80 protein-coding genes, 1 pseudogene and 1 riboswitch (1 of these 82 cut by a window edge) are annotated in these 91,597 nt (G+C 72.6%); of the genes and pseudogenes, 49 read left to right on the top strand and 32 right to left on the bottom strand.

The features are described 5' to 3' along the window. The 11 genes and pseudogenes from FRADC12_RS33985 to FRADC12_RS28055 form a co-directional block, all read left to right on the top strand. Nucleotides 1–1,035 (top strand): annotated as a pseudogene (locus FRADC12_RS33985) (hypothetical protein); the annotation flags it as partial. Between the two features lie 833 nt (nucleotides 1,036–1,868). Next, nucleotides 1,869–3,083, top strand: a complete 1,215-nt coding sequence (gene rpoD / locus FRADC12_RS03950) for an RNA polymerase sigma factor RpoD (protein WP_045875599.1) — start codon at nucleotides 1,869–1,871, stop codon at nucleotides 3,081–3,083. Between the two features lie 93 nt (nucleotides 3,084–3,176). Continuing rightward, the gene (gene tnpC, locus FRADC12_RS03945) at nucleotides 3,177–4,634 is read left to right on the top strand and encodes an IS66 family transposase (protein ID WP_045875598.1); all 1,458 of its coding nucleotides are present in this window, start codon (nucleotides 3,177–3,179) and stop codon (nucleotides 4,632–4,634) included. A gap of 562 nt (nucleotides 4,635–5,196) precedes the next feature. Next, nucleotides 5,197–5,472: a hypothetical protein gene (locus FRADC12_RS03940; RefSeq protein WP_157488683.1), complete on the top strand. Its 276-nt coding sequence runs from the start codon at nucleotides 5,197–5,199 to the stop codon at nucleotides 5,470–5,472. A 53-nt stretch (nucleotides 5,473–5,525) separates the two neighbouring features. Continuing rightward, complete coding sequence (locus FRADC12_RS03935) at nucleotides 5,526–6,542, top strand: TIGR01777 family oxidoreductase (RefSeq protein ID WP_045875596.1); 1,017 nt, start codon at nucleotides 5,526–5,528, stop codon at nucleotides 6,540–6,542. Between the two features lie 268 nt (nucleotides 6,543–6,810). Next, complete coding sequence (locus FRADC12_RS03930; RefSeq protein ID WP_045875595.1) at nucleotides 6,811–8,226, top strand: ABC transporter substrate-binding protein; 1,416 nt, start codon at nucleotides 6,811–6,813, stop codon at nucleotides 8,224–8,226. Between the two features lie 37 nt (nucleotides 8,227–8,263). Next, entirely contained in the window at nucleotides 8,264–10,693 is a 2,430-nt protein-coding gene (locus FRADC12_RS03925; protein WP_045875594.1) for a branched-chain amino acid ABC transporter permease, read from the top strand. Nucleotides 10,694–10,714: 21 nt separating this feature from the next. Continuing rightward, nucleotides 10,715–11,458, top strand: coding sequence for an ABC transporter ATP-binding protein (locus tag FRADC12_RS03920; protein ID WP_198152767.1), 744 nt, complete (start codon nucleotides 10,715–10,717; stop codon nucleotides 11,456–11,458). After that, nucleotides 11,455–12,339 (top strand): ABC transporter ATP-binding protein, encoded by an 885-nt coding sequence (locus tag FRADC12_RS03915; RefSeq protein WP_232303597.1) that lies wholly within the window; start codon nucleotides 11,455–11,457, stop codon nucleotides 12,337–12,339. Before FRADC12_RS03920 ends, FRADC12_RS03915 begins: the two co-directional genes overlap by 4 nt. Nucleotides 12,340–12,361: 22 nt before the next feature. Next, the gene (locus tag FRADC12_RS03910; RefSeq protein ID WP_232303596.1) at nucleotides 12,362–12,784 is read left to right on the top strand and encodes a hypothetical protein; all 423 of its coding nucleotides are present in this window, start codon (nucleotides 12,362–12,364) and stop codon (nucleotides 12,782–12,784) included. Nucleotides 12,785–12,893: 109 nt separating this feature from the next. Continuing rightward, a complete protein-coding gene (locus FRADC12_RS28055) occupies nucleotides 12,894–13,304 on the top strand; it encodes an SMI1/KNR4 family protein (RefSeq protein ID WP_232304106.1) in 411 nt (136 codons plus the stop codon). Between the two features lie 176 nt (nucleotides 13,305–13,480). Here FRADC12_RS28055 and FRADC12_RS03900 read toward each other — a convergent pair whose 3' ends face one another. Further along, nucleotides 13,481–14,989 carry an HNH endonuclease signature motif containing protein gene (locus FRADC12_RS03900; protein ID WP_045875591.1) on the bottom strand — a complete coding sequence of 503 codons (1,509 nt, stop codon included), beginning with the start codon at nucleotides 14,987–14,989 and terminating at the stop codon, nucleotides 13,481–13,483. A 302-nt stretch (nucleotides 14,990–15,291) separates the two neighbouring features. On the opposite strand from FRADC12_RS03900, the gene FRADC12_RS03895 reads away from it, so the two are divergent. Further along, nucleotides 15,292–15,780, top strand: coding sequence for a DUF1203 domain-containing protein (locus tag FRADC12_RS03895; protein WP_052710670.1), 489 nt, complete (start codon nucleotides 15,292–15,294; stop codon nucleotides 15,778–15,780). Nucleotides 15,781–15,997: 217 nt separating this feature from the next. On the opposite strand, the gene FRADC12_RS03890 is transcribed toward FRADC12_RS03895, so the two are convergent. From FRADC12_RS03890 to gcvT, 3 genes are all read right to left on the bottom strand, one after another. Continuing rightward, nucleotides 15,998–17,452 (bottom strand): 2-oxo acid dehydrogenase subunit E2, encoded by a 1,455-nt coding sequence (locus FRADC12_RS03890; RefSeq protein ID WP_045875590.1) that lies wholly within the window; start codon nucleotides 17,450–17,452, stop codon nucleotides 15,998–16,000. 399 nt (nucleotides 17,453–17,851) lie between these two features. Beyond that, entirely contained in the window at nucleotides 17,852–19,240 is a 1,389-nt protein-coding gene (gene lpdA, locus FRADC12_RS03885) for a dihydrolipoyl dehydrogenase (protein ID WP_045875589.1), read from the bottom strand. A 227-nt stretch (nucleotides 19,241–19,467) separates the two neighbouring features. Then, complete coding sequence (gene gcvT, locus FRADC12_RS03880; RefSeq protein ID WP_045879052.1) at nucleotides 19,468–20,598, bottom strand: glycine cleavage system aminomethyltransferase GcvT; 1,131 nt, start codon at nucleotides 20,596–20,598, stop codon at nucleotides 19,468–19,470. A 149-nt stretch (nucleotides 20,599–20,747) separates the two neighbouring features. Between gcvT and FRADC12_RS03875 the strand changes: the two genes are divergently transcribed. The 3 genes from FRADC12_RS03875 (at nucleotide 20,748) to FRADC12_RS03865 (ending at nucleotide 27,266) form a co-directional block, all read left to right on the top strand. Further along, entirely contained in the window at nucleotides 20,748–22,274 is a 1,527-nt protein-coding gene (locus FRADC12_RS03875; RefSeq protein ID WP_045875588.1) for a leucyl aminopeptidase, read from the top strand. A 134-nt stretch (nucleotides 22,275–22,408) separates the two neighbouring features. After that, nucleotides 22,409–26,929, top strand: coding sequence for an RHS repeat-associated core domain-containing protein (locus FRADC12_RS03870; protein WP_052710669.1), 4,521 nt, complete (start codon nucleotides 22,409–22,411; stop codon nucleotides 26,927–26,929). 4 nt (nucleotides 26,930–26,933) lie between these two features. After that, entirely contained in the window at nucleotides 26,934–27,266 is a 333-nt protein-coding gene (locus FRADC12_RS03865; protein WP_157488682.1) for a hypothetical protein, read from the top strand. A 630-nt stretch (nucleotides 27,267–27,896) separates the two neighbouring features. Here the strand turns inward: FRADC12_RS03865 and FRADC12_RS34205 are convergent. Further along, on the bottom strand, nucleotides 27,897–28,115 hold the full coding sequence (locus tag FRADC12_RS34205) for a nicotinate-nucleotide--dimethylbenzimidazole phosphoribosyltransferase (protein ID WP_045875586.1): 219 nt from the start codon (nucleotides 28,113–28,115) through the stop codon (nucleotides 27,897–27,899). Further along, on the bottom strand, nucleotides 28,049–28,465 hold the full coding sequence (locus FRADC12_RS34200) for a nicotinate-nucleotide--dimethylbenzimidazole phosphoribosyltransferase (protein ID WP_349305923.1): 417 nt from the start codon (nucleotides 28,463–28,465) through the stop codon (nucleotides 28,049–28,051). Before FRADC12_RS34200 ends, FRADC12_RS34205 begins: the two co-directional genes overlap by 67 nt. 323 nt (nucleotides 28,466–28,788) lie before the next feature. On the opposite strand from FRADC12_RS34200, the gene FRADC12_RS03850 reads away from it, so the two are divergent. After that, on the top strand, nucleotides 28,789–30,372 hold the full coding sequence (locus FRADC12_RS03850) for an ATP-binding protein (RefSeq protein ID WP_045875584.1): 1,584 nt from the start codon (nucleotides 28,789–28,791) through the stop codon (nucleotides 30,370–30,372). Here the strand turns inward: FRADC12_RS03850 and FRADC12_RS03845 are convergent. Together FRADC12_RS03845 and FRADC12_RS03840 are read right to left on the bottom strand one after the other, a co-directional pair. Beyond that, nucleotides 30,353–30,598, bottom strand: a complete 246-nt coding sequence (locus tag FRADC12_RS03845; protein WP_045875583.1) for a hypothetical protein — start codon at nucleotides 30,596–30,598, stop codon at nucleotides 30,353–30,355. The two genes, FRADC12_RS03850 and FRADC12_RS03845, sit on opposite strands and share 20 nt — an antisense overlap. Before the next feature lie 25 nt (nucleotides 30,599–30,623). Then, on the bottom strand, nucleotides 30,624–31,937 hold the full coding sequence (locus FRADC12_RS03840; RefSeq protein ID WP_084010431.1) for a nicotinate-nucleotide--dimethylbenzimidazole phosphoribosyltransferase: 1,314 nt from the start codon (nucleotides 31,935–31,937) through the stop codon (nucleotides 30,624–30,626). A gap of 136 nt (nucleotides 31,938–32,073) precedes the next feature. Between FRADC12_RS03840 and FRADC12_RS03835 the strand changes: the two genes are divergently transcribed. After that, nucleotides 32,074–36,285, top strand: a complete 4,212-nt coding sequence (locus FRADC12_RS03835; protein WP_045875582.1) for a DUF4062 domain-containing protein — start codon at nucleotides 32,074–32,076, stop codon at nucleotides 36,283–36,285. Here FRADC12_RS03835 and FRADC12_RS03830 read toward each other — a convergent pair. Next, nucleotides 36,258–36,722: a hypothetical protein gene (locus tag FRADC12_RS03830; protein ID WP_045875581.1), complete on the bottom strand. Its 465-nt coding sequence runs from the start codon at nucleotides 36,720–36,722 to the stop codon at nucleotides 36,258–36,260. The two genes, FRADC12_RS03835 and FRADC12_RS03830, sit on opposite strands and share 28 nt — an antisense overlap. A gap of 87 nt (nucleotides 36,723–36,809) precedes the next feature. Then, nucleotides 36,810–36,962 (bottom strand): hypothetical protein, encoded by a 153-nt coding sequence (locus FRADC12_RS31975; protein ID WP_198152766.1) that lies wholly within the window; start codon nucleotides 36,960–36,962, stop codon nucleotides 36,810–36,812. Between the two features lie 242 nt (nucleotides 36,963–37,204). Between FRADC12_RS31975 and FRADC12_RS03825 the strand changes: the two genes are divergently transcribed. From FRADC12_RS03825 to FRADC12_RS03815, 3 genes are all read left to right on the top strand, one after another. Continuing rightward, on the top strand, nucleotides 37,205–37,417 hold the full coding sequence (locus FRADC12_RS03825; RefSeq protein ID WP_045875580.1) for a hypothetical protein: 213 nt from the start codon (nucleotides 37,205–37,207) through the stop codon (nucleotides 37,415–37,417). Nucleotides 37,418–37,538: 121 nt separating this feature from the next. Continuing rightward, complete coding sequence (locus FRADC12_RS03820) at nucleotides 37,539–38,033, top strand: nitroreductase/quinone reductase family protein (RefSeq protein ID WP_045875579.1); 495 nt, start codon at nucleotides 37,539–37,541, stop codon at nucleotides 38,031–38,033. A gap of 2 nt (nucleotides 38,034–38,035) precedes the next feature. After that, on the top strand, nucleotides 38,036–38,680 hold the full coding sequence (locus FRADC12_RS03815; protein WP_084010430.1) for a TetR family transcriptional regulator: 645 nt from the start codon (nucleotides 38,036–38,038) through the stop codon (nucleotides 38,678–38,680). A 54-nt stretch (nucleotides 38,681–38,734) separates the two neighbouring features. Here the strand turns inward: FRADC12_RS03815 and FRADC12_RS03810 are convergent, their stop codons facing one another. The 4 genes from FRADC12_RS03810 to FRADC12_RS03795 form a co-directional block, all read right to left on the bottom strand. Next, nucleotides 38,735–39,697 (bottom strand): aldo/keto reductase family protein, encoded by a 963-nt coding sequence (locus tag FRADC12_RS03810; RefSeq protein ID WP_045875578.1) that lies wholly within the window; start codon nucleotides 39,695–39,697, stop codon nucleotides 38,735–38,737. 216 nt (nucleotides 39,698–39,913) lie between these two features. Next, nucleotides 39,914–40,531 carry a DUF3043 domain-containing protein gene (locus FRADC12_RS03805; protein WP_045875577.1) on the bottom strand — a complete coding sequence of 206 codons (618 nt, stop codon included), beginning with the start codon at nucleotides 40,529–40,531 and terminating at the stop codon, nucleotides 39,914–39,916. Then, nucleotides 40,531–41,721, bottom strand: coding sequence for a quinolinate synthase NadA (gene nadA, locus FRADC12_RS03800; protein ID WP_045875576.1), 1,191 nt, complete (start codon nucleotides 41,719–41,721; stop codon nucleotides 40,531–40,533). The genes FRADC12_RS03805 and nadA overlap by 1 nt, the downstream gene beginning before the upstream one ends. A 257-nt stretch (nucleotides 41,722–41,978) precedes the next feature. Continuing rightward, nucleotides 41,979–42,218 carry a hypothetical protein gene (locus FRADC12_RS03795; protein ID WP_157488681.1) on the bottom strand — a complete coding sequence of 80 codons (240 nt, stop codon included), beginning with the start codon at nucleotides 42,216–42,218 and terminating at the stop codon, nucleotides 41,979–41,981. A 315-nt stretch (nucleotides 42,219–42,533) separates the two neighbouring features. On the opposite strand from FRADC12_RS03795, the gene FRADC12_RS03790 reads away from it, so the two are divergent. Next, nucleotides 42,534–42,899, top strand: coding sequence for a HesB/IscA family protein (locus FRADC12_RS03790; protein ID WP_045875574.1), 366 nt, complete (start codon nucleotides 42,534–42,536; stop codon nucleotides 42,897–42,899). 303 nt (nucleotides 42,900–43,202) lie between these two features. Beyond that, nucleotides 43,203–44,186: a carbohydrate kinase family protein gene (locus FRADC12_RS03785; RefSeq protein WP_045879048.1), complete on the top strand. Its 984-nt coding sequence runs from the start codon at nucleotides 43,203–43,205 to the stop codon at nucleotides 44,184–44,186. Between the two features lie 88 nt (nucleotides 44,187–44,274). Here FRADC12_RS03785 and FRADC12_RS03780 read toward each other — a convergent pair whose 3' ends face one another. Both FRADC12_RS03780 and FRADC12_RS03775 read right to left on the bottom strand, forming a co-directional pair. Further along, complete coding sequence (locus FRADC12_RS03780) at nucleotides 44,275–44,550, bottom strand: sulfurtransferase TusA family protein (RefSeq protein ID WP_045875573.1); 276 nt, start codon at nucleotides 44,548–44,550, stop codon at nucleotides 44,275–44,277. Then, the gene (locus tag FRADC12_RS03775; RefSeq protein ID WP_045875572.1) at nucleotides 44,547–45,695 is read right to left on the bottom strand and encodes a cysteine desulfurase family protein; all 1,149 of its coding nucleotides are present in this window, start codon (nucleotides 45,693–45,695) and stop codon (nucleotides 44,547–44,549) included. The genes FRADC12_RS03780 and FRADC12_RS03775 overlap by 4 nt, the downstream gene beginning before the upstream one ends. 527 nt (nucleotides 45,696–46,222) lie before the next feature. Here FRADC12_RS03775 and ctaC point away from each other — a divergent pair. Genes ctaC through FRADC12_RS03760 form a run of 3 tightly spaced genes read left to right on the top strand, consistent with a single transcriptional unit; the run spans nucleotide 46,223 to nucleotide 49,094 of the window. Continuing rightward, complete coding sequence (ctaC, locus tag FRADC12_RS03770) at nucleotides 46,223–46,984, top strand: aa3-type cytochrome oxidase subunit II (protein ID WP_502685224.1); 762 nt, start codon at nucleotides 46,223–46,225, stop codon at nucleotides 46,982–46,984. After that, nucleotides 46,981–48,696, top strand: coding sequence for an aa3-type cytochrome oxidase subunit I (ctaD, locus tag FRADC12_RS03765; RefSeq protein ID WP_045875571.1), 1,716 nt, complete (start codon nucleotides 46,981–46,983; stop codon nucleotides 48,694–48,696). Before ctaC ends, ctaD begins: the two co-directional genes overlap by 4 nt. Continuing rightward, the gene (locus FRADC12_RS03760; protein WP_045875570.1) at nucleotides 48,693–49,094 is read left to right on the top strand and encodes a cytochrome c oxidase subunit 4; all 402 of its coding nucleotides are present in this window, start codon (nucleotides 48,693–48,695) and stop codon (nucleotides 49,092–49,094) included. The genes ctaD and FRADC12_RS03760 overlap by 4 nt, the downstream gene beginning before the upstream one ends. Nucleotides 49,095–49,176: 82 nt before the next feature. On the opposite strand, the gene FRADC12_RS03755 is transcribed toward FRADC12_RS03760, so the two are convergent. From FRADC12_RS03755 to FRADC12_RS03740, 4 genes are all read right to left on the bottom strand, one after another. After that, a complete protein-coding gene (locus FRADC12_RS03755) occupies nucleotides 49,177–49,572 on the bottom strand; it encodes a type II toxin-antitoxin system PemK/MazF family toxin (protein ID WP_045875569.1) in 396 nt (131 codons plus the stop codon). Nucleotides 49,573–49,621: 49 nt separating this feature from the next. Next, nucleotides 49,622–50,215 carry a DUF3501 family protein gene (locus tag FRADC12_RS03750; protein ID WP_045875568.1) on the bottom strand — a complete coding sequence of 198 codons (594 nt, stop codon included), beginning with the start codon at nucleotides 50,213–50,215 and terminating at the stop codon, nucleotides 49,622–49,624. Between the two features lie 233 nt (nucleotides 50,216–50,448). Next, nucleotides 50,449–50,883 carry a rubrerythrin family protein gene (locus FRADC12_RS03745; protein WP_045875567.1) on the bottom strand — a complete coding sequence of 145 codons (435 nt, stop codon included), beginning with the start codon at nucleotides 50,881–50,883 and terminating at the stop codon, nucleotides 50,449–50,451. 53 nt (nucleotides 50,884–50,936) lie between these two features. Beyond that, entirely contained in the window at nucleotides 50,937–51,374 is a 438-nt protein-coding gene (locus FRADC12_RS03740; RefSeq protein WP_045875566.1) for a Fur family transcriptional regulator, read from the bottom strand. Between the two features lie 370 nt (nucleotides 51,375–51,744). Here FRADC12_RS03740 and FRADC12_RS03735 point away from each other — a divergent pair, with 370 nt between their 5' ends. The 6 genes from FRADC12_RS03735 to qcrB all read left to right on the top strand — a co-directional run bounded on the left by FRADC12_RS03735 (nucleotide 51,745) and on the right by qcrB (nucleotide 58,198). Then, nucleotides 51,745–52,182: a response regulator gene (locus FRADC12_RS03735; RefSeq protein WP_045875565.1), complete on the top strand. Its 438-nt coding sequence runs from the start codon at nucleotides 51,745–51,747 to the stop codon at nucleotides 52,180–52,182. Next, entirely contained in the window at nucleotides 52,179–53,282 is a 1,104-nt protein-coding gene (gene trpD, locus FRADC12_RS03730; protein ID WP_045875564.1) for an anthranilate phosphoribosyltransferase, read from the top strand. Before FRADC12_RS03735 ends, trpD begins: the two co-directional genes overlap by 4 nt. Before the next feature lie 482 nt (nucleotides 53,283–53,764). Beyond that, the gene (gene ctaE, locus FRADC12_RS03725; RefSeq protein WP_045875563.1) at nucleotides 53,765–54,403 is read left to right on the top strand and encodes an aa3-type cytochrome oxidase subunit III; all 639 of its coding nucleotides are present in this window, start codon (nucleotides 53,765–53,767) and stop codon (nucleotides 54,401–54,403) included. Nucleotides 54,404–54,408: 5 nt separating this feature from the next. Next, on the top strand, nucleotides 54,409–55,434 hold the full coding sequence (qcrC, locus tag FRADC12_RS03720; protein ID WP_232303595.1) for a cytochrome bc1 complex diheme cytochrome c subunit: 1,026 nt from the start codon (nucleotides 54,409–54,411) through the stop codon (nucleotides 55,432–55,434). Then, nucleotides 55,431–56,555, top strand: a complete 1,125-nt coding sequence (gene qcrA, locus FRADC12_RS03715; RefSeq protein WP_045875562.1) for a cytochrome bc1 complex Rieske iron-sulfur subunit — start codon at nucleotides 55,431–55,433, stop codon at nucleotides 56,553–56,555. Before qcrC ends, qcrA begins: the two co-directional genes overlap by 4 nt. Then, the gene (qcrB, locus tag FRADC12_RS03710; protein WP_045875561.1) at nucleotides 56,552–58,198 is read left to right on the top strand and encodes a cytochrome bc1 complex cytochrome b subunit; all 1,647 of its coding nucleotides are present in this window, start codon (nucleotides 56,552–56,554) and stop codon (nucleotides 58,196–58,198) included. Before qcrA ends, qcrB begins: the two co-directional genes overlap by 4 nt. 303 nt (nucleotides 58,199–58,501) lie before the next feature. Here the strand turns inward: qcrB and FRADC12_RS03705 are convergent, their stop codons facing one another. Further along, a complete protein-coding gene (locus FRADC12_RS03705) occupies nucleotides 58,502–60,367 on the bottom strand; it encodes a DEDD exonuclease domain-containing protein (RefSeq protein ID WP_045875560.1) in 1,866 nt (621 codons plus the stop codon). A 90-nt stretch (nucleotides 60,368–60,457) separates the two neighbouring features. Beyond that, complete coding sequence (locus FRADC12_RS03700; protein ID WP_045875559.1) at nucleotides 60,458–60,871, bottom strand: VOC family protein; 414 nt, start codon at nucleotides 60,869–60,871, stop codon at nucleotides 60,458–60,460. 127 nt (nucleotides 60,872–60,998) lie between these two features. On the opposite strand from FRADC12_RS03700, the gene FRADC12_RS03695 reads away from it, so the two are divergent. Continuing rightward, nucleotides 60,999–61,394: an HIT family protein gene (locus tag FRADC12_RS03695; protein WP_045875558.1), complete on the top strand. Its 396-nt coding sequence runs from the start codon at nucleotides 60,999–61,001 to the stop codon at nucleotides 61,392–61,394. Between the two features lie 115 nt (nucleotides 61,395–61,509). Here the strand turns inward: FRADC12_RS03695 and FRADC12_RS03690 are convergent, their stop codons facing one another. After that, nucleotides 61,510–62,712: a DUF4352 domain-containing protein gene (locus tag FRADC12_RS03690; protein ID WP_045875557.1), complete on the bottom strand. Its 1,203-nt coding sequence runs from the start codon at nucleotides 62,710–62,712 to the stop codon at nucleotides 61,510–61,512. Between the two features lie 416 nt (nucleotides 62,713–63,128). On the opposite strand from FRADC12_RS03690, the gene FRADC12_RS03685 reads away from it, so the two are divergent. From FRADC12_RS03685 to FRADC12_RS03670, 4 genes are all read left to right on the top strand, one after another. After that, the gene (locus tag FRADC12_RS03685) at nucleotides 63,129–64,439 is read left to right on the top strand and encodes an NYN domain-containing protein (protein ID WP_045875556.1); all 1,311 of its coding nucleotides are present in this window, start codon (nucleotides 63,129–63,131) and stop codon (nucleotides 64,437–64,439) included. Between the two features lie 82 nt (nucleotides 64,440–64,521). Continuing rightward, entirely contained in the window at nucleotides 64,522–64,875 is a 354-nt protein-coding gene (locus FRADC12_RS03680; protein ID WP_045879045.1) for a hypothetical protein, read from the top strand. Further along, nucleotides 64,872–65,813, top strand: coding sequence for a hypothetical protein (locus tag FRADC12_RS28050; RefSeq protein ID WP_052710668.1), 942 nt, complete (start codon nucleotides 64,872–64,874; stop codon nucleotides 65,811–65,813). The genes FRADC12_RS03680 and FRADC12_RS28050 overlap by 4 nt, the downstream gene beginning before the upstream one ends. 94 nt (nucleotides 65,814–65,907) lie before the next feature. After that, nucleotides 65,908–67,047: a glycosyltransferase family 4 protein gene (locus tag FRADC12_RS03670; protein WP_045875555.1), complete on the top strand. Its 1,140-nt coding sequence runs from the start codon at nucleotides 65,908–65,910 to the stop codon at nucleotides 67,045–67,047. A 65-nt stretch (nucleotides 67,048–67,112) separates the two neighbouring features. Here FRADC12_RS03670 and FRADC12_RS03665 read toward each other — a convergent pair whose 3' ends face one another. From FRADC12_RS03665 to FRADC12_RS03645, 5 genes are all read right to left on the bottom strand, one after another. After that, the gene (locus tag FRADC12_RS03665; RefSeq protein ID WP_045875554.1) at nucleotides 67,113–68,132 is read right to left on the bottom strand and encodes an ROK family glucokinase; all 1,020 of its coding nucleotides are present in this window, start codon (nucleotides 68,130–68,132) and stop codon (nucleotides 67,113–67,115) included. Then, complete coding sequence (locus FRADC12_RS03660; protein WP_045879043.1) at nucleotides 68,125–68,595, bottom strand: hypothetical protein; 471 nt, start codon at nucleotides 68,593–68,595, stop codon at nucleotides 68,125–68,127. The genes FRADC12_RS03665 and FRADC12_RS03660 overlap by 8 nt, the downstream gene beginning before the upstream one ends. Further along, nucleotides 68,592–69,842: an ArsA family ATPase gene (locus FRADC12_RS03655; RefSeq protein ID WP_283215136.1), complete on the bottom strand. Its 1,251-nt coding sequence runs from the start codon at nucleotides 69,840–69,842 to the stop codon at nucleotides 68,592–68,594. Before FRADC12_RS03655 ends, FRADC12_RS03660 begins: the two co-directional genes overlap by 4 nt. Before the next feature lie 31 nt (nucleotides 69,843–69,873). Continuing rightward, entirely contained in the window at nucleotides 69,874–70,308 is a 435-nt protein-coding gene (locus FRADC12_RS03650; RefSeq protein WP_045875553.1) for an SRPBCC family protein, read from the bottom strand. A gap of 190 nt (nucleotides 70,309–70,498) precedes the next feature. Beyond that, the gene (locus FRADC12_RS03645) at nucleotides 70,499–71,266 is read right to left on the bottom strand and encodes a metallophosphoesterase family protein (protein ID WP_045875552.1); all 768 of its coding nucleotides are present in this window, start codon (nucleotides 71,264–71,266) and stop codon (nucleotides 70,499–70,501) included. A gap of 262 nt (nucleotides 71,267–71,528) precedes the next feature. Between FRADC12_RS03645 and FRADC12_RS03640 the strand changes: the two genes are divergently transcribed. Next, complete coding sequence (locus tag FRADC12_RS03640) at nucleotides 71,529–73,349, top strand: AMP-dependent synthetase/ligase (RefSeq protein ID WP_045879041.1); 1,821 nt, start codon at nucleotides 71,529–71,531, stop codon at nucleotides 73,347–73,349. 36 nt (nucleotides 73,350–73,385) lie between these two features. Here the strand turns inward: FRADC12_RS03640 and FRADC12_RS03635 are convergent, their stop codons facing one another. Together FRADC12_RS03635 and FRADC12_RS03630 are read right to left on the bottom strand one after the other, a co-directional pair. Further along, nucleotides 73,386–74,741 carry a hypothetical protein gene (locus tag FRADC12_RS03635; RefSeq protein WP_157488679.1) on the bottom strand — a complete coding sequence of 452 codons (1,356 nt, stop codon included), beginning with the start codon at nucleotides 74,739–74,741 and terminating at the stop codon, nucleotides 73,386–73,388. 120 nt (nucleotides 74,742–74,861) lie between these two features. Further along, on the bottom strand, nucleotides 74,862–75,686 hold the full coding sequence (locus FRADC12_RS03630; RefSeq protein WP_045875551.1) for a lysophospholipid acyltransferase family protein: 825 nt from the start codon (nucleotides 75,684–75,686) through the stop codon (nucleotides 74,862–74,864). Between the two features lie 417 nt (nucleotides 75,687–76,103). On the opposite strand from FRADC12_RS03630, the gene FRADC12_RS03625 reads away from it, so the two are divergent. From FRADC12_RS03625 to FRADC12_RS03600, 6 genes are all read left to right on the top strand, one after another. Continuing rightward, the gene (locus tag FRADC12_RS03625) at nucleotides 76,104–76,946 is read left to right on the top strand and encodes an alpha/beta hydrolase (protein WP_045875550.1); all 843 of its coding nucleotides are present in this window, start codon (nucleotides 76,104–76,106) and stop codon (nucleotides 76,944–76,946) included. Then, the gene (locus tag FRADC12_RS28045) at nucleotides 76,939–77,517 is read left to right on the top strand and encodes a DUF308 domain-containing protein (protein WP_052710667.1); all 579 of its coding nucleotides are present in this window, start codon (nucleotides 76,939–76,941) and stop codon (nucleotides 77,515–77,517) included. Before FRADC12_RS03625 ends, FRADC12_RS28045 begins: the two co-directional genes overlap by 8 nt. A 192-nt stretch (nucleotides 77,518–77,709) precedes the next feature. Further along, the gene (locus FRADC12_RS03615) at nucleotides 77,710–78,987 is read left to right on the top strand and encodes an ornithine cyclodeaminase family domain (RefSeq protein WP_045875549.1); all 1,278 of its coding nucleotides are present in this window, start codon (nucleotides 77,710–77,712) and stop codon (nucleotides 78,985–78,987) included. 66 nt (nucleotides 78,988–79,053) lie between these two features. After that, complete coding sequence (locus FRADC12_RS03610) at nucleotides 79,054–79,569, top strand: polyadenylate-specific 3'-exoribonuclease AS (RefSeq protein WP_084010428.1); 516 nt, start codon at nucleotides 79,054–79,056, stop codon at nucleotides 79,567–79,569. Between the two features lie 239 nt (nucleotides 79,570–79,808). Next, on the top strand, nucleotides 79,809–80,834 hold the full coding sequence (locus FRADC12_RS03605) for a 6-phosphofructokinase (protein ID WP_045875548.1): 1,026 nt from the start codon (nucleotides 79,809–79,811) through the stop codon (nucleotides 80,832–80,834). Nucleotides 80,835–81,042: 208 nt separating this feature from the next. Further along, the gene (locus tag FRADC12_RS03600; protein ID WP_045875547.1) at nucleotides 81,043–82,449 is read left to right on the top strand and encodes a class II 3-deoxy-7-phosphoheptulonate synthase; all 1,407 of its coding nucleotides are present in this window, start codon (nucleotides 81,043–81,045) and stop codon (nucleotides 82,447–82,449) included. Nucleotides 82,450–82,548: 99 nt separating this feature from the next. On the opposite strand, the gene pknB is transcribed toward FRADC12_RS03600, so the two are convergent. Beyond that, complete coding sequence (gene pknB / locus FRADC12_RS03595; RefSeq protein ID WP_045875546.1) at nucleotides 82,549–84,546, bottom strand: Stk1 family PASTA domain-containing Ser/Thr kinase; 1,998 nt, start codon at nucleotides 84,544–84,546, stop codon at nucleotides 82,549–82,551. A 25-nt stretch (nucleotides 84,547–84,571) separates the two neighbouring features. Then, nucleotides 84,572–85,567, bottom strand: coding sequence for a transglycosylase SLT domain-containing protein (locus FRADC12_RS03590; protein ID WP_232303594.1), 996 nt, complete (start codon nucleotides 85,565–85,567; stop codon nucleotides 84,572–84,574). A gap of 212 nt (nucleotides 85,568–85,779) precedes the next feature. Next, a riboswitch (TPP riboswitch) is annotated at nucleotides 85,780–85,894 on the top strand. A 23-nt stretch (nucleotides 85,895–85,917) separates the two neighbouring features. On the opposite strand from FRADC12_RS03590, the gene FRADC12_RS03585 reads away from it, so the two are divergent. The 6 genes from FRADC12_RS03585 to FRADC12_RS03560 form a co-directional block, all read left to right on the top strand. After that, nucleotides 85,918–86,745, top strand: a complete 828-nt coding sequence (locus FRADC12_RS03585; RefSeq protein WP_045875544.1) for a thiazole synthase — start codon at nucleotides 85,918–85,920, stop codon at nucleotides 86,743–86,745. Next, nucleotides 86,742–87,884, top strand: a complete 1,143-nt coding sequence (gene thiH / locus FRADC12_RS03580) for a 2-iminoacetate synthase ThiH (protein WP_045875543.1) — start codon at nucleotides 86,742–86,744, stop codon at nucleotides 87,882–87,884. Before FRADC12_RS03585 ends, thiH begins: the two co-directional genes overlap by 4 nt. Nucleotides 87,885–87,995: 111 nt before the next feature. Next, nucleotides 87,996–88,238 (top strand): type II toxin-antitoxin system HicA family toxin, encoded by a 243-nt coding sequence (locus tag FRADC12_RS03575; protein ID WP_045875542.1) that lies wholly within the window; start codon nucleotides 87,996–87,998, stop codon nucleotides 88,236–88,238. Continuing rightward, entirely contained in the window at nucleotides 88,231–88,788 is a 558-nt protein-coding gene (locus tag FRADC12_RS03570) for a hypothetical protein (protein ID WP_052710666.1), read from the top strand. Before FRADC12_RS03575 ends, FRADC12_RS03570 begins: the two co-directional genes overlap by 8 nt. 116 nt (nucleotides 88,789–88,904) lie before the next feature. Beyond that, on the top strand, nucleotides 88,905–90,158 hold the full coding sequence (locus FRADC12_RS03565; RefSeq protein ID WP_045875541.1) for an NAD(P)/FAD-dependent oxidoreductase: 1,254 nt from the start codon (nucleotides 88,905–88,907) through the stop codon (nucleotides 90,156–90,158). Nucleotides 90,159–90,308: 150 nt separating this feature from the next. Further along, nucleotides 90,309–91,597: the 5' portion of a Gfo/Idh/MocA family protein gene (locus FRADC12_RS03560; RefSeq protein ID WP_045875540.1), read on the top strand. It continues 274 nt past the right edge of the window; 1,289 of the gene's 1,563 nt are visible here — the first part of the coding sequence; it begins with the start codon at nucleotides 90,309–90,311; the stop codon falls past the right edge of the window.

Raw genomic sequence — 91,597 nt, 5'->3', positions numbered from 1 at the left:
CATGGGCCGGGGCCTGACGGCGGCCCACCGGGAGAGGACAGCGACGGCGACCCCGGTGGCCTGGCCGCCGACGGCGCGATCCTGGAGGGGGACGTCGTCGATCGTGACGCCGCCCTGCTTCCAGTGCTCCCGCCGGACGAAGACCCGGCGCCGCTCGGCGATGCGGCCGCGGCGCGCCGGCCCGGCCCGGCCCGCGCCCGCCGCCAACGGCCCGACGGCATCGGCGGTCCGTCGAGGCCACGGCCGGCGGGCCGGCTGCCACCTGGAGAGTCCTCCGAGCAGCGGAGGGGTGCGCGGCCGGCCGGGCGGGGGAGTGGCGCCCGCCCCCCGCGGCAGGGCAGCCGCGGGGGGCGGCGTGGGCCGCGCGGCTGGCTGCTGGCCGCGACGGCCGGGGTCGGCCTGGCGGCGGTCATTGCCGCCGTGCTGCTGCTGCACAGGTCCGGGTCCTCCGGTCAGCGCGACGTGGGCACGGCGGTGTCGGCCGCGGCCGGGCCGGCCGGCGGCCGCACGGGCACCACCCGGCCCAGCACAGCCCAACCCGGTCCCGCGCAGCCCGGCACCACCCGGCCCAGCACAGCCCAACCCGGTCCCGCGCAGCCCGGCACGACCCAGCCCGGCCCCGCCCAGCCGGCCTCGGCCAGCCCGGCCCCGGACCAGGCGTGGCGGACCGTCCTCGCCGGCCTGAACGTGAAGCGCAGCCAGGCGTTCGAGCGCGACGACGAGGCCGCGCTGGCGGCGGTCTACCAGGTCGGCAGCGCCCTCTACGTCCAGGACCTGCAGTCGCTGCGGGAGGTCGCCGGCCGGGGTGCGCACACCACGCCCTTGACGACGCACATCCTCGACCTGGAGGTCCGTCAGCAGGGCACCGACCAGACCGTCCTGCGGGTCACCGACCAGCTTGACGCGTACAACTTCCTGGACGCCGCGGGGAAGGTGCTCGCGCACAAGGACGGGGAGCAACCGAAAAGGGGCGACGTGACGCTGGTGCGCACCGCCGACGGCTGGCGCATCTCGCAGCGCATCCCGGTGGCCTGACCCGGACGGCCTGGAGTACTCGCCGGTCGGGTCGGCCCCGAGATGTTCCGTGACGGTGTGGTGACGGGTACCAGATCGTGCGACTATGGCGGGACTCTCGGGACGATCACGGGCCCGCTCGCCGGTGTGGCCGCGCCAACCCGGCCGGGGAGATGGGCAGTTATGGACGAGTCCGAGCAGCTCGGCACGGTGGCCTCGTGTCATGCCCTCCGCGCGCCACCCGCCTTGACCGCGCCGACGTGCGAAAGTATGCGGGTCATGCATGCCGGCCCGGGACGGATCGGAAGGCGTCGAACCGAGCTGGGGGACAGCACCCCGTCCGCTTGGGCGGCACCTGGGCGGGCAAGGACCGACATTGTGGGGCTCGAGAACACTGTCCGGTGGGGTAGCGTCCCGAGGACGGCGAGATGCGGCGTCAGCGGCTGGAACGTCCGCTTCCCGGTGGTCGGTGTGGACGGACCTGGGGAGGCGTGTCGCGGGGAGACCGCGCTGCTGTTGGGAAGGCGCCCGGAGTACGACACGCGGTCTTGGCTCGGCTTGCGAACGGCTGGGTCTGCGGCCAACAGGCCGGCCCGCTCCCGCCCATCACAGCCAACTGTGTCGTATCCTGGGGGCGAAACCCCGCCACTATACTACAACACCGCAGTTCGGTCAATACATCGGTGATGCCCGCCGCGGCGGGCGACGCGGGTCGAACGGGAGAGCGGAGGAGGTGCGATCTTGGCGAACGCGTGCGCATTCCCCAGTCTTGGTCTCCTGAGCGATTACTGTAGGTCGGTCGATCACGCCAGATCGGTCCATCATCGTCATTCCGGCAACAGAATTCGGGAGGGGTGGCGTTGACACAGCCCGCGACACAGCCTGTCACGCAGTCCTCGGGGCAGTCGTCCGCGCAGGAGCCCGGTGCCCAGGGCGCGGGGCAGCCGACGGCGCAGGCCCCCCGGCAAGCCACGAAGGGCTCGCGCCGGCCCGCCGCCGGTGGCGCGGCCTCGCGTCGCAAGACGGCCGAGGCCGAGAAGCCACCGCCGCCGGCCGAGGGCACCCCGACGCCGCGCGCCGCCGGGGGTGACGAGGAGGAGGCCGAGGACGCCGAGTTCGACGCGACCGCCGAGGCGGAAGCCGAGAAGGAGACCGAGAAGGACGACGACGAGCGTGAGGCCGGCCCGGCGCCGTCGGCCGCCGACCGCATGTCGCACGACAGCGTCCGCCAGTACCTCTCCCAGATCGGCCGTGTCCGGCTGCTGACGGCGGAGGAGGAGGTCGACCTCGCCAAGCGGGTCGAGGCCGGCCTGTTCGCCGCCGAGAAGCTCGCCGCGGACGCCGCCGGGCTGGTGGGCGACCTTCGCCGGGAGTTGGTGTGGGTCGAGCGTGACGGTGAGGTCGCCAAGAGCCGCCTCGTCGAGGCGAACCTGCGGCTGGTCGTCTCCATCGCCCGTCGTTACGTCGGTCGCGGGATGCTGTTCCTGGATCTGATCCAGGAGGGGAACCTGGGTCTGATCCGGGCGGTCGAGAAGTTCGACTACACCAAGGGTTACAAGTTCTCGACGTATGCGACGTGGTGGATTCGGCAGGCGATCACGCGGGCGATCGCGGATCAGGCGCGGACGATCCGTATTCCGGTCCACATGGTCGAGACGATCAACAAGCTGATCCGGATCCAGCGGCAGCTGCTCCAGGATCTGGGCCGTGAGCCCACTCCGGAGGAGATCGCGAAGGAGATGGACCTGACCCCGGACAAGGTCCGGGAGATCCAGAAGGTCGCCCAGGAGCCGATCTCGCTGGAGACGCCGATCGGTGAGGAGGAGGACTCCCACCTCGGTGACTTCATTGAGGACTCGGACGCGGTCGTTCCGGTGGACGCGGCGAGTTTCCTGTTGTTGCAGGAGCAGTTGGACTCGGTGTTGCACACGTTGTCGGACCGGGAGAAGAAGGTCATCCAGCTGCGGTTCGGGTTGACGGATGGGCATCCGCGGACGTTGGAGGAGGTTGGCCGGGAGTTCGGGGTGACGCGGGAGCGTATTCGGCAGGTAACTAGTCAGGCCTCCTGATCTTTTGCTGTTGTCGCAGGTCGGGTCGTTTTGGTGACGATCGGTGTGGGCGCGGGGTGGGTGCGGTGGGTGACCGTCTCGTAGGTTGATCGTGTGTCTTCCGTCGATCAGCCCGCGCCGTCGTATGACGAGCTCGCGGTGCTGGTCGTGGCGCAGGCCGCGCAGGTCGCCGGGTTGCGGGCCGCGTTGGAGAAGGCGCACGCCGAGATCGAGGCGTTGCGGGCCCAGGTGGCGACGAGCTCGCGGAACTCCTCGAAGCCGCCGAGCTCGGACGGGCTGGGGAAGCCGGACCCGAAGTCGCGGCGTGCGCGGACCGGCCGGAAGCCGGGGGGTCAGGAAGGGCATGAGGGGTCGACGCTGAGGCTGGCCGCGGACCCGGGCCGGGTCGTGACCCATGAGCCGGCGGTGTGTCGGGGCTGCGGGGACGGGCTGGTGCTGGCGGCGGTCACCTCGGTCGAGCGGCGCCAGGTCGTGGACCTGCCGGAACCGGTCCCGCTGGTCGTCGAGCACCGGTTGGTCGAGCGGGAGTGCGCCTGCTGCGGGACCCGGACCCGGGCGGCGGCACCGCGCGGGGCCGACGCCCCGGTCCAGTACGGCCCGCGGGTCGAGGCGACGGTCCTCTATCTCTATGGCGGCCAGTTCCTGGCGCGCGACCGGGCCGCCGCCGCGATGGCCGAACTGTTCGGCACGCCGCTGTCGGCGGGCACGGTCGCCGCGATGCTCGCCCGCGCCGCGGCCCGCCTGGCCAAGGAGTTCCTCCCGAGGGTCCGCGACGAGATCGCGGCGGCGCCGGTCGCCGGGTTCGACGAGACCGGGCTGCGCGTCGCCGGGAAGCTGCACTGGGTGCACTGCGCCCGCACCGAGAAGTACACCCTGCTCGTCTGCCACCTCCGCCGCGGCGTCGAGGGGATGGCCTACCTGGGCGTGCTGCCCGGCTACACCGGGGTCGCGGTGCACGACTGCTGGTCGCCGTATGACACCTACGTCCAGACGGATCACCAGCTCTGCTGTGCCCACGTGGCGCGGGAGTTGACCGCGGTCGCAGACACGTCGCCGCCCGACGGCTGGTGCTGGGCGACGCAGGCCGGCGAGGCGCTCGTCGACCTCGAGCGGCTCGCCGCCGACGCCCGCGCCGCCGGCGCCACCGCCCTCGCTCCCGAAGCGACCGCCGAGCCGCTGCGCCGGCTGCGCCACGCCGTCCAGATCGGGATCAGCCAGACCCAGGCCCGCTCGACGAAGCTGATGCGTAAGCACAACGCCCTGGCCCGCCGCCTCGCCGACCGCGAGGCCGACTACCTGCGCTTCCTGAACAACCTGGCCATCCCACCAGACAACAACGGGCCGGAGCGCGACATCAGAATGGTCAAGCTGAGACAGAAGGTCTCCGGCTGCCTGCGCTCCCTCACCGGCGCCCGCCAGTTCTGCGCACTGCGCAGCTACCTCTCGACCACCGCCAAACACGGCCTCGCCATGCTCGACGCCCTCGTCCAACTCGCCGAGGGCCGCCCCTGGCTGCCCACCAACACCCAAGCCCCCACCGCCACCGCGTGACAACCAGTAACCGTCAGCCAAGAAACACCTGACTAGTTACTTCGGCAGATCGAGTCGAAGACGTTGTCGAAGCTGCGTCATCCGTCCCGGTCGCAGAAACTGCGGGACTACCTCGAATAAGGCGGCGTGGCCGGAGACGGCGCTTCGCGCCTCCGGCCCCGCCGCCTCGGGCGCTGAGCGCCCTCCCAACCTCTGATGTCCGCAAATGTGGATGTCGGGGGTTGGGGGCGTATCTGGCTCGGTTTCTTGCTCGGTTTCTTGGCTGGGTTGGCAGGTTCGGTCCGCCGGTCGGGATTGCGTGGTTGGGTTGGCGGCGCGGTTCTTGGCTGGAACTGGGGGGTCCGGTCTGCCGGTCGGGATTGCGTGGTCCGGTTGGCGGCGCGGTTCCTGGCGGGTTCGGTCCCACCTCTCGGGATTGCCTGGTCGGGTTGGCGTGGCGGTTCTAGACGGTCGGGCCGCCTCTGCGGGATCGCGTGGCTGCGTGGCGGTTCTTGGCTGGGTTGGGGCGGTCGGTCTTGTCTCTCCGGTGGGTGGCCGGGTGCTGCTACTAGGAAGGCCCGACATGAGTGGCAGTCCTGAACCGGTGGCCCGGCTGACCAACGCCGCGCGTGACCTTGACGGTGAGCCGTGGGAACGCGACGAGTTCGCCCGTGTGCTGTCGTGGCGGCTGGATCGGCCGATCTCGGTGCACGCCGTGCTGCTGACCGAGGCGGAGACCATGGTCGCGTCACGTCTGCTCGAGGAGCTCGCTGGCGTCTACCCCGATGAGCCGCTCGGCCAGCTTGCCCGTTACCTCGCGATGACCCTCTCCACGAAGGCGTGGTCGGGGGAGGGCTAGTCCGCTCTCTCGCGGGCTGATTCGGTCGCGCACCGGTGGGGGATGGTGAGGACATGCGGGTCGTGGTCACCGGGGCGTCCGGGCTGCTCGGGTCGGCGCTGGTGCCAGCGCTGCGGGCGGACGGGCATGCCGTCGTCACGCTCGTGCGCCGTGAGCCCCGCGGACCCGACGAGGCGCGCTGGGACCCCGATCACGGCCAGCTCGACGCCGTTGTCCTGACCGGCGCGGACGCGGCGGTCCACCTCGCGGGCGCGGGGATCGGTGACCACCGCTGGACCGACGCCTACCGGCAGAAGATCCTCGACAGCCGGATCCACGGCACCCGGCTGCTCGCCGGCGCGCTTGCAGCGAGGGTGAGCGCGGGCGCCGGTGACGGCGGCCGGCCGCTCGTCCTGCTCTCGGCCAGTGGCACCGGCTGGTATGGCACCGCCGCCGACGAGCCGGTGGACGAGACGGCTCCCGCGGGAACCGGGTTCCTCGCCGACGTGGTGCGCGCCTGGGAGGCCGCCACGGCGCCGGCGGCCGACGCGGGCGTGAGGGTGTGCCTGTTGCGCACCGGGATCGTGCTGGCCGGCCGGGGCGGTGTGCTCGCCCGGCAGTTGCCGCTGTTCCGGCTGGGCGTTGGCGGGCGGCTCGGCTCGGGCCGGCAGTGGGTGTCCTGGATCAGCATCGACGACTGGGTGGGGGCTGTCCGGTTCCTGCTGGCCGCCGCCGGGCCTGGTGGCGTGGTGGGGCCGGCGGGCGTCGCGGGGCCGGCGGGCGTCGCGGGGTCCGTGGCCGATGACCGCGCCTCGGTGGTGCCCGGCGGGCCGGCGGTCCATGGGCCGGTGAACCTGGTCGCCCCGGGCGTCGTCACCGGCGCCGAGTTCGCGCGCACGCTCGGGGCCGTGCTGCGCCGCCCCGCTGCTCTGCCCGTGCCGCGGCTGGCGTTGCGCGCCGTCGTCGGGGGGCTCGCCGACGAAGGGGCGCTTGCCTCCCAGCGGGTCGTGCCGCGTGTCCTGCAGGCCGCCGGCTATCAGTTCCGCCACCCCGAGCTGTCCGGGGCACTGCGCGCCGTCCTCAACCGCTGAGCGCGGCCCCGGCCCGAAAATCTCCTTCCGGCCTGACGGTACGTCAGGTGACTATCGCCGCGATCGGCGCCGGAGTGACCTGGCATGCCGAGGGCCTCGCGCGGCCGACCACGAGCTTCGCTGATTGACCATCAGATTCAACGTGGATACGGTTCCCGACCACCGGGGGCTCGCGGGATGGGCTTGACGGGGCCGTCAGTCCGCTCTGTCGGCTGTTCGTGATGAGCGGTAGCGCAACGGCATCGGTGTTCCCGATGAGGGGTGTGCCATGGGAAGGAAGTCCCGATTACGCCTACTTGGCGTGCCGGTCGTCGTCGTCATGCTGGTCGCGGCCTGTGCCTCCGGCCATCGGGGCGCGAATCCCGACGGGGGCGGCGGGGCGGCCGGCCAGGCGACGGCCGCCGCGCCAGCCGGGCAGACCTTCGGAGACCTGCCGAGCCCGTGCGGGCCGGGCAACGCCAAGGGCGCGACCGACCTGGGCGTCACCGACACCGCGATCAACATCGCCTACGGAGATGACCGTGGGTTCACCGGAAGCCCCGGCCTCTCGCACGAGGTAGGCGACGCCGTCAAGGCGATGATCAAGTGGTGTGACGACCAGGGCGGGGTCAACGGCCGCCAGGTCAACGGCACGTTCTACGACGCCAAGATCACCGAGACCAACAACGTGATGACGGAGGCCTGCCGTTCGGCCTTCATGCTCGTCGGCCAGGGCTGGGCCCTCGACTCGGCCGGTGAGCAGACCCGGGTCGCCTGCGACCTGGTGTCGGTCCCGACCTTCTCGGTGAGCCCCGAGTTCGCCAACGGGCCCATGCAGTACCAGGCGGTCCCGAACCCGGCCGACGAGACCGTCGGGGCGTTCTTCGCCCAGTTCGCCAAGCTGTACCCGGACGCGATCAAGAAGGCCGCCGAGTACACCACGACGCTGGCGACCGAGAACTACTCGACGAAGCGCGGGGTGGCGGCGTCGAAGCCGTTCGGCTGGAACTGGCTGCCCTGCACCCAGACCGTCAACTACTTCGGCGAGCCGGACTACAAGCCGTTCATGCAGAAGCTGAAGGACTGCGGGGCCCAGGTCGTCTGGTTCACGCTGTCGGCCGGCCCCCAGCTCTACAACGCGCTGCAGGCCGCGGACCAGGTCGGATTCCACCCGCTCTGGCTGACGGAGACCAACAACTACACCCAGGGCTTCGCCGACTTCAACGCCAACCACCTCGCCGACAACGTCTACGTTCGGACCGCCTACATCCCGCAGGAGCAGGCCGACCAGGCCCCGGCCGTAAAGAAGTACATCGACGTGGTCAAGGCCGACGGCGGTGACGTCAGCCAACTCGGCGCGCAGGCGACCTCGTCCTTCCTGCTGTGGGCGACAGCCGCGAAGAAATGCGGTTCGACGCTGACCCGTCAGTGCATGGTCAACCAGCTCTCGAAGATCACCCATTGGACCGGCGGTGGCCTGCACGCGGCCTCCGACCCCGGCGGGAACCACGGACCGACCTGTGGCATGCTGCTGCGCCTGCAGGGCACCAGGTACGTCCAGGTCTACCCGAAGAAGCTGGGCGCCTTCGACTGCTCGCCGACCTACACGGTGAAACTGCCGGCCGGTTTCGTGACGGTGAAGCTGAACGCCGACCGGATCGCCACCAACTACCTGACGGACGAGGCCATCCGGCCACAGGCCTAGCGCGGGCAGGACACCTTCGAGAACGGCTGGCGCAGCAGTGGAGCAGTTTCTGCAGTACACGATCCTCGGCCTGGTGCTGGGCGGGATCTACGGGATCGCCGCCTCCGGACTGGTCCTGACCTGCACCACGTCCGGCATCTTCAACTTCGGCCACGGCTCGATCGCGATGCTGTCGGCGTTCGTCTACTGGCAGGTCCGGTTCGGCTGGCACTGTCCGGCCCCACTGGCGCTCGTGGCCGTGCTCGGCGTCTTCGCGCCCGCCCTGGGGGTGCTGCTGCACCTTTCCATCATGAGAGGCCTGCGGGACACCACAGAGATCACCAGGATCACGGTGACGGTCGCGCTGACCGTCGGCTCGCTGGCCCTCGCGAACTGGATCTGGGACCCGACCGTCCCCCGGCGGTTCGACTACTTCTTCGGCGGCACCCACCAGGTGCGCATCGCCGGCAGCCGGATCACCTACCACGAGCTGATCGCCCTGGCCACGGCGGTCGTGATCGCCGTCGGGCTGCGGTTCTTCTTCTACCGGACCCGCACCGGCGTCGGGATGCGCGCGGTCGTCGACGACCCGCCGCTGCTGCGGCTGTCCGGCGGGCGCCCGGAACGGCTGGCGACGCTGTCCTGGGCGCTCGGCGCGATGCTCGCGGCGCTCGCGGGCATCCTGATCACGCCGATCCTGGGCGGCTCGCTCGACCCGAACGCCCTGACCCTGCTCGTCATCGACGCCTTCGCCGCCGCGGTCTTCGGCCGGCTGCGCAGCGTCCCGCTGACGTTCCTCGGCGCTGTCGTGCTGGGCCTCGCGAACAACTACGTGCTCGCCTACTTCCCGAGCGAGCGGTGGACGTGGACGTCGGACTTCCGCATCTCGCTGCCGATGATCATGCTGTTCGTCGTGCTGCTCTGGCTGCCGCAGGACCGGCTGCGCGGTGCGACGATCACCCGCGCCCGCGAACGGTTCCGCGTCCCGGCCATGCGCTCTGCCGTGGCCTGGGCGGTCGTCCTGGTCGTCGTGATGTTCCTGCTGAAGGAGATCATGGCCCCGACCGTCGTCAACACGATGGTCACCGGGATGACCTTCGCGATCATCGCGCTGTCGCTGGTCCCGCTCACCGGCTACGCGGGGGAGATCAACCTGGCTCCGGTGTCCTTCGGCGCCATCGGCACGATCATCGCGTACCACTACGGCATCACCGGGCACGGCGTGGACACCCGGATGACGATCTGGGGCCTGCTGCTCGCGGCGGCGGTGTGCGCGGTCGTCGGTGCGCTCGTCGCGCTGCCGGCGCTGCGCCTGCGGGGCCTCTACCTGGCCCTGGCCACCATGGCGTTCGGGGTGTTCGTCTCGACGATGGTGGTCGCGGACACCGTGCCGAGGGTGCTGCCGCTGGTACACACCAAGTTCTCGATTTTCCCTAACGGGACCCTCAACGTGCCACGGCCCCGGTTCGGGCCGGTCGACCTGGCCAACGGCGGCCAGTTCCTGATGGTCGTGACCGTGCTGTTCGCGGTGCTCGGCGTGCTGATGGTGGCCCTACGGCGCAGCGGTTACGGCCAGCGGCTCGTCGCCCTCAAGGACAGCCCGGCCGCCTGTGCCACGCTCGGGCAGAACCCCGTCCGCCTCAAGCTGTCGGTCTTCATGCTCTCGGCGGCGATCGCCGGCGTCGGCGGAGCGCTGATGTCGGCGGCGGTGGTGTCGGTCAGCCCGGACCGGTTCACGATCTTCGTCAGTCTCGGGCTGGTCATGACCGTGGTAGTCGCGGGTATCGGTTACGTCAGCGGCGCGCTCGCCGGTGGGCTGCTCGCCGGGGTCGGCTTCGTCGCCCTCCAGGACGTCTTCGCGAAGGTCGGCACCGATCACGCGACATTGCACGGCATCTTCTCCTTCCTCGGCCACTTCTCGACCGTGCTGCCCGCGTTGATCGGGGTCTCGCTGTCCCGCAACCCGACCGGCTTCGTCCACGACCTCATCGAGCGGTACGCGGTGTTCCGGCGGGCCCGGGTCATGCTCGGCGCCGGTCTGGCCGTCGAGGCCGGTCTCTACCTGCTCGCCTACACGGACACGATCAGCAACTGGTGGTTCGTCGCGCTCACCGCCGTGCTCGGGGCGGCGTTGCCACGGATCACCTCGGCGGTGCTGGACCGGCTGGCCGCGCGGGCGGTCCCGGCGGTGTCGGGCGCCTCGCCGGCCGCTGGGCCGGGCGTCTCCCCGACCGCCTGGCCGGTCGCCTCACAGGCCAGTCGGACCGGCGCCTCGCCGGCCGGTCGGGCGGTCGCCCTGCCGGTCGCCGGCCAGGTGCGGCTGGAGCTCGTCGGCGTCGACGTCCCGTTCACGCCCGCCCACCGCGCGCTGCTCGATCGCGCGCTCGGGCTGCCTGAACCGCCCGCTGTCACCGCCAGCCGGGCCACGACCGCGCGGCCGCCCGCCGACGCCCGTGTCAGGTCCGCCGCCCCGGTGCCCGTGCCGTGACCGCGAGCAGGGAGGCGTGCCGTGGCCATGCTTGAGACCGAGGCCGTCTCGGTCCGCTTCGGCGGCAACCTGGCGCTCGACGGCGTCTCGCTGTCGGCCGAGCCGGGGCGGGTCACCGGGCTGATCGGCCCGAACGGGGCCGGCAAGACGACCCTGTTCAACATCGTCACCGGGCTGCTCGCGCCGACCCGGGGCCGGGTGCTCGTGGACGGCGCGGACGTCACCCGGCTGCCGCCGTACCGGCGGGCGCACCGCGGCCTCGCCCGGACCTTCCAGCGCCTGGAACCGTTCGTCTCCCTGTCCGTGCGCGACAACATCAGGGCCGCCGGCCAGATCAGCAACACCTGGCGACGCGGGGGAAGGGTCGACGTCGACCGGGAGGCCGGCCGCGTCATCGACCTCGTCGGGCTTACCGAGGTCGCCGACCGGGACGTCGCCGAGCTGCCCACCGGGCAGGCTCGCCTCGTCGAGCTCGGCCGGGCCCTGATGACCAAGCCCAGGGTACTGCTGCTGGACGAGCCGGCCTCCGGCCAGACGGAGCCCGAGACGGAAGCGTTCGGGCGCCTGCTGCACCGTCTCGCCGAGCAGGACGGCCTCGCCATCTGCCTGGTGGAACACGACGTCACGCTGGTCATGGGGGTCTGCACGATGATCTACGTGCTCGACTATGGCAAGGTCATCGCAGCGGGTCCTCCCGAGGTAGTCCGCGCCGATCCCGCGGTAATTGACGCCTACCTGGGATCCACGCCGACGGACCCGACATGACGGCGATAGATCCGGCCGGTGCCGTTGGGCCGGTCGTCGCTGGGCCCGTTGCGGCTGGGCCGCTCGCGGCTGGGCCTGGTGCGCGCGGGACCGCAGCCGCAGGGGCGCCGTTGCTGGAGCTGGTCGGCGTCTACGCCGGGTACGGCCCCATCGAGGTGCTGCACGGGGTCGACCTCGCGGTACCGGCGGGCTCCGTGGTCGCGCTGCTCGGGCCGAACGGCGCGGGCAAGACCACCACGCTGAACGTGTGCTGCGGCCTGCACCCGCCCTCGGAGGGGGAACTGCGACTCGCCGGCCGGACGGTGACGGGAGCCTCGGCCGAGGCGTTGGCGCGCCTCGGGATGTGCACCATCCCCGAGCGGCGGGGCATCTTCCCGAATCTCACGGTCCGGGAGAACCTCTGGATGATGTCCCAGGCCCAGGCGCAGGGAGAAGCCCAGGGCCGAGGCCAGGTCGACGGCCGAGGCCGGGGCCTCGGCCGAGGTCGGCCGCGCGGCTCGCGCGCCTCGTTCGCGGGCGTCGAGGAGGTCGCCTACGCGAGGTTCCCGATTCTCGGGGAGCGTCGCGGGCAACTGGCCGGCACGTTGTCCGGCGGCCAGCAGCAGATGTTGGCGCTGACCAGGGCACTTGGCACCAACCCGGCTGTCCTGCTGCTCGACGAGCTGTCGATGGGGCTCGCCCCGCGGGTCGTACGGGAGCTGTACGAGATCGTCGGCCGGCTCGCGGCGGACGGCATGTCGATTCTCATCGTCGAACAGTTCGCCCGCACGGTCCTGCCGATTGCCGACCGGGTGGCAGTCATGCTCCATGGCCGCATCGTCGACGCCGGCGCACCGTCAGAGGTCGAGGCGAACATCTCCGCCGCATACCTGGGAGCGTGAAGGAACGATGGAACAAGGCCGAGTGGATCAGTTCAAGGCCGACGTGTCCAGGCTGAAGATACGGACCGGGGACGCGCGGCGGGACGGCGTCCTGCAGGTCGTGGGCATCGTCCTGATGGCTGGCGGGATCACCGCCGACCTCCTGGTGTACGAGTCCTCCCGCAACCTGAGCGACCCCCGTGACATCCAGTCGCAGATCGTCCTGGCCATCGGGCTCGTCGGGGTCACCGGTGCCGGCGGAGCGGTCTTCCTGTATGCCTCCCTGGCACGGTTCCTCCGATTCTGGCTGCTGCGCCAGGTCTACGAGTCGCAAAGCCAGGTCGACCAGGTGGTCGCCGCGTTCCAGCCACGAGCGCAGGCAGCAGCATCCACGGAGTCCTCGCCGAACCCGCCGCCGGCGGAACTCGAACCGTCGACCAAGGCTCCTGTCGTCGCCGCCGGCTAGAGCCACCGCGAATGTCATCGCAATGCCTCGACGACCTCGCTTCCTCGCCTGGTTCAGAGACTCCGGTTGGAGGGAGCGGCAGTCGGCCCGGAAGGATAGGCCGGTGACGATGGACTGGCCGGCGTTGATCAGCGTCCACGACGGCTACGACCTTCGGCAGGGTGCTGACGAGGCCGAAATCTCGGCGGCCGAGTCCAGGCTTCACGTGCTGGTCCCCTTGGCGCTGCGAGACCTCCTCGCTGCCAGCAACGGCGTGTTCGACCGGGTCGGGCAGTGGTTCGTGGTGTGGCCGCTTTCCCGCATCGTTCAGGACAACAGCGAGGCCTGGGAGCTGGAGGGGCGAGACCGCCGGGCGTACCTCGGGTTCGGTGACGACGGGACGGGCAATCCGTTCTGCATGCGGCTTGACGGATCGTGCGCCGTCTTCATCTGGTCGCCGATCGAACGCGAAGCGACGAGCATCTCTGATGATCTTGCGTCGTTCTGGTGCGGCTGGGCGGGAAACACGATCTCAACCTGAACCCTGCAGAGCAGTCAGATGCCCCAGGCGGGCGTGGCCCCGGTGGTGTGGCCGCGATGGGGCGGTCGATGGCTGTGAAGGTCATCGTCGCGGTCGCGCGTTTCGATCCGCGCCGCCCGTGACGCGGGCTTCACTACACGGCCCTCGGTGAGGGGTGGCCAGGAGTGCGTCGGCTGCTAGAAGCGGCAGGGCTCGTCTAGCGGAGCCCGCTGGTGGGGTACCGGCTGACGGCCAGATCGTGCCCGGATCGAGTTGGGCGCGGGGGAGGTCCAGTTGCCACGGTCCTCGTGGGGCAGAAGGGATTCCCCATCATTGTCGTGCGTGTCGGTGATGTACTCGCGGCCGACTGGGCCGATCCAGCGGAAGACGCCGGGTTGAGGCTGGTCCAATTGCCAATTTCCTCGGTGTTTTGCGCGGTGATGGTGTCTACACAAGAGGCCGAGATTGTCGAGTGCGGTGTCGCCGCCGTCCGCGAAGGCGACGGTATGGTCAATATCGGTCTGAGTTGCGGGCATGCCGCAGCCTGGGAACACGCAGCGGCTTTGTTGGTGGCGGACGAGACGGGCCAGTTCCGGGGTGGGGACCCTGCGCCGACCGAGGTCGAGAACGGTGCCCGTCACGGGGTCCGTCAGGACGCGTCGCCAGCGGGCGTCGGCGGCCAACGCCCGGCCGGCCTCGCCGGGAATCGGGCCGAAGCCCACGAGTTCGGCCGGGTTGTCGTCCAGGCCGGCCAGAGTGCCAACGGAGGCGATGACCTGGAGTTCCACGGTGACGTGTTCGCGCCGGTTGCCGAGGAGCAGCGCAGTGAGGACATCGGCGCGACGGGCGTCGATCGAGCGGGTGTCGCCGTCGGTGCGGGCGTCGGTTCTGGCTATCTGGTTGATCCGGTCGTAGATCGCCCGGGCGTCCTCGGCGGTCAGTACGGCGGTCAGCGTTGCCATGCCCTCGTCGAGCGCCTGGATGCCGATCATGCGGCCGGCGCGCGCTTGCCGGCGGCGCTTCGCGGCGGCGTCGGGATCGAGCCGGGCGACGAGCCTGTGGATCTTCCGGCGCCACCGTGGCGGGGAAGCGAGCCGGCCACCGGCTAGCATCGCTGCCTCGACGGTCGCTCGTTCCTCGGCGGTGAGGCACGCGGTGAGCTGGTGCAACGCGGCGAGCCGGGTGTGGTCGAGCAGGCCGGCTGTCAGGTCGGCCAGCGCGGCAGGCAACTGGTCGGCGATCTCCCAGGCGGTCGAGAGCCGGCTCGACATTGTCCGTGGTGACTGCGCCAGCTCGGCTGCGAGCTCGTCAGCAGCGAACGCCGAGTATGGGTCGCCGGTCTCGTCACCCAGACCGGGCGGGCGTAGTTGCGCGAGATGGACGTGCGTGCGGATGGTCAGCCCTTCCAACCGGGCGGCCAGTCGCGCCAGTCGGGCCGCCAGCGACAACGTCGCCGATGCGTCGCAGACAGCCAATCCGGCGAGGATGTCGTCGAATGTGGCGTCGACCGCGTCCAGTGTCCCGAGCAACCCGATGACGGTTTCGGAATCTGGCAGAGGGATGTTGCTGGACGAAGGGTCGCTTGCTGGCGGATTGCTGCTCGGAGAGACGGCAAAGGAATTGTGGGTTGACGGGAGGCCGGGGGAAGTGCCGTCGGGGAACCCGCTGTGGGACGACGGCGCATGGTCGTCACGTGCTTCGAACATAGGTTCATGATATCGCCGTGGCGGAAATGTGCAAACGCGCGGAGCTTGGGCGCCTGACGAGTCGAGTTAGGTCGGTGAAAAGCCATCAGGCAGAATTCCCTGGTGTTCTCTGTCGCATTAATGCATCGGGCCGCCGCCCTGAAGAATCGAATGGGAGGCGATGGCGCCACCCGATGTCTCGCCAGATGGGCGGCCTTCGGCCAGCGACCGCCGCCAAAGGGGCGCCGGGCCCGGCGACGACCGAGGAGCGAGGTGGCGGAAACCTGCCAGATAAGGCGGGCTGGCGCCCGGATGATGGTCGCATGACCGTGATCGCCGCCGCCCCGGCCCCTGCCGCCGTCACCTACCACCTTCAGCCGATCGATCCTGGCGAGGCCGACCGGCTACGTGCCAGCAGCCCAGACGCACCCAGGTACACAGCGGACGTCCACCCGGGCTACCCCTGCCGGCAGTGCCTTCGGGACGCGGCCGTTGGCGAGGAGGTGGTCCTCGTGTCCCACGATCCGTTCACCGCCGACAGCCCGTACCGGTCAGCGAGCCCGATCTTTCTGCACCGGGGCGGCTGCGAGCCCCCACAGGACCTGACCACCCTCCCTGCGCAGCTCACCGGCCGGCAGCTGTCGGTCCGCGCCTTCGACGATGGCGCGATGATGATCGACGCTGCTGTGATCGAAGGCACCAGCCTGGCCGTGACGCTCGACCGTTTCTTCGCCCTCGCGGCGTGCGACCACGTTCACGTCCACAACGCGAGCCGTGGCTGCTGGGCGACCCGCGTCGGCCGCGCTCGCTGACCACGACGTTGCCGGGCCACACCCGAGCTGCGGGCGCGGGCGGGTCACGGAGCGCACCGGGAACAGCCGAGCCTCACCCGGGCCGGCCTCGATCCGGATCGGCTCGATCGGGCAGCCTGGCCGCCGTCGTCAGACGAGAGTCGTGCCCCCGAAACGCGGTCGGCCCTGCCACGTCCACTGGGGATGCGACGGGGCCGACCGGAGCCGGAGCCCTGTGTCAGAGGCCGAGCTCGGCCTCGAAGGAGCCCTCTTCGAGGCGGGCCTTCACCGTGGTGAGGAAACGGGCCGCGTCGGCGCCGTCGACGATCCGGTGGTCGTAGGTCAGCGCGAGGTAGACCGTGGAACGCACCGCGATGACCTCGCCGAGGTTCGGGTCCTCGACGACGGCCGGCCGCTTCACGACGGTCCCGGTGCCGAGGATGCCGACCTGCGGCTGGTTGAGGATCGGGGTGTCGAACAGGGCGCCGCGGCTGCCGGTGTTGGTCAGGGTGAACGTGCCGCCGCTGAGCTCGTCCGGCGAGACCTGGTTCGCGCGGGTGCGCTTGGCCAGGTCGTCGATCTTGCGGGCCATGCCGGAGAGGTTCAGGTCCCCGGCGTTGTGGATGACCGGGACGGTCAGGCCGCGCTCGGTGTCCACCGCGATGCCGAGGTGCTCGACGTCGTAGTAGGTGATCGTGCCGGCGGCGGTGTCGACGCTGGAGTTCAGCACCGGGTGCTCGCGCAGCGCCTCGCAGGCGGCGATCGCGAAGAACGGCAGGAACGACAGCTTCACGCCCTCACGGGCGTAGAACGCGTCCTTCGCCTGCGTACGCAGCCTGGCGATCTTCGTGACGTCGGCCTCGACGACGGTGGTCAGCTGGGCGCTGACCTGCAGCGACTCGACCATCCGCTTGGCGATGACGGTCCGCAGCCGGGAGAGCTTCTCCGTCTTGCCGCGCAGCGCCGGAACGGGCGCGGAGGGAGCTTTGGCGGCTGCCGCGGGCGCCGGAGCCGCGACCGGGGCCGGGATGGCAACCGGGGCCGGGGAGGCAACCGGGGCCGGGGTGGCAACCGGCGCAGGGGCCGCGGCGGGGGCCGGCGCGGCGGCGGGGACGGCCCGGGACGCGTCCACGATGTCCTGCTTGCTGATCCGGCCGCCAGGCCCGGTGCCCTTGATCGTGCCCAGGTCGACACCCAGCTCGGCGGCCATCTTGCGGACCAGCGGCGTGACGTAGCGGGCCTCGCCGTTGGAGGAGGCAGCGGCGGCCACCGGCACCGGGGCCGGAACGGGCGCGGGTGCCGGCGCAGGGGCCGGAGCGGGCGCAGGGGCCGGCGGCGGAGCGGCCGCGGCGGGTGCCGGCGGCGGCGGGGGAGTGGCGGGAGCCGGCGGCGGCTCCGGGGCCGGCGCGGGAGCCGCGGCGGCGGCTGGCGCGGGTGCGGCCGCCGGGGCCGCCGCGCCGTCCTCGATCACCGCGAGCTCGACGCCGACCTCGACGGTCTCGTCCTCGGCGACCTTGATCGACGAGAGGACGCCGGAAGCCGGTGCCGGGATCTCGGTGTCGACCTTGTCGGTGCTGACCTCGAGGAGCGGCTCGTCGGCCTCGACGTGCTCGCCCTCCTGCTTGAGCCACCGGGTGACCGTGCCCTCGGACACGCTCTCGCCCAGGCGGGGCATCGTGACGGATACAGACATTCCTGCGGGACTCCTGTGTCATCCGGGGCCGTGCGCGCGGTGGCGACCCAGACCTCCCGAGATCGGCCTTACCGATCCGGCAGGACCCCGGCCGCGTCGCCCGCCGCGTCGCGGCGTCGCCCCGCCCAACGGTCCGCCGACCAGGCGGTCGGCGGGCTGATGGGCGGCACGGCGCCGCGTCCGGGTGGGCGTCCGCCGGCCGGCTGGGCACCTGCGAACGCGGTGCCGGCACTCGGCTGGACCGGGTGCCGGCGGGTGCCTGGCTGGTTGCGGGTGGTACCTCGGCCTCCCAGACCGACGACCTCCCCGATCGGCTAGGCCGATCTGGCGGGAGGCCCGTCGCCGTTCCGGCAGGCACCCCGGCCGGGGCGACGGCCGGTGGCCGCCGCCCCGGACCGGCTAGTCGTGCGTGTGCAGCGGCTTGCCCGCGAGGGCGAGGTGGGCCTCGCCGAGTGCCTCCGACATCGTCGGGTGCGGGTGGATCAGCTGGGCGACGTCCGACGGGTACGCCTCCCAGTTCGTGATCAGCTGTGCCTCGGCGATCAGCTCGCCGACCCGGTCGCCGACCATGTGCACGCCGACCACCGGCCCGTCCTTGACCGCGATCACGGTGACCGCGCCGGCGGTCTTGAGGATCTGGGACTTACCGTTGCCGGCGAGGTTGTAGGTCACCTTGGTGATCGCGTCCGGGCCGAAACGCTCCTTGGCGACGGCCTCGGTGAGACCGACCGAGGCGACCTCGGGCGAGGAGTAGGTGACCTTCGGGACGTTGTCGTAGTCGACCGGGGTCGGGTTCAGCCCGGCGATCTGCTCCGCGACGAAGATGCCCTCGGCGAAGCCGACGTGCGCCAGCTGCAGGCCCGGACGGATGTCGCCGATCGCGAAGACGTTCGGGATGTTGGTGCGCAGGGAGCGGTCGACGAGCACGAAGCCGCGCTCCATCGCGACGCCGACCTCGTCGTAGCCGATGCCGTCGGTGACCGGGCCGCGGCCGACCGCGACGAGCAGCAGCTCGGCGTCGACCGTCGAGCCGTCCTCCAGCGAGACGGTCACCCCGTGGTCGGTGGTCTTCACCCCGGCGAACCGGGTCTTCAGCTTGAACTTGATGCCGCGCTTGCGGAAGCCGCGCTCCAGCAGCTTGGAGCTGGACTCGTCCTCCAGCGGGACCAGATGCGGCAGGGCCTCGATGATCGTGACGTCGGCGCCGTAGGAGCGCCACACCGACGCGAACTCGCAGCCGATCACACCGCCGCCGAGCACCACGACCGAGCTCGGCACCCGGTCGAGCTTCAGCGCGTCCTCGCTGGTGATGACCTTCGCGTGGTCGAGCTCCAGGCCGGGCAGGCTCCGCGAGTACGAGCCCGTAGCGAGGATGATGTTCCGGCCCTCGATGACCCGTCCGTCCACGGTCACGGTCGTCGGGGAGGTCAGCTTGCCGGTGCCCGCGACGACCTCGATGCCGCGGGCCTTGACCAGACCGGTCAGGCCCTTGAACAGGCCGCCCACGACCGAGTCCTTGTACTCGTTCACCTTGGCCATGTCGATCCCGTTCAGGGTCGACAGGACGCCGAAGGTAGCGCTCTCGTGGATGTTGTCCACGATCTCCGCCGAGTGCAGCAGCGCCTTCGTCGGGATGCACCCGCGGTGCAGGCACGTGCCACCGAGCTTGTCCTTCTCGACGAGGACGACGCTCAGTCCGAGCTCCGCGGCGCGCAGGGCGGCGGCATATCCGCCGCTTCCGCCACCGAGGATGACAAGGTCGACGGGACCGGCCGCAGATTGTGCCACGCCAATGGCCCCTTCTCATTACTCGTAGTCGGCAGGGCGCTCGGACGCGGACAGTGGTGGGCGCGCCCGGCCGCCCGTGCGGGGCCGTTGTCGGTCCCAGGTGTCCAGTCTTTCACGCGCTGGCAACAGGCCGGACAGGATGTCGGTCCGTGTGGATCGTCACGTTCACGAATCCGCAACTGTTGCTGTCGCAACCACCAGTTGGCGCCGGCCTCGTGCGGTCGGCCCTATTTGGGCGAGGACGCGACAAACGGGGGGCGTGCGACCGTCATCAGCGAGCGGCGGCCGCGGACGTCGACGCTCACCTGGTCGCCCTCGGCGACCGAACGGTCGAGCAGCGCGAGGCCGATGCCGACCCGTAGCGACGGAGAGAACGTCCCGCTGGTGACCTCGCCCACATCGGTGCCGGCCGCGTCGAGCACCCGCATGTGCGGCCGCGGGATGCCCCGGTCGAGAGACTTCAGGCCCCACAGCACCCGCGCCGGCCCCGCCGCCTTCTCGGCCAGCAGCGCCTCCCGGCCCCAGAACCGCTCCTTGGCCCAGCCGACGGCCCAGCCCGACCGCGCCTGGACCGGGCTGATCGAGAGTGACAGGTCCTGGCCGTGCAGCGGGTAGCCCATCTCGGTGCGCAGTGTGTCGCGGGCACCGAGGCCACAGGCCCGCCCGCCTACGCCGGCCGCCGCGGCCAGCAGCGCGTCCCAGACCTCGACGGTGTCCTCCCAGCGGGGGAGCAGCTCGAAGCCGCGCTCGCCGGTGTAGCCGGAGCGGCAGACGATGACCGGCCGGCCCTTCCACTCGGCGTCGCGGAAGCTCATGTACTCGCCCTCGGTCGGCAGGCCGAGCGCGGCGAGGACGTCGGCCGCCCGCGGGCCCTGGACCGCGAGCACCCCGTAGGACTCGTGCAGGCCCGTCACCTGGAGCTCCGGACCGGCCGCCGCCGCCAGCCGGCGCACGACCTCGGCCGTGTTCGCCGCGTTCGGCACCAGGAACACGTCGTCGTCGCCGTACAGGTAGGCGATCAGGTCGTCGACGACGCCGCCCGACTCGTCGCAGCACAGCGTGTACTGGGCCTGGCCTGGGTGGATTCGGCCGAGGTCGTTGGTCAGCGTGGCGTTGACGAACCGCACGGCGCCCGGCCCGGCGACCCGCGCCTTGCCGAGGTGGCTGACGTCGAACACGCCGACGGCCGCGCGGACGGCCCGGTGCTCGGCGAGCACCCCCGCGCCGGCGTACTCGATCGGCATCTCCCAGCCGCCGAACGAGGCCAGCTTGGCGCCGGCGTCGACGTGGCGATCGAACAACGGGGTGCGCAGGAGCACCGGGGTGCCAGCAGCGTCGGTGCCAGGAACGTCGGCCATGAGGCGCAGCGTAGCCGGGCCGGCGGCCCCGGCACCCGCCACCGCCGTCGTCCGGGGCGGCAGCGCGGACCAGGCGCGCCGGGCCGGTCACGCCGGCTGGATCGGCGGAGGTGGCCTGCGACAGGGGCAATGCTGACTAGGCTTCGGACATGACCTCCGCCTCCGCCGCCGTAGCAGCGCTGAAGACCCTGGACGTGGACGCCGTGGTGATCGGAACCGCGGCCGGCGACGAGGGTCCGGTGCCTCTCGGCGGCACGGCCGAGCTGGACGCGGCCCTCGGCGGCCGGCTCGCCAGGGTGCTCGCCGACGTGGGCGCCACCGGCCGGGCCGGCGACGTCGTCCGGTTCGCCACCCTCGGCGCAATCGCGGCCGGCAGCGTGGTCGCCGTCGGCGTCGGGCCGGCGACGAGCGGCGAGCCCGACCTTGAGGCGCTGCGGCGCGCGGCCGGGACGGCGTCGCGCGCGCTCGCCGGCGCCGCCAGGGTGGCGACCACGCTGGCTCTCGCCGGCGGCGCGGCCACGCCCGAGTCGGTGCGCGCGGTCGCCGAGGGCACCCTGCTCGGCGCCTACAGCTTCGACAGCTTCCGCACGACGTCGGCGAAGGGCCGCCTCGCGCCGGTCGAGCAGGCCGTCGTCCTGGTCGACGAGGCGGGCCTCGACGCGGCCACCGGCGTGGTCGAGCACGCCGCTACGGTCGCCGACGCGGTCCGGCTGGTGCGCGACCTGGTGAACACGCCGCCCGGCCACCTGCCCCCCGCCCGGCTGGCCGAGATCGCCGAGCAGGAGGCGGCCGCCGCCGGGCTTCTCGTCGAGGTCCTGGACGAGAAGGAGCTCGCGGACGGCGGCTACGGCGGCCTGCTCGGCGTCGGGCAGGGCTCGACGAACCCGTCCCGGCTGGTCAGGCTGGAGTGGCCCGGCACCGAGGGCGCCGACGCCGGGGTGACGCTCGCCCTCGTCGGCAAGGGGATCACCTTCGACTCGGGCGGCCTGTCGCTGAAGCCGCCGGCGTCGATGGAGTGGATGAAGACCGACATGGCCGGCGCCGCCTCCGTGCTCGCCGCCATGGTCGCCGTCGCGCGGCTTCGGGTCCCGGCGCGGATCGTCGGCTGGATGGCGTGCGCGGAGAACATGCCGTCCGGGACGGCGATCCGGCCGGGTGACGTGATCACCCTGCGCGGTGGGACCAGGGTCGAGGTGCTCAACACCGACGCCGAGGGCCGGCTGGTGCTCGGGGACGCGCTGGTGCGGGCGAGCGAGGAGCAGCCCGCCATGGTCATCGACATCGCGACCCTGACCGGCGCGCAGATCGTCGCCCTCGGCCAGCGGACGACCGGGCTGCTGGGCCGGGACGAGGCCGTCGAGGCCGTCGCCGCCGCGGCGAAGACGACCGGTGAGGCCGTCTGGCCGATGCCGATGCCGCCGGAGCTGCGCAAGGGCCTCGACTCGACGGTCGCCGACCTCGCGAACGTCCCGACGAACGGCAGCCGCGACGGCGGCATGCTCGTCGCGGCCCACTTCCTGGCAGCGTTCGTCCCCGACGGCATCCCGTGGGCGCACCTCGACATCGCGGGCCCGTCCTGGAACGGCGGGGAGCCCTACGGCCACACCCCGAAGGCAGGCACCGGCGCCCTCGTGCGCACCCTCGTCCAGCTGGCCGAGGACCGGGCGGACGCCTGAGCCTTCGCGTGGCCCTGTCGCGGGGCCGGCCCGGCCGGGCCACTGGTGTGCCCGTCTCCTGACGTGCGCCGCGACAGGTTCCGGGACCCTGTCTTCCGCACATCACCCGCGCTGACCTGCGGCGATCACCGACGGTGGCGACGGGTGGTGACACGCAGCGGAAGACGACGTTCACGTACGACAACGACGACCGGCAGATCTGGCAGACGGACGGCTCGGACAGTTTCGACTGGGCGACGTACGGCACGACGTACGACCCGAACGGGAACGTCGCGACGACGAAGGACCCTGACGGGACGTTCACGGCCTACACGTACACGGATCACAACCAGCTCGCGACGACCACGCTGAAGGACTTTGTCGACGACCCGGTCGCCGGTACGACGCCACGCGACCTGGTTCTGGAGTCGCGGGCCTATGACCCGGCGGGCCGGCTGGCCTCGGTGACCGACTCGCTCGGCCGGACGACGCAGCACACGTACTGGTTGGATGACCTGCCGCGGCAGACGGTGCTGAAGGGCTACCGACCGCCGGACCTGGTGAACGGTGTTCTGTCGGGCCCGGGCGCACGTGACATCGTCCTGGACGACAGGACCTACGACGCCGCCGGGAACCTGACCCAGGAGATCACCGGCGGTGGAAAGCAGACCGTCACCACCAGCTACGACCAGGCCGACAGGGTCTCGGCGACCACCCTCGACCCGAACGGCCTCGCCCGCGCGACCAGCTACAGCTACGACGCCAACAACGACGTCACCTCCACCGTCACCAGCGCTTCCGGCGCCAGCACGACCGAGCGCACCGACTACGGCTACGACAACGCCTCCAGACTGACCTCGCAGACCGTCTTCGGTGACGGCACCGCGACCTACGTGACCTCGTACACGCGTGACCAGCGGGGCTATGCCACCGGGGTCACCGATCCCCGTGGCTACGGGTCCGGCGGGACGCTCGACCCGGCGTACACGACGAACTTCGTCACCGACGCCAGTGGGCGACTGGCGCAGACGATCGAGCCGTCGGAGCAGATCGAGGAGAACGGTGGTGCTCCGGCCGCGTCTCGGCCGTCGGAGGAGGTGGGCTACGACACCTTTGGTGATCTCACCCAGTCTCGGGACGCCCGGAACAACGTCACGACGACCAGCTACAACACGCTGAGCCGGCCGTACAAGTCTGTCGCTCCCTCGTACACCCCGCCCGGCGGTTCGGCGATTACTCCGACCGCGAAGTGGACCTACGACAGCAACGGCAACGTGCTGACGCACACCGATCCGTCGAACCAGGTCACGACGACCGTCTACGACAAGTTGAACCGTCCCGTCTCGGTGACCGATCCGCAGGTCACGGGTGCCTCCGCCGCGGGAGTGACGCGTCTTCTCTACGACGACGCCGGCAACCTGCGCACGACCGTCGACCAGGACGGCGCCTGGACCTGGTTTGGCTATGACGACCTGAACCGGCGCTGGACGACGACGGAGACGGAGCGTTCGCCGCAGGGCGCGTACACGACCTACACCGATCACGACGACGCTGGGAACGTCAACAGGGTTCTGACGTGGGCGAACGTGTCGACACAGGCCGCGTCGACGGCCAGTTACGACGCCGCGGGTGAGCTGGTCGACGCGCACGACGCGTTGGGCAAGCTGACCCACTACGGCTATGACCTGTCGGGTCACATCGCGTCGGTGACAGACCCGCTCGGCCGGCAGACTCGGTACACCTACGACCGGGCCGGCCGGTTGACGACGACGGCTCAGTATTCGCCGTCGAACACCCTCCTGCGTTCGTCGTCGACGGGTTATGACGCGGCCGGCAACGCGACGAGCCGGACTGATCCCAATGGGCACGTCACGACCGCTACGTACGACGCCCTCAGCCAGCCTCGGAGCATCACCGTCCCGGTCGCCAGCGGCAGCTCGATCACCAGCAGCGCAGGCTACGACGCCGCGGGTAACAAGACGCGGGCGACCGACGGCAAGGGCAACGTCACGGCCTACACCTTCAACAGCCTCGGCCTGCCCGAGACGACAACCGAGCCGTCGACGACGGCCTACCCGGCCGCGGCGGACCGCACCTGGACCACCTCGTACAACGCCAACGGGAAACCCACAACCGACGTCGAGCCGGGTGGCGTCACCCAGACCGCCAGCTACGACGAGCTCGGCCGCGTCACCGGTGTCTCCGGCACGGGCGGCGGCGCGACCGCAGCGTCGGCGAGCTTCGGCTACGACCTGGCGAGTCAGCTGACGTCGGCGTCGCATCCGAGCGGCACAGAGGCCTACACCTACGACGACCGGGGCCTGCTGACCGGTAGCTCCGGGCCGGCGGGGAACGCGTCGTTCGGATATGACGTGAACGGCCGGGTGACCAGCCGCAATGACGCGGGTGCGAACTCGACGTTCGGCTACAACGCCCGGGACGATCTGACGTCGCTCACGACGAACGCGACGGGGACGACGGCGGCGCTGACGTACACCGACGCCGGCCAGCTTTCCACCGTGACCTATGCGTCGGGGAACGCGAACAGCACGGTGCGGACGTTCCTGTACGACGATCTGGGCCGGACCGCGTCGGACACGTTGACCAACCCGTCAGGGACGTTGCGGGGCCAGTCGTATGTCTATGACAACAACGACAACCTGACCTCGACGACGTTCGGCCCGCTGTCGGTGGCCGGTGCTGGTACCCAGTCCTACGGCTACGACTGGGCCAACCGGTTGACCTCGTACACCAACCAGGCGAACACGACGACCACCTACGGCTGGGACGCCGCGGGCAACCGGACGTCGGTGAACGGGACGACCGCCACGTTCGATGCCCGTAACCGGCTGACCTCGGATGGCACCGCGTCGTACAGCTACACCGCGCGCGGCACGCTGAGTACCCGGACCGCCGGGTCGACGACGACCACCACCAGCTACAACGCGCTCGACCAGCTGACCGGCGAGACGACCGGGTCGACGACGACGAGCTACGCCTACGACGCGCTGGGCCGGGTCGCGACCCGTAACGGCACCGCGCTGTCGTATGCCGGCACCGAGTCCGAACCCGTGTCCGACAACGTCTACGGCTACACCCACACCCCCGCCGGGGACACGTTCGCGGTCAGCTCCTGGGCCGGCGGCTGGGACACGTTCAGTAACACCCACGGCGACCTCGTCGCCGCCGCGACCCCGACGGCCACCGCACTGGCCGACTCGCGTTGCTACGACCCCTTCGGTACGCCCACCGCTGCCGGCATCACTCATATAGGTATCGGCTACCAGGGCTCCTGGACCGACCCCACTACCGGCCGTGTCGACGCGGAAAGCCGTTGGTACAGCCCAGGAACCGGCACGTTCAGCAGCCGCGACGGCACGTCGTTGCCCTGGACCGGAACCGCGGCCGACAACCTCTACACCTACGCCGGCGCCAACCCGCTCGGCAACAACGATCCCACCGGCAGATATCTCGAAGATCTTGTCGGCGTAGGCACCAGGCTGGCGGAAGTGTCGGTTCCTTTTGACGAGGAACCCGTCGGCTGGCTGACAACGACGGTCGCTGGCGGCCTGGTCGTCATTGGGCTGGCCGGCTCGATCCTGCCGATGTTTAGCACAAGTACTAAGACTGCCCCTCAGCCCGCCCCGACCGCGGCGCCATACCGCAAGTACGGTCCGTACCGTCCGTTCGGACCCTTCGTCCTCGCGAATCCGGCGAAGCCGGCGACTGGGACGGGCACTGGAACGGTGACGCCCGCAGGCGGCTGTGGCACGAGGTGCACCACCCCGCCGCCAACCAGGACCCAGCCGAAGACGTCGCCCAGGGCCAAGACGAGCCCGGCGCCGAGGATCCAGCCGCCTCCGCCTCCGCCTCCGCCGATCATCATCGGTCCGACGCCTGTGTCCGGCACCACCCAGGACGTCCATCCGCTCGCCGACACCAGTGACCAGATCAAGACAGCGCCGGCTCAGAACCCCGCGGGCTGGGGCAACGGCGACGGCTACGTCTACGAGGTTCCCGACTGCGTCGACGACCCAGCCTGCCGAAGCCTCCTACTCAGCCTCAGCGGCCCCAGAGACTCCTCCGGTACCGGCCAGGCACCCGAGGTCACCAATCCGCTCTGCGGCGCCGACAGCCCCGGCAGCCAGTCCCTTGCCACCAGCTGCGACCAGGCCCCAGCCACCCAAGCAGGCGGAGCCGGCGGCAAGGGTGGCGGAAGGCCGCCGCACGGTCCGTCGCAACTGGGCGCAGACGCGGGCGGCGACGAAGAGTTGCCCATCCCCAAGGGGTTCTCCAGCCGTTCGGACTTCGAGCGATTTAGTGCCCTTCTAAAGCAAGGTCTATCGAGTGCCGGTTACGACGGCACTGACGCCACCTTCCAGGGAAGTTCGGTGACGGGAAGGAGTTTTCGAACCGGCGAGCCATTTGACGGGGGTAGAGTAAGTGATTATGACATCGCTCTTGGCGGGGAGGATATCTTTGAGGCCGCGAGATCCGCGGGAGTTGGCCTGCGTGGAGGCGGAATTCGGACCGGTCCGCTCAAGGGTGGAAGTCTCGCCCGGCTGGGCCTCGCTGACCTCCAAGATGAGTTGACTTCTCTGGCTGGCAGGCCCGTGAACTTTATGATCGGCGGCGCTCTATCGGAGACGCGGTTGCGCGAAGCCCTAGTATCATGATTCCATGACCCGTCACACTTACGATCTTTATGGGTCTCGAGTTCTGTCTGTCGAGGCCATGCGGATGGCGGTTGAGCCTGCGCTCGAGATCGACTTCTCCTGGCATGAAAGTGACTATATGGGGGGTGACTATCTTCTCTTCCTCGGTTCTTTCGGCGAAAAATTTAGAATCCAGCGAAATGAGCTGGTCGACGAAGACGGCCCCTTCCTTTTCGAGCCTGAATTCGGTGAGTATGTAACTTTGCTCTCAGTTGATAAGGTGAGCGACGGGGACTTCTACCGTCTTCGGCTGGAGTCTGTGAATGGGTTGGAATTCCTGCGGCGCGAGGTGATATGAGTGTCGGGTGCCGCAAGTTAGTAGGAGTTCAAAAGATTGTTCGCTGTGTCGCCCCGCCGCGCGGTGCTGGTGGGCTTCGGGTTCTGTAGGCGTGTACGGGGGCGCGGCGTCTACCCTTCCCATTCCCTTCGAGCACGATCAGTGCGCGCACGGCTCGGGTGATGCCGCCGCCGTCATAGTCGAAGCGGCCGACGGCGGCGGCTAACAGGGCGGTCATCACGATGGCCAGTAGCGCGCCCGGCGCCGCGGCTTGCGGTGGGGAATCGATCTGGAGCGCCGGGCGGTGCGGGTCGGCCGAGCCGGAGCGGCTCCATACGCCCGCTGGCGAGCGCATCAGCGACCGTGGCCAGGCCGGCGAGATGCCGGGCTCGGGTCAGCAGCGCCAGCGTCGCGACGCCGGCCGCCGCCGGGAGCAGCGGCTGAGCCTGCCCGTTCGGGCAGCCTGGCCCAGATCCGCGGCGCGAAGACGACCGCGTCGGTCAGCACCCCGATCAGCAGGCCGCCGATCGGCGCCAGCGCCGTGAACCGGTCGGCCTCGCCGGCTCACCGGGTCCCGGATGGGCGAGGACACCAGTGCCGTGAGCGCGGCGCGGGTCCTGATCAATGGCCCATCCGGGACGGGGCCGCCTGTCAGGTGATGTCCGGGATGTTGAGCTCGTCGTCGGGCCGTCTGACGGTCGTGGCGGCGGCGTCGAGGTCGACGGCGGTCTCCACCGCGCCGATGACCAGGGCGGCGGCTGCGAGGGCGCTGGTGCCGTCGTCGGCGCGTGTCCGCAGGTCGATCAGTGACCGCAGACCGAGCGTGCCGACGACGTGCTTCGCCGACGGGTCGCTGGACTCGGCGCCCAACCAGCCACCACGCGCGCGCCGGGCGCGATCCGCTCGGCGGCGAGCGCCGCGGCGCGGCCAGGCGCGCCGTCGATGATCACCGGAGTTTGCCGCAGCGCGGCCTGGACGAGCAGTCCGCAGAGCGCGGCGAGGTCGGCGCCGCCGGCGACCTGCAGCACCGAGCGCGGGTCGGCGGCGAACGGCCGGGCCCGGCGCAGCGCGTCGCGGATCGCCGCCGTACGCAGCATCCACCGCTCGTCGTCCGAGCCGTCGCCGCGGTCGACGACGTCGATCGGCTCGAGGTCGCGCAGCGCGGCGACGACGACCGCGGCGGCGGTGTCCGCGCCGACGCCGAGCGTGCCCGTGACCAGCAGGTCGGCGCCGCCGTCGATCTCCTCGTCGGCCGCCGGCCGGTCGCGAACGCCAGGTTGAGTTCGGGGCGGCGGTCGCGACTACCGCACGGCGGACCCCCGTTTTTCGGTGCCAGGGCGCCGCGGGGTTGCGTTGACGCGAGCACGGGACCCAGCAACGTGGCCTGGTCGGGAACCCGGTCGGTGTACGGCCTGCCGGCGGCGGGTTCGCGACCTCGGAGGTGTGGCTGAGCGCCACGTCAACTTGGCTCAGGGGCGGGGGTTGCCCGTACAGTGGCAACGGTGATCGACTGATGCCTCGGGGCCGCGGAGGGTGGTAGGCGATGGCTCGCTGGTTCAACACGGCTGGGCCCTGCAACCCGTCGAATCACTACATGATCCCGGCCTCCGCGCGGCTCCCGGAGGTTCCGCGGCTCGTCGAGCGCCTGTCGTACTTCGTGGTGCATGCGCCGCGGCAGACCGGGAAGACGACCACGCTGGGCGCACTGGCGCGGGAGCTGACGGCCGGTGGCGGGCACGCCGCGCTGCTGACTTCCTGTGAGCCCGGGCGGCCCTGGGGCGATGACGTGGGTGCGGCTACCCGAGCGATCCTCGACCGGCTTCGTGCCGACGCACGGGTCACGCTGCCGCCGGAGCTGCGCCCGCCGCTGTGGCCCGAAGCGTCGGATGGTGGCCTGCTGGGCGCCGCGCTGCAGGCGTGGTCGGAGGCCTGCCCGAGGCCTGTTGTGCTGTTTCTTGACGAGATCGACGCCTTGGAGGGCAGGACGCTGGTCAGCGTCCTCGGTCAGCTGCGCAGCGGCGCGGGTGGCCGGCCGGAGGGCTTCCCCTCGTCCGTCGCGCTCTGCGGCCTCCGCGACCTTCGCGACTACAAAGCAGCGGCGGGCGGCGACCCGGTCCGGCTCGGCGGGCCGAGCCCGTTCAACATCATCGTTAAGTCGCTGCGGCTGGGTGACTTCGACCTCGACGACGTGCGCGAGCTTTACGGGCAGCACACCGCAGAAACCGGCCAGGTCTTCACCGCGGAAGCTGTTGGCAAGGTCATGGAGCTGACAGCCGGCCAGCCCTGGCTGGTGAACGCCCTTGCCGCGGAAATCGTCGACGAGATGGAAGTACCGCCGGCCGAGCCGATCAGCGCGGGCCATGTGGAGGAAGCGAAAGAACGGCTCATCCGCGCCCGGGCAACCCACCTTGACTCGCTCGCTGACAAGCTCAACGAGCCCAGGGTCCGCGTCATCATCGAACCCGTGCTGGCTGGGACCGAGCCTGCCGTCGACCCGCCAGCCGATGACGTCCAGTACGCCCGCGATCTCGGTCTGCTCGCGCAGACCCCACCGGTCCGCATCGCCAACCCGATCTACCGGGAGGTCGTCGCCAGGGTCCTTACCGACCGCGTGCTTGAGTTCTCGGCTGACGCGCCCGGGCCGCGTGCGTTCGTCCTCGTCGACGGCCGCCTCGACATTCCCGGCCTCCTCAACGAGTTCACCAGATTCTGGAGGGCCAACGGCGACATTCTGATGTCTCGCCAGGTCTATCACGAGGCCGCGCCCCACCTCGTCCTCATGGCCTTCCTCCAGCGCGTCATCAATGGCGGAGGCTATGTCGACCGGGAGTACGGCGTCGGCCGCGGCCGCATCGACCTCCTCGTCCGCTGGCCCTACCCGGGGCCAGCCGGGAGACCCGCCGTCCAGCGAGAGGCGTTCGAGCTCAAGGCCCGCGCCGACGGTGACGCGGACCCGCTCGCCAAGGGCCTCGCTCAGCTCGACAGCTACCTCGACCGCCTGGCCCTCGACACCGGCACCCTCGTCATCTTCGACCGCCGCCCCACAGCCAAGCCCATCGCGGAACGCACAGCCCTCTCTGCCACGACCAGCGCCACCGGTCGCACCATCACCCTCCTGCGCGCCTGAAACCCCCTGGTTCGGCTACGACGGTCTCAACCGGCGTTGGCGGCGACGGAGACCGAGCGTTCGCCGCCCGGATCCGCGTCGCGAAGACGACCGCGCCGGTCAGCACGCCGACCAGCAGGCCGCCGATCGGCGCGAGCGCCGGGAACCAGGCGGCCTCGCGACGGTTCACCGGCTCCCGGGTGGGTGCGAGCACCAGCGCCGCGAGCGCGGCGCGTGGGCTGATCAATGATCCAGCCGGGGCGGGGCGCCCATCAGGTGATGTCCGGGATGTTGAGGTCGTCGTCGGGTCGTCTGACGGTCGCCGCGGCGGCGTCCAGGTCGACGGCTGTCTCCACAGCGTCGATCACCAGCGTGGCGGCCGCGAGCGCGCCGCTGCCGTCGTCGGTGCGGGTCTTCAGGTCGATGAACGACCGCAGACCGAGCGTGCCGACGGCGTGCGTCGCCGCCGGGTCGCCGGGCTCGGCGCCTACCAGCCACCACGCCCGCGCCCCGGGGGCGATCCGCTCGGCGGTCAGCGCTGCGGCACAGCCCGGCACGCCGTCGATGATCACCGGGGTGCGCCGCAGGGCGGCCTGGATCAGCAGGCCGGTCAGCGCCGCGAGGTCCGCGCCACCGGCCACCCGCAGCACCGAGCGCGGGTCGGAGGCGAACGGTCGGACCCGGCGCAGCGCGTCCCGGATGGCCGCGGTGCGCAGCATCCACCGCTCGTCGTCCGACCCGTCGCCCCGGTCGACGACGTCGATCGGCTCGAGGTCACGCAACGCGGCGATGACGACGGCGGCCGCGGTATCCGCGCCGACGCCGAGCGCGCCCGTGACCAGTAGGTCGGCCCCGCCGTCGATCTCCTCGTCGGCCAGCCGCCGGCCGGTCGCGAACGCCAGGTCCAGCTCGGGGACGGTCAGCGCGTCGTCCTGGTCGATCCGCCCGTTGCCGGCGCGCACGCGGTAGCCGGTGGCCGGGGCGGGAGTGGCCTCGTCCGCGGTGTCGGCGACGGCGACGTCGACGACCCGGAGGCCGACCCCGCCGCGGCGGGCGAGGACGGCCAGCGGGGAGCCACCGGCGGCGACGGCGGCGGCCCGGCGCGCGGTCGCGCCGGCCGGCCACGGGTACAGGCCGCCCGCGGCGACGCCGTGGTCGGCGGCGAGCAGGACCGCCCGGGCGCGGGTGATCGGCCGGGGCGGCGAGGCGCCCTGCGCGGCGGCGATCCAGACCGAGACCTCGGCCAGCCGGCCGAACCCGTCCGCCGGTAGGTCCAGCGCCCGGGCCCGGCCGCGCGCCGCGGCCTGCTCGGCGGCGGCGATGGCGGCGTCCGGTTCGGGTATCGGGCCGATCGGCGCGGGCTCTGGGCTGACCTCAAGAACGGCGCTGGCCTCAAGAGCGGTGATGGTCTCGGGTTCTGCGCTGGTCTCGGGAGTGGTGCCGGTCCCGGTGGCTCTGCTGGTCCCGGTGGCGGCGGGCTCGGGGTCCGGGGCCGTGCCGGCCTCGCTCGCCGGGGCCGCTACGGCCGTCGGCGACTCGGGGCCTGGGGCCGCGGTCCCGGCGTGGGCGCTCTGCGGGTTCTCCACAAGGTCCTTACTACCCGATGGCTCGAAGCGCCGGCCCGGCCGCCCCGACGAAGGCCCGCAAGGCCCATCCGGCCGTCGGAGGGCGCCGTGGCGACGTAGCGCAGTTGACGTGCGCCGGAAGCGGTAGCTTTCCGGTGTGTTGCCGGATCGGTGGGGATCGTCCCCGGAGCGATGGCGGGTCGGCGAGCGCCGTCGGGTCTTCCTCAGCCACACGGGTGAGCTGCGCCAGTACCCGCGCGACCTGTCGTTCGTCGCCGCGGCCGAGCGCGCGGTGGCCCGGGCCGGTGACGTCGCCGTCGACATGGCCTACTTCGGGGCTCACGACGAGCCGCCGGCCGACTTCTGCGCCGCGCAGGTGCGGGCGAGCGACGTCTACGTCGGCCTGATCGGGTTCCGGTACGGCTCGCCGACCCGGGAGCAGCCGGACCTCTCCTACACCCAGCTGGAGTTCGAGGCCGCCACCCAGGCCGGGATCCCGCGGCTGGTCTTCCTGCTCGCCGACGACTCCGTCGTCCCGATCCAGGAGTTCTCCGACCTGTCCTACGGCGACCGGCAGCGCAGGTTCCGCGACGAGCTGCGGGCTGCCGGCATCATCACCACGGCCTTCCGCTCGCCGGCGGACCTGGAGACCGCGGTGCTGGACGCCCTGGTCAAGCTGCGCGACCGCCAGCGCGAGCAGGCCGAGTCCTCGGCGGGGCCGGCCAACGGCCTGGTCCGGTCCGGTGGTGGTGGCGCGACCGTGCTGGTGGTCGGCGTCGGCGGCGCCGCCCCCGGGCCTGCGGCGCTGGGCACCGGCGGCCGCCGTCCGTGGATGGTGCCGTCGCGGCGCGGCAAGGTGGTGGCCCGCCCGGAGCTCACCGGACAGGTGCTCGACCGGCTGCTGGAGCCGCGCGGCCAGAGTGGGGCGCCGCAGGTCGTCGTGCTGCGCGGGGTCGGCGGGTTCGGGAAGACGACGCTCGCCGCGGAGGTCTGCCGGCGGCCGGAGATCGCCGGGGCGTTCCCCGGCGGCGTGCTGTGGGTGACGCTGGGCGAGTCCGTCAGCGGTGCCACCCTGGCCGACAAGATCAACGACCTGAGTGAGGCACTGTCCGGCGTCCGGCCGGCGCTCGCGGACCCGGAGCAGGCCGGCTTCCGGCTCGGCGAGCTGCTCGGCTCGCCGCCGCGGCTGCTCGTCGTCGACGACGTGTGGGTCCGCGGCCAGCTCGCCCCGTTTCTGCAGGGCGGGCCGGGCTGTGTCCGGCTGGTCACCACCCGGATGCGCGACCTGCCGCCGGACGCCGGCCTCGCCGACCGGATCGAGGTCGCGGGGATGGCCGAGGCCGAGGCCGAGCGGCTGCTCACCCTCGACCTCGCCGGTCCCGGTTCGGCGCTGGCTGTGCGCGCCGACCGGGCCGGCGCGGTGAGCCTGCCGCCGGTTCGGGTCGAGGCGGCCGACGACGGGTGGCCGCCGGCCGACGGTTCGGCGCCGGCCGCCGGGCTGCTGCCGGTGGACCGGATGCACCAGCTGCTCGACGCGACCGGCCGCTGGCCGGTGCTGCTGCTGCTGGTCAACCGGGCGCTGGTGCGGATGGTGCGCGACGGCGTGCCGCCCGCCCGCGCCGCCGACCGGGTCCTGCGCCGGCTGGACCGACGCGGCCCGACCGCCTTCGACGTCACCCGGCTGGAGGACCGCAACCAGGCGGTCGAGGCGACCCTGTCGGCCAGCGTCGGCCTGCTCACCGGCGACGAGCTCGACCGGTACCTGGAGCTGGCGATCTTCCCGGAGGACGCCGACATCCCTCGCTACGTCCTGGAGGCCTACTGGGGCGCCACCGGCGACCTGAGCCCCGACGAGGTCGACGACCTGTGTCAGGAGCTCGCGGACCTGTCGCTGGTGCTCGCCTACCACCGGCACCCGCCGGCCCTGCTGCTCCAGGACGTGCTGCGCTCCTACCTGCGGGTCCGCGTCGGCGAGGAGCGGCTGCGCGAGCTGCACGGGGTGCTGTGCGACGCGTTGCGCGACCGGCTGCTCGGCGCGGCCGGCGCTGGCGGCCCTGGCCTGGACGGCGAGGACCTGGACGACGGCCTCGGCCCGGTGATCCCGGCGCCGGTCGCCGGCGCGACGCCCGCCGAGCCGGCGCAGTGGTGGCGGCTGCCGGCCGGGGCCGGCTACGTGTGGACGCACCTGACCGCGCACCTGGCCGGCGCCGGCCGGGTCGACGAGGTGCTCGCGCTGGTGCGGGACCTGCGGTGGACGGCGGCGAAGCTGGGCCGGCCCGGCCTCGGCCTGGTCGCCCTGGACGCCGATCTCGCCCTGGCCCGGGAGCTGGCGCCGGCCGACCGGGCACCGCGCGCGCTTCGCCGGATGCTGCGCCAGACCGCGCACCTGTTCAGCCCGACGGAACCGCCGGAGGCACTGGACGCGGTACTGCTCAGCCGGCTCGACGGCCTGCCCGCGCTGGCCGAGCCGCTGGCCCGGTTCGCCGGCACGGTGACCGGGCCGCGGCTGGTCAACCGGTGGAGCCTGCCGGACCAGCCCCATCCGGGCCTGGTCCGGGTGCTGCCGGGCCATTACCACTCCTGGGTCGACGCCTGCGTGATCTCGCCGGCCGGCGACTGGTTGGCCTCCGCCAGCTCCGACGGCACCGTCCGGCTCTGGGAGGCCGACACCGGTGCGGCCCGCGCGACCCTGGCCGGGCACCGCGGCGCGGTGCACGCCTGCGCGATCGCGCCGAGCGGTGACTGGCTGGTGTCCGGCGGCGCGGATGGCACGGCGCGGGTCTGGCCAGCGGCCGGCGGTCAGGCCCGGCTTGACCTGCCCGGCCACGACGGCGCCGTGCGCGGCGTGGCGGTCGCCCCGGCCGGGGACTGGCTGGCCAGCTGCGGCGACGACGGCACGGTGCGGTACTGGGACACGGCGACCGGCCGCCCCGGCCCCGTGGTCACGGTCGCGGCGGGGCAGCCGGTGCGGGATGTCGCGATCAGCCCGGACGGCCGGCTGCTCGCGGCGGCCTGCGAGGACGGTCAGATCCGGCTGTTCGCCGACGACGGCGTCCCGGCTGGCCGGTTGGTTGGCCATCGCGGCCCGGTGCGCCGGCTGGCCACCTGTAGCGGGCCGCACTGGCTCGCCTCGGTGGGCCAGGACGGCATCGCGTATCGCTGGGACCCGGCGGCTGGCGTGGCCGTCGCCCGCTACGACCTGGGCGCGACCGGCCCGGCGCGGGGCTGCGCGCTGTCCGCGGACGGAGGTTGGCTGGCCGCGACCGCGTCCGACGGGATCGTGCGGCTCTGGGAGACGGCGACGGGCGCGCGCCACCAGCTCGTCGGCCCGAGCGGGACGGCGGCCGTCTGCGCGCTGGCGGCCGACGGGACCTGGCTGGTCTCCGCCGGGCGGCACGGCGTCCTGCGGATCTGGGACGTGCGGTCCGCGGACGCCGACGTCGCGCCGGGCGGGCGGGACGAGGGGATGCGCGCCTGCGTCGCCAGCAACGACGGAACCTGGATCGTCTCGGTCTCCGAGGACTCGACCGCGGTCCAGTGGGACGTGGCTACCGCCGAGCCCCGCGCGGCGCTGGCTGGGGAGCGGCTGAGCCCGAACCGCGGCGGCGCGATCGCGCCCGACGACAGCTGGGTCGCGGTGCCTGGCCGCGACGGCGGAGTGCGGCTGTGGGAGCCGGCGACCGGCACCATCCGGGCGGTGCTGAGCGCGCCGAGCGAGGTGCGTGGCTATGCCGTCGGACCGGACGGCTCCTGGCTGGCCGGCGCCTGCCGGGACGGCGTCACGCGGATGTGGGACACCCAGAGCGGCGAGTGGCTCGCCTCGTTTGCCGGCCGGGAGCCGCGGGCGGGCGCCGCGGCCGCAGGCGGGCCGGTCCAGCCCGGGGCGGCGGCGGTCGGGGACCCGCACCGGGGATGCGTCGTCGCGCCGGACGGCTCGTGGGTGGCCGTCGGCGGCGGCCAGCGCGACATCCTGGTCTGGGACGTCGCGACGCTTGAGCCACTCGCCGTGCTGTCCGGGCACTCGAACGAGGTGCTGGGCCTCGCGGTCGCCCCCGACGGCCGGTTCCTGGTCTCGGCCGGCGCCGACCACACGGTGCGGGTCTGGTGGACCGACGGCTGGCGAGCCGGTCCGGTCCTCGACGGCCACAGCCACACGGTGCGCGCCGCGGCGGTCAGCGCCGACGGGGCGTTCGTCGCGAGCGCGGGCGGCGACGGCTCGGCCCGGGTCTGGGAGACCACGGGCTGGCGGTGCGTCACGCTGATGCGTTTCGACGGGGCGGCCCGTGACTGCGCCTGGCTGCCCGACGGCCGCGGGCTCGTCGTCGCGGCGTCCGGCGGGCTCTACCTGTACGACCTCGTCCTGGACTGATCGCCGCCGTAGCGCGGGCCCGCGGTGAGCCGGGGCTCGCCGCTTGGCGAAGAGGCCGGCCGGGGCGGGAAGGTCAGCCCCAGCATGGCGACGGCGGCCGCCAGCGCGACGGCCAGCCAGGCCGTCCGGGCCGGGTCGGGGCCGAGGTCCGGCGGCACGAACGCCGCCCCGGCGGCGGCCAGGACCGTGGTCCCGAGGGCCAGCGCGGAGGCGGCGTCCAGGCGACGGTCCAGCCAGCCGTGGTGGGCCCGCCGGCCCGCCGGCCGGCCGGTGGCGACGACGAGCAGCGCGACGCTGGCTACCGCGGCGGCCAGCCTGGCGGAGACGCCGTCGGCCGCGACCCAGCCGAGCCCGAGGTCGAGACCCACGAGCACCGCGAGCAGCCGCGCGCCCAGCCGCGCCCAGGCCCGGAGAGTGTGACCAATCCGACACCTCATGGGCCCTGATGTACCCGGCTTCCGGGTGAGCCGTACCGGCTGACCGGGTGATGCGGCCGCCGGCCTGCCGCTGGCGCCTGGGTGCGCTCAGCCGTGCGGGTGGCGCTTGCGCTCGGCCAGCGTCATCGCGGTGAGCACGATGCCGAGCACGATGATCGAGCCGAAGGTGAGGATCGCCACCACCCAGGGGGCGAACCCGCCGCTGTGCGAGGCCGTCGACTCGGCGAGCAGTGTGACCACGTGGATCTTCCTCCGGTGGGTTGGGGCCGGCGACGCACCTACGGTAGCCAATCGGGCGGTTCGGTGGCCTTCCAGTACCGACCTGGCGGTGACCGGGCAGATCACAACACTTCCCCCGAACCTCGGCCGGGGCCGCGGGCCACCGGCCTGCCGGCCGGGAGCGTTCCTCGCGTGCCAGTGGCCGATGTGGGTTGGATGGAGCAGGCGGCGGGTGGCCGCCGGCAGAGTGGAGGAGGCGCGCGGTGAGCTGGACCTGGCGGTACGAGGGTGACGACGGCGCTGGGGTGACGGTGGCGGGGGCGTCCGGTTCGGAGTCGTTCTCCAGCCAGGGGGACGCGGAGACCTGGATCGGCGAGGCCTGGCCGGAGCTGCTGGAGGGCGGCGTCACCCAGGTGACCCTGTGCGACGCCGGCAAGAAGATCTACGGCCCGATGAGCCTTCGCCCGACCACCTGACGAGTGCGAGCCGGGGTGCTCCGGCGCCTCGGCTAACAAAGTTAGCCAGAGCCCTTGACGAAGCTAACAGCGTTAGCCCACAGTATGGCTAACGCTGTTAGCAACCCCAAGGGAGCACGTCATGAACGACACCGCCGCCACCTCGCCCACCCCGGAGCCGGCCGAGGCGCCGCACTACCAGGAGCCGGGCGTCCTCACCCGCAAGGTCTTCAACGGGCTGGTGGCCCTCGCCACCCGCGCGGGCGTCAGCGTCCTCGGGAGCCGGGTGCTGGAGGTGCGCGGCCGGGTCAGCGGCGAGCCGCGGCGCACCCCGGTGAACCTGCTCACGCTGGACGGCCGTGGGTACCTCGTCTCGCCGCGTGGCCACTCCCAGTGGGTGCGCAACGCGCGGGCCGCGGGCGGCGAGCTGGACCTGCTGCTCGGCCGGTCACGGTCCCGCTACCGGGCCACCGAGCTGACCGACGACGAGAAGGTCCCGGTGCTGCGGGCCTACCTGCGGCGCTGGAAGGCCGAGGTGGGTGTCTTCTTCGGCGGGGTCGGCCCGGACTCGACGGACGAGGAGCTCGCCGCGATCGCCCCGCGCCACCCGGCCTTCGTCCTTGAGAAGATCGGGTGACCATGCTGGAACCGCCGCCGCCCGCCGCGCCGCCGCCGCCGCCGCCCGCCGCGCCGCTGCCGCCGTCGCCCGCCGCGCCGCTGCCGCCGTCGTCGCCGCTGCCGCGGGTCGCGGCGCGGCCGGCGCCGCCCGCGTACTCGGCGCGGGTCCGGGAGATCCTGGCCGCGGGCCGTGCGCTGCTCGCGGCCGAGGGGCCTGAGGCGTTGACGATGCGCCGCGTCGGCGGCGAGGTGGGCATCCGGGCGGCGTCGCTGTACAAGCACCTGCCCGGGAAGGCGGCGCTGGAGGCCGCGCTCGTCGAGGCGGCGCTGTTCGAGATCGGTGACGCGCTGCACGCGGTCGTCGACGCGGCGGCGGCCAGCGACGGTGTCGGCGCGCTGCTGGCCGAGTACCGGCGGGTCGCGTTGGGCGAGGCGAACCTCTACCGGCTGGCGACGTCCGGCCGGATCGACCGGGGCCGGCTCACAGCGGGGCTCGACGCCTGGTCCGGCGAGCCGTTCTACCGGGCCACCGGCGAGCCGTACGTGGCGCAGGCGCTGTTCGCCGCGGCCCACGGCGCGGTGATCCTGGAGATGGACCGGGCCTACTCGGACACGTCGGACCTCGACGCCACCTGGCGGGCCCTGGCGGCGGCGTTCGCCCGGTGATCCCGCGCCGCGGGTGGGAGCACCGGGCGAACGCCCTGGCTGGGACCGGTGCGCCTACCGCTCGACGACCGCGCCGAGCGCGTCGTCGATGCGGGCCATGATCTCGGGGGAGAGCACGACTCCGGCCGCCTTGACGTTCTCGCGGACCTGCTCGGGCCGGGTCGCCCCGATGATCGCCGACGCGACGTTGTCGTTCTGCAGCACCCAGGCGACCGCGAGCTGCGCCAGTGACAGGCCCGCGTCGGTGGCGATCGGCTTCAGGTTCTGGACGCCGGCCAGCACGTCCTCGCGCAGCCACTGCCCGATGAACGTCGCGCCGGTCGAGCCGGTGGCCCGGCTGCCGGGAGGCGGCGGCTGGCCCGGCAGGTACTTGCCGGTCAGCACCCCCTGCAGGATCGGCGACCAGACGATCTGGGAGATGCCCGACCTCGCCGACGTCGGCACGACGTCCGCCTCGATCGCGCGAACCAGCATGTTGTACTGCGGCTGGTTGGAGATGATCCGGTCCAGGCCCATCTCGCCGGCCAGCCGCACCGCGTCGGCGATCTGGTCGGCGGACCATTCGGAGACGCCGACGTAGAGCGTCTTCCCCGCCCGGACCAGGTCGTCGAACGCCCGCAGCGTCTCCTCCAGCGGCACTGTGGGGTCGTAGCGGTGCGCCTGGTAGAGGTCGACGTAGTCGGTCCGCAGCCGCTTCAGCGACGCGTTCATCGACTCGACGATGTGCTTGCGGCCCAGCCCCTTGTCGTTCTGGCCGGGGCCGGTCGGCCAGAAGACCTTGGTCGCGAGCTCGTACGACTCACGCCGCACGCCGGTGAGCGCCTCGCCGAGCACGCTCTCCGCCTGCCCGCCGGCGTACACGTCGGCGGTGTCGAAGGTGGTGATTCCCGCGTCGAAGGCGGCCCGTACGCAGGCGACCGCCTGCTCGGCCTCGATCTGGTCACCGTGGGTGATCCAGTTCCCGTACGAGATCTGGCTGACAGTCAGGCCGCTCTGCCCGAGGCGTCGGTATTCCACAGACCAACCCTATGGCCCGTCCATGGGCGGGAGGCTCGGAGCGGGACATCCCTCGCCCCGGCTCCACCGCGGTCTGCGGCGTCGCCCGTCCACGAAACCCGAGCCAGAAATGCACCAACCCCCGACATCCGCACCGACGGACATCAGGGGTTGGGAGGGCGCTCAGCGCCCGAGGCGGGCGGCCGGAGGCGCGAAGCGCCGTCTCCGGCCGCCGCCCTACCGGGAGCGGGGCGTGACCCGGGCCTTGGGCATGCGGAACCTTCTGGGGGCGATCGCCCGGCGCACGGCGTACATCTTCACCTTGACCAGGGAGCCGGGATATGCCTCGGCGACGGCCCTGCCGACCTTCTGCGACAGGTAGTAGCTGTCGGCGATGATCGCGAACAGGCCGAGCAGCATCACGTAGAGAACGACCTGGTGTACCGCGGCGCTCGGGAAGAAGCTGCCCAGGTAGAACACGACGATCACGATCAGGAACACCGGGCCGACGTTGTAGCGGCTGTCGACGATGTCGCGGGCGAGCACCCGCTCAGGAACCCGCTCCCCGGGCGGCATCTTCGAGAGGTCGCCGGAGCGCATCGCCGCGCGCTGGTCCTGGACAAGCCGCCGGCGCTCGGAGCGGTCCCGCGCGCGGGCCTCCTTGGTCGTCGCGGGCGCGCCGAAGGAGCCACCGGACGCGCGGGTCGCCCGGGCCTGCGAGCGCTTCGGTGTCGGCCGGCCCTTCTTGGCCGTCGTGCGACCGTCGGCGCCGACGGGCTCGGCGACGTCGGCGTCGGAGTCGGTCGGTTCCGGCTCAACGTCGCGTGACCGCTTCTTGAGGTTGATCGAGGGCATCAGGGGAGCGCCAACATCTGGTCGAGGGCCTTTCGGGCGTAGTGGGCCACATCCGGCGCGACCGTGATCCGGTTGACCGGCTCGCTGCGGACGAGGGACTCCAGCGCCCACACGAGGTGTGGCATGTCGATGCGGTTCATAGTGGAGCAGAAGCACACCGTCCGGTCCAGGAAGACGATGTTCTTGTCCGGATGACGGTTCGCGAGCCGCTGCACCAGGTTGAGCTCAGTGCCGATCGCGAACGCCGAGCCGGCCGGCGCCGCGTCCACCACCTTGATGATGTACTCCGTCGACCCGACCAGGTCGGCGGCGGTGACAACCTCCCGCCTGCACTCGGGGTGTACCAGGACACTTACCCCAGGTATGCGGCCCCGCACCTCGTCGACGCACTCCCGGCTGAACCGGCCGTGCACCGAGCAGTGCCCCTTCCAGAGGATCATCTTCGCGTCACGCAGCTGGTCGACCGTCAGGCCGCCGTTCCTGCGGCGCGGGTCGTAGACGACACAGTCGGCCTCGGTCAGGCCCAGCTCGCCGATCGCGGTGTTGCGGCCGAGGTGCTGGTCGGGAAGGAACAGCACCCGCTCGCCGCGGCGCTGCGGCCCGAACGCCCAGGTGAGCGCCTGCTGGGCGTTCGACGACGTGCAGACCGTGCCGTCGTGGCGGCCGGTGAAGGCCTTGATCGCGGCCGAGGAGTTCATGTACGTCACCGGCACGGTGCTCTCGGCCACGCCGGCCTCCAGCAGGTCGTCCCAGGCCTGCTCCACCTGCTCGGCGCTGGCCATGTCGGCCATCGAGCAGCCCGCGGCCAGGTCCGGCAGTACCACGTGCTGCTGCGCGGTGGTGAGGATGTCGGCGCTCTCGGCCATGAAGTGCACGCCGCAGAAGACGATGTGCTCGGCCTCGGGCCGGGCCGCCGCCTGCTGGGCGAGCTTGAACGAGTCGCCGGTCACATCCGCCAACGCGATCACGTCGTCGCGCTGGTAGTGGTGACCGAGGATGAAGACCTTGTCGCCCAGGGCTGCCTTCGCCGCGGCGGCCCGTCCGGCCAGCTCGGGGTCGGCGGCGGCCGGCAGGGCCCCTGGGCAGTCGACACCGCGCTCGCTGCCCGGGTCGGTGCCCTGGCCGAGCAGCAGCAGGGCCAGCGGAGACGGCGTCACGCCGATGCGCTCCAGCGTGGGGTTGGTTGTCATGGAAGCCCCCTCGGTCGACCGGCGCGAACCAGGCGTCGGCTCACATATGGTCGCTGAGACTTTAACTCACGAATGGTCGGCGAGACACTAACTCCGCTTCGCGGTCCATGCGTGGTTCGTCCCACAGTCACGGTGGCGACACGTGACGGACGTCTCGGGCGGCGTGTAGGCGAGCCGGTCGATCGTCCGGCCGGTCAGCCGCCAATCGGGATGTCCGGGAAGGCCGCGTGCCCCGGCAGGTAGTTCACGTCGCCGCTTTAGTCCACGACGAAGTTGTATCTGCCCGGCAGCACGGTGATCTGGACGCCGTACTCGAGTTCGTTCACCCGTCCCACGGTCACGGTTCCATACGACACGCCTTCGGGGACGACCGTGACCGTGCCCGTTGGGTGGGGCTCGCCGGGTAGCTGCCCGACGTGGTCCGTCGCGGTGGAGACGATGAACCACAGCGGCGGCCTTGGGTCCAGGCTGGGCTCGATGTACATCTGCATGGTCACCGGCTTGCGGACCCCGCGTAGGTGGGCGCGGAGCCGGTGCGGACCCGCGGCCTGGGTACGGCGCCGGCATGGGGCCGTGACCCGGGTGGACAGGAGAGGGAGCGGCTACGATGGGAAGCGGAACCGGGCCGGCGTTGTTGCCGCTGCTGGTGGCACCCGCCACCGGAAGTGCGTCACACCCGGCAGGACACGCTCGGCATCGCCGCCGCGCGTGGGCCGTCCGGGCCGCGTGGAGGGCGCCGACGCGGTCCCGGTCGCGCGGAACCCGTGCGGCGCACCCCGTAGGTACCTTCCGAAAGGGCAGGAGCAGCCCCTATGACCGTCCAGGACACGACGACGGAAACCGAGACCCGGCCCAGCCAGGTCGTCCTCACCGACCTGGCCGCCAGCAAGGTGAAGTCCCTGCTCGAGCAGGAGGGCCGCGACGACCTGGCCCTGCGCATCGCCGTTCAGCCCGGTGGCTGCTCCGGCATGCGCTACCAGCTGTTCTTCGACGAGCGCCAGCTCGACGGCGACACGCTGCTCGACTTCTCCGGCGTCAGGGTGGCGGTGGACCGGATGAGCGCCCCGTACCTGGGCGGCGCGACCATCGACTTCGTCGACACCATCGAGAAGCAGGGCTTCACGATCGACAACCCCAACGCGCAGGGCTCGTGCGCCTGCGGCGACAGCTTCCACTGATGCTGCTCGGCTCACCCTGTTCGCTGCCCTTCGGGCGGCTTCCCGGGTGAGCCGCGTCAGATATCCGCTGCGGGGGCGACCCCGGACCCCGAGGTCGCGCTTCGCGCGACGTGGCGGACGGGCACTGAACGCCGGGGTCTGGTAGAGCGTCCGTAGTGTCCGCGAGGGCTCGGTGTGACGGGAATCATTCCCGCGGCGCCGGGCCCTCGCGGCTTTTGTGGGGGCGACCCGCGGGGTTCGGCGGTCGGTCGATTGGTGGGGCGCTGGTGCAGATGATCATCATGGTCGTTAGGCTTGGGCATCGTGCGTATTGCCGTCACCGGGTCCATCGCGACCGATCACCTCATGCGCTTCCCCGGGCGGTTCGCCGATCAGCTGATCGCCGAACAGCTCGAGCGGGTCTCGCTGTCCTTCCTCGTCGACGAGCTGGTCATCCGGCGCGGCGGGGTCGCCGCCAACATCAGCTTCGGGCTCGGCCGGCTGGGGCTGCACCCGGTGCTGGTCGGCGCCGTCGGCGAGGACTTCGCCGACTACCGCTCGTGGCTCGACCGCCATGGCGTCGACACCGCCTCGGTCCGGGTGAGCGACCTGGCGCACACCGCCCGCTTCGTCTGCACCACCGACGACGACCTGTGCCAGATCGCCTCGTTCTACCCGGGCGCGATGTCCGAGGCCCGCCACATCGAGCTCGCCCCTGTCGCGGACCGGTTCGGCGGCATCGACCTCGTGATCATCAGCCCGAACGACCCCGAGGCGATGGCCCGGCACACCGACGAGTGCCGCGAGCGCGGCTACCCGTTCGCCGCCGACCCGTCCCAGCAGCTCGCCCGCGTCGACGGCGCCCCGGCCCGCCAGCTGGTCGACGGCGCCGCCTACCTGCTGTGCAACGAGTACGAGAAGGCGCTGCTGGAGCAGAAGACCGGCTGGTCGGATGCCGAGGTGCTGGCTCACGTCGGCATCCGGGTCACCACCCGCGGCGCCGACGGTGTGCGGATCGAGTCGGCCGCGGACGGCACGTCGATCCTGGTCCCGGTCGTGCCCGCCCGGGACACCCCGGACCCGACCGGCGTCGGCGACGCGTTCCGCGCCGGGTTCTTCGCCGGCCGGTCCTGGGACCTCTCGCTGGAGCGGTCGGCCCAGCTCGGCTGCCTGCTGGCGACGCTGGTGCTGGAGACTGTCGGCCCGCAGGAGTACGAGGCTGACCCGGCCGAGCTGCTAAAGCGCTTCACCGAGGCCTACGGTGCCGACGCCGCCAACGAGATCAAGGACTACCTGCCCGGAGTCTGAGCCCAAGCCCCCGCCTCAGTCCTACGCGTTGGTCGCTGATGGGCGCAGGCCCGCGACCACGACGTAGGACTGAGGCGGGGGACACCCGCTAGGAGACGCGGCGGATCAGGAACGCCTGGCCGCGGTGCAGCTCACGGGCGCTCAGGAGTTCCTGCTTGCGCAGGCGGCACCAGGCGGCCACGTCGGCGGGCGCGGCCGGGTCGTCGGCCAGCAGCTCTACCGTCCCGCCCACCGGGACGTCGTCGAACCGCTTCGCCAGGTCGATGATCGGCAGTGGGCAGTGCCGGCCCAGCGCGTCCACGACCAGGTCCGGCGGGCCTCCGGCGTCCGGCGCCTGCCGCGTCCCGTCGTTCGCCTCGCTCACAGGCCCACGACTCCGGCTCGCTCGCGGATGCCGGCGACGGTGCCGGGCAGCGCGTCCAGCAGCGCGGCCAGGTCGGCGGCCGACGAGTCCCGGCCGAACGAGACACGGATGTTGCCGTGCGTCAGCGCGCCCATCGCCACCAGCACGTGACTGGGTGTCAGCGCGTCCGACGCGCAGCTCGAGCCGCTGCTCACCGCGATCCCGGCCCGGTCGAGCTCGCCGAGCAGCGCCTCGCCCGCCACGTACAGGCAGGAGAACGCGACCAGGTGCGGCAGCCGGCCGGCAGGGTCCGGATCGCCGAGCAGCTCGACGTCGTCGACCAGTGCGGGGAGCCGGGCGCGCAGCTCGGCGGTCAGCGCGCCCAGCCGGTCGCGCTCGGCGGCCAGCTCGCCGGCCTGGGCGTGCAGCGCGGTCGCCGTCGCGACGATCGCCGGCAGGTTGGGGAAGCCGGCCGCGCGGCCGTGCTCGCGCTCGTCGGCGGGCATCGGGTTCGCCCACCGGGTACCCGCCCGCACCACCAGGATCCCGACGCCGGGCGGGCCGCCGAACTTGTGCGCGCTCGCGGTGAGCAGGTCGGCCCCGAGCACGCGGACGTCGACCGGGACCCGCCCGACGGTCATGGCGGCGTCCGTGTGCAGCGGCACCCCGGCCGCGTGCGTGATCTCGGCCACCGCCGCCACCGGCTGCACCGTGCCGACCTCGTGGTTGGCGTGCTGCACACTCACCAGAGCGGTGCCCGGTGGGGGAGCGCAGCCGGCCGGGTCCACCCGTCCGTGGACGTCCACGGGAAGCTGGCGCACCCGGCCGCCGGACCGCTCGTGGCGGTCCGCGGCGTGCAGCACGCTGGAGTGCTCGACGGCGCTGACCAGCACCAGGTCGCCGGCCCGGCGGCGGCCGGCGGCCGTGCCCAGCACGGCCTGGTGGGCGGCGAATGTTCCGCTCGCGCAGAAGGAGACCTCGTCGGCCCGGGCGCCGAGCACCCCGGCGACGCTCTCTCGGGCCGCGTCCAGCAGCATCCGGGCCCGGCGGCCCTCCCGGTAGAGCCGGGCCGGGTCGGCCCAGCCGTCGTCGAGCGCGGCGAGCAGCGCGGCCCGCGCGGCCGGGTGCAGCGGGGTCGTCGACGCGTGGTCGAGATAGGCCGGCACGCCGTCGACGCTACGCCGGCACGACGACACGCCGTGCCCGTCTGGACCGGCCCGTCCGGAGCGCCCTTGGCGGGCTGGACACCCCGATTTCGCGACAGATCGTCATAGTCCGTAACGCTGCGCTTTCGGCTGCGGGATCGAAGGGTGTGAACCCTGGCGCGGGAGGGCCTCTGGCGAGAACCGTGACGTCGGCTGGGATACGCTCCCGTCGCAGCAACTACAGCGTGTCGAAGACCGTGCGTTCGCCCAGGTGACCCAGTCGTGTGTCCCGGGTTGGGCGTAGTCGTGGGAGGCAGGACCTGGTGAGGAGTTCCTTCGGTCGGACCCGGCCGGCGGGCCTGGCTAACGGGCGCGCGAGCATGGCGGAGCCGTGCGCGCCCGGCGGCCCACGGGCCCGTACAGCTGTGGGCGACGTTTCGCCGCCCCCGAACGGCCCTTCCGCCGCCGATGCCGGTAGCGCGCCCGTCCCGGGCCGCGGCGGGCGTGGTCGTACCCGGCGCGTTGTTCGGCTGGGTGTCGGGCTGAGTGTGCTGGCGCTGGCCGCGACCGCCTGTCAGGAGCCGAGATTCGGCTTCCCCGGCGGCGCGACCGTGCAGAGCCACCGCATTCTGAACCTGTGGCAGGGATCGGCCATCGCGGCGCTCACCGTCGGTGTGATCGTCTGGGGCCTGATCTTCTACGCGATCATCGCGTTCCGGAAGCGGTCCGAGGCGCTGCCGCGGCAGGTCCGGTACAACCTCCCCGTCGAGGTGCTGTACACGATCGTGCCGTTCGTGGTCGCCGTCGGGCTGTTCTACTACACGGCGCGGGACGAGACCAAGATCGACCATCTGTCGAAGAACCCGGACGTCACGGTGAACGTGGTCGGCTTCCGGTGGAACTGGCAGTTCCGGTACATGGACACCGGCAAGAACGGCGGCAACCTCGTCGAGGTCACCGGCCAGCCGGGCGTGCCCGCGGTGCTGGAGATTCCCGAGGGCCGGACCGTGCGTTTCGTGCTCACGTCGCCGGACGTCATCCACTCGTTCTGGGTGCCCGAGTTCCTGTTCAAGCGGGACGTCATCCCGGGCCGCATCAACCAGTTCGAGGTGACGCCGGACAGCACCGGCACGTTCATCGGCCGGTGCGCCGAGCTGTGCGGCCAGGGGCACGACCAGATGAACTTCTACGTGAAGGTCGTCCCGGCCGCCGAGTACGACAAGTTCATCAGCGAGCGTGAGACGGCCACCGCCACGGCCGCCGGTGCGCCCGCGCTCACCGCCGGCACCACCACCGGGAGCGGACAGTGACACTTGTCCACGAGCCGCCGGTCGGGCATGCGGAGCCCCCGGCGCACCACGAGCCGCCCAAGGCGATGAACACGCTCCTGGGCTACCTGCGGACGACGTCCCACAAGGACATCGCCATCATGTACTTCCTGGCGTCGTTCGGGTTCTTCGCGTTCGCCGGCATCCTCGCGTTGTGCATGCGCGCGGAGCTTGCCCGCCCCGGCCTGCAGTTCTTCTCGAACGAGCAGTACGACCAGCTGTTCACGATCCACGGCACGCTGATGCTGCTGATGTTCGCGACGCCGCTGGCCTTCGCGTTCGCCAACTACCTGATCCCGCTGCAGATCGGCTCGCCGGACGTCGCGTTCCCGCGGCTGAACGCACTGTCGTTCTGGCTGTTCCTGTTCGGCAGCCTGACGGTCGTCGCGGGCTTCCTGACGCCGGACGGCGCGGCGGCCTTCGGCTGGTTCGCGTACGCGCCGCTGTCGAACGCCACCTACTCGCCGGGCGTCGGCGGTGACCTGTGGGTGCTGGGCCTGGCCACCTCGGGAATGGGCACCATCCTCGGTGCTGTCAACATGATCACCACGATCCTTTGCCTGCGGGCCCCGGGTATGACGATGTTCCGGCTGCCGATCTTCTGCTGGAACTTCCTGGTGACGTCGATCCTGGCACTGGTGGCCTTCCCGCCGCTGGCCGCCGCGCTGTTCGCGCTGGAGGCTGACCGCCGGTTCGGCGCGCACATCTTCGACCCGGCCAACGGTGGCGCGATCCTCTGGCAGCACCTGTTCTGGTTCTTCGGGCATCCCGAGGTCTACATCATCGCCCTGCCGTTCTTCGGGATCATCACCGAGGTGCTGCCGGTCTTCTCCCGTAAACCGCTGTTCGGCTACAAGGGCCTGGTGTTCGCCACCATCGGCATCGGCGCCCTGTCGATCTCGGTGTGGGCGCACCACATGTTCGTCACCGGCGCCGTCCTGCTGCCGTTCTTCGCGTTCCTGTCGTTCCTCATCGCGGTGCCGACGGGCGTGAAGTTCTTCAACTGGATCGGCACGCTGTGGCGGGGCTCGCTCACCTTCGAGACACCGATGCTGTTCAGCCTCGGCTTCCTGGTGACGTTCCTGTTCGGCGGCCTGACCGGCGTCCTGCTGGCCAGCCCCCCGATCGACTTCCACGTCTCCGACAGCTACTTCGTCGTCGCCCACTTCCACTACGTGGTGTTCGGGTCGGTCGTGTTCGCCGCCTATGCCGGCGTCTACTTCTGGTTCCCGAAGGTCACCGGGCGGCTGATGGACGAGCGGATCGGCAAGGTCCACTTCTGGACGCTGTTCTTCGGGTTCCACCTGACGTTCCTGGTGCAGCACTGGCTGGGCATCAAGGGCATGCCGCGCCGGATCGCCGACTACAGCCCGAGTGACGGGTTCACCACCCTGAACACGGTCTCGACGGCGGGCGCCTTCTTCCTGGCGCTGTCCACGCTGCCGTTTGTGTGGAACCTGTGGCACTCGTACAAGCACGGCAAGATCGTCCAGGTCGACGACCCGTGGGGCTTCGGCAACTCGCTCGAATGGGCGACGTCCTGCCCGCCGCCGCGGCACAACTTCCTCTCGCTGCCGCGTATCCGCTCCGAGCGCCCGGCGTTCGACCTGCACTACCCGGCGATCGCGGCGGAGGCCCTCGAACGGCAGCGCGCCGCCGCGGAGCTCATCAGCGCCAAGGGGGCCGCGACATGAGGGTTGAGGGGTACGTCTTCAGCATCTTCGGCGTCTTCGCGGTGATCGTCGACGTCATCTACTGGATCTACTCGAAGGACCCGACGGGCACGGCCGCGCTGGCCCTGACCGCCGGCATGGGCTTCCTGGTGGGCTTCTACCTGCTGTTCACCGGTAAGCGGATCGGGATGCGCCCGTCGGACCTTGCGGACGCCGAGGTCGCGGACGGCGCGGGCGAGCTCGGGCACTTCACCCCGGGCAGCTACTACCCGTTCTTCATCGCGGCCAGCGCCACGGTGCTGGTCTCGGGGTTCATCTTCGGCATCTGGCTGTGCTTCATCGGCGGCCTGATGACCGTGTTCTTCGCGACCTGCCTGGTCTTCGAGAACTTCATTCACCCGCCGGTCCCGGAGGACTAGGACGGGGCCCGGTACGACGAAGGCGTGGCCGGCGGTACGGGAGTCCCGTACCGCCGGCCACGCCCTGTTCTGCTGGGAAGTCTCAGTCCTGGAAGCGCAGCGCGGCCTCGGCGACCTGCTCGAACATCGCGGGGCGCAGCGCGGCGCCCTCCCGGCGCACCCCGTCCGGGTCGAGGACGAGCAGCCGGTCGAGCCGGACCTCGCTGGGGCGTCCCTCGCGGTCCCAGCCGCCGGTGCCGACGTCCATCCAGTGCCGGCCGTGGCGGGCCTCCTGCTCGGCGTCCCGGTCGTGGTCCTTGCTGGTCAGCATCAGGCCGAGCAGCCGGTCACCCCGGGCGCCGATCAGCAGCACCGGCCGGTCCTTGCCCTGGCTGGGGTCCTCCTCGAACGGCACCCAGGCCCACACCACCTCGCCCGGGTCGGGCTTCCCGTCCCGTTCGGGCTCGTACACGATCTCGTCCCGCAAGTCCCCGATCATGCCCCGAGCGTAGCGGCGGCGGGCCCGGGGCGGTTCGACGCGGGTGTCGTCAGCGCAGGCTGAGGTCGGCGATGAGTGACCGGCGGGTGGCGCCCTTGATGGCGGTCGAGTCGCTGTAGGCCTCGTGGTCGACGGCCAGCTCGACGGTCACCGCTGGGTCGCGGAACTTGTCCCGCTGCTCGTCGTTCAGCGGGAACCGGAACATGTGCACCGAGACGGTCTCGCTCGGGACGTTGAGGTCCTCGTCGGGGCCGCGGATCTCCTCGGCGGCGACGGTCTCGCCGTCGATCTCCAGCGAGAGGGCGTTCTGCAGGCCGGCCAGGTGCCGCAGTTCGTCGCGGACCGACTCGGTGTTCCGCAGCTCGATGAACATCGTCGCGGTCAGCGAGTGGCTGGTCGGCATCAGGCGGCCGTAGACCTCGACCTCGTGCTCGACGTCGGCCGGGTCGGTCAGCCGCTCGGTGTAGACCATCTCCTGCACCTGGTAGCGCAGCGTCGCCTGGTTCTCGAACTCGAAGACGAGGATGTCGCCGACCCGGACGCGCCGCTCGGCCCGGACCGGGATCATGCGCTTGCGCGCCTCGGCGCGCCCGGCCGCGTACGCCTGATGGTCGGTCGTGATGTCCTGGACGGTCAGCGTCATCGGTAACCCCCTGGTTCAGGTGATTCGGTCCAGCGTCCCAGGCGGACGGCTTATCGCCCAGGGGAGTTCCTGCCCAGCCGTGGCCGCCAGGGAAGGCGCGGGCCGGGGCTCCGGACGCCGGCGGCCAGGCGCGGCCGCCGGGCCCGAGATGCCCCGGCCCGGGTGGGTGCTGTGCCGGCCGGCCGCGCGGGCCGGCGCCGGCGGGTGGTGGTGCCGTCAGCGGTGGTGCTGGCTCAGGCGTCGGCCTCGGCGAGGACGGCGTCCAGGGCCTTCTGGAACCGGCCGGCGTGGGTCTTCTCGGCCCGGGCCAGCGTCGCGAACCAGTCGGCGATCTCCTCGAAGCCCTCCTCGCGGGCGTCCTTGGCGAAGCCCGGGTACATCGCGGTGAACTCGTAGGTCTCACCGGCGACGGCGGAGGCCAGGTTCTTGGGGGTGTCGCCGACCGGCTGGTCGGTCGCCGGGTCGCCGACCTCGGCCAGGAAGTCCATGTGGCCGAAGGCGTGGCCGGTCTCGCCCTCCGCGGTGTCGCGGAACAGCGAGGCGGCGTCGGTCAGGCCCTCGATGTCGGCGCGGCGCGCGAAGTACAGGTAGCGGCGGTTCGCCTGGCTCTCGCCGGCGAAGGCCTCCTTGAGGTTCGTGTGGGTCTTGGTGCCTTCGAGCTTGGGCATGCGTGCTCCTCGGTCGAGTTGGACGTTGCGCCCGGTGGGGCCCACGGAGGTCGTCAGGCGCCGCCGGGTGAACCGGGGTGAGAGCCACCGGCCAGGCCGTCCGTGCAGTCCGGGCACAGGCCACGGAACTGCAGGTCGTAGCCGGTTATGGAGAAGCCCGAGTTCCGGGCGATCTCCGCCACCATCCCGCTGGGGATGGGGTGGTCGATGTCGGCCGCGCGCCCGCAGCGGTCGCAGACCGCGTGGTCATGGCGGTCGGTGTTGGCGTCGTAGCGGGCGGCGGCCCCGGCGCCGAGGTTGAGCTCCAGGGCGTGGCCGGTGGAGACCAGCAGCGCGAGCGAGCGGTAGACGGTGGCGCTCCCGATGCCGGGAGCCACCGCGCGGACCCGCTCGTAGACCTCGGCCGCGGTCGGATGGTCGTGCGCCGACCGCAGCACCGCCAGCACGGCGGCGCGCTGCCGGGTCAGCCGCAGCTCCTGCTGTTCCGGCACGCGTCACCGTCCTTCGGCACCGAGATGGCCAGACCGCGCTGGCCAGGTCCGCTCTGGGCGGACTGAGACGTTCTGAGAACGAGTCTCAGTATCGATCCGGGAACGGAGCGATGGCAAACTCAGGGCGGTGTGACCTGGGTCGCGAGGCGCGCCGACGGCGGGATGATCCGCAGGTGGGCAGACCGTACCGCGCTCGGTCCGATACCCTCGCACCGGACTCCCCGTCGTCGTGGCGTGCACCACGCCTGCCGGCCGCGGACACCTTAGAGCCGTCCGGGGCAGCGCGCCGTGCGTGGCAGAGCGCCGCCCGCGGCGGAGCGCCGCCCGCCGCCCACCGCGGCGGTACCTCGAAGCGAAAGGCCGCGAGGACATGAGCACCGTCCTGGTGTACGCCGACCGCGCCGACGTGCGCGCGCGCGTCAAGGCTGCCATCGGCACCCTCCCCGACCCGCGGCTCGGCGAGATCGAGTTCGTCGACGTGGCCGACGGCCGCGACCTGCTGGCCGCCGTCGACCACGGTGAGGCCGACCTCTGCGTCCTCGACGCCGAGGCGACCCCGGAAGGCGGGATGGGGCTGTCCCGCCAGCTCAAGAACGAGATCACCGGCTGCCCGCCTACCCTGCTGCTGGTCGCCCGCGCGGACGACCGGTGGCTCGCTACCTGGTCGCTCGCCGACGCGGTGGTGACCCACCCGGTCGACCCGGACGAGCTGACGGCCGCGGTGGTCGAGCTGCTGCTGGCCCGCGCGGCCGGCGCCCCGGTGCGCCGGCCCGTCACCTACGCCTCGCACGCCGCGATCACACCATGACCGGCTCGGCGGCCACGGACGCCGAACCGCTCGTCCAGACGGCCGGCCACACCTGGCCCGACCTGCTGCAGCCGCTCATCGACGGCAAGGACCTGGCCGCCGACCAGACCGCCTGGGCAATGAACCAGATCATGTCCGGCGTCGCGACGAACGCCCAGATCGCCGGGTTCGTCACCGGGCTGCGGGCCAAGGGCGAGACGGCCGCCGAGATCGGCGGTCTGGTCGCGTCCATGCTCGAGTTCGCGCTGCCGGTGCGGGCGGACGCCGCGCTGCTGGACGCCGCCGTCGACACGTGCGGGACGGGCGGCGACCGGTCGCACACCGTCAACCTGTCGACGATGGCCGCCGTGGTCGTGGCCGCTCTCGGGGTGCCGGTCGTCAAGCACGGCAACCGGGCGTCCTCGTCGTCCTGCGGTTCGGCCGACCTGCTGGAGGAGCTCGGCGTCGTCATCGACCTGGCGCCGGACGGTGTCGCGCGGACCCTGACCGAGGTCGGGATCACCTTCTGCTTCGCCAGGACCTTCCACCCCGCGATGCGCTTCGTCGCCGCCGTCCGCTCGGAGCTGGCTGTTCCGACGGCCTTCAACATCCTCGGCCCGCTCACCAACCCGGCCCGGCCCGGCGCCCAGTCGATCGGGGTAGGCCACGCGCCGCTCGCCCCGGTCGTGGCTCAGGTGCTGGCCGACCGGGGCACCAGGGCGCTGGTGTTCCGGGGCGACGACGGCCTCGACGAGCTCAGCCCGTGCGCGCCCTCGACGATCTGGGCGGCGAACGAGGGCGAGTTGCGCACCGAGCGGTTCGACCCGCGTGACGTCGGCATCGACGTGCCGGACCGGGACGCGCTGCGCGGCGCGGACGCGCGGTTCAACGCCGGCGTGGCTCGCGCGGTGTTCGCCGGCAAGCAGGGGCCGGTACGGGACGCGGTACTGCTCGCCGCGGCCGCGGCGCTCGTCGCTGCGGCCGGGCCGGCCGCAGCGACGATCACCGAGCAGATCCGCGGGCAGCTCGACCGGGCCGCCGGGGCGCTGGACTCCGGCGCCGCGGCCGCGCTACTGGAGCGCTGGGTGACCGTCAGCCGCGCCGTTGTGCCGGTCTCCTGACGCCACACCTTCGCGCTCCTGGACCCGACACCCCTCCCGGGCCTGTCAGGCCCGCCACGACAGCCTCCCCGCCACGCGCGGGGAGGCTGTCCCGTTCCCGGGTGTGCCGCTCGGCCGTGGGGCCGCCAATGGCCGCTCGCCGCACGTCGGAGGGCTGTTGCCGGACTGGTGGAGGAGTGAGTCCCGGCACATCTCGGGCCGGCCGGGCACAAGGGCCGGCCGGTCGGTCGTCGCGAGCCGCCGCGTGCCTGCGTTCGACGGGCGGGAGACCCTGCGGTTGACGGGTTCTGAGGATTTTTCCCACGTCGTGCCGCCGCTGGGTGAGCGGCGGCGGGCGGCGGGTGGGTGGGGTGTTGAGGGGTGTCCGGCGGGCGTCCGGAGGTCTTCTACGGCCCGTAGGAGCTAGCCGGACGGGTCCTCGACGGGCCGTAGTCCTACCGAACGTCGAACCTTCGGTGGCGCTTGCGTCGGGGCGTGCCAGAATGACCAGCGTGGCCACGGCACCCGTCCTTGAGAAGGCTCCACCGCCACATCCCATGTCCAACCGCCCGTCGATGGTCTCGGTTGGCACCGTGGTGTGGCTGTCGTCGGAGCTGATGTTCTTCGCGGCATTGTTCGCGATGTTCTACACGATCCGTTCGGTGAACAGCGGTAACTGGCCGCCTGTCACCGGCGACCCGAAGGGCTCGGGCATCGGCCCGGTGCACCTGCACGTCGTCTACGCGCTGATCTTCACGATCATCCTGGTGCTGTCCAGCGTGACGTGCCAGCTGGGCGTCTTCGCCGCCGAGCGTGGCGACGTGTACGGGCTGCGCCGCTGGTACACGATCTCGTTCCTGATGGGCCTGACCTTCGTCATCGGCCAGGCGAACGAGTTCTTCCGGGAGAACGAGTTCGGGCTGAACTCGCACGCGTACGGCTCGGTGTACTACCTGACCAGCGGCTTCCACGGTCTGCACGTGATCGGTGGTCTGATCGCGTTCCTCATGGTTCTGGCCAGGTCTACCTTCGGCCGCTACACGCCGGAGAAGGCCACTACCGCGATCGTCGTGTCGTACTACTGGCACTTCGTCGACGTCGTCTGGATCGGCCTGTTCGCGACCATCTACCTCCTCCAGTGAGCGACATGACTGCATCTCACGAGCTGACCCCGCCCGAGGGCGCCTCCGCGGCGGCTGACCCGGGTGTCGTCCCCGAGCTGGTGGACGAGCTGAGCGGGCCGGTCGAGACGGAAGCCACCGAGCCGGTGGACGCCCTCGTCCCCGAGCTCGCGGACGCCGACGACGAGCTGGACGCCGACGACGAGGACGACCCGGTCGCCGAGCGGCCCGTCCGCGTGCCCGGCCGGCTCGCCCCGCGTACCCGCCGGTCCCGGCCGGTCAGCGTCAAGCGCCGGCGGCGCTCGTCCGCGCTCGTCCTGTCGCTCGCCCTCCTCGCGACGGGCGTCCTGTGGTCGGTGCTGGCCCCTAGCGGCAACGCGGCGGACCCCACCGAGAGCGAGGCCGTCCGCAACGGCCAGGCGCTCTACCTGCAGGGCTGCTCGACCTGCCACGGGCTCAACGCCGCCGGCACCCAGTCCGGCCCGAGCCTGATCGGCGTCGGCTCGGCCGCGGTCGACTTCCAGATGTCGACCGGGCGGATGCCGCTCGCCGGCGCCGCCGCGCAGGCCAAGCGCAAGGACCCGAGCTACTCGCAGACCCAGATCGACCAGATCGCGGCCTACATCCAGACGATGGGCGGCGGTCTCGAGAAGCCGACCATCACGCAGAAGGAGCTCGCGGACGCCGACATGGCCTTCGGTGGCGAGCTCTACCGGTCGAACTGCGCGCAGTGCCATCAGGTCGCCGGGCAGGGCGCTCCGCTGACGTACGGCAAGTACGCGCCGGCGCTGACCAACGCAACCCCTGAGCAGATCCTCGAGGCCATGCGGGTTGGCCCCGAGTCGATGCCCGTCTTCGGGCAGGGCCAGCTCGACGACAACAGCGCCAAGGCGATCGCCGCGTACATCGTGGCCAGCCGTGACGCCACGAGCCCCGGCGGTGACAAGCTGGGCGCCTACGGCCCGGTCCCCGAGGGCCTGTTGGCGATCCTCGTCGGCATCGGTGGCCTGCTCGGCGTGTGCCTGTGGATCGGAGCGAGGCAGAAGGTATGAGCGAGCACGAGACTCCCGCCGCTGGCGGCGGGAGCGTCTTCGACCGGGTGAAGCGCCCGGCCGGTGGCGGCTCGGCGGGCGGTGACCGGCAGGAGGTGCTCGCCACCCCGCCGGCGCCGACCGACTCCACCCAGCTGGAGGAGCACACCGCCTGGCGGCCCGGGGACGTCGCGCACCGGGCTCCGCGCGCCGAGGACGTGGACCGCCGCGCCCAGCGCCGCTCCGAGCGGCTGATCGCGGTCTGGTTCGCCCTCTCGGTGATCGGCACGCTCGGCTTCATCGTCTGGAACTTCGTCGGAGACAAGCACAGCGGCAACTACACGCCGCTGCTTGGCCTCTCGCTCGGGCTGGCGCTCGGTGGCCTGGGCGTCGGCATGATCCTCTGGGCGAAGCGGCTGATGCCGCACGTACACGCCGTCCAGGACCGCCACGGGTTCAAGAGCACCGAAGAAGAGACCGCCGTCCTCGAAGAGGAGATGGCGCTCGGCTGGGTCGACATGGGCCTCGGCCAGCACAAGCTGCTGCGCCGTAGCCTGCTCGGCGCCGGCACGGTCCTCGGTGGCCTCCTCGTCGTCCCGCTGCTGAACCTGACGAACTCCAAGCCGGGCAAGAAGCTTGACCACACCCACTGGGTGAAGGGCGCGCGGATGGTCACCAGCGAGGGCCGGTTCGTCAAGCTGGGCGACATCTCCATCGGCGGAATCGAGACGGTGTTCCCGGCGCTCCCGGTCACCGACGCGAGCGGCAACAAGACGTTCGCGCCGCAGCTCGACCTGGCGACGAAGGGCGACAGCACCACGATCCTGGTCCGCATGGAGCCCGGCCTGAACAAGCCGCGGCCCGGCCGGGAGACCTGGGACATCAACGGCCTGGTCGCCTACTCCAAGATCTGCACGCACGCTGGCTGCCCGGTCAGCCTCTACGAGCAGCAGACCCACCACCTGCTCTGCCCGTGCCACCAGTCGGTGTTCGACGTGCCGGACGGCTGCCGCGCGATCTTCGGCCCGGCCAGCCGGTCGCTGCCGCAGCTCGCGCTCGGCGTCGACGGTGAGGGCTTCCTCATCGCCCGGGACGGCGACTACACCGAGCCCATCGGGCCCGCGTTCTGGGAGCGTTCATGACGACGACGACCGGGCCGGTCGGGCCCTCGGCGCCGGCCCCCAAGTTCGAGAAGCGGCCGAGCCCGGTCCGCAAGGCCAACCGGGCCGTGGACGAGCGGTTCCACACCCAGCGGGCGCTGCGCGAGAACCTGAACAAGGTCTTCCCGGACCACTGGTCGTTCATGATCGGTGAGATCGCGCTCTACAGCTTCATCATCCTGCTGCTGACCGGCATCTACCTGACGCTGTTCTTCGACCCCAGTAACAGCGAGGTCGTGTACAACGGCTCGTACATCCCGCTCAAGGGCGTGGAGATGAGCCGGGCGTACGCGTCGACGCTGGACATCAGCTTCGACACCCGGGCCGGCCTGATCTTCCGGCAGATCCACCACTGGGCCGCACTGCTGTTCGTCGCGTCGATCATCGTGCACCTGTTCCGGGTGTTCTTCACCGGGGCGTACCGCAAGCCGCGTGAGATCAACTGGCTGATCGGCGTCGGCCTGCTGGTGCTGGGCACCCTGGAGGGCTTCGCCGGCTACTCGCTGCCGGACGACCTGCTCTCCGGCACCGGTCTGCGGATCGCGGCGTCGATCGCCCAGTCGATCCCGGTGATCGGCACCTGGGCGTCGTTCCTGGTGTTCAACGGGGAGTGGCCGGGCAACGACCTTCTGCCCCGGCTCTACGTCGTGCACATCCTGCTGGTGCCCGGTCTGCTGCTCGCCCTGATCGGCGCACACCTCGGCATCCTCTGGTTCCAGAAGCACACCGACTTCCCGGGCCCCGGCAAGACCGAGGACAACGTCGTGGGCCACCGGGTCTTCCCGGTGTTCGCGGTGAAGTCCGGCGCGTTCTTCATGATGGTCTTCGCGATGCTGGCCCTGCTGGGTGGTCTCGCGCAGATCAACCCGATCTGGATTTTCGGGCCGTACGACCCCTCGAAGGTGTCCTCCGCGTCGCAGCCTGACTTCTACATCGGCTTCCTTGACGGCTCAACCCGCCTGATGCCGCCCTGGGAGTTCCGCGGGCTCGGGCATACCATCCCCGCGGTCTTCTGGCCGACGGTGGTCCTGCCAGGCATCCTGTTCACGCTGCTGGCGCTGTGGCCGTGGCTCGAGTCGATGTTCACCGGCGACCGCGAGTCCCACAACCTGCTGCAGCGACCGCGGGACAACCCGACCCGCACCGGTATCGGCATGATGTCGATCAGCTTCTACCTGGTGCTGTTGATCTCCGGTGGCAACGACGTCATCGCGAAGACGTTCAGCATCTCGCTGAACGCGATGACGTGGGCCGGCCGTGTCGGGCTCATCATCGTGCCGCCGATCACGTACGTGGCGACGAAGAAGCTGTGCCTCGGGCTCCAGAAGCGCGACCACGACATCGCGCATCACGGCATTGAGACCGGCATCATCCGCCAGCTGCCGACCGGTGAGTTCGTCGAGGACCACCGGCCCAAGCTGCCGCCGGTCTCGGACTACCCGCAGGTCCCGACGCACCGGTTCGAGCTGCCGGGGCCGGGCGACCACTCCGACGGCAACGGAGACGGCAAGGGCGGCAGCCTGGCCACCAAGGCCCGCAAGGCCGTCACCGGCTTCTTCGTCGAGGAGACGCCCGGCGACGACGAGCCGGCGGGGGACGCCCCGGTGGGCGGCGCCCACCACTAGCCCGGCCAGCACCACCTGGTCCGCGCGGAGCGAACCGGCCCGTCTCGGGCCCGGCCCGCTTCGAGGACGCAGCCACCCGAGGGAGGTAGGCCCAGATTGGGCCTACCTCCCTCGGCCTTTCCAGCGGAAGCCAGTCCTCGAGCCTGCCGTTGTCGTTGATCGCGGTTCCAGCCCTCCGGCGGTCGTAGGCGGAGGCGGACCGCAACCATCCGGGGGCATAGACGGCGATCAACGGCCGTCCCCCCCTCGTACGTGGAAGCGAGCTGACCGTGGCGTTCCCGGCGCTGGCATCCGGCGGGCGCCCTACTGGTGGCCGGGGCTGCGTGGGTGACCTGGCTGGTGGACGGTGCGTTCGACGGGCTCCCGGCGCTCCACGGGCTGGGGTGGCTGGGGCAGCTCGGTGGCGGCCCGGTGCGCGCTCGCGGCCGGCCAGGCCCAGGTGCCGGTGAGCTGGACGAGCCGGGCGCCGGGACTGCCCAGCCAGCGCTCGATCCGCTCCATCTCCTCGACGGTCGCCGCCGGGGTTGGCCCGGGCCCCGGCCGCACCGTCTCGGCGGTGGCCACGACCGCGTCGACCCACGGGCGGGGGTCGATCCCGCGGGCGACCGTCGCGGCCGCCGCGAGCCGGCCGTGCCTGACGACCGCGAGGTCCCAGCCGCGCTCGGCCGTGGGGACGGCGCCGATCAGCTCGGGGACAGCACCGAGCGCCTCCAGCCGCTGCTGGCGCGCGGCGGCGCGGACGAACGCCACCATCCGGTCGCGCACCAGCGCCGCGTCCTCGAACCGGGTCTGCTCCGCCAGCCGGGTGATCCGCGCACTGGCAGCCGCGATGACCAGCGCCGGGTCGCCGGTCATCGCCTCCCGGGCCGCGGCGACGAGCTCGCCGTACTCGTCCGTCGACTGCCGGCCGTCGCAGGGAGCGCCGCACCTGCCCAGGTCGGCCAGGGCGCACGCCGGGCTGTCCGCGCGCGGGGAGAGCCGGCCGCCGCACCGGCGCAGGGCCACCGCCTCCAGCAGGCCGTCGCCGGCCAGCTCCGCGCCGCCCACGCCGCCGAACGGGCCGAGGTAGGTGCCGCCGTCGGCGCGGACCTGGCGCACCCTCGCGAGGCGGGGGAACGGCTCGTCGGTCAGCCGCAGGAAGACGACCCGCTCGGGGAACCGGGAGCGCCGGTTGTAGGGCGGCTTGTGCTCGGCGATGAGGCGCAGCTCCCGGACCTCGGCCTCGAGGGCGTGCGCGCACGCGATCGCGTCCACGCGCTCGGCGGCGGCGACCATCTCGGCCATCCGGGTTCTGGTCTCGCTGGCGGTGAAGTAGGTGCGGACTCTGGCCCGGACGGAGGCCGACTTGCCGACGTAGAGGACCCGCCCGGTGGCGTCCCGGAAGACGTAGACGCCGGGACCGGTGGGCAGGTCGTCGGCCAGCACCCGTTTCCCGCGCTGGGCGGGGGAGACCCGGGTGCTGTAGGCGTGGACGTCCTCCAGGGTGGTCACGCCGAGACTGCCGAGCCGTTCGAACAGGCCGTGCAGCACGTCCACGGTGGCCCGGGCGTCGGACAGCGCCCGGTGGTTCGGCTCGGTGCGGGCCCGGAACAGCCGGGCGAGCGAGGAGAGCTTGTTGTTGGGGCTCTCGTCCCGGGTGACGATCCGGCGGGCCAGCCGGGCGGTGTCGAGGTGTTCCCAGACCGGCACCGGGTAGCCCACGCGTTCGCAGGCGGCCTTGAGAAAGCTCAGGTCGAAGCCGGCGTTGTGCGCGACCAGCACGGTGCCCCGGATGAACTCCAGGAACGCGGGCAGCACCTCGGCCAGTGGTGGGGCGGTCGCCAGCATCGCGTCGGTGATGCCGGTCAGCACCGTGATGAGCGGCGGTATGCCCGTCGAGGTGCGGACCAGGGTCGCGAACTCGGCGACTACCTCGCCGCCGAGCACCTTCACCGCACCGAACTCGGTGATCTCGGCGGTGGTCGGCCCGGTGCCGGTGGTCTCCAGGTCGAACACGACGAACGTGACGTCCCGCAGCGGCCGGCCCAGCTCGTCGAAGCTGCCCTGCCGGCCAGCCACCTCGGCCCGCGGCGACCCGTCGGGCCTGGGGCCGGGCGCGGCCGAGCGGGAGCCTGGTGACGCTGCGGGAGCCGAGAGCGCGGGGCTCGGCGCGGCGAGATCGGGAGACACACGGCGAACGTAGTGACCAGGTCCGACAGTCCGGGCATCCGCACGGCGCCCGGCACCCCGCCGGTCGCCCGGCGTCGCCCAGCCGGCGCCCTAGCCGAAGGGGCGGGAGAAGCCGGCGGGACCTGCGGTGATGACGCGGAACTCGTTGCCCTCGGGATCGGCGAGCAGGTACCCGGCCTCGCCGGCTGCCTCCAGCCGGCGCACCCGCCTGGCGCCCAGGGTGGCCAGCCAGCCGGCGACCCGCTCGGCGTCCACCGCGTACAGGTCGAGCTGGAGGCGGTTGCGCGCGGGACCCAGCTTGCGGACCTGGCGCAGCAGCAGCTTCGGCCCGGCGCTCGCCGGGTGGCGCAGCTCGGCGCTGTCCCCGCCGCGGCGGGCGACCTCGTACCCGAGCGCCCGCGACCAGAACCGGATCATTCGGTCGACATCCACGCAGTCGACCCCGACGCGCGCCACTCTAAGCCCGTGAGTCTCAAACCCGGCCACCCGCGCATGATGCCGCATTGCGGGTGTCTTGGCTCACCGGTGGTCGGCGTGTTGTGAACCCGTCACGGAAACGAACGCTGCGCGACCGGCTCCGGGCCGCGCGCCGGGAGATCGACGATGTCGGCGGCTCGATAGGGTCCACGCCATGCCGACTATCTTCACCCGGATCATCAACAGGGAGCTGCCGGGTCGGTTCGTCTACGAGGACGAGCACTCGGTCGCGTTCCTGACCATCGCGCCGATCCGCCCGGGCCACACGCTCGTCGTGCCGCGCCTGGAGGTCGAGCACTGGATCGACCTGCCGGACGGGGCGCAGCGGGACCTGTGGAGCGCCGCCTCGAAGGTCGGCCGGGCGATCCAGGAGGCGTTCCAGCCGCGCCGGGTGGCCGCGATCATCGCGGGCCTGGAGGTGCCGCACACGCACGTCCACCTGATCCCGATCGAGAGCGAGAAGCAGCTCGACTTCAGCCTCGCGGACCCGAACTCCTCGGCCGAGCAGCTCGACGAGGCCGCCGCCCGGATCAGGGCTGCGCTCGCCTGACCCGAAGCGCGGGGCTCCCGGAACGGCACAGGGCCGGCGGGCGACGCGACGGTGTCGCCCGCCGGCCCTGCGCTGAGCGGGACGGGCCCGGGCGCCAGGCCCGGACCGAGTCGGGTCAGTACCGGTAGTTCGCCCGCGACGTGGCGAACAGTGGCTCCCAGTACACGAGGTGGTTGTCCGACGGCACATCGAAGACGATGTTGCCGGTGACCTTCTGCCCGGCCGCGAGGTCGTCCGCGTTCAGCTGCGAGCCGACGGTGTCGTAGGTGGCGTCGTAGCGGGTGCCGTCCGGCGTCTGGCCGAAGAAGCTCAGCGGGTAGACGTTGGCCTTGCCGACGATCATCTCGACGGTGAAGTTCGCGACCACGAACAGCCCGTTCTCTGGCGCGTCGCCGTAGCTCTCCACCGGGGCAGTGGTGGAACAGAGGCTGTTCAGCGTGATCCGTGCCGTATAGGTGCTGATGTCGGTGTCGGCGTCACCCTTCACGGTCGCCGTCTGCCCGATGTCGTAGACGCCCGCGGGCGCGCCTCCGGCCGGCGGGCTCAGCTTCGTGCAGCCGGGCGGCGCGGTGGTGTGCGCGACGAGTGGCGGGGTTGCCGGCTGCTGGCCGCCCGGCGTCGCGCCGCCGCCACCCGGGATCGCGATCGCCGATGATCCCAGCGCGACCGGCGTGTCCTTGTGCCCGCCGCCATGCACCGCGAGCGCGATGACGATGCCGAGCACGATCGCGGCCACCGCGGCCAGCGCTGAGATGAGGATGACGCCGTTGCGGTTCGACTTGGGCGGCTGCTGGCCCGGCATCTGCTGGCCCGGCCAGTTCGGCCCGCCGGCTGGCGGGTAGCCCGCCTGGTCGTGTCCCGGCTGCTGGTAGCCCTGCTGGGGGTAGCTGGGCTGGGCGTACCCGGGCTGGGCGTACCCGGGCTGGGTGTAGCCGGGCTGGGTGTAGCCGGGCTGCTGCGGCTGGGCGTACCCACCCGGGTAAGGCGTGGACTGCGGCATCGCGCCGGGCGGCGGTGTGCCCGGCGACTGCTGCGGGTAACCGGTGGGCTGCGGGTAGCCGGTGGGCGGGGGAGTCCCCTGCTGGGGGTAGCCGGACTGGCTGTACCCGCCGGAGGACGGCCACTGGCCGGGAGTAGGCGCGGGGGGCTGGCCCGGCGTCACAGGCGGGGGAGTCTGGCCGGGCGGGGTAGGCCAGCCGGGAGACTCGGCCTTGGTGGTGGGCATCGCCTGCCAGTCCGGCGCCGGGGTGGCCTGCGGCCAGCCACCGCCGGCCGGGGGGCTGCCGTCCGCTGGGTACGGGGGGTTCTGGTCGCTCACGACGTTCCTCTCGTAGCACACCCCGCTGCCAGAAAACGGAGCAATCGAGGATGAATACCCCGAGATTACAGAAGTCGATGATCCGGCCCAGAAATGGCCGGCAAGAGCGCTATTCCGATGACATAACCCGTGAATGTGGTGTTCTGTGGGGTGTCGCTTGTGCGGAGGTGTCCCACCCGTTCACCAGCTGGTCCTGCGGAGTGATGGGTGAGGTGGTTGTCGTGGGGGCCGCGCCCGCCCGCGCCGGTCGTCGAGCCCGCCCGGCTGGTGCGGAATGGTGATGGTTCATGACTGGCAGTGACGGTTGCGAGGTCGGGCTAGGCTGGAGCGCTGCCACCCGTTCCCGCGCAGGGGAGAATCCGCACAGTGCCCGTCGCCCCGCTCACCGACCGCCGAGCCGCTCCGCCGGACGCCGGGTGAGTGAGCCGCTGCCGGCGGAGGTGCGTTCCCAGGTCGTCGCCTTCGCCGCCGACACGCTCGCCGGCCTCGAGGATGCCGAGGTGCCGTCGAGCCTGGTCGCGGTGCGCAGGTTCACCCCCGCACGGCGGCCCCGCCAGGGCGCGGTGCCGCTCGCGGCGGCCGTCGAGCATGACGCTCTGTTCCGCGGCCGGGTCGCGGACTGGGTCCGGCGGACCCAGCCGGGCCTGGCCGAGGCGGTCACCTCCGCCGACGGGCCACCGGCCGCCGCGCCGCCGGCGGCGGTGGCCGCTGTCGCCTTCGTGCTGCGCCAGCCCGGTTGGGAGACCCTGGTCGCCGCGGCCGCCGACTCGTCCGCGCAGGCCGCCATGTCGGCTCGGGTCGACGCGGCGTCCCGCGAGGTGGGCCGGCTGACCGAGGCGCTGGCCGCCGTGCAGGAGAACGGCCGGGCCGAGCGCGAGCAGCTGCGCGAGCAGCTGGCCGCCAGCCGCGGCGAGCTCGACGACCTGCGCCGGCGGATGCGTGGCGCGTCCGAGCGGGTCCGGCGGGCGGAACAGTCCGCTCAGGACGAGATTGCGGCCGCGGTCGCCGACCGGGACGCGGCCCGCGTCGCGACGCGCACCGCCGAGGCCGAGACCCGCCGGCTGCGGGCCCGGGTCGGCGAGCTGGAGACGGCCCTCGCCGCGGCCCGCCGCGAGGGGCGCGACGCCCGCAGCCTCGACGATGCCCGGCTGCGGGTCCTGCTCGACACGCTGATGGGGGCGGCGAACGGCGTTCGCCGGGAGCTCGGCCTGCCGAGCACGGTGCTGCGCCCGGCCGACCTGTGCGCACCGGCCGACGGCCAGCCGCGCGACGCGCTGGCGGCCGTCGGGACCAGCGGCCGTCCGGACGACGATCCGACGATCATCGACGTCGTGCTGAGCATTCCCGGCGTTCATCTGATCATCGACGGCTACAACGTCACCAAGCGCGGCTACGGGACGCTCACCCTCCAGGCGCAGCGGGTTCGGCTGCTCGCCGGTCTCGGCCCACTCGCCGGGCGCGCGTCGGACGTCGAGATCACGGTGGTGTTCGACGCGACCGCGGTCGCGAGCCGGCCGGTCGGGGTGACGGCGCCGCGCGGCGTGCGGGTGCTGTTCAGCCGCCTTGGGGAGCTGGCCGACGAGGAGATCGTCCGCCTGGTCCGGGCCGAGCCGCCCGGCCGGCCGGTCGCCGTCGTGACCTCCGACCGGGAGGTCGCCGAGACGTGCGCCGCCGCCGGCGCCCGCGCCGTTCCGTCGGCGGCGTTGCTCGCCCGCCTCGAGCGCTGACGAGCGGCCGCCGGCCCGAAACTGTCGGACCACCCGTCTAGTGTCCGCGACAGTGCGCTACGGACAACGGAGGGTGAGCGCGATGCTGATCGACTGTGACACCTGCTCGGCTCGCGGGGACGCCTGCTCGGACTGCGTGCTTTCCGTGCTTCTTGCTCCGCCTCCCGTCGTCGAGTGGGACGAGGACGAACGGCGGGCGCTCGCGTTGCTCGCCGACGCGGGCCTGCTGCCCCGGCTGCGGCTGGTATCCCCGCTCGATGTCGTTCCTACCGCCGGGCCGGCGGCCGAGCAGATCGTGCCGGCGGAGCCGGCCGCGCCGTCGCAGCAGGCGATTCCGCTGGGGGAGCCGTTCACGCCCGGCCCGCGCCAGCGGACCCGGCCGGCCCGCCGTCCCGACGCGGCCGGGCCCGGCCGGCGCCCTCGCCGCGCCGGTTGATCGGGCGGGCCGGCCGGTTCGGCGCGCTGCTGGCGTTCGCGGCCGCCGTTCTGCTGGGCGCCGGGTGCGCGGGGTGCGCCGGGCGGCCGGCGGCGCCGGCCGGACCCACCGGCCCGGTGACCGTTCGGGCGGACGCCGACGTGCCCGCAGACTGGGTCGCGCGGGTCCGCGTGGACGTGGCCTCGGCGGTCGGCGGCGTCGCCGGAGTGCTGCCAGGAAGCTGGGCGCGCTCGGTGGACGTGCGGCTGATGGCCTCGGACGACCGGCTGCGGGCGGAGGCGGGCTGGGTGAAGGGCGGCCCGGCGGGGACGGTCGCCGCGGTCGCGGTGCTGCCGCTGCCCAGCGCGGGCGCGGCGTCGTCGTCCGCGCTGACCGAGGGCCACGGCCGGCTGGTCGTGGATCTTGACGTCTATCGGCGGCTCACCGGGGACGGGCGGCGGATCGTGCTGCGCCACGAGCTGACCCATCTGGCGACGGCGGCCGAGACCCCGGCCGGGATGCCCGTCTGGCTGGTGGAGGGCTTCGCCGAGGAGGTCGGTCACGAGGGCGCGGCTCCCGGGCTGACGGTCGACCAGGCGGCCGCGGAGCTCGCCGCCGAGGTACGGGCCGGACGGGTGCCGACGGCGCTGCCGGCCGACGCCGCCTTCGACGGCTCCGACGGGCGGCTGGCCCAGACCTACCAGGAGGCATGGCTGGCGTGCCGGCTGCTTGCCGAGCGCCTCGGCCTCGCGGGGCTCGCCCGCTTCTACCGGGACGTCGGCGCCCGGCTCGCCGCGCCGTCACGGTCACCGGTCGCGGCGGGGGCAGCGGGTGACGCCGCGGTGGCGGACGCGCTGCGGTCCGAGGCAGCGCTGAGCTGGCCAGCGTTCGTCGCCGACTGGCGTGCCTACCTGACGGCCGTGCTGGGCAGCCCGGCGCGCGGCGCCCCAGGGACCTGAGCGGGCGGGCCGTCGCGGCCGTGCGGAGGTCGTTGGACCCGGCGCGGACGGGGCGGGCGATCGGCCCACGCTGACGGTGCGGGAGCATGGGGCCATGCGGGTGCTGGTGGTGACCAACGACTTTCCGCCTCGTCCGGGCGGCATCCAGGCGTTCGTGCACAATTTCGCGAGCCGGCTGCCCGCCGAGGACGTCGTCGTCTACGCACCCGCGTGGAAGGACTCCGAGGCGTTCGATGCGGCCCAGCGCTTCCTGATCATCCGGCACAAGACGTCGCTGATGCTGCCAACCGCCGGCGTGCTGCGCCGGGCCCGCGAGATCGCCAGGGCCGAGCGGTGCGACGCCCTCTGGTTCGGAGCGGCCGCCCCGCTCGGCCTGCTCGGTGGGCCGCTGCGCTCGTCGACCGGCATAGAGCGTGTCGTCGCCAGCACCCATGGCCACGAGGTTGGCTGGGCCGCGCTCCCGGGCGCCCGCCAGACGCTGCGCCGGATCGGCGCGACGACCGACGTCGTCACCTACCTGGGCGACTACACCCGCGCCCGGATCGGCCCGGCGTTCGGCCCGCGCCCGCGGCTGGAGCGGCTGCCGAGCGGGGTCGACGCGGAGCTGTTCCGGCCCGGGGCCGGCCGGGACGAGATCCGTGCCCGGCACGGCCTGACCGGGCGCCGCGTCGTCGTCTGCGTCAGCCGCCTGGTGCCGCGCAAGGGCCAGGACATGCTGATCCGGGCGCTGCCCGGCTGGCGGCGGCGCTACCCGGACACCGCGCTGCTCCTCGTCGGCGGCGGGCCTTACCGGTCCGACCTCGGCCGGCTCGCCCGGGAGCACGACGTCGCCGACCACGTGGTCTTCACCGGCTCGGTGCCCTGGGAGGAACTGCCGGCGCACTACGCGGCCGGCGACATCTTCGCGATGCCCTGCCGGTCCCGGCTGGCCGGCCTGGAGGTGGAGGGCCTGGGGATCGTCTACCTGGAGGCGTCGGCCACCGGGCTGCCCGTCGTCGCCGGCGACAGCGGTGGGGCTCCCGACGCCGTCCTCGAGGGCCGCACCGGCCTCGTCGTCGACGGCCGCCGGCTCGACGACGTCGCGGCCGCCGTCGCCGGCCTGCTCGACGACCCGGCCCGGTGCCGCTCGATGGGCGCGGCGGGCCGGGCCTGGGTCGAGCTGACCTGGCGGTGGGACCTGCTGACCAAGGGCCTGGCCGAGTTACTCACCCCGGCCTCCGAGCCACCCGGCTGAGACCAGGCCGGCGCAGGCCAGCCCGGCCGGCGGCGCCGGCCCGGGCCCGGTCAGGCCGGCCCAGGTCAGGCGCGTCCGACGGTGCCGGCCCGGGCCAGGTCGGCGGCACCCACGAAGCCGGCGTCGGGGCCGAGCTCGGCCAGGACGATCTCGGCCTCCGGCCGGTGGCCGCGGCCGGCCAGGGCGGCCCGGAACTGGGCCCGAGCCGGGCCGAGCAGCAGCTCACCGGCGTCCGAGACGCCGCCACCGATCACGAACCGGGCCGGGTCCAGGACGGAGGCGAGGCTCGCCAGGCCCTGGCCGAGCCAGTGGCCGACCTCCTCGAAGCACTTCACCGCCGCCGGGTCGCCCTCGCGGGCCGCGGCCGTCACGTCCGGGCCGGTCAGGCGGGCCAGGTCACCGCCGTCGGCGAGAGCGAGCAGCCTGCGCCCGGCCTCCGGCGAGGTCCCGGCGATCTCGCGGGCGTAGCGGACCAGCGCCCGTCCGCTGGCGTACTGCTCCCAGCAGCCCTGGCTGCCGCAGCCGCACGGAAGGCCGGCCGGCACCACCTGCATGTGGCCGTACTCGGCGCCGACGCCGAACGCGCCGTGGCGCACCTTCCCGTCGAGCACGAGGCCGCTGCCTATCCCGGTGCCGACGGTGACGCAGCACAGCTCGGCGCAGCCGCGGCCGGCGCCGAACCGGTACTCCGCCCAGGCCATCGTGTTCGCGTCGTTGTCGACGACCACCGGCCGGCCCAGCCGGGCGGAGATGATGTCGCGCAGCGGCTCGTCCCGCCAGCCCGCGAGGTTCGGCGCGAACATCACCCGCGCCCCGTCCCGGTCGAGCCAGCCGGCGGCGCCGATGCCGATCGGCGTGGCCGGGCCGACGGCGTGACGGGCCCGCAGCTCGCCGACCACCTCCGCGATCGTGTCCGCTACCAGCCGGGGCTCGTGCCCCGGCGTAGGCCGGCGCACAGAGCCGAGGATGCGGCCTCGCTCGTCGACGACGCCGGCCGCGACCTTCGTCCCGCCGACGTCGACGCCGATCGCCAGGGTGTCTGGAGCGGCGTAGCGGGTGGAACCGGGGTTGGTGGAGCTACTCACTGATGTCGATCCTCTGTACCCGGTCGTGGTCCGACCGGGCTCGATGCGTGGGCCGTTGTGGCGGGCGCGGCGACGCTGCCGGGCCTGGGGGGGTGCCGTCCGCGGGCGGCCAGGCCGCGCGGGCGGCGGCCGCGAGCGAGGCGGCGGCGCTGAGCAGGTGGCTCATGACCTCGCCCCGGCTGCCGGCGACGGTGGCGAGCAGCCGGCACAGTGGGCAGCCGGTGCACAGCGTCGCGCCAGGCGGCACCGTCCAGGGCGGCCCGTGGAACCCGCCGCTCGCGGGCGCTTCGGTGCCCGTCTCCTCGGCCGGCGCCGCGGCGGTGAACGGGTTCCAGCCGCTCGAGGCGTCCGCCGGGTCGGCGGGGCCGCCGTGCGCGCCGAGCCACTCCCGGACCGCCGCCGCCAGCAGCGCCGCCTCCTGCGCGAACGAGCCTGGCTCCGGTGGTACGTGTTCGTCCGTCATGCGCGGACCCACTGGTCCGGGTCGGGCACGAACGACACCACCAGCCGGTCGTCCCGCAGCCAGGCGGCGCTCACGTCGCAGCGCCGCAGCGCCGCGGGCAGCGCCAGCAGCCGGCGGTGCGGTCCGACCGTCACGACCAGCTCGTCGCCCATCCGGGCAAGGTCGACGTCGCCACGGGTGGCGAACGGGACCCCGAACGACAGGGCGTAGCCGTCCTCGGTCCGCTCCACCCGGGGCGCCTCGCCGTCCAGGCCGACGCGGGCGCCGAGCACTCCGGCCGGGTCGAGCGAGCCGTAGGCCGCCGCCCCGAACGCGGCCAGCTCCTCCAGGCCCACCGGCTCGCCGCCGCGGTAGGCCGCGCGCAGCACGGGAAGCGGCGCGAACGCCGCCTCGATCTGTTCGAGCTGCTCGCGGTGCGACGCGGCCCAGCCAGCGCGCCAGACGTCGCCGCCGCCCGGCCCGATCACCCGGTTCGCGACGACCGCGTCCACGGGCAGGCCGTGCAGGGACAGTGCGGTGAACATCTGCCGGGTGACCGCGAGCGAGGCCGTCTCCGGGGTGAGCACGAGGCGCACGCTGGTCTGGACCGGGTCGGTGAGGATCGCGCGCAGGTCGGCCGCGGTGGCCCGCAGCCGGGCCAGCATGTCGTAGACCGGCTCGGCGAGGTGGCCGAACCGGGTCGCCAGCCGCGCGGACCGGGCCAGCGACGGTCGGATCCAGCGGACGAACCGGCCGTCCGGCGGGAGCAGCCGCCGGCAGTACCACGAGAGGGTCTCCGGGAACGCCAGCAGCCGCAGCGCGTCCGCGGCCGGGCCTGCGTCCACGACGACGAGGTCGTAGCGGTCGCAGGTGAGCTGGTCGCGCAGCTCCAGCAGGGCGAGCGTCTCGCCGATGCCGGACAGCCCGGCGAGCTCCTCGGCCTCGATCGGGTCGAGGCCGGCCTGCGTCCAGGCGACGTCGAGCAGTGGCCGCAGGGCGTCCCAGCGCCGCTCGAACGCGCCCTGCACGTCGACCTGCTGGCCGAACAGGCCCGGCTCCAGCTCGACCGGCTCGCCGGCCACCGGATGGTCGAGCGTGGCCGTGAGCCCGCCGACCGGGCTGAACGAGACCAGCAGCGTCCGATGGCCGCGCTGAGCGGCGAGCGTGGCGGTCGCCGCCGCCACCGTCGTGGTGCCGCCGCCGCCCTTGCCGGTGAACAGCACGGCCCGGCCGCGGCGGCCGGTGGACTGGCCGTCGGCTAGCCCCAGCGGCCGTTCAGAGGCATGGTGCACACCGGCCTCAGCTCTCGACGTGCTTTTTGAGATCCTTGAGCGCGGCGTCGATGATGCCACTCTGGATCTTTCGCCGCAGCATCCCTGGAATCTTGACCTTGAGCTCGACGGTGAGGTCGTAGGTGACCTCGGTCTGCCCGTCGCCGAGGTCGCGCAGGGTGTAGCTGCCATCCTGGGCCGACATCATCTCGCCCTCGACGAGCGACCAGGTGACCCGGTCGTCGCCGTGCCAGGTGTAGTCGGTGACGAACTCGTCCTTCGCGATCACGGCGTTCACCCGGAACCGGGCTCTGGTCGGCCGGCCGTCCGGCCCGACCTCCAGGATCTCCGTCTGCTCGATCTGACCGACCCACGTCGGGTAGCTCGCGATGTCGGCGATCGTCGCCATCACCGCCGCGGGCTTGGCGTTGATGACGATCGAGGCGCTGGCGTGATCGGCCATCGCTGTCGGTACCTCCAGATCCGCCCGGGGCTGATCCGGCCCCCCGGCAACGACATCCCCAACGCTCGGCCAGGGCCACCGCGGATGCGATCAGACAGATGATCGCACCTGATGGGTGGCACTCGTGGACGGCCCCGAACGCACGACCGAACCCACGATCGCACGTCCCTCGGCTCGGCCTCTGGAGTGCCTACCACTCCAGCACGAAGGGCGTTCCATGGGCGTTGAAATGCCCCACGTTCACGCAGCGCGTCGCGCCAATATACAAAGAGTCGACAAGCGGTTGGTGGACGTGGCCGAACAGCGCGTACTTCGGCTGCGTCTCCTGGATCGCCTCCAGGATGGCCTTGGAGCCGCGCTCGAACCGGCCGGCCTCGACGTCGTAGACCAGCTCGGGCACGTGCGGCGGGATGTGGCAGCACAGGACGTCCACCACGCCGACGGCCGCCACCTTGGTGGCGAACTCGTCGTCGTCGATCTCGTACGGCGTCCGCATCGGGGTGCGCAGCCCGCCGCCGACGAAGCCGAACCGCAGCCCGCCGATCTCGACGGCCTGCCCGTCGAGCAGGGTCAGCCCGTCGCGCAGATATTCCGGGTACAGGTGCGGCAGGTCGACGTTGCCGTAGGTCAGATAGGTGGGGGTGGGGAACGCGGCGAACATTGCCTCGTACTGGCGGCGGATAGCCGCCTCCATGATCGTGGCGCGGTCGCCCTCCACCCCGGCCCACAGCGTGCGCGACCACTCGCGGGCGTCGTCGAACCGCTGCGCGGTCCGCAGCTCGATCAGGTGCCGGACCGCCTCCGCGCCGAAGAGGTCGCTCATGATCCCGCGGCTGTGGTCGTGGTAGTCCAGGAACAGCACCAGGTCGCCCAGGCAGATGAACGCGTCGGCACCCTCGGCCGCGGCCGGCAGCGCGTCGGCCCTGCCGTGGACGTCGCTCACCACGTGGACCCGCATGTCGGAAGCTTAGGACATCGAACCCGAGGGTAGCGGTGCGTCAGAGTGCCACCGCCGCGGCGCCGCGGCGGTACCGCGCTCCGGCATTACGCCGCGGTGTCGGCCGGCATCCGCCCAGCCGGCCGGGACGCGAATGGTTCGCCGTTTCGGCGGGTGCGGACTAACGTCTGACCGGGAGCCAGCGCCCGTGTGGCCCGCTAGCAGTGTGACCCCGGTAGCCGATGTGACCGCGTCGGTCGCCCGCAATCCCAAGGAGTCTCCGGTGCGTGAGTTCACCTCACCAGCCCTGGTCACCGTGGCCGACGACGCGACGCTCACCGACCGGGTGCTCGGCTTCGCCGACAGCCAGCCCGACGCGCCGCTGATCCGGCACAAGGTCGACGGCGCGTTCGTCGACCTGACCGCCGGCCAGTTCGTCGAGCTGGTGCTGGCCACGGCGGGCGGCCTCGTCGCGCACGGGGTCACCCCCGGGAGCCGGGTCGGGATCATGAGCCGGACCCGCTACGAGTGGACCGTGCTGGACTACGCGATCTGGGCCGCCGGCGCGGTCACGGTCCCGATCTACGAGACCTCCAGCGCCGAGCAGATCGCCTGGATTCTCACCGACGCCGAGGTGGCCCTCGTCGTCACGGAGACGCCGAAGCTGGCGGCACTGGTCGCCGGGGTCCGCGACGAGGCTCCGGCGCTGCGTGAGGTGCTCGTCCTCGACCCGGCGGCCGGCGAGCCCGGCGCCCTTGAGGCGCTGAGCGCCGACGGCGCGGCCGTCACGCCCGCGGCGCTCGCCGAGGCGCGCGCCGGCGTGCGGGCCGACAGCCTCGCGACCCTCATCTACACCTCCGGAACGACCGGCCGGCCCAAGGGCTGCGAGCTGTCCCACCGGGCGCTGCTGTTCGACGCGCTGTCCTCCATCGCGATGGCGCCCGGGGTGTTCACCGCCGGGGCCTCGACGCTGCTGTTCCTGCCGCTCGCGCACGTCTTCGCGCGGCTGGTGCAGAACATCGCGATCCAGAGCTGCCTCCCGATCGCCTACACGTCCGACACGAAGACGCTGCTCGCGGACCTGGCCCAGGCGAAGCCGAGCTACGTGCTGGCCGTGCCGCGCGTCTTCGAGAAGGTGCACGCCGGTGCCCGGCAGAAGGCCCACAACGAGGGCAAGGGCAAGATCTTCGACGCCGCCGAGGCGACCGCCGTCGCCTACAGCGAGGCGCTGGCCACCCCGCGCGGGCCGGGCCTCATGCTGCGGGCGCGGCACGCCGTGTTCGACCGCCTCGTCTACACCAGGCTGCGGGCCGCGCTCGGCGGCCAGGTCCGCAACGCCGTCAGCGGCGGCGCTCCGCTCGGCGAGCGGCTCGCGCACTTCTTCCGCGGCGTCGGCCTGGCCATCCTGGAGGGCTACGGCCTGACCGAGACGTCGGCCGCGGTCACCGTCAACCGGCCGGACAACGTCCGGGTCGGGACCGTCGGCCAGCCTCTGCCGGGGGTGACCGTCCGCGTCGCCGATGACGGCGAGGTGCTCGTCCGCGGGCCGCTGGTGTTCACCGCGTACCACGCGGACGAGACCGCCACCAAGGAGGCGCTCGACGCCGACGGGTACTTCCACACCGGCGACATGGGCAGCCTCGACGCCGACGGCTTCCTGCGGATCACCGGGCGCAAGAAGGAGATCCTGGTGACCGCCGGGGGCAAGAACGTCGCGCCGGCGCCGCTGGAGCACCGGCTGCAGACGCATCCGCTGATCAGCCAGGCGGTGGTGATCGGCGACCGGCGCCCGTTCATCGCCGCGCTGCTCACCCTCGACGAGGAGGCGCTGCCGCACTGGCTGACCGCGCACGGCCGGCCGGCGCGGACCCCGGCCAGCGAGCTGGTCGACGACCCGGAACTGCTCGCGGACCTGCGGATGGCGGTCGACTCGGCGAACACCTCCGTCTCGCACGCGGAGGGGATCAAGAAGTTCAGCGTGCTGCCCGCGGACTTCACCGTCGAGACCGGCGAGCTGACCCCCAGCCTGAAGGTGCGCCGGTCCCTCGTCATGGACAGGTACGCCTCGGCCGTCACCGAGATCTACGGGACCGGCGAGGCCTAGACGGGCCCGCGCCGCGTCGGGTGGCCTGGTCCCGGGTCAGCCGGCTCGGTCGGCACCGACGCGCAGCCGGCGCAGGGCCCGGAACGGCACGACCAGCAGCAGCGCCATGAGGGCGGCCCCCAGCAGCGGCAGCGCCCACAGCAGCGGGCCCGAGTCGCCGCTCTTCGCCACGGCGACGGCCCGGGCGGTCGGACTCGCCGACGCGCTCGCGGCGGCGGCCACCGCCGGGTCCGTGCAGGCCTGGGCGCCGGCGTACGGCGGCGGGGCCGGCGCGGAGCCCCCGGTGGCCCGGGTGACCGTCAGGGAGACCTGGGTGGCGCCGGGCTCGGCGGCCAGGCACAGCAGCGCGGAGCCGGGCCGGGACAGCAGCCGGGCGCCGGTGAGCTTCACCGTGTACCCGGTCGGGTAGGCCGCCGCTGGCAGGTTGACGGCGGTGACCCAGCCGGTGGGCGTCGGCTGGCCGGCCGGCAGCGTGCCCGCGGTGAAGCGCAGGCTGAACGTGCCCGCGGCGTCGGTGCCGAACGAGGCCGGGCTGCCGGCGACCGCCAGCGGGTACGGCCGGGCGAGCACCGAGCGCGGCGGCTGCCCGGTCGCCGGGGCGGGGTAGAGCCAGCCGATCGCGTTGCCGTCCGCGGCGGCCGTGAGCGCGACCAGGGCCGCGTCGCCGCTGCCGGGCCACGAGATCAGGTAGCCGGTCGGGTCGTTGACGGCGACGATCGCCTCGGGCTCGAACGCGGCGGCCTGCTCACGCCACAGCTGGTGGAACGGGTCGACCGCGGCGATCGCGGAGCTGGCCGCCAGGACGGCGGCGGCGTCCCTGGTCTGCGCGTGCGGGAGCTCGTAGCCGATCAGGCCGCTGGTGTCGCGGAACGCGGTGGCCAGCCGGCGCAGGGCGTTCTGCAACGTCGAGGTCGGCACGGTGGCGCCGCCGACCGGCACGACGCGCAGCACCACGACGAAGCCGCGGTTGGTCAGCGCCCGCGTCACGCTCGCGGCGGCGGCGAGGCCGGGGTCGTTCGCGGTGACGCCCGTCACCGGGTCGGGGAAACGCCCCGCGGCCGACAGCGGGACGGTCACGCCCGCCGCGTCGATGCCCGCCTTGACCCACCCGTCGAGGTCGGCTGCCGTCGGAGTCACCCCGGCCGCCAGCGCCAGCCCGTGTGGGACGAACATCCGGCCGTACCCGTCGACCACCGAGCTCCCGGCGCGGGTGACGGTGCCGGCCGGTGCCTGGCCGGCCGTGGCCGGCGTGCCCCCGGCCGCCGGGGTGGCCGCCAGCGCCGCAGGCGCCGCGCTCCAGGCGAGGCCGAGGCTGGCGGCCAGCACGAGGCCGGTGGCACGCCGGGTGACGCGACGCCCGCCTTGCCCGTTGTGCGCCGAAGATGCCCCCACGCGCTCCATACTGCCGTGTCGTCCGCGCCGGCAGCCAGCGGCCTGCTGCCGGCCAGATCGCTCGCGCCCGCGGTCCGGCAGCCGATGGCCCGGCGCGTCCCGCAGCTGGGCTGGACTGGGTCAGTCGGACTCGCGGGTGGCGCTCGCCCGGGCGGGGCCCGCCTGCCGCGGGGTGGCGGTCCGCTTCGGCTTGCCGGCCGGTTCGGCCGGGCGCCCGGGCAGCGCGGCCGGGCCGGCCTGCTCGGCCGCCGCCGCGGCGGCGGCCCGGGAGGCGGCGATCTCGTCCTTGGCCTGCTGGGCATACATGTCGACGTACTCCTGGCCGGACAGCTGCATCAGCTCGTACATGATCTCGTCGGTGATCGAGCGCAGCACGAACCGGTCGTCGGCCATGTCCTGGTAGCGGCTGAAGTCCAGCGGCCGGCCGATCCGCATGCCGACCCGGCGGATCCGCGGGATCGTGCGGCCCTGTGGCTGGACCTCGAACGTCCCGAACATCGCCACCGGGACGACCAGCACCTTGGCCTCCAGCGCCATCCTGGCGACGCCGACCTTGCCTCGGTAGAGCCGGCCGTCCGGCGAACGGGTGCCCTCGGGGTAGATCCCGAGCAGCTTCCCGCCGGAGAGCACCCGTACTCCGGAGCGCAGCGCGGCGTCGCTGGCCTTCCCGCCGCTGCGGTCGATCGGGAGCTGGCCGACTCCGCTGAAGAACATCCGCTTCGCCCGGCCCTTGAGGCCGCCCTGGGTGAAGTAGTCCATTTTCGCGAGGAAGGTGACCCGCCGCGGCAGCATCAGCGGCAGGAAGATCGAATCCAGGAAGGACAGGTGGTTGCTGGCAAGGATCGCCGGCCCTTCCGCCGGCACATGCTCCAGTCCCTCGATCCAGGGGCGCCAGAACGTGCGCAGAAACGGTGAAAGGACCACCTTGACGACCCAGTAGAACACGGCAGCTCCCTGCTCGGCCGCGCCGCGGCCGCCCGGCCTCCGACGCTCCGGGCGAGGGCACCCGGGTGTCACCGGACTTCCCGGTGGCGCGTCCGATGGTCGAAACGACCCTAGCCTTCCCCGGGCTCACCGGGGAGCAATCCCCCCACGGTTGCGCCGCTGTGCGGCCCATGGTCACACCCGGCCCACCTGTGGGCCACCGCGGTACGGCGGTCCGGCCTTGGTGAGGCCGGGGTGTCGCGCCGCGGCACCGAGCCCGACGCGATATGTGGGTGCGGCGGCGGCGCGCTCGACCACCAGATCCCACCGGGCCCCCGATCGAAGGGGAAGCCCGTGGTCTCCGCGCTGGCCGCGTGGCAGCATTGGCCAGGGGCCTTGGCCGAAATCTGGTGGAACGTTCGGGAAGGCGGGTCACAGATGGCTTCTGCCGACCGCGGCCGTGGCGCGGGAGCGCCGTCGGCCGCCGTGCTGCCGGGTGCCGAGCCCTTCGTGCTGGGGGCCGACGGCCCCGTCGGGGTGCTGCTCGTGCACGGCTTCACCGGTACGCCACAGAGCCTGCGGCTGTGGGGGGACTACCTCGCGGCCGCTGGGCTCACCGTGCGCTGCCCGCTGCTGCCCGGGCACGGCACCCGGTGGCAGGACATGGCCCGGACCGGCTGGCGCGACTGGTACGGCGCGGTCGACGAGGCGTTCGGCGACCTGCGTGCTCGCTGCGGCCAGGTGTTCGTGATGGGCCTGTCGATGGGCGGCACGCTGGCGCTGCGGCTCACCGAGGAGCGGGGCGCGGAGGTGGCCGGCGCCGTCACCGTCAACCCCAGCCTCGGCACCGACCGGCGGGTCGCGCGGCTCGCCCCGCTGATCGCCCGGGTGCGCCCGTCGGTTCCGGGGATCGCCAGCGACATCAAGGCGGCCGGTGCCCGCGAGGTCGGCTACGACCGGGTGCCGGTGCGGGCGTTCGTGTCGCTCATGGAGCTGTGGAAGGTGACACTGCCGGACCTGCCCCGGATCGTCAGCCCGGTGCTGACGTTCCGCAGCGTCATCGACCACGTCGTCGAGCCGAGCTCCGGGCGGCTGCTGCTGGCCGGGATGACCTCGGCGCCCGTCACCGAGCGGCTGCTGGCGGACAGCTACCACGTCGCCACCCTCGACAACGACCGGCAGGCGATCTTCGAGGGCAGCCTGGAGTTCGTCCGGGCGCACTGCGCCGCGCCGGCGCCCGGCGCCGCGGCCGCCTCCGGGGCCGCTGACGTCGATGTCTGACACCTCCGATCCTCGTCCCGCCGACGGTTCTGCCGACCAGCCGGCCGACGAAGACGTCTTCGCCGAGCTGGTCGCTCACTTCCACGACGAGCCCGCCGCGACCGTCTGGCCGGACGCCGAGAACGTGGGCCGCGCCGCCGAGCCCACCGACGGCCAGGGCGACGAAGGTGACGGAACGGACCCGGCCGAGGATGGCGCTCCGCCAGCGAGGACCGGCCGGGACAGGCTTGACGAGGCCATCGGGCGCACGCTGTTCGTGGTCGGCCCGCCGCAGGCGGCGGGCGGGCCTGGGGACGGGGCCGTCCGCGAGGAGGACGACCACTACGTCCCGCCGCCGCCACCACGGGCGCCGTGGCCGCGGCCACTCACCTGGGTCGCGATCGCGGCGATCGTGCTCGGGGTCGTCGTGCTCGCCGTGCCCGCGCTGGTCGCCCAGGCGACCAGCAGCTCCACCCAGGAGGTTCTGGGCGTACTGCTCATCCTGGGCGGCGTCGGCGGCCTGGTCGCGCGGATGGGGGAGCGGCCGCCGACCGACGACGACAACTGGCCCGACGACGGCGCGGTCCTCTGAGGCCGTCAGCCGGCTGAGTGGCGCGTCACCAGTGGCGCGCGTGCGCGACCCATGGCGTCGGGACCGCGGGTGCGTCACCCTGAGTGGATACTGCCGCGCCGTGCGCGGGCGTGGGCAAGGCGGGGCTGGGGCGGGGGCGGGCGGGCGGTTGGGGTCAGGACCGCCCAGGACAGGACAGGAAGGGACAGCGGCGTGCGCTTCCACGAGAAGGTCGAGGTCCACGGGCACCTGATGGACACGGGCGTGCTGGCCCGGGTGCTCGACGACGTGCTCGACTACGGCGGCGACTACGGGGTCGACCGGATCGACCTGGGCCGGACGCACGACGACGAGTCGCATGCGGTGATCACCGTCGGCGCCCCGTCCGAGGAGCTCCTGATGCGCATCCTCATGCGTATCCAGGTGCACGGGGTGAACCTGATCGACCCAGGCGAGGCGGTGCTGCGCCCGGCCGACCGGGACGGCGTGTTCCCGGCCGACTTCTACGCCACCACGAACCTGGAGACGGTCGTCCACCTGGACGGCCAGTGGGTGCCGGTGGAGCAGCCCGAGATGGACTGCGGCCTGGTCGTCCACGGCGGCCGGGTCCGCACGGTGCCGGTCGCCGAGGTGCGCGCCGGCGATCAGATCGTCTGCGGCTCGGCCGGGGTCAAGGTCGTCCTCCCGATGACCGACCATTCCACCCACTCGACCCGCTCCTACGGGACCTACGGCGCGATGGCGCTGCCGCCCTCGGGCTCCACCCAGCCGCAGGCCATGCTGGTCCGCGCGATCGCCAGGCAGGTCCGCGAGGTCAAGGCGGAGGGCCAGCAGGTGCTGTGGGTCGCCGGCCCGACGGCGATCAGCAGCGGCGCGTCCGGCGCGCTCGTCGCGCTCGTCGAGGCCGGCTACGTCGACGTGCTGTTCGCCGGCAACGCGCTGGCCACCCTCGACGTGGAGCAGGCCCTCTACGGCCACCCGATCGGCCTCGGGCCGCTGCGGGCCAAGCGCGTGCAGCGCGGCAACGAGCAGCACATCCGGGCGATCAACACGATCCGCCGGGCCGGCTCGCTGCGGGCCGCGGTGGAGCAGGGCGTGCTGACCGAGGGCGTGCTGCACGCGATGGTCAAGGCCAACAAGACGTTCGTGCTGGTCGGCTCGGTGCGCGACGACGGGCCGCTGCCGGACGTGCACACCGACGTGCTCGCCGGCCAGCGCGCGATGCGCAAGGCGCTGCGCCGCGTCGGGTTCACGATGATGATCGCCACCGCGCTGCACTCGGTCGCGACGGGCAACATCCTGCCCGCGTCGGTGCCGCTCGCCGCCGTCGACATGAACCCCTCGACGGTCGCCGCACTGACCGACCGGGCCGCCACCCAGGCGCTCGGCGTCGTCGCGGACACCGGCCTGTTCCTGGAGCACCTGGCCAAGGAGCTCGTTCCCGACTACCAGCCGCCGGACCCGCCGAGCACCTTCCACGACGCCCGATAGGCGGGCCGCCGGGGGCCGCGGCGCCTCGGTGATCAGGCCCGCCCCGGAAGCCGGCAGACTGAGGGCGTGGGCGGCTTGCGTTATTTCTACGACACCGAGTTCATCGAGCGGATGGACGGCGGGCATCACTGGCTCGACCTGGTGAGCATCGGGGTGGTGAGCGAGGACGGCGACCGCGAGTACTACGCGGTCTCCACCGAGTTCGACCCGACCAGGGCCGGGCAGTGGGTCCGGCGCAACGTGCTCGACCAGCTGCCAGCGCCGTCCGCCCCGGTGTGGCGCTCGCGCGCTCAGATCAGGGAAGAGCTCGTCGCGTTCCTCACCGCGGACGGCGACCCGGAGCTGTGGGCCTGGTACGGCGCCTACGACCATGTGGTGCTCTGCCAGCTGTTCGGGATGATGCCGGCGCTGCCGGCGCCGTTCCCGCGGTTCACCCGCGACCTGCGCCAGCTGTGGGAGGAGACCGGCCGGCCCAAGCTGCCGTCCCCGCCGGCCGGGGCGCACGACGCGCTGGTCGACGCCCGGCACAACCTCGCCCGCTGGCAGGTCCTGGCTCCGCTGCGGGCCCGCCTGGTGCCCTAGCCGCGCCGCTGGCGGGCGCCGCTGGCGGGCGCCTGTCCTGGAGTGACCACGACCCGGCCGCCACGATCGCGAGGGGCCGAACGTCACCGTTGCGACGGCGGTGTGGACCGGGACCACACGCGGACGCGGTGCGACGCTGAATCGCGGGCGTCCACCGGTGAGTGGACCTTGTGACCTGAGCCACTCGGTCTTACGCTCCGTCATCGGTTGGCCTCGTCGACGGTGAGAGTGGGAGAGCCGTGAAGATCGGTGTGCTGACGGGGGGCGGCGACTGCCCCGGGCTCAACGCGGTGATCCGCGCCGTCGTGCGCAAGGGCGTCGGGGTGTACGGGCACAGCTTCGTCGGGTTCCGGGACGGCTGGCGCGGCCCGCTGGAGGGGGACACCGTCGCCCTCGACATTCCGGCTGTGCGGGGCATCCTGCCGCGTGGCGGCACCATCCTCGGCTCCAGCCGGACCAACCCTTACAAGATCGCCGACGGGCCGGACCGGGTCAGGGCGACCCTGGCCGCGCAGGATGTGGACGCCATCATCGCGATCGGCGGCGAGGACACCCTCGGGGTGGCGAGCCGGCTGGCGGACGAGGGGGTGCCGGTCGTCGGCGTCCCGAAGACGATCGACAACGACCTCGCCGCGACGGACTACACGTTCGGCTTCGACACCGCGGTGAACATCGCGACCGAGGCCATCGACCGGCTGCACACCACCGCCGAGAGCCACCACCGGGTGCTCATCGTCGAGGTGATGGGCCGCCACGCCGGCTGGATCGCGCTGCACAGCGGGATGGCCGGCGGAGCGAACGTCATCCTGATCCCCGAGCGGCCGTTCGACATCGACAAGGTCTGCGCCCACGTCGAGAGCCGGTTCGCCACCCGCTACGCGCCGATCATCGTGGTCGCCGAGGGTGCCACGCCGCTGGCCGGGACGATGTCGGTCAAGGAGGGGGAGCGGGACGCCTTCGGTCATGTGCGGCTGCAGGGCATCTCCGGGCTTCTCGAGGCCGAGATCCGGGCCAGGACCGGCCGCGAGTCCCGAGCGACCGTCCTCGGCCACGTGCAGCGCGGCGGCACGCCGACCGCGTTCGACCGCTGGCTCGCGACCCGCTTCGGCCTGCACGCCATCGACGCGGTCCACGACGGCGAGTTCGGCACGATGACCGCACTGCACGGCACCCGCATCGACCGCGTCCCGCTGCGCGACGCCGTGGCCGAGCTGAAGACCGTCCCCGAGGACCTCTACGCCGAGGCCGAGGTCTTCTTCGGCTGAGGCGATCGTCCCGACCGGGCGCAGAGCGCCCGCGGGACGCTCCGCCTGTCGGACGCTTCGCGTCCTCCCTGCGCTGGATGAGGTGGGCCACCGAGACGGTGACCGGCGCGGTGCGGGCCGGGGTCCTGGTCGCCTTGCGCTGGTCGGCCGCGGACGGGGCTCGGGAAACCAACGTGAAACGTTCGTGGCCGGCCCGTACCCTGGACGGGTGAGTGAGCTCGGACTTGACAGCGCGCCGACGGTTACCGACCAGGCCTTTCCGGAGCTGGACCTCTGGCGGGCCCTGCCGGCGAAGCAGCAGCCGAACTGGCCGGACCCGGCTGCCCTGCGTGGGGCCTATGCGGAGCTTTCGGCGCTGCCTCCGCTGGTCATCGCCCCCGAGGTCCGGTCGCTCACCGAGCGGCTGGCCGACGTGGCCCGGGGCGAGGCGTTCCTGCTGCAGGGAGGTGACTGTGCCGAGACCTTCGCCGCGAACACCGCGAACAACATCCGCGACAAGGTGAAGACGCTGCTGCAGATGGCGGTCGTGCTCACCTACGGCGCGTCCACCCCGGTGGTGAAGGTCGCCCGGATCGCCGGCCAGTATGCCAAGCCCCGCTCCGCCGACATCGAGACGTCGACGGGCCTGCCGTCCTACCGCGGCGACGCCGTCAACGGCCTGGACGCGACGCTCGAGGCCCGGCTGCCGGACCCGTACCGGATGGTCTCGGCCTACCACCACAGCGCCGCGGCGCTGAACATGATCCGGGCCTTCGCGACCGGCGGCTTCTCCAGCCTGAGCCAGGTGCACGAGTGGAACAAGGCGTTCGTGCGCGACTCGGCGGCCGGCCGGCGCTACGAGCTGATGGCGACCGACATCGAGCGGGCACTGGCGTTCATGGCTGCCTGTGGCATCGATCTCGACCGCACCGCGGAGCTCGGCGGCGTCGAGCTCTACACCAGCCACGAGGGCCTGCTGCTGGAGTACGAGCGGGCGCTGACCCGGGTCGAGGAGTCGACCGGCCAGGTCTGCGACCTGTCCGCCCACATGATCTGGATCGGTGAGCGCACCCGGGACCTCGACGGCGCGCACATGGAGTTCCTGTCCCGCGTCACGAACCCGATCGGCTGCAAGATCGGCCCGAAGGCGAGCCCCGACGAGGTGCTCGCGATCGTCGAGCGGATCAACCCGGAGCACATTCCCGGCCGGCTCACGCTGATCTCCCGGATGGGCACCGGCCGGGTCAGGGACGCGCTGCCGGCGGTCGTCGAGAAGGTCAACGCGGCCGGCCATCCGGTCGTCTGGGCCTGCGACCCGATGCACGGCAACACCCGCGACGTGGGCGGCGTGAAGACCCGGCACTTCGACGACGTGCTCGACGAGGTGCTCGGCTTCTTCGAGGTGCACAAGGCCCTCGGCACCCACCCGGGCGGCCTGCACATCGAGCTGACCGGCGAGGATGTGACCGAGTGCCTCGGCGGCGGCCAGGAGATCGGCGAGGCCGACCTCGGGGGCCGCTACGAGACGGCCTGCGACCCGCGGCTGAACACCAGCCAGGCACTGGAGCTCGCGTTCCTGGTCGCCGAGATGCTCCAGGCCACCCGGTCCCGCCGGGCTCACGCGCACGCGCAGTAGCCGGGCTGGGCGGGACGTGGGTCCCGGCGGCCGTACGTGAGGAGGGGGCGATCCCAGTGGGATCGCCCCCTCCTCACGTCCTGGCGGGACCGCTCACGGTCAGCCGCCGCCGAGGCGGACGTAGACCGTCGAGCCGGACGCGACCGTCTTGCCGGCCGGGGGCGTCGTCGACACCACGTTGCCGTTGGAGAAGTTCGACCAGAACTCCTTCTGCGGGTTGAGCCCGGCGTCCTGAAGGATCTTCTGCGCCTGCGGCCAGGACTTGCCCTTGACGTTCGGCACCTGCACCGGCGTGCCGGACTTGTCGACGGTCGACACGAGGAGGGTGACGGTGTCGCCCGCCTTCACCGTGGAGCCGACGCCCGGCGAGACGCCCGCGACCTTGCCCTTGTCGGCGGTGCCGCTCGTGTCGGAGCCTTGCTGGACCTGGAGGTTCATCCCCTCCAGCTCGGCTTTCGCGTCGGCGAAGGACTGCCCGATGACGTCGGCCGGGATGGTCATCGAGGTCTTGCCGGTGCTCACCAGGAGGGTGACCTGGCTCGACGGGTCGACCTTCGTGCCGGCCTTGGGATCGGTCTCGACGACCATTCCCTCGGCGATGGTGTCGTTGGCCTCGGTCTGCACGCCGCCGGGGCTCAGGCCCGCCTTCTGCAGCTTGGTCTGCGCCTCCGCCTGTGACAGGCCTTGCAGATCCGGCACGGTGACCTGCTGCGGCCCGAGCGACAGGACGAGCGTGACGGTGTCCCCGGCCTTGACCTGCGCGGTGCCCGACGGGGACTGGCTGACGACGTGGTCCACGGGGGTCGAGCCGTCGTAGACGGCGGTGCCGAACGCGGGCTTCAGTCCGGCCTGGTTGAGCTCCTGGACCGCGTCCGTCCTCGACTCGCCGGTGAGAAGGGGTACCTGGTTGCCGCCGCCACCGCCCAGCAGCGCGTGCGCCGCCAGGATCACCAGGATCAGCGCGACCACGCCGGCGGCCAGGCCGAAGACCCACCCTGGCGGGCGTCGCCGGCCGCCCGGCCCGGACACGGAGTGCCACCTGGAGTGGGCTCCGTACCCCGGACCGCCCGGCTCGGCGTCGTAGTCCGCTTCGCCGTAGCCGTCGGTGTCGAAGTAGTCCTCCGGTCTGCCGCCGCCGGCAGGGCGGTTCACCCGGGTCGGGGCGTAGCCGGGCGTCGGTGCCGCGGCCGCGTACGGCCCCGGGTAGACCGTCGTGCCGGCTGGCTCGCCCGGTTCGGCCACGAAGGGCATCACCCGGCGGACCTCGTCGAGCAGCGCGGGGCCGTCCTGCGGCCGTTCGCCGGGCCGGCGGGCCGTCGCCCGCAGGGTCAGGCCGTCCAGCTCCGGCGGGATGCCCGGGACGATCTGCGACGGAGCCGGGATCTCGCTGTGTACCGACTGGTAGGCGACTGACATCGGGGTGGCGCCGGTGTGCGGCAGCTGGCCGGTGAGCATCTCGAACAGCACGACGCCCGCGGCGTAGACGTCGCTGCGGTAGTCGGCGACGCCGTGGGTGACCTGCTCGGGCGCCAGGTAGCCGACGGTTCCCATGACCACGCCCTGGGTCAGCGCCGCGGTCGGCTGGGCGAGCGGGCGGGCCAGGCCGAAGTCGGCGACCTTCACCTGGCCGTCGTCGCCGAGCAGGATGTTCTCCGGCTTGATGTCCCGGTGGATGATGCCGGCCTGGTGCGCCGCGGTCAGCGCCTCGGCGACCGCGTCGATGATGTCCAGCGCCTCGAAGGGCATCAGCCGGCCCCGGCTGGCCAGGTACTGGCGCAGCGAGCGGCCGCGGACCAGCTCCATGACCAGGTAGTTCAGGATGCCGGCCGGGGTCTGCGCCGAGCCCTGGTCGAGCACGGAGACGACCCGCGGGCTGTTGAGCGCGGCAACCGCCCGCGCCTCTCGGTGGAACCTGGCGACGAAGTCCGGCTCGTGCATGAGATTCGGATGCATCACCTTCAGGGCGACCATCCGGTCCAGGCGATTGTCGTGCGCGATGTAAACCGTCGCCATACCGCCGACGGCGAGGCGCTCCTGTGCGGTGTACCGGCCGTCCAGGAGGCGACCGATGACGGGGTCGGCAACCGTGGCATCCACCCGGTCAGTGTACGATTGCGCCCTCTTACGCGAACTTCGCCTGCCGTGCCGTGACCTTCGCGACGTAGACCGCGGTGTCAGGAAAGAAGCCGGAACGTCGCACTGAGTCAAGACCCTGGTAGTACGCCGCGATGGCGATCGGGAGATTCGATGACGTCGCGGCGAGCAGGTACCGCAGGAACGCGACCCCGCCGGTGATGTTCTGGGCCGGGTCGGTCCGGTCGATCGGCTGGCCCAGCTGGGCCGCCAGCCAGCGCGCGGTTCGCGGCATCAGCTGCATCACGCCGACGGCCCCGGTGCGGCTCACCGCTCCCGAGTTGAAGCTGGACTCGACGGAGGCCACGGCGAGTGCCAGCGCCGGGTCGAGGCCCTGGCGGGCTGCCTCGGCGCGGATCAGCGCCTGGATCGCGGCCACCCGCGCGCTCACGCCGGACGTCGTCCCGGTACTGACCACGCTCGCGCCGCCGGCCGAGGTGGCGGCTGGCGCAGTCTCCGCTGGCGCGGTCCCGGTCGTGGCCGCCGGGTCTGGGGCGGGGGAGCCGGGGGACAGGAGCAGGATCTGGCCGATCCGCAGGCCGTCGTCCGGCTGCAGACCGTTCTGGGCCGCGAGGTCGGCGACGCTCTGCCTGCTCCGCGCCGCGAGCAGCGAGAGCGACTCACCCGACTGGACGACATGCCCACCGGGCGGCTGCGCCGGCGCCGCGGGCGTCGTGGCATCCCCTGCGGCGGGCGGCCCTGCGGCGGGCGGCCCGGAGCCGGGCAGATAGAGCAGGTCGCCGATGCTCAGCCCGTCGTCGGTCAGGCCGTTCATCGCCCGGATCCGGTCGACTGTCGTGCCGTGCCGCGCGGCGAGCGCCCACAGCGAGTCCCCGGCGCCGACGCGGTAGGGCCCCCAGCCGCCGCCGGCCGACGCGCCGCCGGCCGCGGCGACGAGCAGGACGCCGGCCACCAGCCCGGCGCCCCGGGCGGTGGCCCGGTTCGGGTGGCGGCGGGCCGAGCAGCCGGGCGTCTCGGGCCGCACGAGGGGACTTCGTGGTCGCATGCGTTTCCTTCCGGCTTCGGACCCTAACGACCGACAGTGACGGACGGACTACGTATCGACAAGATCATTAGACCTGCCTGGCGTGATCCGCGCGTTCTACCGGCCGCTGGGCCCGGCGGCCACCAAATCGGTTCCGTGACTGTCGCGATGCCGAGCTTTCGCCGCGATCGCCCCCGTTGGACCTACAATCCGAACTGGACCCGGGGAGCCCGTGGACGACGGGCTGAGAGGCTGACCAGCAACCGCCAGCGACCCGTAGCACCCGATCGCGATCATGCGCGCGTGGGGAGGGGATTGCGATCACCAGTACCTCGTCTGTCCTGGCCGGGCTGCCCGGCGGCGACGACCCGTTGCGGATCGCCGGTCAGGACTTCGGCAGCCGACTGCTGGTCGGGACCGGGAAGTTCGGCAGCCACCGGGTGATGCGCGACGCCCTGGTCGCGAGTCGGGCCGAGATCGTCACGGTGGCGCTGCGCCGGGTCGACCTCGACCGCGCCGGTGAGGGCGACGTCCTGGATTTCGTGCCACCCGAGATGACGCTGCTGCCGAACACGTCCGGCGCCGTCAACGCCGAGGAGGCGCACCGGCTGGCCCGGCTCGGCCGGGCGGCGGTCGGCACCGGGCTGGTCAAGCTGGAGGTCACCCCCGACCCGCGGACGCTGGCGCCCGACCCGGTCGAGACGCTGCGGGCCGCCGAGCTGCTCGTCGCCGACGGCTTCACCGTGCTGCCCTACTGCCCCGCCGACCCCGTGCTGGCCCGGCGGCTGGAGGAGGCCGGCTGCGCGACGGTCATGCCGCTGGGCAGCTGGATCGGCTCCAACCGCGGCCTGCGGACCCGGGACGCGCTTGAGGTCATCATCGAGGCGGCCGGGGTTCCGGTCGTCGTCGACGCGGGGATCGGGGTGCCGTCCGACGCGGCCGAGGCGATGGAGATCGGGGCCGCCGCCGTCCTGGTCAACACCGCGATCGCGGTCGCGGCGGACCCGGTGGCGATGGCGCGCGCGTTCGCGCTCGCCACCGTCGCCGGCCGGCTCGGCTACCGGGCCGGGCGCGGCGCCGTCGGAAGCGCGACCAGGGCTGAGGCGTCCTCCCCGCTGACCGGCTTCCTGAGCGCCACGACGGCCGGGGCAGTGGCGGCCGGGCCGGGGGCGTCATGAGCGCCGCGCCCGGCGAGTTCGCCGGGGTCCTCGCCGGCCTCGGCCTGCCGGCGCTCGCGGCGCGGGGGCTGCGTGCCGACGACGCCGCGGTGAGCGCCACTCTCACGGCCGCCCGCGCGGGCGGCCGGCTGACGCTGGCGGACCTCGCCGTGCTGCTCTCACCGGCCGCCACCGCTCGGCTCGAGGAGCTCGCCCAGCTGGCCCGGGAGACGACGCTGCGCCGGTTCGGCCGCGCGGTCCGGCTGTTCGCCCCGCTGTACGTCTCCAACGAGTGCCTGTCGTCCTGCACCTACTGCGGCTTCTCCAAGGGCCTGCCGGTGGTGCGCCGGACGCTGTCCCTCGACGAGACCGAGGCCGAGGCGCGGCTGCTGGCCGAGCGGGGCTTCCGCCACCTGCTGCTCGTCTCCGGCGAGCACCGGATCGAGGTCTCGGCCGACTACCTGGTGTCCGTCGTGGAGCGGCTGTCCCCGCTCTTCCCGGCGATCTCGATCGAGACGCAGACCTGGTCGGACGACACCTACGCCCGCCTCGTCGCCGCCGGCCTCGTCGGCGCCGTCCACTACCAGGAGACCTACGACCGGGACCGCTACCGCGAGGTACACGTCGCCGGCTGGAAGCGTGACTTCGACCGTCGGCTGTCCTCGTTCGAGCGGGCCGGCGCGGCGGGCGTGCGCCGGCTCGGGCTCGGCGTGCTGCTCGGCCTCGCCGTCGACTGGCGCGCCGACGTGCTCGCCCTGGCCGCGCACGCGACGTTCCTGAGCCGCCGGTTCTGGCGGACCGAGGTGATGGCCGCGCTGCCGCGGATCCGCCCGAACGCGGCCGGCTTTCCGCCCGTGGTCGTCGTCGGCGACGCCGAGTTCGTCCAGGCCCACGCCGCCCTGCGCCTCTACGAGCCGGACCTGGACCTCTCCCTGTCGACCCGGGAGCCCGCGCCGATGCGCGACGGCCTGGCCCGGATCGCCGTCACCACCATGAGCGCCGGCTCATCGACCGAGCCAGGCGGCTACGGGACACCTGGTGAGGCCGGCGAACAGTTCTCGATCAGCGACGAGCGCCCCCCCGCCGAGGTAGCCGCCGTCCTCGTCGCCGCCGGCTACGACCCCGTCTGGAAGGACGCCTTCCCACTCGTCGGGACGTAACAGCAGGTCAAGAGGCTTCGTGACTGCCCCTCGGACCTCGCGGACCGGGGAGCGGGACGCCGTGCGAAGATCATGACCTATGGCAGTGGTCGACGACGCGGGGTGGGTTCTATGAGCAACCCGTTCCCGGCCATGAAGCCGCGCGAGCTCCTGCGGGTGCTGGCCCAGTTGGGTTACGTTGAGGTGAGGACGAGCGGCTCGCACCAGCGCCTCGAAGCCCCCGGGCGCCCCGCGCTGACGTTCGCGTTCCACGCGTCAGTGACCTCGATCGGCCCGGTGATGGTGCGGAAGATCCTCGTAGGCGAAGTCGGCCTGACCCCGAAGGAAGCGCTGGAGGCGACCAGACGTGGCTGAGCTAGTCGACCTGATCGTCCGCCAGGATGGCGACACCTGGGCGGCATGGTCGCCGCGGTGCCCAGGATTGGCAATCATTCAGGTCACAGAGTCCGATCTCGTTCGCGAGGCCCGTAGTGCCGTACGCGAATACCTCGCCGACCCGAAGGCCGAGCTACGCCTGCACGTCGAGTCCGAGGTACGGGGCGTCGTCTTCCGGGTTTGTCAGGACGAGCACCAATGGGCACGCCATCACGTTGTAGACCGCCTCGCCGCGGTGCTCGGCGATTCCAATCAGGCCGCCGACCTCGCCGCCCGAGACGCGAACGCACTGGGCGACGTCGTGTTCGTCTGCGCGATGCCGACCGACACGCTGGACTGGGTCGAGCGTCAGATGGAGCCTGGCGACGCGCTGAACATGGCGATCTCGGTCGCGGACGCCCTGATCTGGGTCAGAACCTTCCGTAGCGGCGACTTCCAGGCTGACGACGACCACGACGCGCTTCCCACAACGACCACGATCGCCGAGGTCATGCGGCTCGAGGACGCTCCGCTCCAGGTCGCAGCCTGAGCCTGGTCCGGTCTATCCCGGCCCTTGTAACGCGGTGATGATCTCGCTGGTGTGCCGATGTGACGGGCGAAGCTAATCCAGGCTTGATACGGGGACGCTTCGGTAGCCTGCGGCCTATGGAACGCGTTGTGGTGGTGGGAGCCGGGCTGGCCGGTGGGCGGACGGTCGTCGAGCTCCGTGAGCAGGGGTACACCGGCCAGATCACCGTGGTCGGGGCCGAGGTGCACCTGCCGTACGACCGGCCGCCGCTGTCCAAGGCCGTGCTGACCGGGCGGACGGACAACACCCAGCTTCCCTACGGCCTCGACGAGCTGGACGGCGTCGAGCTGCTGCTCGGCCAGCGCGCTACCGGGCTTGAGCCGGGCACGGTGCACACCACCGCGGGCCTGGTGAACTACGACGGACTGGTCATCGCGAGCGGCTCGGCCCCGATCCGGCTGCCCGGCAGCGACAACCAGCGCCTGCTGCGGACCATCGACGAGGCCCGCGCGCTGCGCGAGGCGTTGCGCCCGGGGCTGCGCCTGGTCATCGTCGGCGCCGGCTGGATCGGCGCCGAGGTCGCGACCGTCGCCGCCAAGCTCGGCGCCGAGGTGACCGTCGTGGAGGGAGCGAGCCACCCGCTGCTCCCGCTCGGCCCCGAGGTCGGCGGTCACGCCGTCGGCTGGTACGCCGAGGCCGGTGTCACCCTGCGGCTGGGCGCGATGGTCGACAAGATCGGCGAGGACGGCCTGCTGCTGCGGGGCGGCGAGTTCCTGCCGGCCGACGAGATCGTCGTCGGCGTCGGCGTGCGCCCGGACGTCGGCTGGCTCGGCGGGACGCTGCTCGTCGAGGGCGGCGTCGTCGCCGACGAGCACCTGCTGGCCAGCTGGGCGGGCGACGTGGCCGGCGCCGCTGGCTCCCCGCCGGTGGTCGCCGTGGGCGACTGCTCGGCCTGGTGGTCGGCCCGCTACAACCAGCGGATGCACGTCGAGCACTGGGACGCCGCGCAGTCCGCCCCGGTGGTGGCCGCCAGCACGCTGCTCGGCCTGGCCGCCGGCACGCCCGTCGAGCAGCTGCCGACGTACAACCCGGTGCCCTACTTCTGGTCGGAGCAGTTCGGCCGGATGGTGCAGTTCGCCGGCCTCCCGGCGGCGGGCGACGAGCTGGTGTTGCGCGGCGACCCGACGGCGGTGCGGACGCCGGAGATGAAGAAGGCCCCGGGCTGGTCGGCCGGCTGGTTCGCCGCCGACGGGACGCTTTCGGCGCTGGTCACGGTCGTCCGGCCGGTCGACATGGTCGCCGGCCGCCGCCTGCTCAGCTCCGGCACCAAGCCCGACCAGGCGCAGTTCGCCGACGTTGGCGTCCCGCTGAAGGCCCTGCTGCCTGAATAACGGGCCGGCCCGGGTCACGCGGTCCGCCACGCCGTTGCTCGACGATCCGGCGCAGGGTAATCACGGGCCGGCTACCTGGACGTTCGGGGCGAGCCCGTGTATTGGCCCCGTTGATGGACGGATTTGGGCCTGTCACTAGAGTCTGGCGCTGTGCCGCGCATTCACCTGGTCTCCAACCTGCCTGGGGTGGGCGCCCTTGGTGACCACCTCCGGGCCGCCGGGCTCGGGCCCACCTCGGCCCGCTCCGCCGACGCACTGCTGGTGCTCATCGACCGGCCGCTGGACTCCGTCGAGCAGGAGCTACTCGACCGTGCGCGGCAGTCGGTCCCCGTGCTGCTCGCCGGCCCGACAGTGCGCGCCCTCCCGGTCGACAGCCCGCTGGTCGAGGCCTCCGGCCTGATCCCGGGCCGCGCCGTCCCGCCGCACGTGCTGGCCCTGTCCACCGGGCCGGACGGCGGCCAGGTGGCGGCCCGGATGGGCGAGTTCCACCCGTACGACAGCTGGGTGCTGCCCGACAAGATCGCCGACGATGTGGAGCGCCTGCTGCTGGTGCGCCACGAGATGGCCGAGTACCCGGTCTGCACCTGGCGGCCGTCCACGGGGCTCGGCATGTTCACGCTCGGGACCACGGCCTCCACGCTGGCCGACCCGGCGTATCACCGGCTGGTCGGCCGCTGGCTGCGCCACGCCCTCGGCGTCCGCGACGCGGGCCCGATCGGCGTCGGCCTGCTCGCCACCCCGGGCACGTCGGCCGCCCACCAGGCGGCCCTCGAGGCGACCGAGGGCCTGAACCTGGTGGCCGTCAGCGGCAGCCAGCCCGACCCCGACGGCACCGTGCGCGGCTACGCGGAGGCCGACGACCTCGTCGCCGACCCCGACGTGCGCCTCGTCGTGGTCGGCACCCCGAACAACACCCGGGCTCAGTGGGCGAGCCGTGCGCTGGAGGCCGGCAAGGACGTCGTCATCGCCGCCCCGTTCGCGCTGTCCACCCAGGAGGCCGACGACCTGGCGCTGCTCGCCGCGGCCCGCTCGTCGCTGGTGGTGATGTATCCGCAGCTGCGCGAGGACCCGGCCTACCGCGGCCTGCGGGCCGCCGTCGGGCGCGGCGCCGTCGGCGACATTTTCTCCGTCGAGGTCACCCGCGGCGGCTTCAACCGGCCGTCCGGCGGCTGGCGTGACGACGAGCGCACCAGCGGTGGCCTGATCCACGAGCGTGGCTTCGCGCACCTCGACTGGCTGCTCGACCTCGTCGACGAGCCGGTCGAGACGGTGGTCGCGACCACCCACAAGCGCGTCTGGCACCACGTCACCAATGCCGACCATGCCCGGATCCTGCTGCGTTTCGCGGACGGCGCCGAGGCGCAGCTCGTGCTGTCCGACGTGCTGCCGACGTCGACCGCCCGGCTTCGGGTGCTCGGCACCGCGGGCGCCCTGTCCGC

Origin of the sequence: Pseudofrankia sp. DC12, from assembly GCF_000966285.1 — a bacterium.
Taxonomy (GTDB): domain Bacteria; phylum Actinomycetota; class Actinomycetes; order Frankiales; family Frankiaceae; genus Pseudofrankia.
This window is presented reverse-complemented; position numbering and strand designations above follow the sequence as displayed.

Excerpts from the sequence above, each read along its gene's own strand:
- FRADC12_RS03940 (WP_157488683.1), top strand. The coding sequence starts at position 5,197 with ATGAGTGGCAGTCCTGAACCGGTGGCCCGGCTGACCAACGCCGCGCGT.
- FRADC12_RS03935 (WP_045875596.1), top strand. The coding sequence starts at position 5,526 with ATGCGGGTCGTGGTCACCGGGGCGTCCGGGCTGCTCGGGTCGGCGCTG.
- FRADC12_RS03930 (WP_045875595.1), top strand. The coding sequence starts at position 6,811 with ATGGGAAGGAAGTCCCGATTACGCCTACTTGGCGTGCCGGTCGTCGTC.
- FRADC12_RS03915 (WP_232303597.1), top strand. The coding sequence starts at position 11,455 with ATGACGGCGATAGATCCGGCCGGTGCCGTTGGGCCGGTCGTCGCTGGG.
- FRADC12_RS28055 (WP_232304106.1), top strand. The coding sequence starts at position 12,894 with ATGGACTGGCCGGCGTTGATCAGCGTCCACGACGGCTACGACCTTCGG.
- FRADC12_RS03900 (WP_045875591.1), bottom strand. The coding sequence starts at position 14,989 with ATGTTCGAAGCACGTGACGACCATGCGCCGTCGTCCCACAGCGGGTTC.
- FRADC12_RS03895 (WP_052710670.1), top strand. The coding sequence starts at position 15,292 with ATGACCGTGATCGCCGCCGCCCCGGCCCCTGCCGCCGTCACCTACCAC.
- FRADC12_RS03890 (WP_045875590.1), bottom strand. The coding sequence starts at position 17,452 with ATGTCTGTATCCGTCACGATGCCCCGCCTGGGCGAGAGCGTGTCCGAG.
- gcvT (WP_045879052.1), bottom strand. The coding sequence starts at position 20,598 with ATGGCCGACGTTCCTGGCACCGACGCTGCTGGCACCCCGGTGCTCCTG.
- FRADC12_RS03875 (WP_045875588.1), top strand. The coding sequence starts at position 20,748 with ATGACCTCCGCCTCCGCCGCCGTAGCAGCGCTGAAGACCCTGGACGTG.
- FRADC12_RS03865 (WP_157488682.1), top strand. The coding sequence starts at position 26,934 with ATGACCCGTCACACTTACGATCTTTATGGGTCTCGAGTTCTGTCTGTC.
- FRADC12_RS03850 (WP_045875584.1), top strand. The coding sequence starts at position 28,789 with ATGGCTCGCTGGTTCAACACGGCTGGGCCCTGCAACCCGTCGAATCAC.
- FRADC12_RS03830 (WP_045875581.1), bottom strand. The coding sequence starts at position 36,722 with ATGAGGTGTCGGATTGGTCACACTCTCCGGGCCTGGGCGCGGCTGGGC.
- FRADC12_RS03820 (WP_045875579.1), top strand. The coding sequence starts at position 37,539 with ATGAACGACACCGCCGCCACCTCGCCCACCCCGGAGCCGGCCGAGGCG.
- FRADC12_RS03815 (WP_084010430.1), top strand. The coding sequence starts at position 38,036 with ATGCTGGAACCGCCGCCGCCCGCCGCGCCGCCGCCGCCGCCGCCCGCC.
- FRADC12_RS03805 (WP_045875577.1), bottom strand. The coding sequence starts at position 40,531 with ATGCCCTCGATCAACCTCAAGAAGCGGTCACGCGACGTTGAGCCGGAA.
- nadA (WP_045875576.1), bottom strand. The coding sequence starts at position 41,721 with ATGACAACCAACCCCACGCTGGAGCGCATCGGCGTGACGCCGTCTCCG.
- FRADC12_RS03790 (WP_045875574.1), top strand. The coding sequence starts at position 42,534 with ATGACCGTCCAGGACACGACGACGGAAACCGAGACCCGGCCCAGCCAG.
- FRADC12_RS03760 (WP_045875570.1), top strand. The coding sequence starts at position 48,693 with ATGAGGGTTGAGGGGTACGTCTTCAGCATCTTCGGCGTCTTCGCGGTG.
- FRADC12_RS03755 (WP_045875569.1), bottom strand. The coding sequence starts at position 49,572 with ATGATCGGGGACTTGCGGGACGAGATCGTGTACGAGCCCGAACGGGAC.
- FRADC12_RS03750 (WP_045875568.1), bottom strand. The coding sequence starts at position 50,215 with ATGACGCTGACCGTCCAGGACATCACGACCGACCATCAGGCGTACGCG.
- FRADC12_RS03745 (WP_045875567.1), bottom strand. The coding sequence starts at position 50,883 with ATGCCCAAGCTCGAAGGCACCAAGACCCACACGAACCTCAAGGAGGCC.
- FRADC12_RS03735 (WP_045875565.1), top strand. The coding sequence starts at position 51,745 with ATGAGCACCGTCCTGGTGTACGCCGACCGCGCCGACGTGCGCGCGCGC.
- trpD (WP_045875564.1), top strand. The coding sequence starts at position 52,179 with ATGACCGGCTCGGCGGCCACGGACGCCGAACCGCTCGTCCAGACGGCC.
- ctaE (WP_045875563.1), top strand. The coding sequence starts at position 53,765 with ATGACCAGCGTGGCCACGGCACCCGTCCTTGAGAAGGCTCCACCGCCA.
- qcrC (WP_232303595.1), top strand. The coding sequence starts at position 54,409 with ATGACTGCATCTCACGAGCTGACCCCGCCCGAGGGCGCCTCCGCGGCG.
- qcrA (WP_045875562.1), top strand. The coding sequence starts at position 55,431 with ATGAGCGAGCACGAGACTCCCGCCGCTGGCGGCGGGAGCGTCTTCGAC.
- qcrB (WP_045875561.1), top strand. The coding sequence starts at position 56,552 with ATGACGACGACGACCGGGCCGGTCGGGCCCTCGGCGCCGGCCCCCAAG.
- FRADC12_RS03700 (WP_045875559.1), bottom strand. The coding sequence starts at position 60,871 with ATGCGGCATCATGCGCGGGTGGCCGGGTTTGAGACTCACGGGCTTAGA.
- FRADC12_RS03695 (WP_045875558.1), top strand. The coding sequence starts at position 60,999 with ATGCCGACTATCTTCACCCGGATCATCAACAGGGAGCTGCCGGGTCGG.
- FRADC12_RS03680 (WP_045879045.1), top strand. The coding sequence starts at position 64,522 with ATGCTGATCGACTGTGACACCTGCTCGGCTCGCGGGGACGCCTGCTCG.
- FRADC12_RS03670 (WP_045875555.1), top strand. The coding sequence starts at position 65,908 with ATGCGGGTGCTGGTGGTGACCAACGACTTTCCGCCTCGTCCGGGCGGC.
- FRADC12_RS03660 (WP_045879043.1), bottom strand. The coding sequence starts at position 68,595 with ATGACGGACGAACACGTACCACCGGAGCCAGGCTCGTTCGCGCAGGAG.
- FRADC12_RS03650 (WP_045875553.1), bottom strand. The coding sequence starts at position 70,308 with ATGGCCGATCACGCCAGCGCCTCGATCGTCATCAACGCCAAGCCCGCG.
- FRADC12_RS03645 (WP_045875552.1), bottom strand. The coding sequence starts at position 71,266 with ATGCGGGTCCACGTGGTGAGCGACGTCCACGGCAGGGCCGACGCGCTG.
- FRADC12_RS03625 (WP_045875550.1), top strand. The coding sequence starts at position 76,104 with ATGGCTTCTGCCGACCGCGGCCGTGGCGCGGGAGCGCCGTCGGCCGCC.
- FRADC12_RS28045 (WP_052710667.1), top strand. The coding sequence starts at position 76,939 with ATGTCTGACACCTCCGATCCTCGTCCCGCCGACGGTTCTGCCGACCAG.
- thiH (WP_045875543.1), top strand. The coding sequence starts at position 86,742 with ATGAGCGCCGCGCCCGGCGAGTTCGCCGGGGTCCTCGCCGGCCTCGGC.
- FRADC12_RS03575 (WP_045875542.1), top strand. The coding sequence starts at position 87,996 with ATGAGCAACCCGTTCCCGGCCATGAAGCCGCGCGAGCTCCTGCGGGTG.
- FRADC12_RS03565 (WP_045875541.1), top strand. The coding sequence starts at position 88,905 with ATGGAACGCGTTGTGGTGGTGGGAGCCGGGCTGGCCGGTGGGCGGACG.